The organism is Pseudomonas sp. B414 (assembly GCF_055408445.1).
In genome coordinates this window covers 1-99,290 of the sequence record NZ_JBUZTQ010000019.1, presented here as the reverse complement: position 1 = coordinate 99,290, position 99,290 = coordinate 1, and the positions used below count along the sequence as shown (strand labels likewise).

The window sequence follows — 99,290 nt, the reverse complement described above, 5'->3', positions numbered from 1 at the left end:
GAATGATCGCGCGCTCTTCAACGCTGAGTTCGGAATAGGACATAGGGGCAGCACCGTACCGGAAAGGTCAGGTGTTGCACTCAGTTTTCGCGGCCGCCCGGCATAAAAACTGAATCATTGGCGAAGACGGGGTTGACCATTGATTCCTTGACGGGTTGCAATACACCAACAACCCTGAATAAATAGTTACCAATCTTTATCCAGTCACCCACTTGAACCGTAGCAGCGCCGTTGCTCAGAGATGCCGCCACCTTATGACCCAGTACCACAACGTTATCTTCATGATCGAAAAAATGAATAAAACGTCCTTTGTCTACGGCCAGCTTGATCACTTCTGACAAGGCAGGCTGGGCTCCCACGACTTTTGCATCAAAGCTTTGATCATTAAAACTTACAATGCGCGAAGTTTGCGCAACGGGAGTCAGCATCAATTCTGAAAAATCCAGCCCCCTGATTTTTTCAACATCTATGGAAAGACGAGATTCTTCAAGCCCTTGATCATTGCTAAAATTGGCAACCAGGGTATCGACCCCCATATCCTGAAATATTTTTGCAACCTCCTGACCTGCGTTATGGCCAATATTAGTAACCGCCACTATTGAGCCACTGCCCATGACGATACCTAACAACGCCAACATGGAGCGTTTGCCCAAGGTCCGAAAACTATCAATGGCATCTTCCACCACCTGAGTCAGGCCAGGTGATAGACGACGGGCAATGGAACTCATGCGCCAAGTTCCTCAACACGCCCACTTTGTACTGTCACTTGCCGATGCAATTGCTGGGCAACATGCTGGTCGTGGGTCACGATCAACAAGGTCACGTGTTGTTCCTGTTGTATTGACAGCAACAACTCCATGACTTCGCGGGCTGTTTGACTGTCCAGGCTCCCGGTCGGCTCATCGGCCAGGATCAAGGACGGCTGGCCCACCAGTGCCCGGGCGATAGCCACTCGTTGTTTTTGCCCGCCGGACAGGTCCGCAGGTTTGTAATTGGCACGCTGGGCCATATCCACACGCTGCAGCATGGACATAGCCAATTCGATGGAGCGCACACGATCGATCCCACGATAACGAAGTGGCAAGGCCACATTTTCGATAACACTCAAACGAGGGATCAGATTGAAATTCTGAAAAATGAACCCCACCTCCATCCTTCTGATGGCGGCTAATTCATCACTTTGAAGCTTTGCAACCGGGCGCCCCATAAACAGATATTCGCCCTCATCGGCAAAGTCCAACAGGCCGATAATATTTAACAGGGTGCTTTTACCGGAACCGGACGAGCCAACAATGGCGCAGGTTTTACCCATTTCGACCTGAAAATCTATCTGTTTGACAACCGGGATCAACTTCCCGTCATGCCAATAACTTTTGCCGAGACGTTTCATTGAAATACATTTCAAGTCGTGCATGGCAAACACTTACCTTTTTCAAAACAAGAAATGCATTAAGGTCCCAAGGGCAATGTGTACCCATTACACCTGAACCCTGGAAAGACATGCCAAAAGCAACCTCTTTCTTGTTGGCGTTAACCATCAAGAAAGAGCGCCCTGCCCCGCCCTCCGATAACAGGCATAGAAGCCAACCTGTTTAGAAATAAACAGATGAACTCCAGCACTTAGGGTCAGTACCTGACTTATCAAAAATAAATTGATAATACACTTCAGCCCTTGAGTTTCCGACACCCATATTGGAACGCGTCAACCTCAGATCATGCCATTTGCCGTCCTGAATCATACTATCAGGCGAGTTTACGGTATTCGAGCGAGTTGCTGCCGGCGCCTGGCCAGAAGTCAAATTGATGTTGGCCTTGTTACCACCACTCTGACCATTGAGACGGGTAATCTTATAACGCTTGGTGTGAACATATTTACCGGTGTAGTAATGACGACCTACAACCCCTTCAACGACACCAACAAAATTCCCGGACTTACAGCTCACCGAGAAGTTTTTTTCCTGACCAACCCCGACATTAAGGACCGATGCGAAACTGGCTGTAGCTGGCAGACACAACAACGATGCGACTAGCGCGATTTTTTTAAAAGACAATTTAGACACTATGCTCTCCAGACGCTTGTTCAACCCAAGGCCAATATGAGACTTGGACTGATCATTTGAGCATCAGCGAACAATTACTAATGTAGGGGATTTTTTTATAACTTGTAGGGCAAATACTACATTACATAACTCTGTTCTCAGGTCTTAAAAAAGCATGCAGCCTCCCCAAACCCAGAACACAAACCCGTATCGCAACCATAAAAAAACCCCGCGCTTCTTTCGAAGGCGGGGTTTTTCAGTCTGGTTTTCTTAGTGTGCGTAAGTCAGCAGCAACTCGGCAGGGGCTTTGAAATCCAGAGACATCATGACGCTCAGGGCGGTGATGGTGAAGATCGAGAACACGAACAGCTTGCGTGCCCAGACCTTGTCGTCGACAGCTTTATAGCCTGTCCACGCCATATACAGCCAGTACATGCCCATCGCAGCGGCCACGGCCATGTAGCTCATGCCGGCGTAACCGCCGAGGGTGAGCATCAGGGTCGCGATCAAGAACGCGAGGATGTAGAGCAGGATGTGCTTCTTGGCAACCTTGATCCCGCGCTTCACTGGCAACACCGGAATCGATGCGGCCAGGTAATCGTTGAAGCGGAAGATCGCGATCGCGTAGGAGTGCGGCATCTGCCACAGGCTGAACATCACCAGCAGGGTCAGTGCGGCCATGTCGAAGCTGTTGCTCACAGCTACATAGCCAATAACCGGTGGCATTGCACCCGACAGACTGCCAATCAGCGTGCCGTGAACCGACTTGCGCTTGAAGTACAGGCTGTACAGACCGACGTAGATCACAAAGCCGATCGCCGCGAACAGAGCCGCCAGCGGGTTGGCCACGCGATACAGCAGGTAAAGGCCGGCGCCCCCCAGCAAGGTGGCGTAAACCAGTGCCACCTTGAGGGAGATCAGGCCTTGAACCAGTACGCGGTTCTTGGTGCGGTCCATCTTGATATCGATGTCGCGGTCGATGCAGTTGTTGAACACGCAACCGGACGCGACTACCAGGGAGGTGCCGATTACCGCGGCCAGGAACAGGGCAAGATCGAAATGCCCCTTCGAGGCCAGGAAAAACCCACCTGCCACAGAAAGCACGTTACCGAAAATGATCCCCGGTTTGGTGATTTGGATAAAGTGCTTAAAGGACATCGGGTCTTACCTCACTTCGCCATCATTTCAGTGTGGATGCTGAACATGATCCACAGGGACAAGCCCACCAGCAGCACAATAACCAGGGCTGCGAATATCAGCGCGGTTACGTTGTTGCGTTGTGCAGGTGAACGGTCCAGGTGCAGGAAGTACACCAGGTGAACAACCACTTGCACCACGGCGAACAACAATACGATCGCCAGGGTGGTGAATTTGGGCAGCGATGGGTACATCACCAGCCCGAACGGAATAACGGTCAGGATCACCGACAGGATGAAGCCGATCGCGTAGGACTTCACGCTGCCGTGGTTGGCGCCGTCGGAATGTGCGTTAGCCATTACAAAGTCCCCATCAGGTAAACAACGGTGAATACGCAGATCCACACCACGTCCAGGAAGTGCCAGAACAGGCTCAGGCAGCTCAGGCGCGTCTTGTTGGTCGAGGTCAGGCCGTTTTTCTGCACCTGATACATCATGATCGCCATCCAGATCAGACCGCTGGTCACGTGCAGACCGTGGGTACCGACCAGGGTGAAGAAGCCAGACAGGAAGCCCGAACGGCTAGGGCCATAGCCCTCGGAGATCAACAGGTGGAACTCGTTGATTTCCATGGCGATGAAGCCTGCACCGAGCAGGAACGTCATGGCCAGCCAGAACAGCACCTGCTGCTTCTTGCCCTTGAACAACGCCAGCATGGCGAAGCCGTAGGTGATCGAGCTGAACAGCAGCAGGGCAGTTTCACCCAGTACGTACGGCAGTTCGAAGATGTCGTGGCCCGACGGGCCACCTGCAACGTTGTTCACCAATACCGCGTATACCGCGAAGATCGACGCAAACAAGATGCAGTCGGTCATCAGGTAGAGCCAGAAACCAAAAATGGTTGTCTCGCCCGCGTCGTGGTGTTCCTCGTGCTCATGGTCGTGACCATGAGCGTGTCCAGCAGTGGTCGCTAAGTTCGACATGGTTTAAGCCTGTTCCAACTTGGTTTCAACACGAGTAGCCGGGATTGCTTTGGCGGCTACCAGACGCTTGTGCTGCTCGGCCTCGATGCGCTCGATGGTCTCTACCGGCACCATGTAGCCTTGATCGTCACGTGCAGCGTGGGCAACGAAGACCACGACAGTGCCAACCAGACCAACGATGGCCAGCCACCAGATGTGCCAGATCATGGCGAAACCGAACACGGTCAGCAAAGCACCCATGTACACACCGGTAGCGGTGTTGTTAGGCATGTGGATCGGCGAGTACTTGGCCGGAGCCTTGTACGCAGTACCGTTTTCCTTGGCTTCGGTGAACGCGTCGATGGTGTCGACTTTTGGCACTACAGCGAAGTTGTAGAACGGAGGTGGCGACGAAGTCGACCATTCCAGGGTGTGACCATTCCACGGATCGCCATGCTCGCAGGCGTTTTCTGGCAGCTTGCGGTCACGAATACTGACGTACAGCTGGATCAGCTGGCAGGCGATACCGATAGCGATCAGTGCCGCGCCGAACAGAGCAACGTACAGGTAAGGCACCCACTCAGGGTTGGTGCTGGCGTTCAGACGACGGGTCATGCCCATGAAGCCCAGTGCATAGAGCGGCATGAAGGCCACGAAGAAGCCGACGCACCAGAACCAGAACGCTGCCTTGCCCCACTTCTCGTTCAACTTGAAGCCGAACGCTTTAGGGAAGTAGAAGCTGAAACCAGCGATGTAACCGAATACTGCGCCGCCGATGATCACGTTATGGAAGTGAGCAATTACGAACAGGCTGTTGTGCAGTACGAAGTCAGCACCCGGGATGGCCAGCAGTACGCCAGTCATGCCGCCGATGGCGAAAGTCACCATAAAGCCCAGGGTCCACAGAACCTGGCTGGTGAAGCGCAGACGGCCCTGGTAGATGGTGAACAGCCAGTTGAATAGCTTCACCCCCGTCGGGATGGAAATCAGCATCGTCGCCAGACCGAAGAAGGCGTTGACACTGGCACCCGAACCCATGGTGAAGAAGTGGTGCAGCCAAACCATGAAGCCCAGCACCGAGATCGCGCCGGAGGCGTAGACCATCGAGTGGTGACCGAACAGACGCTTGCCGGTGAACGTGGAGATCACTTCGGAGAAGATACCGAACGCCGGCAGAATGAGGATGTAGACCTCAGGGTGACCCCACGCCCAGAACAGGTTGACGTACATCATTGGATTGCCACCAAGTTCATTGGTGAAAATGTGGAAATCCATGTAACGGTCAAGTGTCAGCAGAGCCAGGGTAGCGGTCAGGATCGGGAACGAAGCCACGATCAGGACGTTTGCCCAGGTGCAGGTCCAGGTGAAGATCGGCATGTCCATGATTTTCATGCCAGGGGCACGCATCTTCAGAACAGTCGCCAGGAAGTTGACCCCGGTTAACGTCGTACCTAGCCCCGATAACTGTAGCGCCCAGATGTAGTAGTCCATCCCCACGCCAGGGCTGTACTGCAAGCCCGACAGCGGCGGATAAGCAACCCAGCCGGTCTTGGCGAACTCGCCGACGCCCAGCGACAGGTTGACCAGCACAACGCCTGACACCAGCAGCCAGAAGCTCAGGGAGTTGAGGAACGGATAGGCCACGTCACGGGCGCCGATCTGCAGCGGCACTGCAAGGTTCATCAGGCCGGTGAAGAATGGCATCGCCATGAAGATGATCATGATCACACCGTGAGCGGTGAAGATCTGGTCATAGTGTTCAGGTGGCAGGTAGCCAGGCGAACCCTCGGTGGCCATGGCCAGCTGGGTACGCATCATCACGGCGTCGGCAAAGCCGCGCAGCAGCATGATCATGGCGACGATGATGTACATCACGCCGATTTTCTTGTGGTCGACTGACGTTAGCCATTCGGTCCACAGGTAGGTCCACTTCTTGAAGTAGGTGATTGCTGCAAACAGTGCCAGACCACCCAGCGCGATCATGGCGATGGTCACCATCACGATCGGCTCGTGGAACGGGACCGCTTCCCAACTTAATTTACCAAACATCGTTTACTCCTCTGCCCCGGCAGCTGAATGCTCACTCGTGTCCGCCACGTCGTTCCCGGCCACTTCTTTCTTCTCGTGCTTCACCGGTTTGCCTGGTGTCATACCTTCGTACTTGTCGACGATTTTCTGAAACAGGTTCGGTGTGTACGTGGAGAACAGCTCAACGGGATTGTTCTGACTGGAGACGGACAAGGCGGCATAAGCAGCTTCATCAAGCTGTTTAGGTGACGCTTTGACTTCACTTACCCAGGCATCAAAGTCAGCCTGAGAAGTCGCGATCGCTTTGAATTTCATGCCAGTGAAGCCGGCGCCGCTGTAGTTGGCAGAGATGCCTTCCATTTCAGCGTTGCGGTTGGCAATCAGGTGCAGCTTGGTCGTCATACCGGCCATGGCGTAGATCTGACCGCCCAGGCCTGGAATGAAGAACGAGTTCATGACCGTGTCAGAGGTGATACGGAAATTGACCGGAGTGTTGGCCGGGAACACGATCTTGTTAACAGTGGCGATACCCTGTTCCGGGTAGATGAACATCCACTTCCAGTCCATTGCCACCACTTCGATGGTAATCGGCTTGACGTCAGACTCCAGCGGACGATACGGGTCCAGTGCGTGGGTCGACTTGTAGGTGATCACGCCCAGGGCGATGATGATCAGAATCGGCACAGTCCAGATCACAACTTCGATCTTGGTGGAGTGCGACCACTTCGGTGTGTAGGTAGCGCTGGTGTTCGACGCGCGATATTTCCACGCAAATACCAGGGTCATAATGATGACCGGCACCACGACCAGAAGCATCAGCAGTGTTGCAGTGATGATCAGATTCCGCTCTTCGATCCCGACCTGCCCCACCGGATCGAGCAATGTCATATTGCAACCTCCCAGCAGCAACGTGCCGAAAAGTGGCAATAAGCCAAGGAGTCTGGGGTACCTTTTTTTAGTCATCTCACGACCTCTAAAACAGCTTGCACAATGCAGTTGGTTTTTTTCGCCAACACTTCGCCCTGCCAAGGGTTGGCTCTTTTCCGGAATTGAATGAAAGCCTGCTCTATCACCATCAGGCGAACGGGCAAATTCCGGGTTAGCAGTGATTTCTTATTCGATACGTGGTCAATGGCCTTGTCACAGACCAATTCCATTTGGTGCGGAACTTAGAAGGGTTGCCAGTACCTGGGAGTCGCATGGGACGCCTGTATTGAACAACCCAGTCGACCTTCAACTTCCCGCTTGGGCTCAGGGATGAGCAGGCTGGACGTTCAGTGCGGGCGATTGTAGTTAGGTAGCTCTCTATAAACCACGTCTCATTCGGAAATAATTCTTCTCGGCCCCGGTAACAATCCCCTCCTATTATTACGCCCCGCGTTGAAACACACCTCGAAACCAGGGCTGTGGCACGCCATTGGCCCTCGTTTCAAACGCCCCTTTTTAGCGCATCGACACTCCCCCTCTACCCCGCTAAAACGCCCAAATAAAAAGGGCTTGAGCCGATTTGCATGGAGTCACTCCTGGCACTTTTCAACCCTGCTTCAAGCGTCAAAACACCTCTGGCACGTTACACAAAGTCATACGTTTGAATAACCGCCTGTCAGACGAAGGCAGGGCCTGCGACAAACTCTCCGTGACAATATGTCGCAGTGTCGCGCACCCATTTTCAACGTCCGGCTCACACCCTCTTTACATTTGCGCGGGGGCAAAAAAATGCCCCGCGCATCCAGAGGAAGAACGAGGCAGCCGAAACAGAATTTAGGCTTTGCTCAGCTGGTTTTTTTCCGGTTGCGGTAAATGCCCAGCGGTACCAGCACGGCAGTCAGCACAAAGGCCACCAGCGCCCACTGCGCCAACGACAGGCCGAGCACCGGCGGATACGGCGTTGAGCAAAAACCGTCGACCTGAAACCCCAAAGGGAAGATCGCTGCCAGCGGCAGGCCATCGACAATCGGCTGCAATGCGTCCAGACCGCAGCTCACTGCCGGGTTGGCGAGGATATAGACGTGACGCCCGGCAGCGATGATGCCGCCGATAGCGCTCAACACCACCAGCACTTCACAGACCGTGAGGCTGCGCCGGGTTGGCATGGCCGCGCCAATAAAGGCAAAGATCGCGATCAGCAGCAGGGCATAACGCTGCAGGATGCACAGCGGGCATGGCGCCTCGCCGAGCACGATCTGCATATACAGCGCACCGCCAATCAGCGCCAGGCAGATCAGCCCGAGCAGGACCAGAAAGCGCTTCTCCCGCCCCAGTTGCAACATGTCATTGGTCATCCCGCGTCCCTTAGCCTGATTGTGTGTAATACGCACAGTTTACACCCAGACCCCTGGCATGGATGTATCTGAACGTTACAGGGAAAGTGTCGCAGGGGGATTAATGGGGGATTAAGCGGTGCAACTCAGTGTTTTATACAAACCCTGATGCAAGCAGGATCATTGCGGGAGCGGGCTTGCTCGCGATGGCGTCGACGCGGTTCCACTGATAGACCACGCCGCATGCATCGCGAGCAAGCCCGCTCCCACAGGGTTTATTTCAGCTCGGCTGCCGGGCCGAAGAACTCGTAGCGGCTTTGCTGCTCCGGTACGCCCAAAGCTTTGAGGTGGCGTTTAACCGCGCCCATAAAGCCCTTGGGCCCGAGGAAGTAAGCATCCAGGTCACGCTCCTGTGGCAACCACTGTGCCAGTACTTCTTCTGTTAATAGTCCTACATGATCTACAGAGTCGTCCTGCTCTGCATAGCAGTAAAAGCGCTGCAGTTGCGGGTGCTGGTCTGCTAATTCATCCACCCAGGTGCGGAATGCATGCACATCGGCATTACGCGCACAGTGGATAAAGTGAATCGGGCGCTGTGTCGCCAGAGCAGCTTCGAGCATGGTCAGGGTCGGGGTGATACCCACGCCACCACTGATCAATACCAGCGGCTTGTCGCTGTCGGTCAGGGTGAATTCGCCAGCAGGCGGGAACAGTTCCAGAGTGTCGCCCACGTTCAGGCGGTCATGCAGGAAGTTCGACACCACGCCGCCGCTCTCACGCTTGACGCTGATGCGGTAACGCCCAACCTGGGCCAGCGCCGACAGGGAGTAGTTACGGCGCACTTCTTCACCATCGATCAGCATTTTCAGGCCGATGTACTGCCCCGGAGCAAAATCCAGAATCGGTTGCTGATCTACCGGGCGGAAGTAGAACGAAGTGATTTCAGCGCTTTCCTGGATTTTGGCCGCCAGTTTGAACTCGCGCCCGCCACGCCAGCCGCCGGGTGCAGCGGCTTTTTCGTCGTAGATGGCGGCTTCGGCGCCAATCAGAATATCGGCCAGTTGGTTATAGGCTGCACCCCAGGCACTCAGCACCTGCGGGGTGGCAATATCGCTGCCCAGCACTTCCTCGATGGCGCGCAGCAGGCAGCTACCGACAATCGGGTAGTGCTCGGGAAGGATTTGCAGCGCAACATGCTTGTTGATGATCCTTGCCACCAGATCGCCCAACTGGTCGAGCTGATCGATATGCCGCGCATACATCAGCACACCGGTAGCCAGTGCTCGCGGCTGATCGCCGCTGGCCTGGTTGGCCTGATTGAACAACGAGCGCACTTGCGGGTATTCCGACAGCATCATGCGATAGAAATGCGTAACCAGCCCTTCACCGCCACTTTCCAGCAGTGGCACGGTGGATTTAACGATGGCGCGATCCTGAGCAGTAAGCATAAAGGTGACTCCTGGCACGTAGGCTTTAACAATTACCTTTCACTTATCAGTAATCGTGCCAACTTTTAAACCCTTTAAAATCAGCAACTTGAAAACGATATAGTCTTTTTGACTCAAGCTGTTTTATAGTCTTCGTGACTACACGAGGTCAAAATGACTGCAAAAAACCTGCTCACTACCCTGCTGCCGCTGGTGGCCGACCTGTCCCGCGACCTGCCCGAGAGCGAGCGCTATCGGCGCCTGCTGCAAGCCATGCGTGCCCTGCTCCCCTGCGATGCCGCGGCTTTGCTGCGGCTGGACGGTGAATGGCTGGTGCCGCTGGCGGTCGATGGCTTGAGCCTGGATACCCTGGGGCGGCGCTTTAAAGTCAGCGAGCACCCACGTTTTCAAGCGCTGCTCAGCAGCCCCGGGCCGACGCGTTTCCCCAGCAACTGCGAACTGCCCGACCCCTATGACGGGCTGGTCGACGGGTTGGCCGAACACCTGGAAGTTCACGACTGCATGGGTTGCCCGCTATTTGTCGAGGAGCGGCCCTGGGGCCTGCTGACCCTGGATGCCCTGGACTGCAAACGCTTCGAGCCGATCGAGCTGGATGACCTGCAGGCTTTTGCCAGCCTGGCTGCCGCTACGGTCAACGTGGCCCAGCGCATCGAACGCCTGGCGTTGCGGGTCGAGGATGAGCAACGCAAGGCCGAGCTCTATCGACAGGCCAATGGCTCCCCCAATAAAGAGCTGATCGGCCAGAGCAAGGTGCACAAACGCCTGCTGGAAGAGATCGCCCTCGTGGGCGGCAGCGACCTGACGGTCCTGATCACCGGCGAAACCGGGGTCGGCAAGGAGCTGGTGGCCCAGGCCATTCACGCTGCCTCGCCACGGGCGGACAAACCGCTGATCAGCCTTAACTGCGCAGCACTGCCCGACACGTTAGTAGAGAGCGAGTTATTCGGCCATGTGCGCGGTGCCTTTACCGGCGCCACCAGCGACCGGCGCGGCAAGTTTGAACTGGCCAACGGCGGCACCCTGTTTCTGGACGAGGTGGGGGAACTGTCGCTGACCGTGCAGGCCAAGCTGCTGCGAGTCCTGCAAAGCGGGCAGTTGCAGCGTTTGGGTTCGGATCAGGAGCACCGGGTCGACGTGCGTTTGATCGCGGCCACCAACCGCGACCTGGCCGAAGAAGTGCGCAACGGACGTTACCGCGCCGATTTTTATCATCGCCTGAGCGTTTACCCGCTGCGGGTGCCGGCCTTGCGTGAGCGCGGGCGCGACGTACTGTTGTTGAGCGGTTTTTTCCTGGAGCAAAACCGTTCGCGCATGGGCCTGGGCAGTTTGCGCCTGAGCCCCGATGCGCAAGCTGCGCTGGTGCAGTACTCCTGGCCGGGCAATGTACGCGAGCTGGAACATTTGATTGGCCGCAGCGCGCTCAAGGCCCTGGGCAATTGCAGTACACGCCCGCGTATCCTGACCCTGACCGCGGCGGATCTGGATTTGCCGGGCACCCGTACAAGCACTACGGTGATTGAGCCACAGGCAATACCGGAGGCAGTGGGCGACTTGCGCCTGGCCACTGAAAACTACCAGCGCCAGTTGATCAGCACCTGCCTTGAACGTCATCAGCACAACTGGGCCAGCGCGGCACGAGAGCTGGGGCTGGACCGCGCGAATCTGGGGCGGATGGCCAAACGCTTGGGTCTCAAATGACCCTGACAACTGTGGGAGCGGGCTTGCTCGCGATGGCATCAACGTGGTTTGACAGACAGCGTCGCCTATATCGCGAGCAAGCCCGCTCCCACCGATTAAAGCCCGCTCCATTCACGCCGATAACCCCGTATCGCTCCCTCCTTCTGAAGGTTTTTATGTCATCGAACAATGCCCGCGCAGATTCACTTTCGCTTCTGCTCTTCACTCTGCGCAGCGGCAAGTTGTTGGCGATCAACCTGCTCAAGGTCAGTGAGATCATTCCCTGCCCGCCGCTGACCAAAATGCCCGAGTCGCATCCCAACGTAAAAGGCATTGCCGTGTTGCGCGGTGCTGCGTTGTCAGTGATCGATCTGAGCCGCGCCATCGGTGAGCAACCGCTGCTCGACCCCGACGGCGGCTGCCTGATCGTCACCGATGTCAGCCGCTCCAAGCAGGGCCTGCATGTGCAGGCAGTGAGCAAGATCGTGCATTGCCTGAGCACCGATATTCGCCCGCCGCCCTATGGCTCCGGCAAACGTTCGTATATCACCGGCGTCACCCAGGTCGACGGCGTACTGGTACAGGTGCTGGATATCGAAAAAGTGATTCACGGCATCACCCCGGCCAAGGTTGAAGGCACAGGCGAAAACCTGAGCAAAGAAGAATCCAAGTTACTGGCCAACGCACGCATCCTGGTAGTCGATGACAGTCAGGTGGCACTGCAGCAATCGGTGATTACCCTGCGCAATCTGGGCCTGCATTGCCATACAGCGCGCAGTGCCAAGGAAGCCATTGACCGCCTGCTGGAGCTGCAAGGCACCCCGGACCAGATCAACGTGCTGGTATCGGATATCGAAATGTCCGAAATGGACGGCTACGCCTTTACCCGTACCGTGCGCGACACCCCGGACTTTGCCCATTTGTATGTGCTGCTGCACACCTCGTTGAACAGCGCGATGAACAGCGAAAAAGCACGGTTGGCCGGGGCCAATGCAGTGCTGACCAAGTTCTCTTCGCCGGAGCTGACCCAGTGCCTGATCCTCGCCGCACGTACGGTTGCCGAGCAGGGTTACTGAGCGGATGAGCGAGTACTGCCTGTTGCTGCGTAAAGGCCTGCGCGATCCAGTGCCGCCTGTGCAATGGCCGCAAGGTTTTACCCTCGCTGCGCTTGGCGAAGAGCTGCTGCAACCGGTGCACGCCCTGCTCAGCCTGGGCTATGCAGATGGCACCGGCAGCATCGAAACCCTGCAGGACTGGCAACACAACCTGCTGCATGACGCCGAGTACGACCCCGACCTGTGTTTTGTGCTCCTGTTTGAGGGTCAGGCAGTGGCTGTTGCCCAGGCCTGGACCAGCGCCTATCTAAAGGATCTGGTGGTCCACCCTCATCATCAGGGCCAGGGATTGGGCAGCGCACTGCTCCATCATGTATTCGCGGTGTTTCACCAGCGCCGCGAGGCCTGCGTCGACCTTAAGGTCATGGAACACAACCACACCGCACGGCGCCTGTATCAAAAGCACGGCATGGTCCTGATTCAACGCGAGGCGCTTTAACGCCGGGTCTGCCAGAACTCCTGCGCCAGCGAGCGCAAATCTGCAGCCAGCTCGGCGACATCCCCCGAATGACGATGGCTTTGCTGACCGGCATCCACAGTGACCTCACAGGCACTGCGAATCCCGGCGATATTGCGGTTGATATCTTCGCTGACCACGCTTTGCTCTTCGACAGCCGAAGCGATCTGCACACTCATCTCGGTGATCTTCTGCACTTGTGCGCTGATACCATCCAGCGCGCAACTGGCCAGTTGGGTCTGATCGACACTGTTCTGCGCATACTCGCTGCTTTGCTGGATCACCTGCACCGCCGCCCGCGCGCCTTCTTGCAGGGCGCTGATCATGGTCTGAATCTCACAAGTAGATTGCTGGGTACGCTGGGCCAGACCACGCACTTCATCAGCCACCACAGCAAAGCCACGGCCCTGATCACCCGCCCGGGCCGCTTCGATGGCGGCGTTAAGCGCCAGCAGATTGGTTTGCTCGGCAATGCTGCGGATCACTTCCAGCACCGATGAGATATCACTGCTGTGGCTTTCCAGGTGATGCACGACCTCGGTGGCCCGCTCCAGCTCCGTAGCCAGATGCTGCACTGTGCTGCGGCTCTGCATCACCAACTGATGGCCTTCGCGGGTTTCGCTTTGCACCCGGTCGGCCGCCTGCGAAGCCTGCTGGGCATTGGTCGCCACCTGCGCCACGCTGGCCGCCATTTCGTTGATCGCGGTGGCCACTTGATCGGTTTCCAGCTGTTGATTCAAGGTACTGGTATGGCTGCTTTGCAGATGCTGAACCAGCTCGCTGGCATGCCCGGCCAGGCGCTGTGAAGCATCGCCGATGCGCCCCACCACAGCACCGACCTGCGCCTCCAGCATATGCAGGGCAAACTCGATCTGACCGAACTCATCACGGCGCCCGGTGTAAATCTGCTGACTCAACGGGTTATCACCCACATCCTTGGCGCGACGGGCCAGCGCGTGCAACGGGCGCAGCAGCCAGGCGATCGCTGCCGCACTGAACAGGCTGCCCAGCAGCCAGATCAACAGCCCGGCCTGTGCATCGACGCTGGCCAGCAGCAGCGTGCCCACGGCTGTAACGGCACCAAAAACCGTACTCACAAACAACGCCAGCTTGCCCCCCAGTCCAAGGCGCAGCCAACCCGGTAGCAGTGGCTTGCGCCCTGAGCGCAGACCGGCGTAGTGCGCCTCGGCAACCGCGACCCGTTCCGGGGTGGGATGGGTCCGTACGGATTGGTACTCGACGGTCTCGCCGTTTTTCATCACCGGCGTGACGTAGGCGCTGACCCAGTAGTGGTCGCCATTTTTACAACGGTTCTTCACCATCCCCATCCACGAGCGCCCAGCCTTGAGGGTCTGCCACATATGGGCAAAGGCCGCAGGCGGCATGTCGGGGTGGCGTAACAGATTGTGTGCGCTGCCCAGCAACTCGCTCAGCTCGTAGCCGCTGACCTGGATAAAGTCCGGGTTGGCGTAGGTGATGGTGCTGTCGAGGTTGGTGGTGGAGAGGATATTGGCGTCGGGGGCAAAATCAACGGATCGGCCGGTAATCGGTAGATTGATTTTCATGACAGGCGCGCTCGAATTGTTAGGGAAGAGTCGGCAGGGTCGTCGACTCTAAGCGCACCTATTAAGCAAATACTGATCTAGCGCATGACTGCAGGAGTTAATCCGGCTCAAACAGACACTAATGGCACAATGCCATCTTTTAGGGCGTGAACTTAGCGTTTGCCCATGGTTTTGCGGGTACCGTGGGGTGGTGCGTTAGGGGTTTTATCGTGACCGCCCAGACCGCTTTTTTGGTAGTACGCATTGCCTTGGGATTTGGCCTTGGCAAATTCCGAAGGCTTGAACGGGAAAGTGAACGCAGGGATGACCGGCTTTTGCACAGTTTCGCTTTCAACCGGCTCAGTGCCCGCAGCATCAGGAGCGGTCGTTGGTGTAGGAGAAGTCATGAAAGCTCCGAAATACGGGGAATGATCAGGCCAGATGGCGCAAGACCGCGCAGTATACCTGTGCGCATTGGGTACGTTGCACTCACTGGTCGTAAAAATCATCAGGCTCCCACCATTCTTGTGTGACCAACAGCCTGGATACTGGCCCGGTTTCTGTAGGAGCGGGCTTGCTCGCGATAGGGGCGCCGCGGTTCTATTGAAAGACCGCGCAGCCTGCATCGCGAGCAAGCCCGCTCCCACAAGTGCTAGCAGTAGGCCACAAAAGCCGCGAAAGCTGTCAGTAATGTCAGTTAGCCGTCACTGTACTGACCGGGTCCACGCGCTATAACTCTGTAGCAACCCCCAATCCACGCACACGGCGTCTATCCGGCATGCCCGATAAAACCAAAAAAATCTTGCTGAGCACGCTGGTGATTGCCCTGATCGGTACCGGCATCTGGTCGCTCAATCGCCCGGCGCCCGGTAAAACCGCAGGTGGCACAGCGGTGCCGGTGCGGGTCGTACAAGTCCTGCAACAGGATGTACCGCGCTATATCAATGGGATTGGCGCGGTATTGTCGCTGCACAGCGTGATCATCCGCCCGCAAATCGACGGCATTCTCACTGAGATTCGGGTCAAGGAAGGCCAGACGGTCAAGGCTGGCGACCTGCTGGCGACACTGGATGACCGCTCGATCAAGGCCAGCCTCGATCAGGCCAAAGCCCAATTGGGGCAGAATCAGGCGCAACTGCAAGTGGCTCTGGTGAACCTCAAGCGCTACCAGCTATTAAGCGTGGATGACGGCGTATCAAAACAGACCCTCGATCAGCAACAAGCGCTGGTCAATCAGCTCAAGGCTTCGGTTCAGGGTGATCAGGCGACCATTGCAGCGGCGCAGGTGCAATTGTCCTACACACAAATTCAGTCCCCGGTCAGCGGCCGCGTGGGGATTCGCACGGTGGATGCGGGTAACTTCCTGCGGGTCAGCGACGCTCAGGGGCTGTTTTCCGTGACCCAGATCGACCCCATTGCCGTGGAGTTTTCCTTACCCCAGCAGCAGTTGCCCATGCTCCACGACTTGCTCACCGCCAAAGTCCCGGCCCGGGTCAAAGCCTTTATCGGCAATACCGACAGCAGCGGCACGCAACTGGGCGAGGGCCGCCTTAGCCTGATCGACAATCAGGTTTCGGCCACCACCGGCACAATCAAGGCCAAGGCCCAGTTCGACAACCCCACGCAAAACCTGTGGCCCGGCCAGTTGGTCAATGTCGAGATCCAGACCGGCCTGGATCGCAACGCCCTGGTGGTGCCGCCGCAAGTGGTACAGCGCGGGCTGGATAATTACTTTGTATACCGGGTCAGCGGCGACAAGGTCGAAACCGTTCCCGTGCAGTTGATTTTTCAAGACACCGAATTGAGCATCATCAGCGGCGTAAACCCCGGTGATACCCTGGTCAGCGATGGTCAGTCGCGGCTCAAAGCCGGCTCGCGGATTGAACTCCTGAGCGAACCAACCGCCGCTCAGGTGCAGCCATGACTCGCAGCCGCTCGCTGTCCGCCTGGTGCGTCGATCACCCGGTGGCCACGGTGCTGCTGACCTTCGCCCTGGTGCTGGTGGGGCTGATTGCCTTCCCGCGCTTGCCCGTGGCGCCCTTGCCCGAGGCCGAGTTCCCGACCATTCAAGTATCGGCGCAACTGCCCGGCGCCAGCCCGGACACCATGGCCTCATCGGTGGCCACGCCCCTGGAAGTGCAATTTAGCGCCATCCCCGGCATGACCCAGATGACCTCCAGCAGCGCATTGGGTTCGACCACCCTGACCCTGCAATTCACCCTGAACAAAAGCATCGATACTGCGGCGCAAGAAGTGCAGGCCGCGATCAACACCGCGTCCGGCAAACTGCCCAAGGATATGCCGACCCTGCCCACCTGGAAAAAGGTCAACCCGGCCGACAGCCCGGTGCTGATCCTCAGCATCAGTTCCCTGCAAATGCCCGGCACTGAACTGAGCGATTACGTCGAAACCCTGTTGGCCCGTCAGATCAGTCAGATTGACGGCGTGGGTCTGATCAATATCACCGGCCAGCAGCGCCCGGCGATCCGCGTACAGGCCTCGGCCGACAAGCTGGCCGCCATTGGCCTGACCCTGGCCGATATTCGCCTGGCCATCCAGCAAACCAGCCTCAACCTGGCCAAGGGCGCGCTCTATGGCCCGTCGAGCATCTCTACCCTGTCGACCAACGACCAGCTGTTTGACGCGGCTGAATACGGCCAGTTGATCGTCTCCTACAAGGACGGCGCCCCGGTGCAGTTGCGTGATGTGGCACGGGTGGTCAACGGTGCCGAGAATGACTATGTGCAAGCCTGGTCGGGGCATCAGCCAGGGGTCAACCTGGTGATCTCGCGCCAGCCGGGGGCCAATATCGTCGACACCGTGGAGCGCATCCAGGCTGCCCTGCCCGGCCTCCAGGCGATGCTTCCGGCCTCGGTTGAAGTGACGGTGCTGAGCGACCGCACCAAGACCATCCGCGCCTCCCTGCATGAAGTGGAAATCACCCTGCTGATTGCCGTGCTGCTGGTGATCGCGGTGATGGCGCTGTTTCTGCGCCAGTGGTCGGCCACGCTGATTGTCTCGGCGGTATTGGGCGTATCGCTGATCGCCAGTTTTGCCCTGATGTATGTGCTGGGTTTCAGCCTCAACAACCTGACCCTGGTGGCGATTGTGGTGGCCGTGGGTTTTGTGGTCGACGATGCGATTGTGGTGGTGGAGAACATCCACCGTCATCTGGAAGCCGGCGAAAGCATGCGCGACGCTGCGATCAAGGGTTCCAGCGAGATCGGCTTTACCGTGGTATCCATCAGTGTCTCGCTGGTGGCGGCGTTTATTCCGCTGCTGTTTATGGGCGGAGTGGTTGGGCGGTTGTTCAAGGAGTTCGCCCTCACTGCGACCTCCATCATCATGATTTCGGTAGTGGTGTCGCTAACCCTCGCGCCCACACTGGCCGCGCTGTTTATGCGCTCACCGGTGCACAAGCCCGATGCCAAACAGGGCTTTGGCGAACGCTTGCTGGCTTGGTACGAAAAAGGCTTGAAACGCGCCCTGGCGCACCAGCGGCTGATGCTGGGGATTTTCGCCGTGACGCTGGCCATGACCATCACCGGTTATGTGTTGATCCCCAAGGGCTTCTTCCCGGTGCAGGACACCGGTTTTGTACTCGGCACCAGTGAAGCGGCGTCCGATATCTCGTTCCCGGACATGAAGCAAAAACACCTGGCCCTGGCCGAAATCATCGGCAACGACCCAGCGGTGCAGGCGTTTTCCCACTCGGTGGGTGTGACCGGCAGCAACCAGACCATCGCCAACGGCCGTTTCTGGATTGCCCTCAAAGACAGGAGTGATCGCGATGTATCAGCCAGCCAGTTTATCGACCGCATCCGCCCGCAACTGGCCAGGGTGCCAGGCATCGTCCTGTACCTGCGCGCAGGCCAGGACATCAACCTCAGTTCAGGGCCAAGCCGCAGCCAGTATCAATACGTACTCAAGAGCAACGACGGGCCGACGCTGACCACCTGGACCCAGCGCCTCACCGAAAAACTGCGCGCCAACCCGGCCTTTCGCGACCTGTCCAATGACCTGCAACTGGGCGGCAGCATCACCCATATCAGCATCGACAGGAACGCCGCTGCCCGCTTCGGCCTGACCGCCACCGATGTCGACGAGGCGTTGTACGACGCCTTCGGCCAGCGTCAGGTCAATAAGTTCCAGACCGAAACCAACCAGTACAACGTGATCCTGGAGGTCGACGCCCAGCAGCGCGGCAAGGCCGAGAGCCTCAACTACTTCTACCTGCGCTCGCCATTGACCGGGGAAATGGTGCCGCTGTCGGCTGTGGCCAAAGTCGACGCGCCCACCAGCGGGCCGCTGTCAATCAGCCATGACGGCATGTTCCCGGCCGCCAACCTGTCGTTCAACCTCGCCCCCGGCGTGGCTCTGGGTGATGCGGTGCTGATGCTCAATCAGGCGAAAAACCAAATCGGCATGCCGAGCGCCATCAGCGGCAACTTCCAGGGTGCCGCCCAGGCCTTCCAGAGTTCGCTGGCCAGCCAGCCGTGGCTGATCCTCGCGGCGCTGGTGGCGGTGTACATCATTCTGGGGGTGCTGTACGAAAGCTTTGTACATCCGCTGACGATCATTTCCACCCTGCCCTCGGCCGGGCTCGGCGCGTTGCTGATGCTGTGGATCTGCGGTCAGGATTTTTCGATCATGGCCCTGATCGGCCTGGTATTGCTGATCGGTATCGTCAAGAAAAACGGCATCCTGATGATCGACTTTGCCCTTGATGCCCAGCGCAATCGCGGGCTGAGCCCCGAAGATGCAATTTATGAAGCCTGTATCACGCGGTTCCGGCCCATCATCATGACCACTCTCGCCGCCCTGCTCGGCGCCCTGCCGCTGATGCTCGGCTACGGCACCGGCGCCGAACTGCGCCAGCCGCTGGGGATTGCCGTGGTCGGCGGGTTGCTGGTGAGCCAGGCACTGACGCTGTTTACCACGCCAGTCATATACTTGTGGCTAGGGTCTCTTGATGTTTCGTTGTGGCCGCGCCGATAGCCCATGTGGTGCACTTGAGCGACTGTTCCATCGTTCCAACCCCGTCAGCTTGCTGACGACGAATCACTGAGGCGGGTTATGCGCGTTCTGATTATTGAAGATGAAGAGAAAACCGCCGACTACCTGCACCGCGGCCTGACCGAGCAGGGTTACACAGTGGATGTGGCCCGCGACGGCATCGAAGGTTTGCATCTGGCGATGGAGGGCGATTACGCCGTGATCGTGCTCGATGTGATGCTTCCGGGCCTCGACGGTTTTGGCGTGTTGCGGGCCTTGCGCGCGCGCAAGCAGACCCCGGTGATCATGCTCACCGCCCGCGAGCGGGTCGAAGACCGCATCCGCGGGTTGCGCGAAGGCGCTGACGATTATCTGGGCAAGCCGTTTTCGTTCCTTGAACTGGTGGCCCGCCTGCAAGCCCTGACCCGCCGCAGTGGCGGTCACGAACCGGTGCAGGTGACCGTCGATGACCTGTGGATAGATCTGATCAGCCGCAAGGCCAGCCGCGCCGGTGCCCGCCTCGACCTGACTGCCAAGGAGTTTTCCCTGCTCAGCGTACTGGCCCGGCGCCAGGGTGAAATCCTGTCCAAGACCGCCATTGCCGAGATGGTCTGGGATATCAATTTCGATAGCGACGCCAACGTGGTCGAAGTGGCAATCAAGCGCTTGCGGGCCAAACTCGACGGACCGTTTGAACACAAGTTGCTGCACACCATTCGCGGCATGGGTTATGTGCTGGAGCGACGCAGTGTTTAAGCTCCCAACTGCCCTGAACTCCATTGCCATGCGCTTGAGCGCGATGTTTGCCTTGGTGGCCTTGCTGGTGTTTGTGTTGATTGGCTGGGCGCTGTACCAGCAAGTCGACAAAAGCATCGGGCGCCTGCCCGAAGCAGAACTGGATGCCCGCTACAGTGTGCTGGAGTCCTCGATCAACCGCTATGGCAACCCCGAGCACTGGGGCAAGATCAGCGCCAAGTTCAAGCTGCTCAGCGAAGAAGACAAGCGCATCCGGTTTTGGGCGATCAGTTCCGATCCCGCCTATGAGTACGGCAACCCCGACGCCGTCGTGCGCGAGTTTGCCCAAGAGCCTGCAGGTGTGCGCGACTTGCGCCTGCCCGGCCAGGCCTACCCGTTCAAAGTGCTGATCAGCGAAATTGCGGCCAAGGAGCAACGTCCGGCGCTGCGCTTTCTGATTGCCATCGACACACAAACCTTTCGCCAGACCCAGCACCAACTGCTGATTGCACTGGTCAGCCTGGCGAGCATCGGCGTGCTTCTGGCTTCGTTGCTCGGCTATTGGGTGGCGCGAATCGGCCTAAAACCGCTGGTCAAGCTGTCTGAAGAAGCGCAGAAACTGGCGCCGCCGCGCTTGTCCGGGCGTCTGCACCTTGCGCCTCTGGCTCCGGAACTGGATCAGTTGGTCAGCGCCTTCAACTCTACCCTGGACCGGGTAGAACAAGCCTGGACGCGGCTAGAGTCATTCAATGCCGATGTGGCCCATGAACTGCGTTCACCACTGACCAACCTGATTGGCCAGACCCAGGTGGCGCTGACGCGGGGGCGTTCGGCCGAGCATTACTTCGAGGTACTGCAATCCAACCTCGAAGAGCTGGAGCGGTTGCGCAGCATCATCAATGACATGCTGTTCCTGGCCAGCGCCGACCAAGGCAGCAAGGCCAGCAAACTGAGCCGCGCCTCACTGGCGGACGAAGTAGCGACGACCCTGGAGTATCTGGAATTTATACTTGAGGATGCGCGGGTTGAAGTGCGGGTCAGCGGTGATGCCCTGGCCGATATTGAAAAAGCCCACCTGCGCCGGGCATTGATCAACCTGCTGAGCAATGCCGTGCAGCACACCGAGGCCGGTGAAGCGATCGAGGTGTTGATCGAGCAACAGGCCGGGCAAGTCACGATCAGCATCAGCAACCCGGGCCAGCCGATTACCGCAGAGCATTTGCCGCATTTGTTCGAGCGTTTCTACCGGGTAGACGCCGCCCGCCATAACAGCGGCGCCAACCACGGGCTGGGGCTGGCCATCGTCAAGGCGATTGCACAGATGCATGGCGGTGAGGTGTTTGTGCGCAGTGGCGATGGTCGCAACACCTTCGGTTTATACCTACCGACCTGAACACATCCCCATCCCTTGTGTGGGCTTGCCTGCCGATGGCATCACCGCGGTTTGCCTGCCACACCGCAGTGCCTGCATCGCGGGCAAGCCCGCTCCCACAATAATCCCTGCAAGCATCAAATTTGCGTGCGACACAATTCTTGTGGGAGCTGGCTTGCCAGCGATGGCATCACCGCGGTTTGCCTGCCACACCGCAGCGCCTGAATCGCGGGCAAGCCCGCTCCCACAATAATCCCTGCAAGCATCAAATTTTCGTGCGACACAATTCTTGTGGGAGCTGGCTTGCCAGCGATGGCATCACCGCGGTTTGCCTGGCAGACCGCAGCGTTGGCATCGCAGGCAAGCCCCACAGGTTTGAGCCAGGCCCATCTTCGTGCAATGCGTCTACCCCGCACCTCCCCGCCTTTGTTACTCAAAACGCAAAGGTCCTTGTCCATATCCGCTCTTTTTCGCCCTGCTTGATGGCCCTATCTTGATCGCACCACACAGAACTTGCTCAGCAAGAAGGTCTTAGAAATGTCCAGCAGTATGGGTTTGGCCAGCGTTTTCGTTTTGTCGTCCTTGTTGTTGTCGCCCCTGGCCATGGCGGAAGAATCCCCTGCCTTCATCGCACAAAATGCGGCCCGCGCAGCGGCTTTCGAACAACACCAGGCAGAGCTGACAGCACGTCATCAAAACGACGCCCAGCCCCAGCAAACGCACGCTAAAGCCAGCCCGTCCGATGAAGCCAAAGACAGCTGATTCAACGCTCGCAGACTTCCCGACCCAGTCAGTTGCATGGCTAACATGTGACTGATTGTTTCAAAAGCCGCTATCATAGCGGCTTTTTTTTGTTTTAAAAAAAGCGCTGCCGCCTCGGTAGCGCCTTACAACAAGAACAGAATTTTTAAAGAAAATAAAAACTGCCGCCACTTTCAAGGAGCAACTCACTGGTGAAGTACTCACTCAAACTCAGTCCGTTATTCATTGCCCTGGCTGCAACGATCCCAACCATCGCCCACGCCGATGACGAAGCGTCCAAAGACGGTTTTATCGAAGGTTCCAGCCTCAAGGTCCACGCCCGCAACTACTATATGAACCACGATATCCGCAGTCCCCATACCGATGACAGCAAGGAGTGGGGCCAGGGGTTTGTCGGCAAGTTCGAGTCGGGGTTCACCCAGGGCACAGTCGGCTTCGGCCTCGATGCCTACGCGCTGCTCGGGCTCAAGCTCGATGGTGGTGGCGGCACCGATGGCAGCAGCATCCTGCCAGTCAGCGATGGCAACGGCAAAGCACCAACGGCCTTTTCGTCCGCCGGTGCAGCGCTGAAAATGCGCGCCTTTGATACCGAACTCAAAGCCGGTGACCTGTTCCTGACCAACCCGGTCATCGCCGGTGGCGAAACCCGCATGCTGCCGCAGACCTTCCGTGGCGTCAGCCTGACCAACACCAGCTTCGAGGGCTGGATGTTCGAAGGCGGCCAGGTCAGTTTTGACAAGCCCTACAACCAGAGCGGCATGCGTCGCCTGACCACCACCTACGGTGACCTTGGCGACCAGACCAGCAAGCACATTAGCTGGGCAGGTGCCTCCTGGAGCGGCATCCCCGAGATCACCAGCAACCTGTACGCAGCCCAGTTGCAGGACATCTGGAACCAGTACTACTACGACTTCGACTACACCTGGGCACTGAGCGAGGGCATCACCCTCAACCCCGGCCTGCACTTCTATCACACCCAGGACACCGGCAAGGCATTGCTGGGCGATATCGACAACAACACCTTCAGCCTGCACCTGGCACTCGGGATCGACGGTCACAAGGTGACGGCGGTGTACCAGCGGGTCAACGGCAACACGCCCTTTGACTATATCTACCAGGGCGACAGCGTTTACCTCGACAACTCGCAGCAGTACTCGGACTTCAACGGCCCCAACGAGCGCTCCTGGAAGCTGCAATACGAGTATGACTTTGCCGGCCTCGGCATCGCCGGTCTGACAGCCAGTGCTTCGTACTCGCGGGGTGAGTTGGACCTGACCAAGGCTGACGCCAACAGCATCGGCTATAGCAACTGGTACAACCCCGAAGGCAAGAACGCCCATCACTGGGAACGTGACCTGGGGCTCAAGTATGTGATCCAGGAAGGCAAGGCCAAAGATCTGGCGGTGACCCTGCGCTGGGCCACCAACCGCGGTAATACCGCGTACCAGAGCGTAGATAACGATGTAGATGAGTACCGGGTGATCGTCGACTATCCTATTGATGTGTTCTAATCCGTGACCAAAGGGCCAGCTTTTTAGCTGGCCTTATCACATTAGAGCAACACCTTGTGGCTAAGCACGATTCGTATCTGTGAGGGTAAGGCCATTCCATTTTCCCCGCGTAGCCATATCATCACGCGACGTATGCTGATCGGTGCTGTCGCTCTGGCGGTGCTGACGATTCTGAGCATCGTCAGCTATCTGCTGGTCAGGGAATACCGCAATACCGAAGAGGACGCTGCGCGATCAGCGCTCAATATCGTGCAGTTGATCAGCCGGGATATTCGCAACACCCTGTCGATTTACGATTCCTCGCTGAACAACCTGATCAACCTGCTGCAAAACCAGGCTCTGGACTCCCTGTCGCCACAGACTCAAAAGTCATTGCTCTTCGATAAAGCCACGGAAGCGCCGTCCAATGCTGGCTTTTTTGTGCTGGATGCCGAAGGCAAGCTGATTGTCGGCTCGAGCCCAGCGACCCCCTTGCTGGACAACGCGCGCCAACAGCCCTGGTTCAAGGCTCATCTCAAGGCTCAAAGCGAAAAAATCTTTATCAGCCGGCCCCTGCCTGCCAGCGACACACCCAATGACTGGAATCTGGTGCTGAGCCGCAGAATCACGGCATCAGATGGAAAGTTTGGTGGCGTCGCCGTGGCCCTGATGAAGATGAGCTATTTTCAGAACCTGTTTCGCGGCCTGGACCTCGGACCTACCGGCAATATCAGCCTGGTCAGCACCGAAGGCATCATGCTGGTCCAGTACCCGACCACAACCAAGTTCTATACCGGCCAGGACCTGGCCCACATGCCGATCTTCCAGCGCTTTATCAATGAACGCTATGGCAGCTTTAGCGCCATGTCCGGGATCTATCACCTGCAGCGCCTCTACAACTTCGCCGAGGTCAACGGGCTGCCGTTGCTGGTGGTGGTGGCCTTGTCCACCGAGCATATTTTCAGTAACTGGCTGCACACCGCCCTCCTTATTGGCAGCGCCACCCTGCTGCTGTGCCTGGGCCTGCTGTGGTTGACCTGGCTGCTGGTTCGCGAACTGCGCCTGCGCCAGCGCGCCGAACGCGAACTCGCTGCACTGGCCTCCACCGACCCGCTGACCGGGCTGGCCAACCGGCGCATGCTGGACAAGACCCTGGACCTGGAATGGCGCCGCGCACAACGCTCGGGGTCACCACTGTCACTGATCATGATTGATATCGACCACTTCAAGGCCTTCAACGACAACCACGGCCACCAGGCCGGGGATGAAGCCCTGCGCCAGGTCGCACAGACCATCAAGGCCAATGTGCGCCGCCCCGCCGATCTGGCTGCGCGCTATGGCGGTGAAGAATTTGCGGTGGTGCTGACCGAAACCGACGCCGCGGGCACTCGCCTGCTGGCCGAAAAGATTCGCTCGGCGGTTGAGCAGATGGAGCCAGCCAACCCCGGCACGCCAAAACTCACCGTCAGTCTGGGCGCCTGTACCCGCTATGCCAAACCCGGCGACGACCCGGAGCAATTGCTCAGGACGGCCGACAAGGCCCTCTATCAAGCGAAAAAGCGCGGGCGCAACCGGGTGATGGACATCAATGAAACCGGACTTAATGCGTTAAAACCAAAAGACACACCCTAGTCACGAGATGCTCTGGGGGCAAAGTAAGCTGCTTCAGATTGTGTGAGCGCTGCAAAACCTGTGGGCTGGCTTGCCTGCGATAGCATCCCCGAAGTTTGCCTGACACACCGCAGCGTCCGCATCGCGAGCAAGCCCGCTCCCACATAGCTCCCCGGCAAGCTTCAGACTGTGTTGTTGGCGGCGGCGGATGACAATAAAAAAAGGCCACCCGAGGGTGGCCTTCAAAAACTAGAGAAAGAAGTTTTACTTAAACTGCCGCAACCGGACGCATGTACGAGATCGGTGCAGTGCTGGCATCTTCAAAGGTCACGACTTCCCATGCATCAGTCTCTTCAAGCAGCTTGCGAATCAGCTGGTTGTTCAGAGCATGGCCAGACTTGAAGCCCTTGAATTCACCGATCAGGCTATTGCCCAACAGGTAAAGGTCGCCAATTGCGTCGAGGATCTTGTGCTTCACGAATTCGTCTTCATAGCGAAGGCCGTCTTCGTTCAGTACACCATCCGCGTCGACCACGATGGCGTTTTCCACGCTACCGCCGAGTGCGAGGTTGTGCTTGCGCAGGTACTCGATATCACTCATGAAACCAAAGGTACGCGCGCGGCTGACTTCTTTTACAAACGAAGTGCTGGAAAAATCCACGGTTGCACTTTGGGTGCGGTTACGGAAAACCGGGTGATCGAAATCGATCTCGAAGCTCACCTTGAAGCCTTCGAAAGGGACGAAAGTGGCGCGCTTGTCGCCATCTTCCACTGTCACTTCACGCAGGATACGGATGAACTTCTTCGGCGCGTCCTGTTCTTCCAGGCCGGCAGATTGAATCAGAAACACGAAAGGTCCGGCGCTACCGTCCATAATCGGGACTTCAGACGCGGAGAGTTCGACGTAGGCGTTATCGATCCCCAGGCCAGCCATGGCCGAGAGCAAGTGCTCTACCGTGTCTACTTTTACGTCGCCGTTGACCAACGTGGTCGACATCGTTGTCTCGCCGACGTTTTCCGCGCGCGCAGGGATCTGCACAACAGGGTCAAGGTCTGCACGACAAAACACGATGCCGGTGTCCACAGGCGCGGGCTTGAGGGTCAGATAGACCTTCTCGCCGGAGTGCAGGCCGACACCTGTGGCACGGATAATATTTTTCAGGGTGCGTTGTTTAATCATGGCATTGGCCGCTTCAGCGCAAATTGCGAACTGGTATCAACAAAGGCTGGCGATAATAGCAGACCGAGCCTTTGCTGAACACCAATCACCTTAATAGCCCTGATTGATTTCATTAATCAGCCTGTCGACGCAGGAAAGCCGGGATGTCCAGGTAATCCAGATCGTCTTGAGGATTGAGCTTGGCAGCGGTTGTCGCGCCTTGCTGGGCCTGATTACGCATCACCGTCGGGCGGTCCAGATCACGGTAGTTGACCACCGGTTGCTCCTGACGCTCGGTACGCGCTTCCTGACGAGCTGGGGCGCTGTGAGCCGAAGAGGCTGCGTAAGAAGTTTGCACGGTGTTGTCGATTACCTTGACCGGCTTCTCGATTTTCGCGCCCAGACCGGTCGCAACCACGGTGACATGCAGCTCGTCGCGCATATCCGGATCGATAACGGTACCGACCTTGACCATGGCGTGCTCGGAAGCGAAGGCTTCAATGATGCTGCCCACGTCGGAGTACTCACCCAGGGACAGGTCAGGGCCGGCGGTGATGTTCACCAGGATGCCACGAGCGCCTTCCAGGTTCACGTCTTCGAGCAACGGGTTGCGGATGGCCGCTTCGGTCGCTTCGCGAGCACGGTTCGGACCGCTGGCGCAGCCAGTGCCCATCATTGCCATGCCCATTTCGCTCATCACGGTGCGCACATCGGCAAAGTCGACGTTGATCATGCCCGGACGCTTGATGATGTCGGAGATACCGCGAACGGCACCGGCCAGTACGTCATCGGCCTTGGCGAAAGCCGACAGCAGGCTGGCGTCCTTGCCCAGGATGGTCAGCAGTTTTTCGTTCGGAATCGTGATCAACGAATCGACGCTTTCGGACAGCAGACGAATACCTTCGTCAGCGATCTGCATGCGCTTGCGACCTTCGAACGGGAACGGACGTGTCACCACCGCAACGGTGAGAATGCCCATTTCCTTGGCCACTTCGGCAATGATCGGCGCAGCACCGGTACCGGTACCACCGCCCATGCCCGTGGTGATGAACACCATATTGGTGCCCTGCAGCACTTCAGCAATGCGCTCGCGATCTTCCAGAGCGGCCTGACGACCGACTTCCGGATTTGCGCCGGCACCCAGGCCCTTGGTCACGCCAGTGCCCAGTTGCAGGATGGTGCGCGCGCCAATGCTTTTGAGCGCTTGTGCGTCAGTGTTGGCGCAGATGAATTCCACGCCTTCGATGTTGCTCTTAACCATATGGTTAACAGCATTGCCACCGCCACCACCAACACCGATAACCTTGATTACCGGGCTTTGCGGGATGTTGTCTACGAGTTCGAACATGGTCCCTCTCCTTTCAGTTCTCTAGTTTTTTTCGCCTACTTCTACTGCTTTGAATCTTTTCAAGCTCAAGCTTTAAAAGTTGCCCTGTACCCAGCGCTTGAGGCGCTCAAGCACAGGGGCTTTTTGTTCGTCACTGCTGTAGTTGTCGCGGTTGCTGATACCCGATATGGAGATACCGTCTGACTGCTTTTGCAGCCCGTACAGCAACAAGCCCACAGCGGTGGAGTAAATCGGATTGCGCACAACGTCGGTCAAGCCTTTGAAGCTGTGCGGCACGCCCAGGCGGACCGGCATGTGGAAGATCTCTTCGGCAAGTTCCACCGCGCCTTCCATCTTTGAAGTACCACCGGTCAACACGATGCCCGCAGGGATCAGGTCTTCGTATCCGCTGCGACGCAGCTCGGCCTGAATCAGGGTGAACAGCTCGTCATAACGCGGCTCGACCACTTCGGCCAGGGCCTGACGGGACAGTTCACGGGGTGGGCGATCGCCCACGCTCGGCACTTTGATGGTTTCGCCGGCACCGGCCAGTTTGGCCAGGGCACAGGCGTAACGAATCTTGATTTCTTCGGCATATTGGGTCGGTGTACGCAGCGCCATGGCGATGTCGTTGGTCACCTGGTCACCCGCGATCGGGATCACGGCCGTGTGGCGGATCGCGCCTTCGGTGAAGATCGCGATATCGGTGGTACCGCCACCGATATCCACCAGGCATACGCCCAGCTCTTTTTCGTCATCGGTGAGCACCGAGTAAGCCGACGCCAGTTGCTCAAGGATGATGTCATCGACCTCAAGCCCGCAGCGGCGTACGCACTTCTCGATATTCTGTGCGGCATTGACCGCACAGGTCACGACGTGAACCTTGGCTTCCAGACGTACGCCCGACATACCCAGTGGCTCACGCACGCCTTCCTGGTTATCGATCACGTAGTCCTGGGCCAGGGTGTGCAGCACACGCTGGTCAGCAGGGATCGCGACAGCCTGGGCAGCGTCGAGGACGCGCTCAAGGTCGGCGGTGCTGACTTCGCGATCACGAATCGCCACGATACCGTGGGAATTCAGGCTGCGGATGTGGTTGCCGGCAACGCCGACAAACGCCGAGTGAATCCGGCAACCGGCCATCAGCTGCGCCTCTTCGATAGCGCGCTGGATCGATTGCACGGTGGACTCGATGTTCACCACCACGCCTTTCTTCAGGCCCCGGGACGGATGCGTGCCAATACCGACGATTTCGATCGTACCGTCTTCACCGACCTCGCCCACCAGCGCCACCACCTTGGAGGTGCCGATATCGAGACCGACGATCATTTTTCCGCTTTGCACGTTTGCCATGGGTCCTGCCTCTTCTTAATTCTTCGCGACAGCGGGTTGGGCTATCGTCGGTGCCACAGGTTCCCGCCAGCCGACGGCCAATCCGTTGGCGTAACGCAAATCGATGCGCGCTATGTTGGTAATCTGTTCTTTCAGCGTTTTTTCATAGATGGCTATGAAGCGACGCATTTTTTCTACCAGGTGATCGCGCCCCAACAGCAGCTCGATCCCGGGCCCTGCACTGCCGGCTCCGGTGGTCAGGAACCAGCTGCCGCGCTCACGCAATTCCAGCCGGACTATGGAAAAGCCCATCGGACGCAGCATCTGGCTCAGTACCTGATACTGCTGCATCACCTGCTGCTGGGCCCGTTGTGGGCCAAACAGCTGCGGCAAGTGTTCGTAGTTGGCCAGCTCACGCGGGGTGAATGCCTGACCCTGGTTGTTGAGCAGTGCTTCATCACCCCAGCGAGCCACCGGCAGTTGCTCTTCAAGGCGGATTACCACCTGATCGGGCCACACCCGCCGAACTTCGGCGTGGGCAATCCAGGGCATCTGTTCAAGCTCGGTGCGCATGCCAGCCAGGTCTACCGTGAAAAAGCTCGCCCCCACATACGGGGCAATACGCTGCTGCACGGCTTGCTGGCTGATATAGGTCAGATCACCCTGTACATTGACATTGGTGATCGGCCGATCCGCATACGGCATCAAACGCTGCGCACCTTCGTAGGTGCCATAACCCAGCGCTACCAGCAGCACCGGCCAGAACAGGGCTTTCAAAAAGCCGAAATTGGCTTTTGGCAAACGCACCGACATCGGTTCTTTCGCCACCATCCGGCTGGCGCCACGCGGCACCGGCTTGCGGCCGGGAGCGGGTGGTGGTTGATGACGAAGCGATGCACCTTGCATGGACTTAACCTCGCGCCTCTATGCTTGCCGCCAGAATCGACAGCACCAACTGCTGGAAATCCAGACCGGCAGCCTTGGCCGCCATCGGCACCAGGCTGTGATCGGTCATGCCCGGCGCGGTGTTGACTTCCAGCAGCCAGAACTGGCCTGCGGTGTCCTGCATCACGTCGAGACGGCCCCAACCGGCAATGCCGATCGCCTCGCAGGCTTTCGCCGTGAGGTCCATGAGCTCTTGTTCCTTGGCACTGTCGAGGCCGCACGGGATCCGATACTGGGTATCGTTGGCCACGTACTTGGCGTCGTAGTCGTAAAAGGTGTGGGGAGTGCCCAGGGCAATCGGTGGCAATACCTGGTCACGCAGGGTGGCGATGGTGAACTCGGGACCCGAGATCCACTGCTCTACCAATACTTGCGAGTCGTACTTGCTGGCATCGGCCCACGCGACGATCAACTCGTCCACGTTACTCACTTTGGCCATACCGATACTTGAACCTTCATGAGCCGGTTTGACGATCAAAGGGAAGCTCAGTTCCTTGCCCGCAGAAATACAATCGGCTTCGCTGCTCAATACGGCATGACGCGGCGTTGGAATGCCCAGGCTGTGCCACACCTGCTTGGTGCGCAGCTTGTCCATGGCCAGGGCCGAGGCGAGGATGCCGCTGCCGGTGTAAGGAATGCCCAGGCACTCCAGCAGGCCTTGCATGCTGCCGTCTTCACCGCCACGACCGTGGAGAATGATGAACGCGCGGTCGATTTTTTCGCTGGTGATACGGGTGATGAAGTCATCGCCCACATCGATACCGAAGGCATCCACACCAGCGCTTTGCAGCGCGCCCAGCACGGCATTGCCCGACTTCAACGAGACTTCACGCTCAGCGCTTTTGCCGCCGAACAACACCGCCACACGGCCGAAATCGGCTGGGGCAATGGTCGAGAACAGATTGGCGTAGGCAGCAGTCATTTCAACTTTCCTTCACTGGTAGCGGCAACAACAGCACCGGCGAACAGCGGGCTCTTGATAAGTTGCGGTGCCAGACGGCCGATATCGCCCGCCCCTTGGCACAACAGAATGTCGCCAGCACGCAGCAGCGGCTTGACGATCGGCGCCAGCTCAACGCCGCGCTCGATGTAAATCGGGTCCAGCTGGCCGCGCTGGCGGATGCTGTGGCACAGCTGGCGGCTGTCGGCACCCGGGATCGGCTCTTCGCCAGCCGGGTAGACTTCCATCAACAGCAGCACGTTGGCGTCGGCCAGGACCTGGACGAAATCGTCGTACAGGTCGCGGGTACGACTGAAGCGGTGCGGCTGGTACACCATCACCAGGCGCCGCTCAGGCCAGCCACCGCGTACGGCCTTGATCACGGCCGCAACTTCGGTCGGGTGGTGGCCATAGTCGTCGACCAGCATCACGCTGCCGCCTTCAACCGGCAATTCGCCGTAAACCTGGAAGCGTCGGCCCACACCTTCAAAGCCGGACAGGCCCTGAACAATGGCGTCATCGCTGATGCCTTCATCGGAAGCAATGCAGATGGTGGCCAGGGCATTGAGCACGTTGTGGTTGCCCGGCATGTTGACCGATACATCCAGCGGCTCGCGATCCGGGCGCAACACGGTGAAGAAGGTTTGCATGCCCTGCTGGCGCACATTGATTGCACGTACGTCAGCGTTTTCGCTGAAGCCGTAGGTCACGGTCGGACGCTTGACCAGCGGCAGGATTTCACGCACCACCGGATCGTCCAGGCACAGCACGGCCAGGCCATAGAACGGCAGGTTGTGGAGGAACTCGACGAAGGTTTTCTTCAGCTTGTTGAAGTCACCTTCGTAGGTCGCCATATGGTCAGCGTCGATATTGGTGACCACGGCAACCAGCGGTTGCAGATGCAGGAAGCTGGCATCGCTTTCGTCTGCTTCGGCAATCAGGTAACGGCTGGTGCCCAGCTGTGCATTGGTGCCTGCTGCATTCAACCGGCCACCGATTACAAACGTCGGGTCCAGGCCACCGGCGGCGAACACCGAGGCCAGCAGGCTGGTGGTGGTGGTTTTACCGTGGGTACCGGCAACGGCGATGCCGTGGCGGTAGCGCATCAGTTCAGCCAGCATCTCGGCCCGGGGCACCACTGGAATACGACGTTCCAGGGCATTGGCCACTTCGGGGTTGGAGGTGTTTACAGCGCTCGACACCACCAGTACATCGGCGTTGGCGGCGTTCTCGGCACGGTGGCCGATAAAGATGTGCGCGCCGAACGATTCAAGACGCTCGGTCACTGGCGATGCATTCAGGTCCGAACCCGACACTTGATAGCCCAGGTTGAGCAACACTTCGGCAATACCGCACATGCCCACACCGCCGATACCGACGAAGTGAATGCGACGGATACGGCGCATCTCGGGTTGTGGCATAGCTTTTTGATTTTCAACCATTGGCCACCTCCAGGCAGATATCTACAACGTTGCGGGTCGCATCAGGTTTGGCCAGGCGGCGGGCATTGGCCGCCATGCTGTTGAGTCGTTCCGGTTGCATCAAAACCTCTGTCAGGCGTGCAGCCAGTTCGGCTGCGCCAGTTGTCGCTTGCGGCATCAGGAAGGCGGCGCCCTCGCGTGCCAGAAAGTCGGCATTGCGGCTCTGATGGTCGTCAATCGCGTGGGGCAATGGCACCAGCAGCGAAGGCAGACCGGCCGCAGCCAGTTCACTGACGGTCAGCGCGCCTGCGCGACAAACCACCAGGTCGGCCCAGCCATAGGCTTGGGCCATGTCTTTGATAAAAGGCTGTACTTGAGCCTCGACACCGACCGCGGTATAGCGCTCGGCAGTAATCTGGTCATGTTGCTTGCCGGCCTGATGAAACACCTCAGGACGCACCTCAGCCGATACTTGGGCCAGCGCTTCAGGCAACAACTTGTTCAACGGTTCGGCGCCCAGGCTTCCGCCCAGCACCAGCAGGCGTGCCTTGCGCCCTTGCAGTGCGGCACGTGGCGCCAGGCTGAACAGCTCGGGGCGTACCGGGTTACCGGTGCTGCGCAGCTTGTCCGACGCCTCGAAGGTGCCGGGGAAGGCTTCGCACACACGGCGGGTCATAGGCACCAGCAAGCGGTTGGCCGTACCGGCTACTGCGTTCTGCTCGTGAATGATCACCGGTACACCGCAGGTTTTCGCCGCCAGGCCGCCAGGCCCGGTCACGTAACCACCGAAGCCAAGCACGCAGACCGGCTTGAGCTGACGAATGATCTTGCGCGCCTGAAACAGCGCTTTGAGCAGCACAAACGGCGCCTTGATCAGCGACAGCTTGCTCTTGCCACGCAGGCCCGCGACGTTGATCAGGTGCAGTTTGAAACCGGCAGGCTCTACCAGCTCATTCTCGATACCACGCGGTGTACCGAGCCAGTGCACGGTGTAGCCGCGGGCTTCGAATTCGCGGGCGCAAGCCAGCGCCGGGAACACGTGGCCACCGGTGCCGCCCGCCATGATCAGCACATTAGCGCCCATGGGTCGGCTCCTCTGCGAAGTCGCTTTCTTTGAAATCGGTCTCTTCGCTGCCCAGGTGGGTTCGACTCTCCCACTCGATGCGCAGCAACAGGCCCATACACACGCAGCAAATCACCAGCGAGCTGCCGCCGTAGCTGAGGAAAGGCAGGGTCAGGCCCTTGGTGGGCAGCAGGCCGACGTTTACCCCGATATTGATCAGGAACTGGCCGATCCACAGGAACGACAGGCCGTACGCCATATAAGCCGAGAAATACTGCTTGGCGCGCTCGGCCCACATGCCGATATACATGCCGCGCACACACACGAACACGAACAGGGCCACGGTCAGCAGCGAGCCGACAACCCCCAGCTCCTCTGCCAGTACCGAGAACACGAAGTCGGTATGGGCTTCAGGCAGGTAGAACTGCTTCTGTACGCTGTTGCCCAGGCCTACGCCGAACCACTCACCGCGACCGAAGGCGATCAGGGCCTGGGTCAGCTGGTAACCGGAGCCGAACTGGTCGGACCAGGGATCGGTAAAGGTGATCAAACGCGCCATTCGGTAAGGCTGCGCCTGTACCAGAACAAACACGGCACCGACCGCCAGCGCGACCATCAGGGCGAAACGGAACAGGCCGACACCGCCAAGGAACAGCATGGCCGCCGCAGCCCCCATCATTACTACAGTGGCACCAAAGTCCGGCTCCATCAGCAGCAGGCCGGCCATCGGCAGCAGCACGATAAATGGCTTGAAGAAGCCCATCCAGCTTTCGCGCACTTCCTTCTGCTGACGCACCAGATAGCCCGCGAGGTAGATCACCACAAAGACCTTGGCGATTTCCGAAGGCTGCACGTTAAAGAAGCTGAAACCGATCCAGCGCATCGAACCGTTAACCTCACGGCCAATGCCCGGGATCAGCACGGCCACCAGCAAACCGAATGCACCGATCAGCAACATAAAGCCCATACGTTGCCAGGTCGCGATCGGCACCATCATGGTCATGATGCACGCGCCCAGACCGAGCACGATGTAAAACAGGTGGCGGATCATGTGGTACAGGGTGTTGCCGGACTGCAAGGCAGCCACTTCGGACGAAGCCGAAGTGATCATCACCAGCCCCAGACCCAGCAAGGCCATGCAACCGGCCAGCAACGGGAAATCGAGGTCGATGCCACGGCCCGTGATCAGCGGCGAAGGGTAAGGCTTGAGGATGCCGAAAATCATGCCAGCACCTCCACAGCGCGGGCGAACAACTGGCCGCGATCTTCGTAGTTCTTGAACATGTCGAAACTGGCGCAGGCGGGCGACAGCAAGACCGCATCACCCGGTTGTGCCAGGGCACGGCTTTGCGCGATGGCTTCGTCCAGCGAAGCAACCCGTACTTGCGGCACGTCATCGCCCAAGGCATCGGCAATAAGGCCCGCATCACGCCCCATCAGCACGACGGCGCGGCAGTACTTGGCCACCGAATCACGCAGGCCGCTGAAGTCGGCGCCCTTGCCGTCACCGCCAGCGATCAGGATCAGCTTGCCATCCATGTCCATGCCCAGGCCGTCGATGGCAGCCAGTGCCGCACCGACGTTGGTGGCCTTGGAATCGTTGTAGTAGCTCACGCCATCCAGCTCGCGAACCCACTGGCAGCGGTGCTCAAGGCCGGTGAAAGTGCGCAGGCTGGCGAGCATGGCATCGAACGGCAAACCGACCGCATGTCCCAGAGCCAGGGCGGCCAGGGCATTGGCCTGGTTATGGGCGCCACGCACCTTCAGCTCGCGAACAGGCATCAGGTTCTGGAATTCGAAGGCGAGGTGTTTTTCGCCGTTTTCTTCGCGCAGGCCAAAGGCCTTGAAGTCCGGTGCGCTCAGGCCGAAGGTCCAGCACGGCTGACCTTCGCTCATCAGCGGGCGGGTCAAGGCATCCTGACGGTTGACCACCACCTGCCGGGCACCACGGAAAATCCGGTGTTTGGCCAGGTGATACGCCGGCAGGCCGGTGTAGCGGTCCATATGATCTTCGCTGACATTGAGGACGGTGGCCACTTCAGCGCCCAACTGGTTGGTAGTTTCCAGCTGGAAGCTCGACAGCTCCATCACGTACAGCTCGATGTCGTCGCTGAGCAGGTCCAGCGCCGGGGTCCCGAGGTTGCCGCCGACGGCCACGCGCTTGCCGGCTGCCGCGGCCATTTCACCGACCAGGGTGGTCACGGTGCTTTTGGCGTTGGAGCCGCTGATTGCCACGATGGGCGCTTTCGCGTTACGCGCGAACAGGTCGATGTCGCCCGACAATTTTACGCCACGGGCCGCCGCCGCTTGCAGCGCCGGAGTCGCCAGGGCCAGGCCGGGGCTCACGTAGAGCTCGTCGGCACGGCACAGGAAGTCGACATCCAGCTCGCCACAACGCACTTCCACTTGCGGGTAGTCACGGCGCAGCGTGGCCAGCTCCGGTGGATTTTCCCGCGTGTCCGCCACGGCAAACGACACGCCGCGCTGCGCCAGAAAGCGCACCAGGGACATGCCGCTCTTGCCGAGGCCGACAACGATGCGGAAGTGGTCAGAAGCGATCAGAGACACAGGTTCTACCTCAGCTTCAGCGTGGCAAGGCCTACCAACACAAGGATCACGGTGATGATCCAGAAACGGACGATCACACGCGGCTCGGGCCAGCCTTTGAGTTCAAAGTGGTGATGAATCGGCGCCATGCGGAACACCCGCTTGCCGGTCAACTTGAAAGACGCTACCTGGATCACCACGGACAGGGTTTCCATCACGAACACACCGCCCATGATGAACAGCACGATTTCCTGACGCACGATCACGGCGATGGTGCCCAGGGCAGCGCCCAGCGCCAGCGCGCCGACGTCACCCATAAAGACTTGTGCCGGGTAAGTGTTGAACCACAAAAACCCGAGGCCGGCGCCAATCAGTGCGCCGCAGAACACAATCAACTCACCTGCGCCCGGTACATAAGGGATCAGCAGGTAGTCGGCAAATTTCACGTTGCCCGACAGGTAGCAGAAGATACCCAGCGCACCGCCGACCATCACGGTCGGCATGATCGCCAGACCATCGAGGCCGTCAGTCAGGTTGACCGCGTTGCTCGAACCCACGATCACAAAATAGGTCAGCACCACAAAGCCAATACCCAGCGGGATGCTGGCATCCTTGAGGATCGGCAGGATCAGCGTGGTTTCCACCGCGCTTGGCGCCGTGACGTACAAGAAGATCGCCGCGCCCAGACCGAACACCGACTGCCAGAAATACTTCCAGCGGCTCGGCAAGCCACGGGAATTCTTTTCGATCACCTTGCGGTAGTCGTCAACCCAGCCAATGGCACCGAACAGCAGGGTCACAATCAGCACGACCCACACATAGCGGTTGCTCAGGTCAGCCCATAACAGGGTGCTGATGGCGATGGCCGACAGGATCAGCGCGCCACCCATGGTCGGGGTGCCGGATTTCGACAGGTGCGATTGCGGGCCGTCATTACGCACCGACTGGCCGATCTGACGGTTTTGCAGGGTGCGGATCATCCACGGCCCCAGGCACAACGACAAGGTCAACGCGGTCAGCACCCCTAGAATCCCGCGCAGGGACAAGTACTGGAAGACCGCGAAGCCTTTGTAGAACTGTTGCAGATACTCCGCTAGCAGCAGCAGCATTAATGTTTCTCCCCGCTGGAACCGCACAAAGCCGCAACGATGTTTTCCATCGCAGCGCTGCGCGAGCCCTTGATCAAAATAGTGGTGTTTGTTTCGTGCTCAGCGCGAAGCGCCTTGATCAGGTCAGCCTGATTGGCGAAGTGACGAGCCTGGTGTCCAAAAGCAGTGACGGCATGAGCCATCATGGGTCCCACCGCATAGAGCGCTGAAACTTTGTCGGCGGCATAAGCGCCTACTTCACGATGTCCTTGCTCCGCCCACTCACCCAGTTCGCCAATATCTCCGAGCACCAGGACGGTGCGGCCGGAAAAGGCGGCGAGTATATCAACGGCAGCGCACATTGAGGTGGGGTTTGCGTTGTAAGTGTCATCAATAATTCGCAGGCCCTCGGCGGTCACTTGCGCGACGGCACGGCCCTTGACCGGCAACACCGCTTCAAGTCCGGTTTTGATCCCGAACAGCGAAACGCCCAGGGCGTGAGCGGCGGCCGCAGCCGCCAGCGCGTTGGCCACGTTATGGGTGCCCAGCAGGTTCAATTGCACCCGCTCGCTACCCAGCGGGCTATGCAAGGTGAAGCCCGGGCAACCGCGAGCATCACGGCTCAGGTCGCTGGCATAAAAGTCAGCCTCAGGATTGCCCAGGGCAAAGCTCAACACCTTGCGCCCTGCTGCACGGGCTTTCCAGATAGCGAAAGCCTTGTCATCCAGATTGAGAACGGCGACGCCATCGGCATCCAGCCCTTCAATAATCTCACCCTTGGCCTCGACGATCTTTTCCGGGCCGCCAAACTCGCCCACATGGGCAGTGCCGGCATTGTTGAGCACGGCAACCTGAGGTTTGGTCATGGCCACGGTGTAGGCGATCTCGCCGATGCGCGAGGCGCCCAGCTCGATAACTGCCGACGTGTGTTCGTTAGTCAGCTCGATCAGGGTCAGGGGGACGCCCAGATCGTTGTTCAAGTTGCCTTTGGTTGCCAGCACCGGGCCGCGGGTGCGCAGGATACAGGCGAGCATTTCTTTTACGGTGGTTTTGCCACTGGAACCGGTAATGGCCGCGACCGGTTTGTCATAACCGGCGCGATTGAGCGCGCCCAGACGGCCCAAGGCTTCGCGGGTGTCCCTGACCACCAGCTGTGGCAATGCCGACTCAGGCACTTCGCGCTCGACCAGAGCGGCAACGGCGCCCTTGGCAGCGACTTCATTCAGGTAGTCGTGACCATCGAAGCGCGGGCCGGTCAGCGCAATAAACAGCTGACCCTTGCTGATTGCACGGCTGTCGATGCTGACGCCATTGAAACGGCAGTCTGCTTCAACCACACGTCCTTGCAGGGCTGCAGCCACTTCACTGAGCAACAGAGGCTTAAGCATGGTCAGCCTCCCAGATTTCCAGGGCTTTGGCCGCTTTGACCAGATCAGAGAAGTCATGGCGTTCGCCGTTGATTTCCTGATAGTCCTCGTGACCTTTACCGGCCAGCACGATCACGTCTTCGACGCGAGCGTTGGCAATGATCTGGGCAATCGCGTCACCACGACCGGCTACAAAAGTGACGTTCTGCGGCGCAGCAAAACCGACACGGATATCATCGAAGATTTGCGCAGGCGCTTCAGTGCGCGGGTTGTCGTCAGTGACCAGCACGCCGTCGGCCAAACGTTCAACCACTTGCGCCATCAACGGGCGCTTGCCGCGATCGCGGTCGCCGCCACAGCCAAACAGGCACAGCAACTGGCCCTTGGCATGCGGGCGCAGAGCCAGCAGTACTTTTTCCAGGGCATCCGGGGTGTGGGCGTAATCGACCACTACCAGCGGCTTGCTGCCGCCGCCCAAACGCTGCATACGCCCGATCGGGCCTTCCAGTTTGGGCAATACGGTGAGAATTTCATCCAGCGGATAATCCAGACCCAGCAAGGCACCGATAGCAGCCAGCACGTTGCTCAGGTTGAAGCGCCCAAGCAGGGAGCTGCGCAGCAAGTGCTCGCCCTGAGCGGTCACTACTGTCGCACGCACACCGTCGTCATCGAAGGTTGCGTCACGGCAATACAAAGTAGCGCTGCTGTCTTCCAGGCTGTAGCTGATCAGGCGCGAGTCGTGCTTTTCAGCGGCCAGTTGGCGACCGAATTCATCATCCAGATTCAGCACGCGACAACGCAGGTCAGGCCAGGCAAACAGCTTGGCCTTGGCGGCGGCGTAAACCTCCATGCTGCCGTGGTAGTCCAGATGATCGCGGGACAGGTTGGTCAGCACGGCGACGTCGAACGCCAATGCACTGACCCGGCCTTGATCCAGGCCATGGGACGACACTTCCATGGCCACCGCTTTGGCGCCGGCCTTTTTCAGGTCGGCCAGCATCGCCTGTACTGCGATCGGGTCCGGCGTGGTGTGGCGACCGCTTTGCAGCGCGCCATAAAAGCCGGTGCCCAGGGTGCCCACGATGCCGCAGTGCTGACCCAACAGATCAAGGGCCTGCGCCACCAACTGGGTCACACTGGTTTTCCCGTTGGTGCCAGTCACGCCAACCAGATTGAGGTGACGACTCGGCTCGCCGTAAAAACGCCCGGCGATATCCGAAAGCTGAGCCGCAAGGCCCTTGACCGGAATCAGCGGCACGGACGAGATCGGCAGCACATCTGCACCGTCTACTTCATAAGCCACGGCAGCCGCACCGCGCTTCAAGGCGTCGGCAATATGTTCACGACCATCGAGTTTGCCGCCGGGTACCGCCAGGAACAAATCACCTGCGCGTACATTGCGGCTGTCGAGGGTCAGCTCACGGATCAGCAGATCGTGACCGGCGTGAGGGAAAATCTTGTTCAGGCTCAGGGACATTAGCCGCGCCCTCCTTTGGCTGCTGCAGCGGCTGCCGCTGCTTGTTGCTCCGCTGCCGTTGGCAGGTTATCCGGGATCACATTCATCAAACGCAGGGTGCCGGACATGACTTTGCTAAATACGGGAGCGGAAACCAGACCACCGAAGTAGCCCGCCTTGCTCGGCTCGTCGATAACCACAACGATCGCGTAACGGGGGTCGCTCATGGGGCCAAAACCGGCAAACAATGAGCGGTAAGAGTTCACCGCATAGCCTTTCACACCGCCGGACGAAGTTTTACGCGCGGTACCCGACTTGCCGCCGACGTGATACGCCGGCACCTTGGCACGCCAGACACCCCGCGGGTTTTCGATTACTTCCTGCAGCATGCCCTGCACCGTCTTGGCCACTTGCTCAGGCATGACTTGCACCGACTCGGCTGGCCGGTCGGTTTTAAGCAGGGTCAGCGGCGCCAGCTTGCCGTTGTTGGCCAGGGCCGAGAATGCGTGAACCAGCTGGATTGCGGTGACAGAAACGCCGTAGCCGTAAGACAGGGTCGCGGTTTCCGCCTTGCGCCATTCGCGGTAGTTGGGCAGGTTGCCGACGCGTTCACCCGGGAAGCCCAGGCCGGTGTCTTGCCCCAGGCCCATCTTGGCCATCTGGCGGAAGATCGCTTCGCCACCGATATCGAAGGCGACCTTACTCATGCCCACGTTACTGGAGTTGATCAGGATGCCGGTCAGGTCGAGGACCGGACCTTCGGTGCGCGACACGTCACGAATGGTGTATTTACCCAACTGCAGGGTGCCCGGGTAAACCTCAACCTTGTCGGTGGGTTTCCAGCGCCCGGTTTCCAACGCAGCACTCATCGAAATCGGTTTTACCGTCGAGCCCGGCTCGAACACGTCGATCATGGCGCGGTTACGCATCATCGCCGGTTGCAGATTGCGACGGTTGTTGGGGTTGTAGGTGGGCTGGTTGACCATGGCCAGAATCTCGCCGGTCTTGACGTCCATGATTACCAGGCTGCCAGCCTTGGCACCGTTCTCGACCAGCGCATTGCGCAGTTCGCGGTTGGCCAGGTACTGCAGGCGCAGGTCAATCGACAACGCCAAGGTCTTCCCTGCCTTGGCGTTTTTGGTCACTTGCACGTCTTTGATCAGACGCCCGCGCCGGTCCTTGATCACTTGCCGCTTGCCCGGAACCCCGGCCAGCCACTCGTCATAGGCCAGTTCAACGCCTTCACGACCTTTATCGTCGATATCGGTAAAGCCGACCATATGCGCCGTCACTTCACCCGCCGGATAGAAACGACGGAATTCTTCAATGCCGTAAACACCCGGCACCTTGAGGTCGAGCACCACCTGGCCCTGCTCAGGGGTCAGGCCCCGGACCAGGTAGATAAATTCTTTATTGGCTTGCTGCTCAAGGCGTGCGGTCAGCACTTTAGGGTCTTGCCCCAGGGCATGGGCAAGCGCCGGCCAACGGTCCTTGGCCACCTGCATTTCCTTGGCATTGGCCCACAGGGTGGTCACCGGGGTACTCACGGCCAAGGGCTCGCCATTGCGGTCGGTAATCAGGCCGCGGTGTGCAGGGATAGGGATATGCCGCAAGCTGCGCGCATCACCCTGGCCCTTGAGGAAGTCATGGTCGATCACTTGCAGGTAAACGATCTGGCAGGCGATAGCGCCTACCAGCAGTGCCAGCAATGCCAGCACCACACGAAAACGCCACGGGTAGAGTGCGCCTTCGAGTTTGATCATGGCGCCACCATCCGAACTTCTGCCGCGCCCGGAATGCGCATTTTCAGTTGTTCGCTGGCCAGGGTTTCGATACGGCTATGGGCAGTCCAGGTGCTCTGTTCGAGAATCAAACGGCCCCATTCTGCCTGCGCCTTGTCACGCACACTCAGTTCCCCGTACAGGGTGTTGAGCAACTGGCGGTTCCAGTGGGCGCTGTAAGAAACGCCCACAGCCGAAACCAGCACGCCAATAAACAACAGCAGCATGAAAAAACTTCCGCCGGGAAGTGGTTTGGCGAAGAGCTTGTTCAACGAAGCTTCTCCGCGACGCGCATGACAGCGCTACGCGAGCGCGGATTGGCTTTGAGCTCAGCATCAGAAGCGGTCTGTGCCTTGCCATGGACCTTGATTTTCGGCACGAAAGCTACGTGCTGAACCGGCAAGCCGCGTGGCAGGTTGTCGGGCTCGCCCTTGACCAGCTTGCGCATAAACAGTTTGACGATGCGGTCTTCCAGAGAGTGGAAGCTGATCACTACCAAACGGCCACCGATTGCCAGGGACTCCAGCGCTGCCTCAAGGCCTGCTTCAAGGTCGCCCAGCTCGTTGTTGACGTGAATGCGCAAGCCCTGGAAGGTACGGGTCGCAGGGTGCTTGCCCTTTTCCCAGGCCGGGTTGGCCACTTTCAGCACTTCGGCCAGGTCGCCGGTGCGCTCGAACGGGGTGATAGCGCGACGCTCGACAACAGCGCGGGCCATGCGCCCGGAGAAGCGCTCTTCGCCGTATTCCTTGAATACGCGGGCGATCTCTTCCTGGGAGGCAGTGTTGACGAACTCGGCAGCGCTGATGCCGCGATCCGGGTCCATGCGCATATCCAGCGGGCCGTCATTCATGAAGCTGAAGCCGCGTTCCGGGTCATCAAGCTGCGGCGAAGACACGCCCAGGTCGAGGAGGATGCCATCAACCTTGCCAGCCAGACCGCGCGCAGCAATTTCGGATCCCATTTCAGCAAAACTGCGCTGCACAATAACAAAGCGGCCGTCTTCGGCCGCCAGCGCTTGCCCGGTGGCAATCGCTTGTGGATCTTTATCAAAACCAAGCAGTTGGCCCTCAGGGCCGAGCTTCTGGAGTATCAGGCGGCTATGTCCGCCGCGACCGAAGGTGCCATCCAGATAGCATCCATCAGGACGTACGGCGAGAGCCTCTACGGCTTCGTCGAGCAGTACGGTGATGTGGTTGAAGCCGCTATCTATAGTCACAGGATTAAATCACGCAGTTCGTCAGGCATCGCGCCCGGTTGTTGAATGGCTGCAAGGTCGGCTGCAGATACAGCTTCCCAGGCATCCTCGTCCCACAGTTGAAACTTGTTCAGTTGGCCCACCAACATTGCGCGCTTGTCCAACTTGGCATATTCACGCAAACGCGGCGGCACCAGAAAACGACCACTGCCATCGAGCTCAAGATCGACGGCATTACCAATCAACAGACGTTGCAAACGACGGTTCTCTTCACGTAACGAAGGCAACGCCCGCAGCTTGGTTTCAATCAATTCCCACTCATCGAGGGGGTACACACACAAGCAGGGATCGACCGCATCGATGGTCACGATCAGGTGCCCGGAACTGCGCGAAATCAGCTCGTCACGGTACCGGCTCGGCATTGCGAGACGGCCCTTGGCATCGAGACTGATTGCGTTGGCTCCGCGAAACACTGATCGCATCTCCAAATATTAACGTTTTACGTCTGAAAAACCCACTTTATGCCACTTTCCACCACTTATGCACACTATAGGAATGCCCCCACCGCACCGTCAAGGAGCGACCTATAGGAAAAGCCTTACATAACTGAGATTTAGGACGGTAAATAGACGTAGAGCAGTAAGCGGAGGGATTTTTTGACAAGCGACGCACAATGAATTCAAAGCCATGGACTTCAAACTTAAAGTGATTTGTTAAGAACGAGGACTTTTCGGCATTCCGTCGGGAATTATTCTTGCAAGTTGTGGCGGGGGATTAAGCGCTGTCTTGAAGAGCATTCTGCTTGCAGGGCAAGCAGAAGAGAAAAAGGTGGAGAGTCGATCTGTAAGCCGGGTTCTGTCGTGAACAGTCATTCGTCTACGATGGCCATCACTGGACATCTTTAGCAACCTACCCGGTCCCAGCGCGGGCCACGCCTTGGGACCCTATTTGGTCTTGCTCCAAGTGGGGTTTACCTAGCCACGAACTGTTGCCAGTCGTGCGGTGCGCTCTTACCGCACCTTTTCACCCTTACCGGTGCCGAAGCACTTAGGCGGTTATTTTCTGTGGCACTTTCCGTAGGCTCACGCCTCCCAGGCATTACCTGGCACTTCGCCCTATGGAGCCCGGACTTTCCTCCCCCCCCTAATTTTCATAGAGGGCAGCGACTGTCCAATCGACTCTCCGGCGCGAAGATTAACTGTACAGAGCCTATAGAACAAGCGTTAAAAGCCGGAAGGTCGCTTCATCTAGCGCACTTGCGGCCTTTAGCCACAGGTTCAAACCGACATCAATATCAAAATGACATCACCCAACAACAAGCATCACTCAACTTTTTGCTTTTCCAGCGCAACTTGATACAGCACATTCTTGCGTTCGCCGGTAATTTCAGCAGCAAGTGCTGCTGCGCGCTTGAGTGGCATCTCTTTAAGCAGCAAGTCGAGAATGCGCATGGCCTCACTGCTGACCACTTCATCGGTTTCTGGCGCGGTCCAACCTGCCACCAGCACAACACACTCGCCGCGCTGCTGATTGCTGTCGCCTTCAACAAAGGCGCGCAACTCGGACAGGGGCAGCCCTTTGAGGGTTTCAAAGGTCTTGGTCAGCTCGCGGGCCAGCAATGCCGGGCGCTCCGGGCCGAAAACCAGCTCAAGGTCCTGCAGGCACTCTAGAATGCGGTGCGGTGCTTCGTAGAAGATCAGCGTGCGCGGCTCTTCCTTCAATAATTCCAGGCGCGAGCGACGCCCTACCGCCTTGGCAGGCAGAAAGCCTTCAAAGATAAAGCGATCAGAAGGCAAGCCCGCAGCAGACAGGGCCGCAATCAAGGCACAGGCCCCCGGCACCGGCACGACCTTGACCCCGGCTGCTCGCGCCTGACGCACCAGGTGATAGCCCGGGTCAGAAATCAGCGGTGTACCGGCATCGGAGATCAGCGCAACATCTTCACCCGCCAGCAAACGCTGGATAAAACGGCTGCCCTCATCACGCTCGTTATGCTCGTGACAGGCGCCCAACGGCGTGGAAATACCAAAATGCTGCAACAAACGCAGGGAGTGGCGCGTGTCTTCGGCCGCAATCAGCGACACATCGCGCAATACCTTAAGCGCACGCGCACTGATGTCGTCCAGGTTACCGATGGGCGTGGCCACCACATAAAGTGAGCCAAGAACGGAATTCATATCACCTGGAGCAGTCAAAACGCACACCTCATAAGAGTTAAAGGCGCCATTGTAGCGCGTAGAGCCCTTGCGAAAGCACCCACCCTGCAGGCCTCAAATCGCCAGACGGGGAAACTTTTACTGCGACAACGTACAGAACGCATCTAAATTCAGGCTTTATTGCCGCTAACATCGCGCCCCGGCCAGTGCTTGGGTACACTTCCCCACTCATTTGATCGAGTATCAGGAACACGACATGATCGCTTGCCTGCGGCTGTTCACTGCCCTCTGCCTCGCTGCCCTGTTGGCGGCTTGCGCCAGCTCGCCCTCGTCCAGCCTTGGCGAACTTCCACGGACCCCGGATGCCAGCCTTGAGCAATTGCTCCAGCAGGCTTCCGAGAGCAGCAACCCGGAAAAGGCCGCCCTGCTGCGCCTGTCGGCTGCCGACCTTGCCATGCGCCAGCAGAACACTGCACGCGCGGCGCAAATCCTGGCCCTGGTGCCAATGGATCAGCTCAAGCCTGCCCAGCAGGTGTTTGCCAATACCCTGGCAGCCGAACTGGCAATGAGCCGCAACGATCCTAAAGCCGCAGTGGCCGCCCTGAGCCATCCAAGCCTGTCAGTGCTGGGCGAACTGCCGGCGGATCTGCAAGTGCGCACCCGCACCGTGCATGCCCGTGCCTTCGAAGCCGACGGCCAGACCCTGGCAGCCGCACGCGAACGCGCAGCCATGAGCCCGCTCCTGACCGGTGACGCCGCCAACAGCAACAACGAAGCTATTTGGTCCCTGGTTGCTGCCTTGCCGGTCGAGCAACTGCGCAGCCAGAGCAATGATGTGCTCGGCGGCTGGTTGTCCCTGGCCCTGACCGTGAAAAGCGCAGGCACCTTGCAGGACCAGCAGAACGCCATTGATCAATGGCGCGCACAAAACCCGGCCCACCCGGCCGCGATCCAGCTGCCCGCACCGCTGGTCAAGCTCAAGGAACTGGCTAGCCAACCCCTGACCAAGATCGCCTTGCTGCTGCCGCAAAACGGTCAACTGGCCTCGGTGAGCAAAGCCCTGAGTGACGGCTTTATGGCCGCGCACTACCAGGCCCAGCAAGCCGGACAAAATCCGCCGAGCATCCAGTTTTATGACAGTTCACGCCTGACCTCGCTGGACGACTTCTATCGCCAGGCACAGGCCGACGGCGTGCAACTGGTGGTTGGCCCGCTGGAAAAAAACCTGGTCACGCAACTCAGCGCTCGCCCGCAGCTGCCGATCACCACCCTGGCCCTGAACTACAGCGAGGGTACACAAGCCCCGGCACAACTGTTCCAGTTTGGCCTCGCTGCTGAAGATGAAGCCCGCGAAGTGGCGCGCCGCGCCCGGGCCGACGGCCTGACCCGCGCTGGCGCCATGGTGCCGGTCGGCGAATGGGGTAATCGCGTGCTCAAGGCATTCCAGCAGGAATGGGAAGCCCATGGCGGCACCATCGTGGGCGTTGAACATATCGACAAGCCAGTGGCCCTGGCCCAGCAAGTGGCCGACCTGGTGCAATTGCGCAAAGGCGGCGGCTCAGCCCAGCCGACTCGCCGCCAGGACATGGAATTCATCTTCCTGGCTGCCACCCCGCAGCAGGCCCAGCAGATCAAGCCGACCCTGAACTATCAGTACGCAGGCGATGTTCCGGTTTACGCGACCTCCCACGTATTCAGCGCCAATGGCGACCAGAACCAGTACAACGACATGAACGGCATCCGTTTTTGTGAAACACCCTGGTTGCTGGACCCGAACAACCCGCTGCGCCAGCAAGTGACCGCACAATGGCCACAAGCCGGTGGCAGCCTGGGCCGCCTCTACGCCATGGGTATTGACGCCTATCGCCTGGCACCGAGCCTGGGCCAGCTCAAGGCACTGCCCGACAGCCGGATCGACGGTTTGTCCGGCAGCCTGAGCATGAACCCGGCGCAACGTGTAGAACGTCAGCTGCAGTGGGCCGAGTTCAGCAATGGCCAACCACAACGTCTGCCGGCTACCGCCAACTGATGGCCGAACGCTCAAGCCAGCAAACTGGCAAGGATGCCGAGCGCCTGGCGCTGCGGCATCTTGAGCAACAGGGCTTGCGCCTGCTGGCGCAGAACTGGTCATGCAAGCGTGGCGAGCTGGATCTGGTCATGCTTGACGGCGATACAGTAGTATTCGTCGAAGTTCGTTACCGACAACACGCGCAATGGGGTGGCGCACTGGCCAGCATCGACGCCCGCAAGCGTCAAAAGCTGATCCTTGCTGCTCAGTACTTTCTGCAACGCCAGGCGCGCTGGGCCAACCACCCGTGCCGCTTCGATGTGGTGACCATGGACAGCGCAACACCCCAATTGAACTGGCTACGGAATGCCTTTGACAGCCACTAGTGCTGCCAGGCCGACTCCAGCAACCTTTTTTAAACGATTTTGCTTTGCTTTGCGGGCTGCACATTTTTGTGCCGGGAAGTCACCCAGGAACACCTGGATCACGCCCGACCAGCCGCCCTACTTAAGGTCACATAGATGGACATGCAATCCCGGATTCGCCAGCTTTTCCAAGCCAGCATCGACACCAAGCAGCAGGCAATGGAAGTGCTTGCCCCCCACATCGAGCAAGCCAGCCAGGTGATGGTCAACGCCCTGCTCAATGAGGGCAAGATGCTTTCGTGCGGCAATGGCGGGTCGGCAGGTGACGCCCAGCACTTTTCATCCGAGCTGCTCAACCGCTTTGAGCGCGAGCGTCCGAGCCTGCCTGCCATTGCGCTGACCACCGACACCTCGACGATCACCTCGATCGCCAACGACTACAGCTTCAACGAGATCTTCTCCAAGCAGATCCGCGCACTGGGCCAGCCCGGCGACGTGTTGCTGGCGATTTCCACCAGCGGCAACTCGGCCAATATCATCCAGGCCATCCAGGCCGCCCACGATCGCGAGATGATCGTGGTCGCCATGACGGGCCGCGATGGCGGCGGCATGGCCTCACTGCTGTTGCCTGAGGACGTGGAAATCCGCGTCCCGTCCAATGTCACTGCACGTATTCAAGAAGTCCACCTGCTGGCGATCCACTGCTTGTGCGATCTGATCGACAGCCAACTGTTCGGGAGTGAAGAATGACTTTTAAACGCCTTGGCCTGGTAGCCCTGACCCTGTGTCTGGGCCTGACCGCCGGTTGCAGCTCGGTACTGACCGCCACCCGCGACAAGCCTATTGAAGATGACCGCGGCACCCGCACCTTCGGCAGCAAGATCGACGACTCCCTGATCGAAACCAAGGTCGCCGTAAACGTAGCCAAGGCCAACCCGGACCTGGACACCGGTTCGCATATCGTGGTCACCAGCTATAACGGCATCGTGCTGCTGGCAGGCCAAACTCCGCGCGCCGACCTCAAGGCCCAAGCCGAACAGGCTGCTGCTGCCGTACAACGAGTGAAGAAGGTCAACAACGAACTGCAGGTCATGGCCCCGTCATCGATCCTGGCGCGCAACAACGACGCCTGGCTGACCACCAAGATCAAGACCCAGATGCTGACCGACAACGCCATTCCCGGCTCGCGGATCAAAATCGTTACCGAGAACGGCATCGTCTATATGCTCGGCCTGGTCACCAAGCAGGAAGCGGCTCGCGCCACCAGCCTGGTGCAGGGTGTTTCCGGGGTGCAGAAAATCGTCAAACTGTTCGAGTACATCGACTGACAGCTGCCGACTGCCAGACACAAAAAAAGGCGACCTTCTCAGGTCGCCTTTTTTATTACTTCACCACTTTCAGGCTTGGCCGGCCCGAAGGACGCGGCGGCTCGGTGCCTGGTGGCGGGCCATCGTCATCCGGCCCAACCTCGTCATCAACCTCAAGAGGCTCTTCCAGGTCGAACACCATGCCCTGGCCGTTCTCACGGGCGTAAACACCCATAATCGCGGCAATAGGCACGTACAAGGTGTGTGGCACACCACCAAAACGCCCTTCAAAGCTTACTGCTTCGTTGTCCATGTGCAATTGACGCACGGCGGTTGGCGAAACATTCAGGACAATCTGCCCGTCACTGGCAAAACCCGCAGGCACTTGTACCTTCGGGTAGTCAGAGTTAACCAGCATGTGCGGAGTGCAGTCGTTATCAACGATCCACTCGTAGAGCGCACGCACCAGATAAGGTCGACTTGAATTCATCGAGGGCTCCTAAGCCTTAGCGCATGTCGCGTTCGACACCAGACAGACTCGCCTGGAAAGCCTCACGCGCAAATTGGCGCTCCATATAGTCGAGCAACGGCTTGGCTGGCCGCGGCAATTCAATACCCAAAACAGGCAAGCGCCAGAGTATCGGCAACAGGCAGCAGTCGACCAGACTTTGATCATCGCTGAGGAAAAAAGGTTTGTCGGCAAATAATGCAGACACACCCGTCAGGCTCTCGCGCAACTCTTTGCGGGCCTGTACCCGCGCCGGCTCCTTGGTCTTCGAATCGAGGATCAAGTCGACCAGAGCGCACCAGTCGCGCTGAATGCGATGGATCAGCAGGCGGCTGTTGGCCCGTGCCACCGGATACACCGGCAGCAGCGGCGGATGCGGATAACGCTCATCCAGATATTCCATCACCACGGTCGACTCCCACAACGCCAGGTCACGATCGACCAGGGTTGGAAGGCTGGCGTAGGGGTTCACTTCGATCAGCTTCGGCGGCTGACGGCCCGCCTCCACACTGATGATCTCGGCGCTGACACCTTTCTCTGCGAGCACAATGCGTACTCGGTGGGAATAGTGGTCGGCGGGGTCGGAGTAACAGGCCAACCGATTGGTCACGCCCATGGCGGTCCTCCTCGCTTGTTGAAATTATCGGGAGCGGAAAAACGAACGCGCCCAAGGAAGCCTCTGATAACCGCAGTACGGGTGACAGGCAAGGTCATTGACCCTGCCTGCCACCCGTACTGCACTGTTACCTTTTCAGAGACACCCTCGGGCGCGCACGATTAACAGCATTGCGTGTAACTATATCAGTGCACATCTTTCCAGTATTCGCGCTTGAGCAGATAAGCGAATACAAAAAGGAAGGCCAGGTAGATCAGCACGTAAGTACCGATGCGCTGATGCTCCAGCTTCACCGGGTTGGCCGAGTAGGCCAGGAAGGTCACAAGGTTCTTGATCTTCTCATCGAACTGCTCTTCAGTCAGTGCGCCGGTTTTTGGCAGCACTGTCAGCTGGTCGCACGCTTCATGGGTCAAAGGTGTGCCGGTGAGCGGATCATACTGCTTCTTGCCGTCTTCGACGATCTGTACTTGCTTGCAACCGACAACCTGACGACCTTGCAGCGGCGCCAGCACGTTAGGCATGCCCACGTTCGGGAACACCTTGTTGTTCACACCCCAAGGGCGCGACGGGTCTTCGTAGAAGGCGCGCAAGTAGCTGTACAACCAGTCTGTGCCACGAACACGGGCTACCAGGGTCAGGTCTGGCGGTGCAGCACCGAACCAGGCCTTGGCGTCAGCAGGCTGCATGCCGATGTTCATGTGGTCGCCAATTTTGGCACCGGTGAACACCAGGTTATCGAGCATGACGTCGTGGGGGATGCCCAGGTCGTCCGCTACGCGCTCGTAACGCTGGAACTTGGCACTGTGACAGCCCATGCAATAGTTGGCGAACGTACGTGCGCCGTCCTGCATGGCAGCCTTGTCAGAAACATCGATGTCGACCTTGTCGAGCTGCACACCTTGTTCTGCCGCAAAGGAGAACACAGGCATTACCGCGAGCATCAATACAGCAAATAGCTTTTTCATCAGCCAGTCACCCTTTCCGGAACCGGTTTGGTCTTCTCAAGCCTGGTGTAGAACGGCATCAGAATGAAGTAGGCGAAGTACAGGAACGTACACACCTGCGACAGCAGCGTGCGGCCCGGGGTTGGCGCCAATACGCCCAATACGCCCAGGATCACGAAGGAGATGCAGAACACCCAAAGCCATACCTTGCTCATCCAGCCCTTGTAGCGCATGGATTTGACCGGGCTGCGATCAAGCCACGGCAACACGAACAGCACAGCAATCGCCGCGCCCATGGCAATTACGCCGAGCAGCTTGTCCGGGATGGCCCGCAGGATCGCGTAGAACGGTGTGAAGTACCAGACAGGGGCAATATGCTCCGGCGTTTTAAAGGCGTTAGCCTGTTCAAAGTTCGGTTTTTCCAGGAAATAACCACCCATTTCCGGGAAGAAGAACACAATAGAACAGAAGATAAACAGGAACACCACAACGCCGACAATGTCTTTCACGGTGTAGTACGGATGGAAAGGAATGCCATCCAGCGGTATGCCGTTTTCGTCTTTGTGTTTCTTGATGTCCACGCCATCCGGGTTGTTCGACCCGACTTCGTGCAACGCCAGAATGTGCAGCACCACCAGACCCAGGATCACGATAGGCAAGGCCACCACGTGCAGGGCGAAGAAGCGGTTCAGGGTAATCCCGGAGATCAGGTAGTCACCACGGATCCACTGCGTCAGGTCGTTGCCGATAACCGGAATCGCACCGAACAGCGAGATGATCACCTGGGCGCCCCAGTAGGACATTTGCCCCCAAGGCAGCAGGTAGCCCATAAAGGCTTCAGCCATCAGGGCCAGATAAATCATCATGCCGAACAGCCAGACCAGCTCGCGAGGCTTCTGGTACGAGCCGTAGAGCAGGCCACGGAACATGTGCAGATACACGACAATAAAGAACGCCGACGCACCAGTAGAGTGCAGCAAACGCAAAATAGAACCGTATTCGACGTCACGCATGATGTATTCGACAGAAGCAAAGGCTTCTTCTGCCGACGGCGTGTAACTCATGGTCAGCCACACACCGGTAACGATCTGGTTGACCAGAACGAGCAATGCGAGGGAGCCAAAGAAATAGAAGAAGTTGAAGTTCTTCGGGGCGTAGTACTTGCTGAGATGGTCTTCCCACATTTTAGTGGCGGGGAAGCGGGCATCTACCCAATCCATGAACTTGCTCATTACGCGTTCTCCCCATCGAGGCCAACGACAACAATGCTGTCCGTCTCATAATAGTAGGGCGGTACTGGCAGGTTCAGCGGGGCTGGCTGCGACTTGTAAACGCGGCCGGCCAGATCATAGTGCGAACCATGACAAGGGCAGAAATAGCCACCGACCCAATCCTTGCCAAGGTCAACAGGCGCGACCTCAGGGCGGAACGTAGGCGAGCAACCCAAGTGGGTGCAGATACCGATCAACAACAGAATCTCTGGTTTGATCGATCGCAACTCCGGATTTACATAAGCAGGCTGATCAGATTGCTTGGAATCCGGGTCAGCGAGCTGCCCTTCAATCTTCTTCAGATTTGCCAGGATTTCCTCGGTGCGACGTACGATGAATACCGGCTGACCGCGCCATTCAGCAATCATTTGCTGACCTGGCTCGACCTTTGCAATATTCACTTTCACCGGTGCGCCAGCGGCTTTCGCCTTGGCACTGGGAAACCACGACCCCACGAACGGGACCGCCGCCCCCACCGCTCCTGCAGCACCCACCACGGATGTGGCTGCTACGAGGAAGCGACGCCGGCCGACATTTACGCCGTCATTGCTCATTCAGTCCTCTCCCATCAGCTTTGTGGCCTGTTAAATCAGGCATCTACTAAATTTGCATCTGAACTTATAAAAATTTTGCAGAATGGTAATGAAAAGCCCCTAGTCTTACAAGGTAATTACCGCTCTGGGGCGGCTACAAGCCTTGTAGTATAGGCGTTTGCTGGCTGTGGCAAGTTGTCACACCAACAAATCATCACCCATAAAAAAAGCCCAGCTCCGAAGGAGACTGGGCTTTTTTGAACGAAGCTGCGAATTAACGCTTCGAGTACTGCGGACGCTTACGCGCTTTACGCAGACCGACTTTCTTACGTTCAACTTCACGAGCATCGCGAGTAACGAAGCCAGCTTTGCGCAGAGCGCCACGCAGGGTTTCGTCATACTGCATCAGTGCACGAGTGATACCGTGGCGGATTGCGCCAGCTTGACCACTTACACCACCACCGATCACGGTGACGTAGATGTCGAATTTCTCGACAGTCTCAGTCAGTTCCAACGGCTGACGAACTACCATACGGGCAGTTTCGCGACCGAAGAAATTCTCCAGAGTGCGGTTGTTGATCGAGATGTTACCGGTACCCGGACGCAGGAAAACGCGAGCGGTTGCGGTTTTACGACGGCCAGTGCCGTAGTTTTGAGTCGCCGACATAATGAACTATTCCGTTAAAACTTCAGTTCTTGGGGCTGCTGAGCAGTATGAGGGTGAGCAGCGCCCGCATAGACTTTCAGCTTACGGTACATGTCGCGACCCAGTGGGTTTTTAGGCAGCATGCCTTTAACCGCGGTCTCGATCACGCGCTCAGGAGCTTTGGCGATCAGCTTTTCGAAGTTGATCGACTTAATCCCGCCCGGGAAACCGGAGTGAGAGTAGTACATCTTGTCAGTGGTTTTAGCACCAGTAACACGGATTTGCTCAGCGTTGATAACAACGATGTAGTCACCGGTGTCAACGTGCGGAGTGTATTCCGGCTTGTGCTTGCCACGCAGACGGCTCGCGATCTCGGTGGCCAGACGACCCAGGGTCTGACCAGCAGCGTCGACGACAAACCAGTCGCGCTTTACTGTTTCTGGTTTAGCAGTAAAAGTTTTCATTCTTTATAGCCTCAGGGGCCGCCCTGTAAATTAGACGGCGGATCTTACTGAATAGTGCGTACTTTGACAAGTCAAAGGCAGCCGGATACAGACGCTATCGGGGGCTCGGGTCAGCGCGTCCGTTCAACGGCAAGATTCTTCGGCAGGCGGCGCATCACTTCCACTGCAGAAAGAGGTGGGCAATTATCCAGATTGCGCAAAAAATTACAACCTGCTTTTATGTTTGTTTACCCGAAGGAGCACTCGATGGACTACCGCAAGCTGGGCCGGACTGATCTGAAAGTAAGCGCAATCGCCCTCGGGACCATGACCTGGGGCGAGCAGAACACCCAGGCCGAAGCCTTTGAGCAGATCGAATACGCGAAAAATGCCGGCATCAATTTTATCGACACCGCCGAAATGTACCCGGTGCCGCCCAAGGCCGACACCTACGCCACCACCGAGCGTTACATCGGTAACTGGTTCAAGGAACGCGATGATCGCGCCGACTGGGTGCTGGCAAGCAAGATCGCCGGCCCCGGCAACGGCATCGACTACATCCGCGATGGCCACCTCAAGCACAACCGCACTCATATCGTGCAAGCCCTGGACGCCAGCCTCAAGCGCCTGCAAACCGACTGGATCGACCTCTATCAGTTGCACTGGCCCGAGCGCAGCACCAACTTCTTCGGCCAGCTTGGCTACAAACACAATGCCGACGAAGACTTCACCCCGCTGGAAGACACCCTCGAAGCACTGGATGAGCAGGTAAAGGCCGGCAAGATCCGTCATATCGGCCTGTCCAACGAAACACCGTGGGCCACCATGAAGTTCCTGCAACTGGCTGAAAGCCGCGGCTGGCCCCGTGCAGTGTCGATCCAGAACCCCTACAGCCTGCTCAACCGCAGCTTCGAAGTGGGTCTGGCGGAAATCGCCATTCGCGAACAGTGCGGCCTGCTCGCCTACTCGCCCCTGGCGTTCGGCATGCTCTCAGGCAAGTACAGTGGCGGCGCACAGCCAGCAAAGGGCCGCTTGACCCTCTACAGCCGCTTCTCGCGCTATTCCAACCCGCAGGCCGTGGCTGCCAGCGAGCGTTACGTGGCACTGGCCCGTGAACATGGCCTGGACCCGGCGCAAATGGCCCTGGCCTACGTTACCCGCCAACCCTTCGTCACCAGCAATATCATTGGCGCAACGACCATGGAGCAATTGCGAAGCAATATCGCCAGCCACGACCTGAAATTGTCGGATGAAGTGCTGGCAGGCATAGAAGCGATTCACAAGGAGCAGCCCAACCCGGCGCCTTGACCTCCCGCCATCGCCCGCCCCATGTGGGAGCGGGCTTGCTCGCGATTCAGGCAACGCGGCCTGCCAGGCAAACTGCGCAGATCCCATCGCGAGCAAGCCCGCTCCCACAGACTTAGAAGTGAGTGCAAACACCCTTCCCCCTAGACACACAGGGAAAAAGATAAGACGATCCAGCCGTAAGTTGACCAATTTCACCTATAAGAATAATCAAAATATGTCTATGTCTACTCAACTCTCGACGCCGCTGCGGCGCGTCAGCATTTTGGCCATCGATCGGGTTTTCGCCTCGACCCTGATGCATGCCAAGGACTTCTTTCACCTCGCCAGCCTGCGTCATGGCAAGCAATTGGGCCAAGGCCTGACTCCCACCTTCGAGACACGCCTGGTGAGCCCCGACGGCAAACCGGCCAACAGCTTCAGTAATGTGATGCTCCCCGTGGACGGCGGCCTGGAGGACACTGACATCATCATCCTCCCGGCTTTTGGCGACGATTTCGACACCCTCTGCCAGCGCTACCCGCAAGTGCTGCCCTGGCTGCGCGAACAACATGCTCGCGGTGCAGTTCTCTGCGCAGAAGCCACCGGCGTATTCTGGCTCGCCGAAGCCGGCCTGCTCGACGGCAAAGAAGCAACCACCTACTGGCGTTTTTTCGACACGTTCGCCCGCCGCTACCCTCAGGTCAACCTCAACCAGGACAAGCACCTCACCGACGCTGACAACCTGTATTGCGCCGGGGGCCCCACCTCTGCCTGCGACCTTTATATCTACATGATCGAGCGATTCTGCGGCGCCAATATCGCCCAGGCCGTAGCCCGCGACATCCTTTACGAAGTGCAGCGCAACTACACCCCGGGGCGTATCGGCTTTGGCGGTCAGAAGCTGCACCAGGACGTGATCATCCTGCAAATCCAGCGCTGGCTCGAAGAGCACTTCGCCGACAAGTTCCGCTTCGAAGACGTCGCCCGCGAACACGGCATGAGCATCCGTAACTTTATGCGCCGCTTTCAGATGGCCACAGGCGACAAACCCTTGCACTACCTGCAACGCCTGCGCATAGAAACCGCCAAGGGCCTGCTCTCGGCCTCGCGCAAGAGCATCAAGACCATTAGCTACGACGTGGGTTATGACGACGCGAGCTTCTTTGCACGACTGTTTCGCCAGCACACCGAGCTGTCACCCAACCAGTATCGACAACAGTTCCTGCAGGCTGGCGTAAGCCAGGTCGCTTAAAACCCAAGCGACTGCCTACACACCAAAGAGAACGATCTGATATCTGCGCCCGCTCGAAAAGCCTCTGATAACAAGCGCCCTTAACAAGGGGCCAATAACAAGAAGAGGCTTTCCCTGCTCCCCGGCGGAGGTACGCAGCATGCAAAAAAAAATCAACCACACCACCCTGCCCATACTCGCCATCGGCGCCCTCGGTGGCACCGTGTGCATTCGCAAGGCCCAGCCAGATGCTGGCGCCTCTGCGGCGGCCACGGGCGAAGCACTGCTTGATGCCATTGCGCAATTTCACGAAGGGTTGGATGTGCACATAGAGACCCTGTGCCTGATCCCCAGCGCATCCCTGGACTTCAACGTCTTGCTCGAAGTGCTGCTCTGGGCCCGGGAGCAAGTGAGGCTGGGAGTACAGGGTGTCGTTATCACCCAGGGCACGGACACACTGACAGAAAGCGCATTTTTCCTTGATCTGCTCTGGAATGAGGACATACCGTTGATTTTGACCGGAGCCATGCGCTCCAGCGACCTGCCCAGCCCTGACGGCCCCGCCAACCTGACAGATGCCTCTAGGGTTGCGCTCGCTCCCCAGAGCCGCAAACGCGGCGTGCTGGTGGTCATGAACGGTCAGATCCATCAGGCCCTGCATGTGCGCAAGAACTCTTCAATGGCCCTGGAGGCCTTTGAATCACCGCTGTTCGGCCCCCTCGGGCTGATGGTCGAGAGCCGTGTCTGCTACCTGCGCAAGGCGCCTGTACGCACTGTATTGCCCCTGCCCCGCGCCACCCATCACAAGGTCGCACTGTTGCCAGCCATGCTATCTGCCGATACAGCGATGCTTGAGCATGTACTTGCCCTGGGCTATGACGCGGTGGTGGTCAGTGCATTCGGGGTTGGTCATGTCAGTGTTGAGTGGGCCGACCTGATTGACCAGATCACCACGGAAATTCCGGTTTTGATCGCTACCCGAACCGGCTCTGGCTCGACTGCCGAGGGTTCTTACGGGTTTCTCGGCAGCGAAATTGACCTGATAGACCGCGGCGCGGTGATGTGCGGATTCCTCTGCCCATACAAGGCACGGATCCTGATATGGCTGCTGATCGGTTGCGGGTTGGGCCGCGACGTCGGCAAGCATCTGCAGCGACTGGGCTTCAAGGCGGGTGAAAGCTGAAAAAGCTGCAACATCCCTGTGGGAGCGGGCTTGCTCGCGATTGGATGAGCGCGATCCAACAGCAAAACCGCGCCACCCGTAGCGCTGGCAAGCCAGACTCCCACAGCTGTTTAAAATTTCCTGGCTAAGGCTTATGCGCCCGGGTCAGGTATTCGTGGGATTGCATTTCCAGCAAGCGGCTTAGGGTACGCTGGAACTCGAAGTTCAGGCGTCCGCCGGTGTACAGATCCTTGAGCTCAACCTCGGCCGAGATGATCAGCTTGACGTTACGATCATAGAATTCGTCGACCATGTTGATAAAACGTCGGGCGATGTCGTCGGTTTTGACTTCCATCTGCTCCACACCGCTGAGGATCACAGCGTTGAAAATCTTGCCAAGCTCGATGTAGTCGTTCTGGCTGCGCGGGCCGTCACACAGTTCACGGAAGTCGAACCAGGCCACGTCATCGCAGGTGCGCAGGGCGCGAATGGTGCGGTTTTCAATGATCAGGTCATCATTTTCAATCGCCCGGGTAGAGTTGTGCGTCAGCGCTTTAAAACTCTCGCGCAGGCTCTTCTCGGATTCTTCGTTAAGCGGGAAGTGGAACAACTCCGCCTGTTCAAGGTGACGCAAACGATAGTCGACGCCGCTGTCGACGTTGACGATCTCGGTGTTCTGCTTGATCAGGGCAATGGCCGGCAAGAAGCGCGCACGCTGCAGGCCATCCTTGTACAGACCGTCAGGGACGATGTTCGAGGTCGCAACCAGGGTTACACCGTTCTTGAACAGCTCTTCCATCAGGGTGCCGAGAATCATGGCATCGGTAATGTCCGACACAAAGAATTCGTCAAAACAGATCACCCGCGCCTCATCGGCGAATCGCCGGGCGATGATGGTCAGCGGGTTTTTCTCGCCATTGAGGGTACGCATCTCTTCATGCACGCGCTTCATAAAGCGGTGGAAGTGAGTGCGCATCTTCTGCTTGAACGGCAACGCATCAAAGAAGGTATCGACCAGATAAGTCTTGCCCCGGCCTACGCCACCCCAGAAGTAGAGGCCCTTGACCGGCGTCAGCTCCTTTTTGCCAAACAGCTTGGCGAACACACCCGGCTTGCTCTGTGAGGAGGCAACCAGGTCGTCGTACAGACGCTGCAGGTGACGCACAGCGTTTTCCTGGGCGGCATCGTGGAAGAAGTCCGGGCGTTTCAGATCAACTTGATATCGTTCTAGAGGCGTCATAATTCGTTAGCAAGGCAACAAAAACGGGCCGACACTGTAGCGACGGCCCTGGGGAATGGCAATCAAACCTGAGACGAAACGTCGCACTTTCTCAGTCTTGAGCGGGCACCAGTGCAAGGCGCAGCGCTTCGATTGCCTCATCACGGGCAGCAGCATCGGCAAACGCCGGGCTGTCGGCCACACAGCTGTCGCCCAGCCAGATGCTAAAGCTCAACGCGTCACTGCGCACATCCAGAGGCTCACCCGATTGCAGCTGCTTGCTCACCTGGCCGGCGGTTTTGCCGTCGGCAAAGTTGCGTGACAGTAGCAATTGCTCGCCATCAGCGGCCAGCAGACGGAAACGGAAGCTGCCGTCTTCATCACGGAAGCTGACAAAGCGCGGGCCCTTGGCGGTTTTCTTTTTGCTCGCAGCAGTGGTTTGCGCGGCGCTGACAAACGAGCGTAGGCCAACCGCTTCACGCAGTTCGGTAAGGAAAGGCGCCGCGATCTTGCGGGCTTTTTGTGCGCCTGCCAGCAGGATGTCTTCCATATCGTCAGGGCGCGACATCAAATCGTGATAACGCTCGCGGGATTCGCCCAGCTCGGCATCCAGCAGCTTGAACAGGCGCTCTTTCGCCTCGCCCCAGCCCAGGCCCTGCAACAGCTCGCTGTGGAACTCAGCCGACTGCTCAGGGGTGGAGAATGCCTTGTACAGGGTGAACAGGTGCGAGTTGTCCGGATCTTTCGCTTCGCCCGGCGCGCGGGAGTCGGTGACGATGCGCGAAATGGCGCTTTTCATGTCCTTGGCGCTGCTGAACAACGGAATGGTGTTGTCATAGCTTTTGGACATCTTGCGGCCATCAAGGCCTGGCAAGGTGGCCACGCTTTCTTCGATCAGCGCTTCAGGCATGGCGAAAAACTCTTTGCCATTGCCGAACAGGTGGTTAAAGCGCTGGCCGATATCACGGGCCATTTCCACGTGCTGGATCTGGTCGCGACCGACCGGCACCTTGTTGGCGTTGAACATCAGGATGTCCGCCGCCATCAGCACCGGGTAGCTGTACAAGCCCATGGTGATGCCCGCATCCGGGTCTTCGCCGCTTTCCAGGTTTTTGTCGACCGAGGCTTTGTAGGCGTGGGCGCGGTTAAGCAGGCCCTTGGCCGCCACGCAGGTCAGCAGCCAGGTCAGCTCCGGGATTTCCGGGATATCGGACTGGCGATAGAAGGTCACACGCTCGACATCAAGACCGGCGGCCAGCCAGGTCGCAGCGATTTCCTGACGCGAGCGCTGAATGCGCAGCGGGTCATCGCATTTGATCAGGGCGTGGTAGTCGGCCAGAAAGTAGAACGAGTCGGCATTCGGGTCGCGGCTGGCCACGATCGCAGGGCGGATGGCCCCGGCGTAGTTGCCCAGGTGCGGCGTACCGGTGGTGGTGATGCCGGTGAGGATACGAGTACGAGAGGTCATGGGTAATCGCTTATCAGGCTGCAATCAATTCGAAAGGCGTGGCGCTACCAACTCTTTGAGCTCGGGCAGCTTGCCGTGAAAAAAGTGTCCGCATTCTGCCACTTTCAGCAGCTCATGGGGGCGTGACAGGTCGTTTGACCAGTTATAGACCAGCTGCGGGTCGATCACTTCGTCGGTTTCAGGCTGGATAATCGTCAGCGGGCAGTTGTGGGGCAAGGCATCTTCATCACGCAAACGCATCACCGCAGGGGCGATCATAAACACGTGCTCAAGCTTCTCGCCTTGGGCTTCAAGCCGGCCACCCAGGCTGGCGGCAACAAAACCACCAAACGAAAAACCGAGCAAAGTGATCGGCAAGTCAGGATGCCTGGCACGCAACCAGCGAGCTGCGGCCAAAGCATCGTCCACCTCACCGGTACCCATATCGTGACTGCCTTCACTGGCGCCAGTGCCACGGTAATTAAATCGCAAAGTGATCAGGCCAGCATCGCGGGCAGTGCGTTGCAGGGTAGAAACCACTTTATTCATCATGGTGCCGCCCTGCACCGGATTGGGGTGGCACAGCAGCGCAAGGCCCTTTGGCTCAACAGAATCAAGGTACAAGGCTTCCAGTTGGCCGACCGGGCCATCAATAACTACGGGGGTTTCGCGGGTAAGCAAGAGGGAACTCCGTGACCTCGGATTGGGTCGACTCGTCTAGCTGATAGATCCTGTCTGACATATTTGCGAGTGCATCGCGGTATACAGCGCAGGTCCGAGCCGTTAACGTAAAGCAAAGCCGTTTATAGAGGAAGGACTCGTGGAACACTCGCTCTTGATTTGGTTGTTGCCGACCCTAGCCCTGGTTGCCGGTGTCGCCATTGGTTTTCTGGTCGCTCGTCTGCTGCCTAATGCCGTGCCTAACCGTACGCAGCGTCAGCTGGACGACATCCAGGAACGTTTTGACAGTTACCAAAGCGAAGTGGTTACCCACTTCAATACCACCGCCAATCTGGTGAAAAAACTCACTCAGAGCTATCAGGACGTGCAAGAGCACCTCGCCGAGGGCGCCAATAGCCTGGCCCTGGACGAGCAGACTCGCCAACGCCTGCTGGCTGCCCTGCACCCCGATGTGCCACAACCGCATCGCGAGCGCATCACCCCGCCACACAGCACCGAGCCACCATTGGACTACGCGCCAAAAAGCCCGAACGGCCCTGGCATGCTGGATGAGCATTACGGCTTGAAGAAGTAATTCCTCCAGCCGCACGCCCAATAAAAAGCCCCGCGATCTGCAAGGATCGCGGGGCTTTTTATTGGGCGTTTAGAAACAGGCCTGGTGAACCTGAAAAACCGCAGTGAGGCCATCGCGAGCAAGCCCGCTCCCACAGATCTGCACAAATCTTGTGGGAGCGGGCTTGCTCGCGATGCAGGCGCCTCGCAGGCGAGGTGCGAACTTACGGGTACTGCTGAACCTGGCCAGGCTGCTGGTATTGCATGCCCGGGATTGGCGCCAAGGTGACCTGTACGCGACGGTTTTGCGCGCGGCCATCGGCGGTGGCGTTGCTGGCAATCGGATCGGCCGGACCCATGCCCTTGACTGACAGGTACTGGCCACTGACACCCTGAGACGTCAGGTAGGTCGCCACGCTTTGCGCACGCTGCTGGGAAAGCTGCATGTTGTAATTGTAGTTACCGGTGCTGTCGGTGTAGCCCACGATCTGGATCAGGTTCTGGTTATTGAACTGCTTGAGCGAGTTCGCCAGGTTGTTCAGCGGCTGATAGAAACTTGGCGCGATATTGGCCGAGTTGGTAGCGAAGGTAATGTTGCCCGGCATTACCAGGGTGATGTTGTCACCCTGACGCTGAACCTCTACACCGGTGTTGGCCATGCTGGCACGCAGTGCCGCTTCCTGCTTGTCAGCGTAATAGCCGTAACCTGCAGCACCCAGGCCCGCCACAGCGGCGCCGATCAGCGCGCCCTTGCCACGGTTGTCGTGGTTGATGGCAGCACCGGCCACAGCACCGGCCAATGCCCCCAGGCCACCGTATTTGGCGGTATTGCTCATGCCCGAAGAGGCCTGACCCTGGTTGCTGTCATAGGGGTTAGGCGAAACGCAGCCGGCCAGCAAGGCAACCGCACTTGCAGCAACAATCAAACGACTGGAAATGAACATGGTGAAGCTCCTGATCAATCTTTCTGGGGGCAAAGGCCATTGGCATTAGACCTTTATAGGCGTTTGAACACGGCCAAAGCTAAAAATTCCTTGAGCCGCAAACATTTGCACTCAGCAAACAATAGCCGTCCGATCGCCTGCCCACAAATCCCGATTCAGAACTTCACCCCCACCGTCAGCGCCATAAAATCGCGATCACTGAGGGTGTTGTAGCGCCCGCCAAAGAAGTTGGTGTACGACAGGCTGCTGGTGTAAGTGTTCTGGTACTCGCCATCCAGCCCCAGAGTGATAGCTTTGCGGCCTTCCTCGAAGCTGGCATCGGGGCCAGGAGAGTAGCCACTGACATCATGGGACCAACCCAGGTTGGGCTTGAGGTTCACCCCGGGCAACACGCTGTTGTATTCCCATACAGCGCGGCCACGGTAGCCCCAGGAAGTGGCCGTGGTGAAGCCGTCATTGCCATCGGAACCAAACACCGGATCCCGGCCATAGCGCAGGCCCGACGGGCTATCCAGCCCGCCGACACGGGTCACACCCACTTCACCGGTCACGGTCAGGCGATCGGCGCCCATGGCATTGTCGAAGATATGCTTGAGCGAGGTCTGGAAGCGGGTGATTTCCTTGCGTCGATAACCCTGCACATCGGCGCCCGGCATTACGTTCAGCGGCGAGGCACCCGCCAGGCCGGGCAGCAAGGTGACATTGGCGTACAGCAGGTCGTTGCTGTTGAGTTGCACCGGGGCATTGGGCCGGTAGCTCAACTCGCCCTTCCACGCTGTGCCTGTGGATAACGTGGTGGCGAAGCTCAACCCGTACAGGCGGATATCTTCGGGGTATTCAACGTAATAGCTTGAATTACCGGCCACAATCATCGGCGCCAAAGCACCCGCGCCTGCTGCTGCGTTATAGGCCGACTGCGGTGCGGCGCCCGCACTGAGAATCGGGTCACGGCTGTGGTAGTTCATAAAGTAGGCGCCGAATTCGGTGTCCAGCGGTTCGAACACATAGTGCATGGCCACGCCAAACTGGCCACTGTTGCGCGCATTGCGGTCGGCGCCACGGCGCACCAGCACGCCCTCGCCGTCTACATCGACACCCGCGCCGGTGAGCGCCGCAAGGTCGGCCACATCCAGCGCCGAACGCTTGCTCATCACCCGGTAGTTACCGCTGCAACCGTCAGCCATCACGTCAGACTGGGAGAAAAATGTTCCACAGTTGTCCGCCTCAGACTGTTGCCAGTCGAGCTGATAAAAGGCTTCGGCCGAGAGGTTATCGGTGAGGTTTTGCGAGATATAGAACAGGTTGACCGGCACCAGGCCATCTTTGTACTCGCTGCCCGGGCGGCGATAGGCCGACGGGTCGGTGGGGTTGATTGCATTGATGCCGCCGCCGATAAACGCGCTTTCACCCCAACTGACCACCTGCTTGCCCAGGCGGACCGCGCCGGGCTGATCGGCAATCGCGTAGTTGTGATACACGAACGCATCCAGCAGTTGCCCGCCGGCAGATTGCGCACTGGCCTCGCGGCCGCTGTCACTGATGGGCTTGAAGGGACGGCTATCGTCTTGCAGCTCGAAGTCGTACCAGTACTTGCCGCGCACATACAGGCCGCTGTCGCCGTACTTGAGCTCCAGTGCGTGCATACCGGTGAAGATTTTCGAGAAGGTTTCACCGCGCTTGAAGTTGAGGCGGCCATCGTCGGAGATTTCAGATTGCCCGGTGCCGCCATTGTTGGCGCCAATCAGCTTGCGGTCGGCCTTGGCCGTAGACCAGCTGGCACCGATGGACAGCTCGGAATCGATCTGGCCTTCAACGGCACCGATATTGAAGCTCACGCCCCAGGCGGGCGTCGAAGCGAGGCTGACTGCCAGCGCCAGTTTGGCTCGGCGCCAGAACCGGTTGACTGAGGACATCGATACTTCTCCGTGGGCACACTGCGATAAGCCCGCAAGGATGAAGCAAATCTGAATTTTGACAAGAACAGTGCAGGCTGCACACCTGCAATCTCAGCAACCTCGCCACCCCCTGTAGTCGCTGCCGAAGGCTGCGAGCTTTTAAATCCCAGATCAAAAGCTCGCAGCCTTCGGCAGCGACTACAGAGTCAGCAAGGGTTGCCGAGACAGGAGGGCAAGGGTTAATTCATCTCGGTAAACGCCAGCTTCACACCCAGCGCCACCAGTACCGCGCCCATGGTGCGGTCAAACCAATGGCCCATGCGGGCAAAGCCGGTGCGCACGCGCTGATGGCTGAACAACATGGCCACCATGCAAAACCACAGCCCGGTCGCGACGGCCAGGTACACGCCATAACCGGCCTGGATCGACAGCGGTGTATGCGGGTTGATCACCACGGTAAACAGCGACAGGAAAAACAGCGTCGCCTTGGGGTTCAGGCCGTTGGTCACAAAGCCTGAAGTAAACGCCCCGCGAGCCGTGCGCTCACCCACCGGTAACGCAGCAGCCACTGCCGCCGGGTCTGCAGGTTTGGCGCGCAGGGCCTTGAAGCCGATATACAGCAGGTAAGCCGCCGCCAGCCATTTCAGGGCGTTAAACAGCACAATCGACTGCGACACAATAATCCCGATACCCAGCAGCGAATAACCGACATGGACGAAAATCGCCGTGCCCACACCAAACGCAGTAAAGATCCCGGCGCGGCGGCCATGGGTCACGCTTTCACGCACCACCACGGCAAAATCAGGTCCGGGGCTGGCCACAGCCAGCAAGTGAATCAGGGCAACGGTCAAAAATTCTGTCCAGTACATGCACGGCTCCATTACAAATTGTTTCTTCTGTTAGGCTCGCCACATTACGCCTTCATTTCACCGCACAAAAGGTACAGTTGATGACTAACACTCAGCGCGCCGTATTCCTTGATTACACGTCACTGGATCTGGGCGATCTTGACCTCGATCCGTTGCGTCGCAGCTTCGGCGATTTGCAGTTGTTCTCGGACAGCACCCCCGCGAATGTGGTCGAGCGCCTGCAAGGCGCCAGCGTAGCCATCAGCAACAAAGTCCTGCTCAACGCCGCCACCCTCGCCGCCTGCCCGAACCTGAAACTGATCCTGGTGGCAGCTACCGGCACCAACAATGTGGACCTGGAGGCTGCCCGTGCCCAGGGCATTACCGTGGCCAACTGCCAGGGTTACGGCACGCCGTCAGTCGCGCAACACACCCTGGGCCTGCTGCTGGCGCTGGCTACTCGCCTGATCGACTACAACAAGGCCGTGGCCGATGGCCAGTGGCAGCAAGCCAAACAGTTCTGCCTGCTGGACTTCCCGATTGTCGAGCTGGAGGGCAAGACCCTGGGCCTGTTCGGTCATGGCGAGCTGGGCAGTGCCGTGGCCAAACTGGCTGAAGCCTTTGGCATGAATGTATTGGTCGGCCATATCCCGGGGCGCCCGGCGCGGGCAGACCGCATGCCGCTGGACGAGCTGCTGCCCCAGGTCGACGCCCTGACCTTTCACTGCCCGCTCAACGAACACACACGCAATTTTATCGGTGCCCGCGAGCTGGCACTGCTCAAGCCCGGCGCCTTTGTGGTCAATACAGCCCGTGGCGGCATGATCGAAGAGCAGGCGCTGGCCGACGCCCTGCGCAGCGGCCATCTGGGCGGCGCGGCCACCGATGTGCTGAGCGTCGAGCCTCCACGCGACGGCAACCCGCTGCTGGCAGCCGACATCCCGCGCCTGATCATCACCCCGCACAGCGCCTGGGGCAGCCGCGAGGCACGCCAGCGTATCGTCGGCCAACTGGCGCAAAACGCGCAAGCCTTCTTCAACGGTACAGCGCTGCGGGTCGTCAGTTGATAGACTGCGCCCCTTTTTGAGGAGCAGATTATGGATCCGCGCAGTGAAGTACTGCTTCGTCAGCCTGAATACTTTCAAGGTTCGGTGCTGTTGGTCGGCTTGCCGGCTGACGAACTACTGGGTGAATTGCCCGATGCCCACGGCTGGTGCTGGCATGCCGGTGATCAGGCCGTACTCGACGCCCGCTTTGAAGGGCGTGTGCAGTTCGGCGTAGAAATCCCTGAGCAGGCGTTCGATACCGCGGTGGTATTTCTGCCCAAGTCCAAGGAACTCAGCGACTACGTGCTCAAGGCCGTGGCCGCTCGCCTGCCCGGTGCCGATGTGTTTCTGGTCGGTGAAAAAAAGGGCGGCATTGAAGGCGCATCGAAACAGCTGATCCCCTTCGGCAAGCCGCGCAAGCTCGACAGCGCGCGGCATTGCCAGTTGTGGCAAGTGACGGTGGATAACGCCCCGCCAGTGCCGGTATTGGAGGACCTCGCACAGCATTACGAGCTGGAGCTGGCCGAAGGTCCGCTGAAAGTCGTCAGCCTTCCGGGTGTGTTCAGTCACGGTCGCCTGGATCGCGGCAGCGCCTTGCTGCTTGAGCATCTGGACAAGCTGCCCAGCGGTCATGTGCTGGACTTCGGCTGCGGCGCGGGGGTGCTCGGTGCTGCGGTCAAGCGTCGTTACCCGCACAACAACGTAACCTTGCTCGACGTGGATGCCTTTGCCACGGCCAGCAGCCGCCTGACCCTTGCCGCCAACGGCCTGGAAGGCGAAGTGATCACCGGTAACGGTATCGATGCCGCACCCATGGGTTTGAACTCGATCCTGAGCAATCCGCCGTTCCATGTGGGCGTGCACACCGATTACCACGCAACCGAGAACTTGCTGCAAAAAGCAGTGAAACATCTGAAATCGGGTGGCGAACTGCGGATTGTGGCCAACAGCTTTTTGCGCTACCAGCCGCTGATCGAAGAGCATTTCGGAGCTTGTTCGGTGAAGGCCGAAGGTCAGGGCTTTCGCATCTACAGTGCCAAGCGCCGTTGATACTTTGCAAAAATAAGAGCTTGCCGGATCGGATTTGCCTAGGCAGAATCCGCTCCGTCCTAGGGGAGTAGTCTCCCACGAGCTTCATGCTCGTCCGGCATACGTCAACATACTTGGTCAACAGACCATGGCGTATGCGACCCAGGTGTCCGCACAGACGGACCGGGGTTTGACAAGACCTATGACACGAACACCTTACCCGGGGCGGGAAGGCTGTACGTGTCATAGCCGTGTCGACCCGCCCCTGGAAACCACCTGATGATGCTCGATTCCCTGCTCGTTCCTACTGCAATCGTTGCCTTGGCCGAAATCGGCGACAAGACGCAGCTGCTTGCTCTTATTCTCGCCGCACGCTTTCGCAAGCCCTGGCCGATTATCGCCGGTATCGTGGTCGCAACCCTGGCCAACCATGCCGCAGCCGGTGCCGTAGGCGCCTGGTTCAGTACCTTCTTCAGCGATGCAATGCTGCACTGGATTCTCGCCGCGAGCTTTACCGCTACCGCGCTGTGGACCCTGGTGCCGGACAAGATGGACGATGACGAAGCCAGCACCGCACGCAAGTACGGGCCGTTCGTTACGACCTTGATCACATTTTTTATTGCCGAAATCGGCGACAAGACCCAGGTCGCGACCGTCATGCTCGCCGCGCAATACCCGGACCTGTGGCTGGTGATTATCGGTACCACCCTGGGCATGCTGATTGCCAACGTGCCGGTGGTACTGGCGGGCAACTTTGCCGCTGACAAACTGCCTTTGACCCTGATCCGCCGTTTGGCAGCTACCGCGTTTGTGGTACTGGCCGTGGTGGCTGTGTACAAGGCGATGGTGATCAGCGGCTGGGTGTAGTAACAAGCCAACCCGATCCCTGTGGGAGCTGGCTTGCCCGGCTTCCACAGGAGGCATGAATAGCCGTCAGGTTTTCGGCGCCTGCTGATACAGCGGCATCACCTTCGGAATAGCCGCTTGCAGGGAGGCAATCCGGCTGCTGGAGGCCGGGTGGGTGCTCATGAATTCAGGCGGTGCATTCTGGGATTGCTGAGCCATTTTCTGCCACAGGGTGATCGCCGCATTCGGGTTGTAACCCGCACGCGCTGCCAGCTCCAGGCCAATCAAGTCAGCTTCGTTTTCATTGCTGCGACTGTTGGGCAAGGTCAGGCTGTAGTTCACCACCGTATCGGCCAGCGCCAGGCTATCCTGCCCTAATCCCAACAAGGCGCCAGCACCCTGCTTGGCGATTTCAATGCCATAGGCCTTGGACATCCCTTCACGCCCGTGCTCACGCAAGGCGTGGGCAATTTCATGGCCCATGATCGCGGCAATTTCATCATCACTGAGCTTCAGCTGATCGATTATCCCGCTGTAAAAGATGATCTTGCCACCCGGACCGCAATTGGCGTTGAGTTCGTCACTCTTGATCAGATTGACTTCCCAGTTCCATTGCGCGGAATCCGGACGAAGGACCGGGGCCTGGGCAATCAGTCGGTTGGCGATTACCTGAAGACGCTTGGCATTAGCACTGGTCTTGTCCAGAACACCCTTGGTGCTCGCCTCGCTGACGGTCTGCTGATACGACTGCGCGTACATCTGGTCAACCTGCTGGCTCGACAGCATGCTGAACATGTACTGCTTGCGCTCAACACCCACGGCCCCGCCGCTGGTGGTGTTCACCGCCTGACATCCGCCCAGCAACAACCCGGCGCCCACGGCGCACACTACCGCTAACTTACCCATCAAAGCTCTCCATAAAGATGTTACGCATCGTATCTCAACCCGGCGTCAGGCACTCGGGCGCATTGAGCTTGGGATCATTGACCAGATTGGCCAAAGGACGTTCGCGCAACGGCATCTGCTGGCTGGCAAGCAGTGCCTGCAGCACATGCAGCGGGGTTTGGGGGTCAAGCCAGGCCTGCTGGCCCGCCTCATCCAGAATCAATGGGCGGCGCTGACTGGCGGCAGCCTGGGTAATCACCGCCGTGCTTAGCCAGACATGCCCTTCGACAGGGTAAGCCTCCCAAATACCAGCAAAAAACAGTGAAGAGCCCTCCCCCGGCGTCAGCCAATAGGGGCGCTTGCGAGTAGTGCCGCGCCATTCATAAAAACCGTTGGCCGGGATCAGGCAGCGCCGCTCGCGCAAGGCATCGCGAAACATCGGTTGCTCGGCAACGGTCTCTGCCCGGGCATGGGCCGGGGTACGCGACAGATCGGTCAGCCAGGCCGGGGTCAGGCCCCAGCGCGCCCGCGCCAGCTCACGCTGGCCAGGTTCGGCACCGGCACGCAGGATCAATACCGAGTCATTGGGCGAGATATTCCACTGGGCCTGCTGATCCGCCGGAAACCCCGGCAAGGCTGCAAACGCGGGGTTCCAACGAAACAGGGCAAAACGTCCACACATGGGGCAGCACAACTCTTTTCTATATAGCAGTAAAAAAACTGGCGCTGGTTTCAGCAGATCAGCACATCAGGAAAACTGTCGGGCTCATCCCCGGCTACCGGCGAGGCGGCATTGTACCCATCGATCAACTCCCGTGCGCGGCACGCCTGATCATCGGCAACCGCCAACCCCAGCAACCCCAATGCCGGCAGCTCCCCCGTGCCGCCGATCAAGTCACGCCCCAGCAGGATCGCATCGATGCCTTCACTGGCAAGCATGCCCAGCAACAGCTCGGCTTCCATCAGGTTTTCCGGCTCGTAGATGCGTTGCATGGCCTTGTCCCACTACTCATTTTCGGTATGCACATCGAGCATCCATTCATGACCATCGGTCTGAAGATGGAAAAGGATCGGACGGCAACACACCGGGCAATCTTCAATGTAGCTTTGATCGCCCCCTGAAAGGTCGAGTACCGCTTCTGCCGGCTCGCCACAATAGGGGCATTCATAGCGTTCAGTTTCAAGCATCGCGGTCTCCAGAGTGACTTGTGCGTATAATCGCCCATCTATTAGCAGGGCTAATTGTTGCCCTGCGTACCAACCCTAGCCGTTTCCAACAAGAGAGCATGATGGGCCAATTCGATACCATCCGACCTTACGACGACGCCGAAGTCCCAGCAGTGCTGGCCCGGCTGCTCAGCGACAAGGCGTTTCTAGATATCCTGACCCACTTTCGCTTCCCGCGCCTGGCAGGCGCTTTCGGCTGGCTGTTAAAACCACTTATAGCCCATCGCCTGCGAAAAGAGTTCGCCAGCGTCAATTCGGTTGCATCCTTGCAGGACAAGGTCGAGGTGTATGTCGACCGCACCATCGAGCATGCCACCGACGGCGTGACCTATACCGGCGTTGAGCAGCTCAAGTCCGGCAGCGCTTACCTGTTTCTGGCCAACCACCGCGATATCGTAATGGACCCGGCTTTCGTCAACTATGCGGTGTACCACGCGGGCCTGCCTACGCCGCGCATCGCCATTGGCGACAACCTGCTGCAAAAGCCTTTTGTCAGCGATCTGATGCGCCTGAACAAGAGCTTTATCGTCCACCGCTCAATCACCGGGCGCCGTGAAAAGCTCGCCGCTTATCAACTGTTGTCGGCCTATATAAACCACTCGATCCGCAACGACTGCCAGTCGATCTGGATCGCCCAGGCTGAAGGCCGGGCCAAGGACGGTGATGACCGTACCGACTCGGCCATCCTGAAAATGTTTCATATGAGCCGTAAAGACGAGCCGTTTGCCGAGGTCATTCAGTCGCTGAACCTGACCCCGGTATCGATCAGCTACGAATACGACCCCTGTGACCAGGCCAAGGCCCGCGAGCTGTATATCCGCGCCACCACGGGCACCTACAGCAAGGCCCCGGGCGAAGACGACACCAGCATCGCCAACGGCATTACCGGCTACAAAGGCCGCGTGCATGTGAACTTTGCCGCGCCGATTACCCGGCCTTTCGAAGACAGCAAGTTGCTGGCCGCGGAAATGGATCGGCATATCCTCAGTGGCTATCGCCTGTTCCCGGCGCATTACCTGGCGTATGCGCAGTGGAGCGACGCCGAGCCCGAGCTGCAAGTACCAACCGCCGCTGAAGTATTCGCTAGCGAAGAACTGGCCAAGGCCCAACAGGAATGGCAACGCCGCCTGGACGCCTGCCCTGCCGAGCACCGTCCGTATCTGGTGCTGCAATATGCGATGCCGGTGCGCAACCAGTACCGGATCAAGGCGGGGCTGCCCCTGTAACCTCACCCCAATCTTGTGGGAGCGGGCTTGCTCGCGATGGCATCAACGCGGTCTTCAGGCCAATCGCGTCGCTTGCATCGCGAGCAAGCCCGCTCCCACAAAAGCCCCCACATCAGTTGAATGGTTAAATTGCAGTGTCACCGTATCGTCATGTAGAGAGGCCACTCTGTGGCCCCTCGACACCGACACGGAGCTTGTCATGCTGCACGCAGAAAACCAGGACCGCCTTTATCTGATCGCCCCCAGCGACGAACAGCAGGCGCTGATCGAGGGTTTGGCCTTTAACGTTCAGGACCGCCACTGGCTGGTTTACTGCGCCCTGAGCGGCCACGCCCATGCCGACTTGCCCGAAACCGATTTGTTCACCGGGGTCAGCCGCCTTGAGCTGTATGCCGAAGCAGCCTGAAGTGCCCACACACAAAAAAGCCCGAACTCATTGAGTTCGGGCTTTTTTGTTTTTGCCGGGCTTACTCGCCGAGCAAACGACCGATGGTCGGGTCCTTGAACACACGGGTCAGTGCGTCACTGAGCACATCGCTGACCAGCTTGGTGTTGGTTTCCTGGTTCGGCGCCATGCCGAAGCGCTGATCCAGGGATGCACCATAACGGCCGCTGTAAGTACGGCCGCCGTTCTTCACGTCAGAGCGGAAGGTCGCGCCAATGGTGGCCTCGGTCACGTACATGGTGTCCTTGGGCGACTGGTACTTCAGCTCGGCCAGGGTCACGGTCAGGGTGGGTGCATTCATTGCATTGGCGGTGGGCGTGTAACCCAGCAAACGCACGGCCGCTTCAGCCTGGGCTTGCAGCTTGGGGATCAGGTCGGCACTGCTGACGCTGATCGCGCTGGTTTCAGGGTACATGCCACCACGGGTGCCCAGGGTTGGCGAAGGACGACCGTCCACCACTCGCACCACAACAGGCTGGCCACGACCCACTGGCGCAAGCTGGGTGGTCAGCTTGGGTTGCGGGCTGAGTTGTTGCGGGCTGTGGGCGCAGCCGACCAGGGTCAAACTGGTCACAGTAATCAAACCGAACAACAGGCGTTGCAACATGCTTATCTCTCCAGGACTGGGTAAAACAGGCCGTCAGTATAGGGTGCCGGGCGCCTGCGAACTAGCTGCTTGCTGTCACCCCCCTGTCATCGCCAGTACATCCTGATGTCACCTCCACAGGGCATAGTCGCACTGACTGACTCAACAGGTGCCACCATGAACATGCTCTTATCGCTGTTTGGTTTGAATCGCCCCCAGCGCTGCTTCGCCCGCCTTGATTCAACGGGCCGTTGCCAGGCGTTCAAGCAATGCAAACATCCGCCGGTCGGCGACAATTGGGTCGAAATAGAAGAAATCCGCCTTAACTGGTTGCACCAGGTGCTACCCGCCAACGCCCGTATTGCCTCGCCCGCACGGCGTTCGTCGGCGCAACTGTTGCTGGGCCTCTGATCGGCGCACCAATAAAAGTCATTTAACAGGATCAATTGCCCACGTTTCTTCGCTACAATCTCCCCCCGATTATAAGGACGTCTCCTGATCGGGCCCCGCAGCATCGCTAATGCGCTTGTATTGGCACCCCCAAACCGCCCACAGAGAGCCGCCCACACAGATCATGTGAAGCTGGCGCACTTGAATTTCATTGCGTAATCCCCACTTTCTGCATGGTCTGCCAGAGCTGTCATAACGCTCGGCCCCTGGTTCGGTGCCCAGCTTGCGGCAGCCCTTTTTTGAGGTTCACGTCTTCAAGAGAGCGTGAAAAAAAACGGGTTTCACAACTTCACAAGAGTGTGGCGAGCAAATGAAAAGTTTTGCGTCTGAACATGCACCATTAGCGTCTGAAATTGCTTCACCAAGCAGGATCGAAGTCGGCTCCACAGCACAAGACTGAAGCCTGTCCGCTTACGGATTTGGTTGCACAAACGGACGCTCTAGACCTTAAGTCGAATTGCCTCCAAGGTACTGAAATGCGTTCATACGTACCTCGAAGGCCCGGTCTGGGCGTGCGCTAAAGTTGCAAGAAATTGCGAAGAATCGGACATGGCGATCCTGGCCACGAGTGGCCCTGGGCTTATCAGAACCACGCCCCGGAACACCTGGCAGCTATGCCGTCAATTTGGTGCCGTAGATTTTGGAGACGCGTTAATGGCGCATAACGAAGCAGTCGACGTAGTACTGGTTGGAGCGGGCATCATGAGTGCCACCCTCGCCGTACTGCTCAAAGAGCTCGACCCCGGCATTAAGCTGGAAGTAGTTGAGCAGATGGACTCAGGTGCTGCGGAGAGTTCCAACCCGTGGAACAACGCCGGCACCGGTCACGCTGGCCTTTGTGAATTGAACTACACGCCGCAAGCGGCTGATGGTTCGATCGACATCAAAAAGGCTGTGCATATCAATGCCCAGTTCGAAGTATCGAAGCAGTTTTGGGCCTATCTGGCACAGAAAGGCACCTTCGGTTCATGCAAGTCCTTTATCAGCCCGGTTCCTCACCTGAGCTACGTTGAAGGCGAAAAAGGCGTGTCCTTCCTGAAAAAACGTTTTGAAGTGCTGAGCAAGCACCATGCGTTTGCCGATATGGAATACACCGAAGACAAGGCCAAGATGACCGAGTGGATGCCCCTGATGATGCCGGGCCGCCCTGCGGACCAGCTTATCTCGGCCACCCGCGTGCTGCAGGGTACCGACGTCAACTTCGGCGCCCTGACCCAGCAACTGCTCAAGCATCTGGGCAGCGCACCGGACACCCAGATCAAATACAGCAAAAAAGTCACTGGCCTCAAGCGCAATGGCAGCGGTTGGACAGTGAGCATCAAGGACACCAACAGTGGCAACACTCGCCATGTTGATGCCAAGTTCGTATTCCTCGGCGCAGGTGGCGCGGCCTTGCCGCTGCTGCAGGCTTCGGGCATCGAAGAAAGCAAGGGCTACGGTGGCTTCCCGGTTAGCGGCCAGTGGCTGCGTTGCGACAATCCGGAAGTGGTCAAGCTGCACCAGGCCAAGGTGTACAGCCAGGCTGCCGTTGGCTCGCCGCCAATGTCGGTACCACACCTGGATACCCGCGTCGTAGATGGCAAAAAGTCCCTGCTGTTCGGACCTTATGCCGGCTTCACTACCAAGTTCCTCAAGCACGGTTCGTTCCTTGACCTGCCGATGTCGATCCGACTGGGCAATATCGGGCCAATGCTCGCCGTTGCCCGCGACAACATGGACCTGACCAAGTACCTGGTCAGCGAAGTGCGTCAGTCGATGGAGCAGCGCCTGGATTCCCTGCGTCGCTTCTACCCGCAGGCCAAGGCCGAAGACTGGCGTCTTGAGATTGCCGGGCAACGGGTACAGATCATCAAGAAAGACCCTAAAAAAGGCGGCGTGTTGCAGTTCGGTACCGAACTGGTTGCGGCCAAGGACGGTTCGTTGGCCGCTCTGCTGGGCGCATCACCGGGTGCTTCGGTAACGGTTTCGATCATGCTGGACCTGATCGAACGCTGCTTCGCAGAGAAAGCGACTGGCGAATGGGCGGCCAAGCTCAAGGAAATCTTCCCGGCACGGGAAAAAGTCCTCGAGACCGACGCCGAGCTGTACCGCGAAATCAGCACCCGCAACTCCGAGTTGCTGGAACTGGTTGAGCCACAGAGCGCCAACACCAGCATCGCGTAACACCTGCGCCACAAAATGACGCACAACAAAAAGCCCCTGCACTTTTTTAGAGCAGGGGCTTTTTTGTAACCGCGGGCAGCGCTTTAGCCCATGGTAAACAGCACCCGTGTGCCGCCATTGCGCACAAACTCGTCATCGTCGGCCACCGCAACCAACTCGGCAGCACAGGCAATGGGCACGACCCCGATCGACTTGGCCTGAGCCCAGCGATTGAAGTTGGCGGTGCCCGGCGTGAGATGCCCGAAACCGAAGTGACAGGCCTGCTCGCCCTGGCGGTAGGTAAACACTTCAGTACCCCTCGACACGGGCGGGTAATACAGCAGCTCCTGGCTGGTACGTGGTTCGACTATAAAATCGTGCCCCGCATTTCCGGGATTTGCCAGCCATGAGAAGTCGCTATCCGGGGTAATCGCCCAGGCAGTTGCATTAAAGATCTCGACCTCCAGCACCTCATCGGCTGCCAGCACAGCACAGCCCACAACACTCAACCCAAGCCCGACAGCAAAACTGATGATGGGATTCATTATTTGATTCCATTCCAGTGGGAGTTAACTCATCGTCCTGATGAGTACCTAGCAAGCACTCTTGAGTATTGATCGCCCACACAAAAACGCCCCGAGGCAAAAAGCTCAGTATTTGTAGGGGCTGTCTCTAAAAACAGAATGAAACCTGTAATCGCAGCCTCGTTCCTTCGGCAGCGACTACAAACATCAGGAAACACAGAATTTCAGCGCCCGAAAGGGCGCCAAAAAGGAAGAATCAGACGCGCAATGTTGTTCACTTAAGAGCAACGCTACTCAAATGTGGGAGCGGGCTTGCTCGCGATGGTCTTCAGAGCGCCGCATTTACTCAGTAAATACGCGTCATCGTTAACGACCATCGCGAGCAAGCCCGCTCCCACAGAGGCAACAATCGCTTAAGTGAACAGCATTGGAATCAGACGCGGGCTTTTTCGATCAGCTCGATGTATTCCTCAGCGTTGCGCTGATCTTTGATGATCTCGACAAACGTCTGGCCCTGTTCGTCCTTGCCATCAAGGTCAAAGCCGGCTTCCTTGAAGAAGGTCAGAAAACGCTCAAAGTCATCGATACGCAGGCCACGATAGGCCTTGATCAGTTTGTGCAGCGACGGCGAAGTGGCGTCCACCGGTTCAAAGTCCAGGAACAATTTGACCTGCTCGTCGCCGATCTCGTCACCAATCAACTGCTTCTTGTCTTTACGCATGTCCGGCTCCAGCCTGCTGATACTTCACGGGACCGGCAGTTTACCCAAGGCTCAACGTGCGCGCACGCTACCGGTGTGCAAGTCGGCCCAAATATGGCCGTTGGCATAGGTCAAAAACTGCACATAGAGTGTGTCGTTACGCAGCAGGTCAATCACCACGCGGTATTGGCTCAGCGGGTAGTAAAGGCTCAGGGTTCGGGTCTTGCTGTCGAACGCGGGCTTTTTCAGGCTTTTGCTTTCGCCATCAAAGGTAATCAGCACCTGGCGCACAGTTGCACCCTGGCTCATCGGTTTGCCCTTCAAACGTACCAACAGCGGCGAAGTCACCGGAATCGGCTGCTGATTGGACTGGCGCTGGCTGCCCACCACCACTGAATACGAGGTCACCAGCATCAACTGCTGCTGCTCAGGCACTTCGCTGCGCACTTGCAGATCATCGGCAGGCAGAAATTGCCCGTGCAACAGCGGTGTTGCTACAGGTGCCGCCGCCAGAGGCAGGCTGGCCAGCAGCAGGCTCAGCGCTGCACTGCGAAATAGAAGGCTCATGTCAGGTTCCAGAAAGCGGGAAGCAGCACTCTAGCATGATGCTTGCGCGCCTCTCCTACTGCGTAACCAGTTGCCCCTCGACAATCCGCACATGCCGCGGATGGAAGCGCGCAAGGCTGCTGCGATGGCCCACGCTAACCATGCTCAACCCCGGCAACTGATCGATCAGGGCCTGATGCACCATGGCTTCGTCCTCCTCATCCATGGCCGATGTCGACTCGTCCATATACAGCCAGTGCGGGCGATACAACAGCGCACGGGCAAAGGCCAGCCGCTGCTGCTCGCCCCCCGACAGCAGGCGTTGCCAGTGATTGCTTTCATCGAGTTTGGGGACAAGATGCTCCAGCCGGCAGGTGCACAACACTTGCTCATAGCGCTCAGGTGGATAGCTGTCGCCAGTCTGTGGATAACTCAAGGCATCACGCAAGGTGCCTATGGGCAAGTAGGGTTTTTGCGGCAAAAACAGAGCGCGCTCCTGAGGTAGGCGAATGGCTCCGCCCCCTTGCGGCCAAAGCCCGCCCATGGCGCGCAGCAAGGTACTTTTACCGCTGCCGGAACGACCGCTGAGCATCACGCGCTCACCGCCCTGTACCTGCAAATTGGCGTTATGCAGCAGCGGGCGGCCATCGGCCAGGTCCAGGCTCAGGTCGTCGATCTGTAAAGCCTCGCCCTGACTTCGTACATCAATCGCGGGCCGGCGCAGCTCGTTGTCGGTCATGGCCTGACGGAAGCTCAGCAAACGATCACTGGTGGCGCGCCATGCCGCGAGGGTGACGTAGGCATCGATAAACCAGCTGAAGTTCTCCTGCACATTGCTGAATGCCGAGTTGATTTGCATCAGCTCGCCCAACTCGATCTTGCCCGCAAAGTAGCGCGGCGCCGCCACGATAAACGGAAAGATAATGGCGATCTGCGAATAACCGGCGGTGAAAAACGTCAGGCGTTTTTGCACCTTCATTTGCGTCCAGAAGTTCTTCCAGACCTTATTGAAGCGCGAGCTCAGCCGCTCATGTTCATTGGACTCGCCGTTATACAAGGCAATGCTTTCGGCATTTTCCCGTACCCGCACCATGGAAAAACGCAGGTCGGCTTCGAAACGCTGCTGCTGATTGCTCAAGCCAATCAGGCGCCGCCCGATCAAGTGCGCCAGCCAGCTGCCGACTGCGGCATACAGCAACGCACACCAGAACATATAGCCGGGAATGGTGATACCAAACACTTCGATACTGCCGGAAACGCCCCACAAAATTACCGAAAACGACACCAGACTGACCAGCGTGCGGATCAGGCCCAGGCCGAGGGTAAGGGTGTTGTCGGTGAACGAGTTGATGTCCTCACTGATGCGCTGGTCAGGGTTGTCGGTGTAACTGCCCTGTTCCAGCTGATAGTAGTTTTTGTGCGCCAGCCAGCGCGCAAAGTGCTGCTCGGTCAGCCAACGGCGCCAGCGAATGGTCAGCATCTGAGTCAGGTAAAGCCTGTATACCGCGCCGACAATACCCGCCGCAGCAATGAGCCCGAAGTAGCCGATCAGGCTCCAGAAGGCTGCGCTGTCCTTCTTTTCCAGAGCGTTATAGAAGTCTTTGTACCAGTGATTGATCCACACCGAGATACCCACGCTGACCAGCGACAAGGCAATCACTGCAATCAGCAACAACCACGCCCTGGCACGCTCTTCACTGCGCCAGTAGGGGGTTATAAGGCCCCAGACCCGAGGTATGAAATCCCCACGCACAGCATCATTCACCACAGAGGGCTCAGCGTTCTGATTCATCGTTCAGGCTCGTTTTGGAGTAAAGAGCAACCTGCAAGCCGGTCAGGACGACCGGCCTCATAACGTTAGGACACGTCTTGTTACAGGTTAGAAGCTGTCGGCGTTTACATGCAAGGCGCAATGCAATGGCCTACAGCTCCCGTTCAGCGTCGTACCGGACGCTTCTGCAGTTTGCGCTGCAAGGTACGGCGGTGCATGCCCAGGGCACGGGCAGTGGCCGAGATATTGCCTTCATGCTCACCCAGCACGCGCTGGATATGCTCCCACTGCAAGCGGTCAACCGACATCGGGTTGTCCGGCACCAGTGTTTCAAGGTCAGCGTGCTGGGACAGCAAGGCAGCGAGCACATCATCGGCATCCGCCGGTTTGCACAGGTAGTTGCAGGCGCCGCGCTTGATCGCTTCGACAGCTGTGGCGATGCTCGAATAACCGGTGAGGATCACCACGCGCATTTCAGGGTCAAGTTCCAGCAGCTTGGGCAGCAGCACCAGACCTGAGTCACCGTCCATTTTCAGGTCCAGCGCCGCGTAATCGGGCAAGTCCTGCTGGGCCAGGATCAGCCCTTCTTCAGCGGAACCCGCGGTGCTGACGCGAAAACCGCGGCGACTCATGGCGCGCGCCATGACACGGGTAAAGGTGGCGTCGTCATCTACCAACAACAAATGCGGCAGCTCTTCGCCTTCGACCTGAATTTCTTCACTCATTTTCATTTCCTCGGGCGACACGTGGCAGGCGCAGCTCAGTGAGCGTTCCGCCATCCTCATGACTGTAGAGTTTTACCGAGCCGCCAGCGCGGGTCACGCTGGCTTTGCTCAAGAATAGGCCCAGACCGAAGCCTTTGCCCTTGGTAGTAAAAAAGGGTTTGCCGATTTGCTCGGCGATGGCCAACGGTACACCCGGACCGTGGTCACGGATACTGATGGTCAGATCAACTGCATCCCAGTCCACCGTCACTTCCAGCCCTTCAGGGCAGGCATCGGCGGCATTGTTGAGCAGATTGAGCAGCGCCTGGGTCAAGTCCGGCGGCGGCGCCAGACGCGGTACCGGGGCGTGGCCCAGGCACTGGAAGCGGTAAGTGGCTTCAGGGCGCATCAGGTGCCAGCGGTTCAGGGCTTCATCCAGCCACTGGGTGACGTCCTGCACTTCGATCGCCAGGCGGCGGTTGGCCTCGGCGGCGCGCACCAGTTGCTGCAGGGTCTCCTTGCACAGCTTGACCTGATCCTGCAGCACACTCAGGTCATCCTGCAATTGCGGATCCTGGTGATCGCGGCGCATTTCTTTAAGCAATACGCTCATGGTCGACAGCGGCGTGCCCAGTTCATGGGCAGCACCGGCAGCCTGAGTAGCCACGGCCAGCAATTGCTGGTCACGCAGGCCCTCTTCACGGCGCAGGGCGCGCAGTTCTTCCTGACGACGCAGCTCTTCACCCATCTTGGCCGCAAAAAACGTAATCACTGCCGCAGACAGGGCAAAACTCAGCCACATCCCGTAAATTTGCAGCTTTTCACGGAAGAACGGCACTGTGTCTATCGGGAACGACTGCGACAACAACAAGGTGTAAAGCGCCAGCGCAATGCCGGTCAACACCAGGGAATAGCGCCATGGCAGGGTTACCGCGGCGATGGTCAGCGGCACCAGATAATACGAGACGAACGGGTTGGCCGAACCACCGGAGAAGTACAGCAAGGCGCTGTGGATAAACAGGTCGCAGGCCAGTTGCAGGGCATATTCCAGTTCGGTCACCGGCCATGTGGTGCGCAACCGGATCGCGGTAAACGCGCACAACAGCATGGAAAAGCCAAGGGTGATGCTCAACTGAAACCAGGGCAACGGCAACAGGTCAAACAGATAGGCAAAGCCCACTGAGCCTGCTTGCGCAGCCAGCACCAACATGCGGATAAACGTAAGACGCCAGAGGTTCTGGCGAGTTGCGGACAGTAACTGAACGGGGGCGAGCATGAGCTCTCCTGATGAGCGCTCCAGGCGGATCACCGGGAGTATAACCAAGCAGGCGGCCCCACAGGCAGAAGTGCGGCAAACAGCCACAGTGTATTTTGTGAAAGAGCGGCTACCAGCCCTCCAAGGGCTCATGCCTTGTGGGAGCCCGATCAAATGTAGTGAAAATGTAACTGGGCGAACTGATGGCCACTAACTACAGTCTTATAGGTCTTGCTGTCCTCATTCAAGGAGCTTCCATGTCCAATTTCCAACGCACCGCTGCCCTTTTGACCCTGAGCATCGGCGCGCTTGCCAGCCTGCCCGCACTGGCAGACGACATTCATTACAATCAGATCTCCCTGCGCGCCGAAGCCAGCCAGCAGGTGCCCCGGGATCTGATGATCGTGACGCTCTATACCGAAGCGCAAAACACTGACGCAGCCAAGCTGGCCGCCGAAATCACCACGACGATGAACAAGGCCCTTGGTCAGGCCAAGTCCGTCAAGGAAGTGACCTTGCGCCAGGGTAATCGCAACAGCTACCCGATTTACGACAACAAAACCCAGAAGATCACCGGCTGGCGTGAACGCGCTGAACTGCGCCTGGAAAGCACCGACTTCGCCGCGCTGTCCAAGCTCACCGGCGACCTGATGCAAACCCTGAAAATGGACAGCATGCAGTTCACCGTCGCCAATGCCACCCGCAAGGCTAGCGAAGACGCGCTGCTCAAAGATGCCGTCAACGCTTTCAAAGCCCGTGCCCAACTGGCCACCGACGCCTTGGGCGGCAAGGGTTACAAAATCGTAAACCTGAACCTCAACAACAACGGTTACCCGCAACCCTACATGCGCAGTGCGATGATGATGAAAGCCGCCGCACCCGCGATGGACTCGGCACCGACGCCAGAAGTCGAAGCCGGCACCAGCGAAGTCAGCATGAGCGCCGACGGTGTGATTGAAGTACAAATGCAATAAACATCGACACATTCTGCAAACCCCTGAAACAAACCTGTTTCAGGGGTTTTTTTATGCCTACAGGAAATATCCTACGGATCGTCCTAATATTAAAAGGCTATCTCTTACATGCGTTGTCAGCGGCGACCTACATACTTCTAAGGCAAGAGTCTAGATAAGTAACAGCACTGTCCTAAAACAGTGCAGAAAGCTGCCCCAAGACTCCAAAACACGTAAGCAAATGAGTCAAAAAGCGTGACGCAAACGATCAAATGCGAGAAAAGTTACATAAAAGCGACATTCCTGTACGATCGTTCCACGTTTTCAAACTACATCCGCTTACACATATTGCATTGGGTATGGGCTGTGCATAAGTATCGCCGGGTCGACTCACAAGGTCGCCCTCAAACCAAAAATGACAAAAATCATGAGGCCACCATGTTCAAACACGCGGTCATTCCGTTTTTAGTAGGCGCCAGCCTGCTGGCAAGTGCACCTTTCGCCCACGCGGCTTCCAACCTGGTGTTTTGCTCTGAAGGCAGCCCGGCTGGTTTTGACCCGGGTCAGTACACCACCGGTACTGACTTTGACGCGTCGGCCGAAACCATCTTTAACCGTTTGAGCCAGTTCGAACGTGGCGGCACCGCCGTTGAGCCGGGCCTGGCCACCAGCTGGGATGTCTCGCCAGACAACCTGACGTGGACCTTCCACCTGCGTGATGGCGTCAAGTTCCACACCACGCCGTACTTCAAGCCAACCCGCGAGTTCAACGCCGACGACGTGCTCTTTACGTTCAACCGCATGCTCGACAAGGACATGCCGTTCCGTAAGGCCTACCCCACTGAATTCCCTTATTTCACCGACATGGGCATGGATAAAAACATCGCCAAGGTGGAAAAGATCGATGACAAGACCGTCAGGTTCACCCTGAACACAGTGGATGCCGCGTTTATCCAGAACATGGCGATGCACTTTGCCTCCATCCAGTCCGCCGAGTACGCCGACAAGCTGCTCAAGGAAGGCAAGCCTGCCGATATCAACCAGAAACCGATCGGTACTGGCCCGTTTGTGTTCAAGAGTTACCAAAAAGACTCGAACATCCGCTACACCGGCAACAAGGACTACTGGAAGCCTGAAGACGTCAAGATCGACAACCTGATCTTCGCCATCACCACCGACCCGTCGGTGCGCGTGCAGAAGCTCAAGAAGAACGAGTGCCAGGTCACCCTCTTCCCGCGCCCGGCAGACCTCAAGGCCCTCGGTGAAGATCCAAACCTGAAGATGCCACACCAGGCAGGCTTCAACCTCGGTTACATCGCCTACAACGTGATGGACAAGATCAAGGGCAGCACCGAGCCAAACCCGATGTCCCAACTCAAGGTCCGTCAGGCCCTGGACATGTCGGTGAACAAGCAGCAAATCATCGACTCGGTGTATCAGGGTGCAGGCCAACTGGCCGTTGGCGCCATGCCGCCGACCCAATGGTCTTATGACACCAGCATCAAGGACGTACCTTTCGACCCGGAAAAAGCCAAGGCACTGCTCAAGGAAGCTGGCGTCAAGCCAGGCACCGAGATTGTGCTGTGGGCCATGCCGGTACAACGCCCGTACAACCCCAATGCCAGGCTGATGGCGGAAATGCTGCAGTCTGACTGGAGCAAAATCGGCATCAAGGCCAAGATCATGAGCTACGAATGGGGCGAGTACATCAAACGCTCCAAAGGCGGTGAAAACGGCGCGATGCTGATCGGCTGGAGCGGCGACAACGGTGACCCGGACAACTGGCTCGGCACCCTGTTTGGCTGCGACTCGCTGGAAGGCAACAACTTCTCCAAGTGGTGCGACCCCGAGTTCGACAAGCTGGTAAAAGCCGCGAAAGCCACCACCGATATTGCCGAGCGCACAAAACTGTACCAACAGGCGCAGCAACGACTCAAAAGCCAGGTTCCGATGACACCTATCGCACACTCGACGGTGTATCAACCCATGCGCAAAAACGTCGAGGACTTCAAGATCAGCCCGTTCGGCTTGAACTCCTTCTACGGGGTGAGCATCAGCAAGTAAAAAGGACCGGTGAATGCGGCTACAAGGTCGCATTCACTTATCTACCAGGACGGTGGAAGTCACCTACAGCCTATAGCTACTTCTGACTACATCAGGAGCTATTGGACACCGGGGCAATTCCTACAAGATTGTCAGACCCGATGCATTTACTGCTGCGCGTCGACGTCCTAACGTCGAAGTACAGCCAGTCTATTGCGCTGGTTGCGGTACTGCAGCTGATGAAATCGACGCCCTGAAGCGTACGCCTTTGATCAAGGCGCGCTCGGGACTCAAAAACAACAAGAAGGATAGGGATCGCCATGCGCAACCCTCTGGTTTTATCTGTACTCATCAGCACCGGTGTACTGGCCGGCAGCCCGTTCGCCAGTGCCGCCAACAGCCTGGTATTTTGCTCCGAAGGCAGCCCGGCCGGTTTTGATACCGCGCAATACACAACCGCTACCGACAACGATGCGGCCGAACCGATCTACAACCGCCTCGCTGAATTTGAAAAAGGCGGCACCGCAGCTGGACCGGCCCTGGCCACAAGCTGGGATATTTCCGAGGACGGCCTGACCTACACTTTCCATCTGCGCGACGGGGTCAAGTTCCACACCACCAAATGGTTTACCCCGACCCGAAATTTCAACGCCGATGACGTGCTCTTCACCTTCAACCGCATGCTCAACCCCGAGCATCCGTTCCGTAAGGCCTACCCGACCGAGTTCCCGTACTTCACCGGGATGAGCCTGGACAAGAACATCGCCAGCGTCGAAAAAACAGACCCCATGACCGTGGTCATGAAGCTCAACTCGGTAGACGCCGCCTTTATCCAGAACCTGGCCATGAGCTTCGCCGCGATCCTGTCGGCCGAGTACGCCGACCAGTTGCTCAAGTCCGGCAAACCCAGCGATATCAACCAGAAGCCCGTTGGCACCGGCCCGTACGTATTCCAGCGTTATCAAAAAGACTCCAACATCCGCTACGCCGCCAACAAGGACTACTGGGACCCAAGCCAGGTCAAACTGGCCAACCTGATCTTCTCCATCAGTGTCGACGCCTCGGCGCGCATGCAGAAGCTGCGCAAAAACGAGTGCCAGGTATCGCTCAACCCGCGCCCTGCGGATGTCGCGGGCCTTAAAGCCGACCCGAAAATACAGGTTATAGAAAAGCCCGGCTTCAACCTCGGGTACATCGCCTATAACGTGCAGCACAAGCCGTTTGACCAACTGCAGGTGCGTCAGGCGCTGGATATGGCCGTCAACAAGGACGAAATCCTCAAGGCGGTGTACCAGGGCGCAGGCCAGAAAGCGGTCAACGCCATGCCGCCAACGCAATGGTCCTACGACGAAACCATCACTGACGCTCCCTACAACCCGGAAAAAGCCAAAGAGTTGCTCAAGGCCGCGGGCGTCAAGGAAGGCACTGAAATCACCCTGTGGGCCATGCCCGTGCAGCGTCCATACAACCCGAACGCCAAGCTGATGGCCGAAATGCTCCAGTCGGACTGGGCCAAGATCGGCCTCAAGGTCAAGATCGTCAGCTATGAATGGGGCGAGTACATCAAGCGCACCAAAAATGGTGAGCACGACATCAGCCTGATTGGCTGGACCGGTGACAACGGTGACCCGGACAACTGGCTTGGCACCCTGTACAGCTGCGACGCAATTGGCGGCAACAACTACTCCATGTGGTGCAACAAGGAGTACGACAGCCTGGTCAAGAACGCCAAGGTCGTCACCGACCGTGACCAGCGCACGGTGCTCTACAAACAGGCCCAGCAGTTGCTCAAGCAACAGGTGCCGATCACCCCGATCGCGCACTCCACGGTCAACCAGCCTTTAAGCGCCAAGGTCGAGGGATTCAAGGTCAGCCCCTTCGGGCGCAACGCCTTCTCGGGCGTAAGCCTCAAGGACTAACCCCCTGCCTCCCTGTGGGAGCGAGCAGGCTCGCTCCCACAATAGGGCTCACAAACCACACTGCTGTAGCAGCAGGCCAATTATTCAGTAGCCCGCTGAAACTTCGCCAATCGTTTGGCTGGCAAACGTTTGCAATGCTTTAAATCGTTTCACAACAGCCGAGTCAGCACAAAAAAAGACCGGCAATAAAAATAGAAACCAAAGGAGCCTCAACCATGAAACTCACTAGCAGCGCGTTGTTAGCCTTGTCCATCAGCAGCCTCACCGCGATGGCCAATGCCGATGAATTTGTACCTACTGAAGCAAAGACCAGCAGTGCCCAAAGCGAAACCAAGGGCTTCCTCGAAGACCAGACCCTGGGCGGCACGACCCGTAACTGGTACGCCAACGAACTGCGTCGTCGCGATGATCGCTTCACCTACAACGACCACGGTACCCGCGAAACGACCCCACGCCGGATCAACTGGGTGCAGGGCACCATCCTCGATTACAAATCAGGGTTCACTGAAGGCACTGTCGGTTTCAGCACCCAGGTCGCGGCCTACAATGCCGTTGCCCTGAACCGTGACGAGAAGGAAATTGCCGGCCCCAACAACCGCACCCTGACCCACAGTGACGGCGATGCCGTTGGCCAGTGGAGCAAACTGGGCCTGGCCAACCTCAGCGCACGTATCTCCAACACCACGCTGACCGTGGGTCGACAGAACTTCAGCAGCCCGACCATCGACGTGATCGGTAACCGCGCACTGCCTTCGAGCTTTCAAGGGGTGGGCCTGCACAGCGAAGAATTCAACAACCTGTCCTTCGATGCCGGCTCCTTTGACCGCGTATCCCCGCGTACCGAACAGAGCCTGAGCAAGTTTCGCAGCGAATACAGCGCCACCGGGGTTGAGACCGACCGCGCCAGCGTTGCCGGCCTGAACTACCAGCCGTTCAAAAGCCTGACCACCACGCTGTATGCAACCCACGTCGAAGATTTCTGGAACCAGTACTACTTCGGTGCCGTACACAACCTTGGCGACAACGCCACGCTCGGCCTGAACACCAACTTCAACTACTACAAGACCCTGGACACCGGCAGCAAGGCCATGGGCAATATCAACAACGATACTTACAGCCTGGCTTTCGGCCTGACCCATCAGGCCCACACCCTGACGCTGTCGTATCAACAGGTGAGTGGCGACGAGTACTTCGACTACCTGCACGAAACCAACGGCATTTACCTGGCCAACTCCCTGCTCTCGGACTTCAACGGCCCGAACGAGAAGTCGCTGCAACTGGCCTACAGCATCAATATGGCGCAGTACGGTATTCCGGGCCTGAAGTTCAACGCCTACCACGCTCGCGGCTGGGACATTGACGGTACCAACTACAAGGGCACCGCCTACGACGTGAAGAACATGGACGGCGAAACCCATTACGAGTACAGCGTTGGCACATCTTATGCAATCCAGAGTGGCCCGCTGAAAGCCACCGCGATTCGTGCCACCTACACCACGCACCGCGCCAGCAAGAACCAGTCGGACGGCAACATCAATGAGTTCCGCCTGGTGACCACCATTCCGTTCAACATTTTGTAAACACCCCCGCTGCAAACCAATGTCTACGGCTGATTCGTCGAATCAGCCGTAGACATTACGCTGGCTCACCCAATTGGAGAGGGTTGCTTTGAAAAGACTTCCACTACGCACTGCCCTGGCAGTAGCACTGCTCAGCACCGCTGTGAGTGTCAGCGCCAAAAACCTGGTGGTCTGCACTGAAGCCAGCCCTGAAGGGTTCGACATTGTCCAATTCACAACCGCGGTAACGGCCGATGCGTCGGCTGAAACCATCCTCAACCGCCTGGTCGACTTTGCCCCCGGCAGCACCGATATCGAACCCGCCCTGGCCGAACGCTGGGACATCAGCCCTGACGGGCTTGAATACACTTTTTACCTGCGCCCCGGCGTAAAGTTTCACACCACCGATTATTTCCAACCGACCCGAACCCTGAACGCCGACGATGTGGTCTGGAGTTTTCAGCGCCAGCTGGACCCGAATCACCCGTGGCACAAACTGTCGTTGGTCGGTTACCCCTACTTTGAAAGCATGGGCTTCAAAGACCTGCTCAAAAGCGTCGAAAAAGTTGACGACCTGACCGTAAAAATCACCCTTAATCACGCTGAATCGCCGTTTCTGCGTGATATCGCCATGCCCTTCAACTCCATCTATTCCGCCGAATACGCCGACCAGTTGCTCAAGTCCGGCAAAACCAATGACCTCAACAACAAACCGATCGGCACCGGCCCGTTTATCTTTGTGCGTTACAACAAGGATGCCCAGGTGCGCTTCAAGGCCAACCCGGACTACTTCCGCGGCAAGCCACCCAGCGACAACCTGATTTTTGCCGTGACCACCGACAGCAACGTGCGCCTGCAAAAGCTCAAGGCCAACGAATGCCAGATCGCGCTGTACCCCAAGCCAGATGACGTCAAAAACATCCGCAAAGACCCCAACCTCAAGGTTGATGAACTGGCGGCCCTGATGACCAGCTACATCGCCATGAACACCAGCCACAAATACCTGAGCGATGTACGGGTGCGCAAAGCCATCGACATGGCCTTCGACAAGCAGACCTACCTCAATACCGTACACGGTGAAGGCAATGCCCTGATTGCGGTCAACCCGTACCCGCCCACCATGCTGGGCTACAACACAAGCATTCAAAGCCCGCCCCGTGACCTGGACAAGGCCCGGGCGCTGCTCAAGGAAGCCGGTGTGCCAGAAGGCACGGTGCTGACTTTCTTCACCCGCAACGGCGGCGGCCCGACCAACCCCAACCCGATGCTGGGGGCACAATTGCTGCAGTCCGACCTGCAGAAGATCGGCCTCAAAGTGGATATCCGGGTCATGGAATGGGGCGAAATGCTCAAGCGCGCCAAAAGTGGCGAGCATGATCTGGTCTCTACCGGCTGGGGCGGTGACAACGGCGACCCGGACAACTTCCTGACTCCGCTACTCAGCTGCGAAGCAGCGAAGAACGGCGAAAACTATGCCCGCTGGTGCAATAAGGACTTCGAAGCCCTGATTACCAAGGCCCGCGGCATCACTGAACCCTCGCAACGGGCTGAACTCTATCAACAGGCACAGCTGATTTTTAATCAGGATCAACCATGGATCAACGTAACCCATCCTATGCTGTTTACAGCGATGCGCAAAAATGTTGAGGGCTATACCCTTAGCCCCCTGACCAACAACAACTTCGCCACAACCCAGGTGAAGTAGAACAATAAGAACCCGCCGGGGTTTACCTGAACCCCGGCGGACCTGCCTAACCGGCTGATAAGGAACACCACACGATGTTTAGTTTTATTGCCCGCCGAGTGGGGTTGTTGATACCCACCTTCTTTGGCATCACCTTGCTCACCTTCGCCCTGATTCGCATGATTCCGGGCGACCCGGTTGAAGTCATGATGGGTGAACGCCGGGTAGACCCGGAAATGCACGCACAGGCAATGGAACGCCTGGGTCTGAACAAGCCCCTTCATGAGCAGTACATCGACTATGTCACCAAGCTCGCCCACGGCGACCTGGGCGAGTCATTACGCACCCGTGAAAGCGTGTGGAACGAGTTTTCCGCGCTGTTTCCCGCCACCCTCGAACTGGCCACCGCTGCGCTGATTTTCGCCGGTATCCTCGGGCTGCTGGCCGGGGTCATCGCGGCACTCAAGCGCGGCTCATTATTTGACCACGGGGTGATGGGCATCTCCCTTGCCGGGTATTCGATGCCGATCTTCTGGTGGGGCCTGATCCTGATCATGTTCTTTTCCGTGGGCCTGGGCTGGACCCCGGTTTCCGGGCGTATCGACCTGTTGTATGACATTGAGCCGAAAACCGGCTTCATGCTCATCGACACCCTGCTCAGCGACCAGCCCGAAGCCTTCTGGGATGCGCTGCACCATATGATCCTGCCCGCCATTGTGCTGGGCACCATTCCGCTGGCCGTGATCGCGCGGATGACTCGTTCATCCATGCTCGAAGTGCTGCGCGAAGACTATATCCGTACCGCCCGCGCCAAAGGCCTGTCGCCCGCCCGCGTAGTGTTTGTGCACGGCCTGCGCAACGCCCTGATCCCGGTACTGACCGTGGTCGGCCTGCAAGTCGGCACCCTGCTGGCCGGTGCCGTACTGACCGAAACCATCTTCTCGTGGCCCGGTATCGGCAAATGGCTGATCGAAGCCATCGGCGCCAGGGATTATCCCGTGGTGCAAAACGGCATCCTGCTAATCGCCTGCCTGGTGATTCTGGTCAACTTCGTAGTGGACATCCTCTACGGCTTTGCCAACCCACGCATCCGTCACCAGCGCTGAGATCCTGACCATGAGCACCTCACCAAGCACCACCGAAGTGGATCAAAGCCTGCTTTATCCATCGCCGTACAAAGAATTCTGGCACGCTTTCTCCCGCAACAAGGGCGCCGTTGCCGGCCTGATTTTCATGAGCATCATCGTGTTCTGCGCGATCTTTGCCCCGTGGGTCGCGCCCCATAGCCCGAGCGAGCAATACCGCGACTTCCTGCTGACCCCGCCGGTGTGGCTGGAAGGCGGCCAATGGCAGTTCCTGCTCGGTACTGACGAACTGGGCCGCGACCTGCTCTCGCGCCTGATCGAAGGCTCGCGCCTGTCACTGCTGATCGGTTTGTCGTCCGTGGTCATTTCGCTGATCCCGGGCGTGATCCTCGGCCTGTTTGCCGGGTTTTTCCCGCGCATCCTTGGCCCGGGCATCATGCGTCTGATGGACATCATGCTGGCCCTGCCGTCCCTGCTGCTGGCCGTGGCGATTGTCGCCATCCTCGGCCCTGGCCTGATCAACACCGTGATCGCCATTGCCGTCGTGTCACTGCCGTCCTATGTACGTCTGACCCGTGCTGCGGTGATGGGCGAACTGAACCGCGACTACGTCACCGCTGCCCGCCTGGCCGGTGCCAGCCTGCCGCGCCTGATGTTTATCACCGTGCTGCCCAACTGCATGGCACCGCTGATCGTTCAGGCCACCTTGAGTTTCTCCTCGGCGATTCTCGATGCTGCTGCCCTGGGCTTCCTGGGCCTTGGCGTCCAGCCGCCTACCCCGGAGTGGGGCACCATGCTGGCCTCGGCCCGTGACTATATCGAACGTGCGTGGTGGGTCGTCAGCCTGCCCGGTTTGACCATTTTGCTCAGCGTGCTGGCAATCAACCTGATGGGCGACGGCTTGCGCGATGCGCTGGACCCGAAACTCAAGAACGCCGCCTGAGGAGATTCCCATGTCACTGTTAGAAATCAAGAATCTCAATGTCCGTTTTGGCGACGCCAAAGCCGTGCCGGTAGTCGACGGTTTGAGCCTGTCTGTGGATAAGGGCGAAGTCCTGGCCATTGTTGGCGAATCGGGCTCCGGCAAGTCCGTGACCATGATGGCGCTGATGGGCCTGATCGAGCACCCCGGCATCGTCACCGCCGATGCACTGACCTTCGACGGCAAAAACATGCTGACCCTCAGCCCGCGTCAACGTCGGCAAGTGGTCGGCAAAGACATGGCCATGGTCTTCCAGGACCCGATGACGGCTCTGAACCCCAGCTACACCGTGGGCTTTCAGATCGAAGAAGTGCTGCGCCTGCACCTGAAAATGTCCAGCAAGGCAGCACGCAAAAGGGCCATCGAACTGCTGGAAAAAGTCGAAATCCCGGGTGCCGCCAGCCGCATGGATGCCTACCCGCACCAACTGTCGGGCGGCATGAGCCAGCGCGTGGCCATTGCCATGGCCATTGCTGGCGAGCCTAAATTACTGATCGCCGACGAACCGACCACCGCCCTGGACGTGACCATTCAGGCCCAGATCATGGACCTGCTGCTCAGCCTGCAACGCGAGCAGAACATGGGCCTGGTACTGATCACCCACGACCTCGCCGTGGTGGCCGAAACGGCCCAGCGGGTCTGCGTGATGTATGCAGGCCAGGCCGTGGAAGTCGGCAATGTGCCCGGGCTGTTTGACGTCCCGGCGCACCCTTATAGCGAAGCGTTGCTGGCTGCGATTCCGGAGCACAGCATGGGAGCTGCGCGCCTGTCGACCCTGCCCGGCATCGTGCCGGGCCGCTACGACCGTCCGCAGGGCTGCCTGCTGTCGCCGCGCTGCCCGTACGTACAAGAACAATGCCGCCAACAACGTCCTGCGCTGGAGCAAAAAGCTCACAGCCAGGTGCGCTGCTTCTTCCCCTTGAATCAGGAGGTGGCGTAATGACTGTTGTTCTTACTGCCCGCGACCTAACCCGTCACTACGAAGTATCCCGCGGCCTGTTCAAAGGCCATGCACTGGTGCGCGCCCTCAATGGCGTATCGTTTGAACTTGAGGCCGGCAAAACCCTGGCCGTAGTGGGCGAATCCGGCTGTGGCAAATCCACCCTGGCCCGCGCCCTGACTTTGATCGAAGAGCCCTCCTCAGGCTCACTGAAAATCGCCGGGCAAGAAGTCGCCGGGGCCAACAAGGCTGAACGCAAGCAACTGCGCAAAGATGTGCAGATGGTGTTCCAGAGCCCTTATGCCTCGCTCAACCCGCGGCAGAAAGTCGGTGATCAACTGGCCGAGCCTTTGTTGATCAATACCAAACTGAACGCCAGCGAACGTCGCGAAAAAGTTCAGGCCATGATGAAACAGGTCGGCTTGCGCCCCGAGCATTACCAGCGCTACCCGCACATGTTCTCCGGTGGTCAGCGCCAGCGGATTGCCCTGGCCCGGGCCATGATGCTGCAACCCAAAGTGCTGGTGGCGGACGAACCGACCTCCGCCCTCGACGTGTCGATCCAGGCGCAGGTGCTCAACCTGTTTATGGATTTGCAGCAGGAGTTCAACACCGCCTACGTGTTTATCTCCCACAACCTCGCGGTAGTGCGCCATGTGGCCGACACGGTGCTGGTGATGTACCTGGGCCGCCCGGTCGAGATGGGGCCCAAGGAAGAGATCTACACTCGCCCGTTGCACCCATATACCCAGGCCTTGCTGTCGGCCACCCCGACCATCCACCCGGACCCGAAAAAACCGAAAATCAAGATCGTTGGCGAATTGCCCAACCCGCTGAATCCGCCATCAGGTTGCGCCTTCCATAAGCGCTGCCCGTATGCGACCGAACTGTGCAGCACCGATGAGCCGGCCTTGCGCCTGCTCGACAACCGCCAGGTTGCCTGCCATCACGCGGAGCAGTTCTTGCAGGTTTAAACGCTGACAATCTTGTGAGAGCGAGCCTGCTCGCGATTGAATCAACGCGGTCTGGCAGTTATACCGCGTTGCCTGCATCGCGAGCAGGCTCGCTCCCACAGCTCAAGAACTACTCCATGCTGTCGCCGTCATCCTCTTCACTCCCCTGCTCACCCTCATCGCCGCTGCCATCATCACCGCCATCGCCGTCCCCATCAGTCTGGTCATCATCCCCCGAACTGCCGCCCTGGCCCTGATCACCCGGCTCCGAGTCCGATTTATAGATGGCATGAATCGTCGGCCCCGGCACGCCAGTCGCCGAGACTCCTGCCCCGCTGCTGCTCAGCGGGTTACTCGCCCAGGCCGCCGAAGCACTGACCGTCAACAACACCAGCACCTTAAGCAGCAACACAATGCGTTGAAAAAAGCTCATGGTTAAATCCATCCTGTGCATGGGAAATACCCTTTAAACCTAGTTCGCCACATGCGGCTTTGCCAGCAACGCGCCGGTTGCGATATACCCATTCGGACTAATGCAGCCGCTCATGTTGATACTTTGTTATGGCTAAAGCCGAGGCTACGCAAATCCTGTAGTCGTTGACGAGCTGCGCGAGGCTACGTCCGGCTGCGAAGCAGGCGTAAAACCATTCAACCCCGGTGCTTCAGGTATAGCGCGTTTATCGCGGTTTACGACGACTTCGTCGCCGGACGTAGCCTCGCGCAGCTCGTCAACGACTACAGGGATTTTCTAATAATTCAGTCACCGTGAACGCAGCGAATGAGCTAAATAACATTTGATTAGCCTGCTTTAAAACCAGGTTTGCCGTTGGCGGCTCGCCACTCCTTAACTTCTTTAACAATCCCTTCTGGCCCGCCTTTCCCCTCCTCGGGGTAATACAAAAGATCCGAACCAGAGGGATGCTCGGCCAAATGCTTAAATTCTAAAACTGCGTCAATATGCTCTTCCTCTGTAACATATTCATTTTTATATACTTTCGTTACGAAACTTAAAAAATCAGCCTCTATCATTTCACTAATCAACTTACTCATTCTCTACTACCTTTATGGGTTTCGACATGACATTTGGGAGTAATAACACCAATATTATCAATGCCATATACCTCACCACCTTGGGATATGTACACTTTATGGTGAAGCTCAAATTTTATTCTTCGGCCTACCTGGTCTCGCTCTTTTGCGAGAGGTGCTTGACCTCTTTTCATGGAATCTAAAATCCCAAGATCAAATTGTCTAGCCAGCTCAGAATCACTCGCAACCGCCCTCCAAAACGCCTCCCGAAATGCCCTGAAATTTCTAAACTCCTTGCCCCGCAACTGGTCAGCAATCTGCGACGGAACCGCAGCCCCTTCACCCTGCGCCGCAGCGCCTAGCCAGATACCCGTCACTGGCTGACCCATCCCCTTTGCAACCCTTGCATCCTCGCGGGGATCTCGGAACATCACATATATCGGTGGCAAACCAGAGCCTGTCGGGAATACCGTGATAAGCAGATACAAATTTAATCAACAAATATCTCAGTCGCCGCGAGCGCGACGACGGGGCTAAAGAACATCGGATCAACCTGTTTTAAAACCAGGCTTGCCATTTGCGGCTCGCCACTCACTAACTTTTTTAGTGATTGCTTCGGGCGTGCATTCCGCATCCGACGAAGCATAATAGATGAGGTCTGTTCCTTCAGGATGCTCTGTCACATCTTCAAAATGTTTTAACAGAACATTAAGACATTTATCTGTACTAGCAACATTCTCTCTAAAAATCTCTTTCATAAATTCCAAGAATTCTGCTTCCGTATACTCTGAAAAACTACTTTTAAATCCCATAACTATTCCCCTTCTGAATATCTATATGACATTTAGGAGTCAGAACCATCATATTTTCAATATCATAAACACTCCCGTCTTTGGCGATTTCTTGGACATGATGAATTTCAAATGTGGATCTTTTGCCCACAGCATCATCTCGCCTAGCCAGATACCCGTCACTGGCTGACACATCACCGTTGCAACCCCCGCATCCTCTCGAGGATCTCGGAACATCACATATATCGGTGGCAAACCAGAGTCTGTCGGGAATACCGTGATAAGCAGATACAAATTTAAGCAACACATAGTTCAGTCGCCGTGAGCGCGACGACGGAGCTAAAGAACATAGGATCAACCTGCTTTAAAACCAGGTTTGCCGTTGGCAGCTCGCCACTCTTTTACCTCTTTCACAATTCCTTCAGGGCTATCCTCTCGGTCACCTTTTGGATAAAAAATCAGATCAGAACCCTCCGGGTGCTCTGTCAAGCGTTCGAACTCGATTACCATTTTCACGTCCTCATCCTCAGTACGTAGACTGCTATCGCACAGCGAAACTACGAAATCCAAAAATTCCCTTTCGGTGTAATCAGAGATTTGTTTTTTCATGGCCTCACTCCCCCCTTTTATGAATTTATTTATGGCGCTTTGGCGTAACGATAGTAATATTTTCGACGTCATAAACTGCGCCACCCTGCGAAACATAAACTTTATGATGAAGCTCAAACTTTGCAGTACTTCCGGCACGTTCAGAGATACTTACGTATGGTGCTTTACCATTAGTAATTGCTGAAAGATTTTGTCTTTTAAACTGTAGAGATAGCTCAGAATCACTCGCAACCGCCTTCCAAAACGCCTCCCGAAACGCCCTGAAATTTCTAAACTCCTTGCCCCGCAACTGGTCAGCAATCTGCGACGGAACAGCAGCCCCTTCACCCTGCGCCGCAGCGCCTAGCCAGATACCCGTCACTGGCTGACCCATCCCCGTTGCAACCCCCGCATCCTCTCGAGGATCTCGGAACATCACATAAATCGGAGGTAAACCAGAACCCGCCGGAAACACCGTAAGGGTCGTGAAGGCCCTGCGGCCCTTATCGCAGTCTTCGGCAGCGACTACAAATACGGCATAAGCGCGCTCACGAGGTGTGACAAATAAATATGAATTCCTAATCAATTAAAAACTCAGTCACCAATAATAACTTGATGACTGAGTTAAACAAGTATCACTCAAGCGGTTTTGAAGCCAGGCTTGCCGTTAGCAGCTCGCCACTCCTTAACTTCATTAACAATTCCTTCTGGACTATCCTCTCGACTTCCGTCCGGATAGTAAAGTAAATCAGAGCCACTTGGATGTTCCGTCAACCGCTTAAACTCCAAAACAGCCTCAACATGAGACTCTTCAGTGGGAAATACCACCTTGTTGTTGTTATATATATCACGTACAAACTCAAGAAAGCTTGCCTCCGTGTAATCAGATATGACTTTGCCCACTTTATTCACCTCCACGATGAATTTGAACATGTCGCCTTGGCGTGACTGCGACTAAATTATCAATATCATAGACGCCACCGCCTTCACTAACTAGATCTTTATGATGAATTTCAATTTTCACTCGCCCTCCTACTTGCTCCGACTCTTTAACATAAGGGGAATATCCATCTTTCATTACAGTCAAACTACCGGAGTTAAACTGTCTAGCCAGCTCAAAATCACTCGCAACCGCCCTCCAAAACGCCTCCCGAAATGCCCTGAAATTTCTAAACTCCTTGCCCCGCAACTGGTCAGCAATCTGCGACGGAACAGCAGCCCCTTCACCCTGCGCCGCAGCTCCAAGCCAGATACCCGTCACTGGCTGACCCATCCTCGTTGCAACCCCTGCATCCTCGCGGGAATCTCGGAACATCACATATATCGGTGGCAAACCAGAGTCTTTCGGGAATACCGTGATAAGCAGATACAAATTTAAGCAACAAATAACTCAGTCGCCGCGAGCGCGACGACGGAGCTAAAGAACATCGGATCAACCTGCTTTAAAACCAGGTTTGCCATTTGCAGCTCGCCACGCTTTAACTTTATCCATAATCGCTTCTGGGGTTGCTTCCTGATCGGACGATGCGTAATAAATCAGGTCAGAGCCTTCTGGGTGTTCAGTCAAAGCTTCAAATTCTAAAACAGCATCTACTTGTTCCTTTTCAATTGAAAACTCTGCATCGCAAATTCTCTTAAGGAACAACAAAAAATCCGACTCCGTGTAATCTTCCAATTTATTGGCACCCATATCACTCACCCTCCGCATGTATTTGATCATGTCGCTTTGGCGTTACTGCCCGAATATTGTCAATATCGAATACCAGGCCACCCACAGACACATAAGTAATATGATGAAGCTCATATTTAACTTTTCCTCCAACTCTATCTCCCTTACGAACAAACGGTGACCGGCCGCTTTTCATTTCAGAAATATTGTTCCTGACAAACTGTTTAGCCAGCCCAGAGTCATTCGCAACCGCCTTCCAAAACGCCTCCCAGAGAATGCAGCGACTGAGCCAAATAACATTTGATTAGCCTGCTTTAAAACCAGGTTTGCCGTTGGCAGCTCGCCATACCTTTACTTCTGCGACAATTGCTTCAGGACCACTTTTCCCAGGCTCAGGATAATACAGCAGGTCGGATCCTGCTGGATGCTCTGAAATATTCTCAAATTCTATAACTGCACGAGTATGTTCTTCCTCAGTGGGATATTCTGCAGCATAGATTTTTTTAACAAATGCGAGAAACTCCAATTCGGTCATTTGATTTAATGGGGTGCTCATTATTCCTGCCCTCGATGAATTTCAACGTGACGCTTAGGTGTCACCACACTAATGTTATCAGCGCTATAAACATCTCCGCCTTTAGATACATACTGTTTATGGTGTAACTCGTACTTTCTACGCCCCCCCATACGCTCAGTCTTTCTGGTAAAAGGCGAAAAGCCTTTTTTCATAGCTGCAAGCCTGCCTGGATCAAATTGTTCACCTAGCTCAAAATCACTCGCAACCGCCCTCCAAAACGCCTCCCGAAATGCCCTGAAATTTCTAAACTCCTTGCCTCGCAACTCGTCAGCAATCTGCGACGGAACAGCAGCCCCTTCACCCTGCGCCGCAGCCCCTAGTCAGATACCCGTCACTGGCTGACCCATCCCCGTTGCAACCCCCGCATCCTCTCGAGGATCTCGGAACATCACATAAATCGGAGGTAAACCAGAGCCCGCCGGAAACACCGTAATAAAGTCGTCAAAACCCGCTTCAGCAAGCCCTGGGAAAGTATCAATCCTGCCCACAACCGGCGTTACCGTTGCGCCAGTGTAGACCGCTGGCTCTGGCTGCTCCGCAGGCGAAGTGGTTGAGCTGTTCCCCGGATCGACGATAGGTGTCCAGGTCAACGTTCTTGCGGGCACGTCTCCAGTCGTGACGCTATAGACGTTCTGCACCGGGTTAAACGTAGCAGCCACTACCCTGACTTTAGACGGGACAATAACGCCATCCGTTTTGGCGACAAACACTTCCGACTGGCCATCGGCTGCTGTTTTCGAACTGATACGCACCGGCAGATCAACAGTGCCATTGGCGACAGCAATGGCCGATAGATCGTCCTTGAGTTCAGGTGCCAGATCCGAGAGCGGCGTACTAAATGCATAGCGCTCAGGCAGTTCGCCATTCGCCAGCTTGGGCGAATACACCAGCGCAGACACCCCAACCAAAAGCCCCGAAGCAGTGCCTGCCACCAGGCTGGTCAAGTTTGCAATCGCCGAGCGGATAGCCGCTTGCAGCGTCACTGTTGCCGCATCAATAACCGCGGCAGTGCCCGCTGAGGTTATAAACAGTGGGCCAACTGATGCAGGCCCCGGCGCACGGAACGTGTTGGCTATGCGCAGAGCTTCTGAAGCTGCACCCGCCCGCTCGGCAAGACCACCAAAAGCATTGGCGGTCGCTGTCAGATACCTGGCCGATTCAGTCTTGAGCAAGGCATCGTGATAACTCAGCCATTTGTGCCCTAACTGAGTATGGGTTTGCAAATAAACCAACTCGTTGAGTGCCGCCAGTTCCGGCTTGCTCAAGGGTGCCTTGATATCCGGGTTGTTCGCCGGGTAGGTGATTGTGATTCCACCCCTGTCGAGTGGAGGAGGCGCATATATCGGTTGGATTTCGGCGGTTTTTGACGCAGCCAGACGCTCAAGTGTCGTCTTGTAATGGGTCAATGCTTCAGAAGCACCCATGCCTTCCATAGCGCCCGCAGCAGCAACAAGTTCCGTGTAGAGAAACTCCGGCAGCTGCCGGGCGTGAATATCCCGTTCCCGGAGGATGATGGCTAACCGTTGCAGCTGTGCAAACTCATCGCCTGCCACCTGCGTTTGTTCGACTTGCATGGCCAGTTCTGGCAGTTTGCCCGCAAGAGCATCAATGGAAAGCGAAAGCACCTTAAGTTCCATGGCCGACGTGTAGACCTGATCAAACTGGTCGAATATCGCCTTAAGTGTAGAAGTTCAGACTTGATCTGACAGTTACCGGATTTTCGGTCATGACTGTCAGGTCAAATTCAGTTGATCATCTTGGCCTGCCAGATTTTCTTTCCATCCTCAAATGTCTCAGCCGGCGTCCGGCCACAACACATT

The 99,290-nt window shown here is 57.8% G+C and carries 99 protein-coding genes, 1 other RNA gene, 3 pseudogenes and 1 riboswitch; of the genes and pseudogenes, 34 read left to right on the top strand and 69 right to left on the bottom strand.

What is annotated here, in order from left to right; translation table 11 throughout:
* Positions 1 to 80 precede the first annotated feature (80 nt).
* The 10 genes from ACZRMH_RS16810 to hmpA form a co-directional block, all read right to left on the bottom strand.
* On the bottom strand, positions 81 to 728 hold the full coding sequence (locus tag ACZRMH_RS16810; protein WP_464014370.1) for an ABC transporter permease: 648 nt from the start codon (positions 726 to 728) through the stop codon (positions 81 to 83).
* A complete protein-coding gene (locus ACZRMH_RS16805) occupies positions 725 to 1,414 on the bottom strand; it encodes an ABC transporter ATP-binding protein (protein ID WP_464014369.1) in 690 nt (229 codons plus the stop codon). The genes ACZRMH_RS16810 and ACZRMH_RS16805 overlap by 4 nt, the downstream gene beginning before the upstream one ends.
* 178 nt (positions 1,415 to 1,592) lie before the next feature.
* Positions 1,593 to 2,060 carry a hypothetical protein gene (locus tag ACZRMH_RS16800; RefSeq protein WP_464014368.1) on the bottom strand — a complete coding sequence of 156 codons (468 nt, stop codon included), beginning with the start codon at positions 2,058 to 2,060 and terminating at the stop codon, positions 1,593 to 1,595.
* 249 nt (positions 2,061 to 2,309) lie between these two features.
* Positions 2,310 to 3,197, bottom strand: coding sequence for a heme o synthase (gene cyoE / locus ACZRMH_RS16795; protein WP_016779557.1), 888 nt, complete (start codon positions 3,195 to 3,197; stop codon positions 2,310 to 2,312).
* Between the two features lie 11 nt (positions 3,198 to 3,208).
* Entirely contained in the window at positions 3,209 to 3,535 is a 327-nt protein-coding gene (gene cyoD, locus ACZRMH_RS16790) for a cytochrome o ubiquinol oxidase subunit IV (RefSeq protein WP_261741024.1), read from the bottom strand.
* Positions 3,535 to 4,158, bottom strand: a complete 624-nt coding sequence (locus ACZRMH_RS16785) for a cytochrome o ubiquinol oxidase subunit III (protein ID WP_095001515.1) — start codon at positions 4,156 to 4,158, stop codon at positions 3,535 to 3,537. Before ACZRMH_RS16785 ends, cyoD begins: the two co-directional genes overlap by 1 nt.
* Before the next feature lie 3 nt (positions 4,159 to 4,161).
* Entirely contained in the window at positions 4,162 to 6,186 is a 2,025-nt protein-coding gene (cyoB, locus tag ACZRMH_RS16780) for a cytochrome o ubiquinol oxidase subunit I (RefSeq protein WP_464014367.1), read from the bottom strand.
* Between the two features lie 3 nt (positions 6,187 to 6,189).
* Entirely contained in the window at positions 6,190 to 7,128 is a 939-nt protein-coding gene (cyoA, locus tag ACZRMH_RS16775) for a ubiquinol oxidase subunit II (protein ID WP_464014366.1), read from the bottom strand.
* An 809-nt stretch (positions 7,129 to 7,937) separates the two neighbouring features.
* The gene (locus ACZRMH_RS16770; protein ID WP_464014365.1) at positions 7,938 to 8,447 is read right to left on the bottom strand and encodes a disulfide bond formation protein B; all 510 of its coding nucleotides are present in this window, start codon (positions 8,445 to 8,447) and stop codon (positions 7,938 to 7,940) included.
* 254 nt (positions 8,448 to 8,701) lie between these two features.
* Positions 8,702 to 9,874, bottom strand: a complete 1,173-nt coding sequence (gene hmpA, locus ACZRMH_RS16765; RefSeq protein WP_464014364.1) for an NO-inducible flavohemoprotein — start codon at positions 9,872 to 9,874, stop codon at positions 8,702 to 8,704.
* 153 nt (positions 9,875 to 10,027) lie between these two features.
* Here hmpA and norR point away from each other — a divergent pair, with 153 nt between their 5' ends.
* The 3 genes from norR to ACZRMH_RS16750 all read left to right on the top strand — a co-directional run bounded on the left by norR (position 10,028) and on the right by ACZRMH_RS16750 (position 13,105).
* Positions 10,028 to 11,572, top strand: coding sequence for a nitric oxide reductase transcriptional regulator NorR (gene norR, locus ACZRMH_RS16760; protein ID WP_464014363.1), 1,545 nt, complete (start codon positions 10,028 to 10,030; stop codon positions 11,570 to 11,572).
* A gap of 155 nt (positions 11,573 to 11,727) precedes the next feature.
* A complete protein-coding gene (locus ACZRMH_RS16755; protein WP_464014362.1) occupies positions 11,728 to 12,627 on the top strand; it encodes a chemotaxis protein CheW in 900 nt (299 codons plus the stop codon).
* Positions 12,628 to 12,631: 4 nt separating this feature from the next.
* A complete protein-coding gene (locus ACZRMH_RS16750; protein ID WP_464014361.1) occupies positions 12,632 to 13,105 on the top strand; it encodes a GNAT family N-acetyltransferase in 474 nt (157 codons plus the stop codon).
* Here ACZRMH_RS16750 and ACZRMH_RS16745 read toward each other — a convergent pair.
* The 3 genes and pseudogenes from ACZRMH_RS16745 to ACZRMH_RS16735 form a co-directional block, all read right to left on the bottom strand.
* Positions 13,102 to 14,094: pseudogene (locus ACZRMH_RS16745) on the bottom strand (methyl-accepting chemotaxis protein); the annotation flags it as partial. The gene ACZRMH_RS16750 and the pseudogene ACZRMH_RS16745 overlap by 4 nt on opposite strands.
* Positions 14,095 to 14,406: 312 nt before the next feature.
* Positions 14,407 to 14,688, bottom strand: a pseudogene (locus ACZRMH_RS16740) (PAS domain-containing protein); the annotation flags it as partial.
* 152 nt (positions 14,689 to 14,840) lie between these two features.
* Positions 14,841 to 15,074: a hypothetical protein gene (locus ACZRMH_RS16735; RefSeq protein ID WP_464014360.1), complete on the bottom strand. Its 234-nt coding sequence runs from the start codon at positions 15,072 to 15,074 to the stop codon at positions 14,841 to 14,843.
* Between the two features lie 371 nt (positions 15,075 to 15,445).
* Between ACZRMH_RS16735 and ACZRMH_RS16730 the strand changes: the two genes are divergently transcribed.
* From ACZRMH_RS16730 to ACZRMH_RS16700, 7 genes are all read left to right on the top strand, one after another.
* Positions 15,446 to 16,591, top strand: a complete 1,146-nt coding sequence (locus ACZRMH_RS16730) for an efflux RND transporter periplasmic adaptor subunit (protein WP_464014359.1) — start codon at positions 15,446 to 15,448, stop codon at positions 16,589 to 16,591.
* Positions 16,588 to 19,665, top strand: a complete 3,078-nt coding sequence (locus tag ACZRMH_RS16725; RefSeq protein WP_464014358.1) for a multidrug efflux RND transporter permease subunit — start codon at positions 16,588 to 16,590, stop codon at positions 19,663 to 19,665. The genes ACZRMH_RS16730 and ACZRMH_RS16725 overlap by 4 nt, the downstream gene beginning before the upstream one ends.
* Before the next feature lie 78 nt (positions 19,666 to 19,743).
* Entirely contained in the window at positions 19,744 to 20,418 is a 675-nt protein-coding gene (locus ACZRMH_RS16720) for a heavy metal response regulator transcription factor (protein WP_464014357.1), read from the top strand.
* The gene (locus ACZRMH_RS16715; RefSeq protein ID WP_464014356.1) at positions 20,393 to 21,790 is read left to right on the top strand and encodes a heavy metal sensor histidine kinase; all 1,398 of its coding nucleotides are present in this window, start codon (positions 20,393 to 20,395) and stop codon (positions 21,788 to 21,790) included. Before ACZRMH_RS16720 ends, ACZRMH_RS16715 begins: the two co-directional genes overlap by 26 nt.
* A 516-nt stretch (positions 21,791 to 22,306) precedes the next feature.
* Positions 22,307 to 22,531, top strand: a complete 225-nt coding sequence (locus ACZRMH_RS16710) for a hypothetical protein (RefSeq protein ID WP_464014355.1) — start codon at positions 22,307 to 22,309, stop codon at positions 22,529 to 22,531.
* Positions 22,532 to 22,722: 191 nt separating this feature from the next.
* Complete coding sequence (locus tag ACZRMH_RS16705) at positions 22,723 to 24,042, top strand: OprD family porin (protein WP_464014354.1); 1,320 nt, start codon at positions 22,723 to 22,725, stop codon at positions 24,040 to 24,042.
* Positions 24,043 to 24,174: 132 nt separating this feature from the next.
* Positions 24,175 to 25,653 (top strand): sensor domain-containing diguanylate cyclase, encoded by a 1,479-nt coding sequence (locus ACZRMH_RS16700; RefSeq protein ID WP_464014353.1) that lies wholly within the window; start codon positions 24,175 to 24,177, stop codon positions 25,651 to 25,653.
* A 247-nt stretch (positions 25,654 to 25,900) separates the two neighbouring features.
* On the opposite strand, the gene lpxC is transcribed toward ACZRMH_RS16700, so the two are convergent.
* The 18 genes from lpxC to rsmI all read right to left on the bottom strand — a co-directional run bounded on the left by lpxC (position 25,901) and on the right by rsmI (position 45,430).
* A complete protein-coding gene (gene lpxC, locus ACZRMH_RS16695; RefSeq protein WP_016779535.1) occupies positions 25,901 to 26,812 on the bottom strand; it encodes a UDP-3-O-acyl-N-acetylglucosamine deacetylase in 912 nt (303 codons plus the stop codon).
* 112 nt (positions 26,813 to 26,924) lie between these two features.
* Positions 26,925 to 28,139, bottom strand: a complete 1,215-nt coding sequence (gene ftsZ / locus ACZRMH_RS16690) for a cell division protein FtsZ (RefSeq protein ID WP_464014352.1) — start codon at positions 28,137 to 28,139, stop codon at positions 26,925 to 26,927.
* Positions 28,140 to 28,211: 72 nt separating this feature from the next.
* Positions 28,212 to 29,471: a cell division protein FtsA gene (ftsA, locus tag ACZRMH_RS16685; protein WP_016779533.1), complete on the bottom strand. Its 1,260-nt coding sequence runs from the start codon at positions 29,469 to 29,471 to the stop codon at positions 28,212 to 28,214.
* Positions 29,472 to 29,486: 15 nt separating this feature from the next.
* Complete coding sequence (locus ACZRMH_RS16680) at positions 29,487 to 30,356, bottom strand: cell division protein FtsQ/DivIB (protein ID WP_464014351.1); 870 nt, start codon at positions 30,354 to 30,356, stop codon at positions 29,487 to 29,489.
* A 4-nt stretch (positions 30,357 to 30,360) separates the two neighbouring features.
* Positions 30,361 to 31,317 (bottom strand): D-alanine--D-alanine ligase, encoded by a 957-nt coding sequence (locus tag ACZRMH_RS16675; RefSeq protein ID WP_464014350.1) that lies wholly within the window; start codon positions 31,315 to 31,317, stop codon positions 30,361 to 30,363.
* Positions 31,314 to 32,777, bottom strand: a complete 1,464-nt coding sequence (murC, locus tag ACZRMH_RS16670; protein WP_464014349.1) for a UDP-N-acetylmuramate--L-alanine ligase — start codon at positions 32,775 to 32,777, stop codon at positions 31,314 to 31,316. The genes ACZRMH_RS16675 and murC overlap by 4 nt, the downstream gene beginning before the upstream one ends.
* The gene (gene murG, locus ACZRMH_RS16665) at positions 32,770 to 33,840 is read right to left on the bottom strand and encodes an undecaprenyldiphospho-muramoylpentapeptide beta-N-acetylglucosaminyltransferase (protein WP_464014348.1); all 1,071 of its coding nucleotides are present in this window, start codon (positions 33,838 to 33,840) and stop codon (positions 32,770 to 32,772) included. Before murG ends, murC begins: the two co-directional genes overlap by 8 nt.
* Positions 33,830 to 35,044, bottom strand: a complete 1,215-nt coding sequence (ftsW, locus tag ACZRMH_RS16660; protein WP_464014347.1) for a putative lipid II flippase FtsW — start codon at positions 35,042 to 35,044, stop codon at positions 33,830 to 33,832. Before ftsW ends, murG begins: the two co-directional genes overlap by 11 nt.
* The gene (murD, locus tag ACZRMH_RS16655; protein ID WP_464014346.1) at positions 35,041 to 36,387 is read right to left on the bottom strand and encodes a UDP-N-acetylmuramoyl-L-alanine--D-glutamate ligase; all 1,347 of its coding nucleotides are present in this window, start codon (positions 36,385 to 36,387) and stop codon (positions 35,041 to 35,043) included. The genes ftsW and murD overlap by 4 nt, the downstream gene beginning before the upstream one ends.
* A 5-nt stretch (positions 36,388 to 36,392) precedes the next feature.
* Positions 36,393 to 37,475 carry a phospho-N-acetylmuramoyl-pentapeptide-transferase gene (gene mraY, locus ACZRMH_RS16650; protein ID WP_083369779.1) on the bottom strand — a complete coding sequence of 361 codons (1,083 nt, stop codon included), beginning with the start codon at positions 37,473 to 37,475 and terminating at the stop codon, positions 36,393 to 36,395.
* A complete protein-coding gene (locus ACZRMH_RS16645) occupies positions 37,475 to 38,842 on the bottom strand; it encodes a UDP-N-acetylmuramoyl-tripeptide--D-alanyl-D-alanine ligase (protein WP_464014345.1) in 1,368 nt (455 codons plus the stop codon). Before ACZRMH_RS16645 ends, mraY begins: the two co-directional genes overlap by 1 nt.
* Positions 38,835 to 40,298: a UDP-N-acetylmuramoyl-L-alanyl-D-glutamate--2,6-diaminopimelate ligase gene (locus tag ACZRMH_RS16640; protein ID WP_464014344.1), complete on the bottom strand. Its 1,464-nt coding sequence runs from the start codon at positions 40,296 to 40,298 to the stop codon at positions 38,835 to 38,837. Before ACZRMH_RS16640 ends, ACZRMH_RS16645 begins: the two co-directional genes overlap by 8 nt.
* The gene (locus ACZRMH_RS16635; RefSeq protein ID WP_464014343.1) at positions 40,298 to 42,040 is read right to left on the bottom strand and encodes a peptidoglycan D,D-transpeptidase FtsI family protein; all 1,743 of its coding nucleotides are present in this window, start codon (positions 42,038 to 42,040) and stop codon (positions 40,298 to 40,300) included. Before ACZRMH_RS16635 ends, ACZRMH_RS16640 begins: the two co-directional genes overlap by 1 nt.
* Complete coding sequence (gene ftsL / locus ACZRMH_RS16630) at positions 42,037 to 42,330, bottom strand: cell division protein FtsL (RefSeq protein WP_019823808.1); 294 nt, start codon at positions 42,328 to 42,330, stop codon at positions 42,037 to 42,039. Before ftsL ends, ACZRMH_RS16635 begins: the two co-directional genes overlap by 4 nt.
* Positions 42,327 to 43,274 carry a 16S rRNA (cytosine(1402)-N(4))-methyltransferase RsmH gene (rsmH, locus tag ACZRMH_RS16625; protein ID WP_464014342.1) on the bottom strand — a complete coding sequence of 316 codons (948 nt, stop codon included), beginning with the start codon at positions 43,272 to 43,274 and terminating at the stop codon, positions 42,327 to 42,329. Before rsmH ends, ftsL begins: the two co-directional genes overlap by 4 nt.
* Positions 43,271 to 43,726 (bottom strand): division/cell wall cluster transcriptional repressor MraZ, encoded by a 456-nt coding sequence (gene mraZ, locus ACZRMH_RS16620; RefSeq protein ID WP_464014341.1) that lies wholly within the window; start codon positions 43,724 to 43,726, stop codon positions 43,271 to 43,273. The genes rsmH and mraZ overlap by 4 nt, the downstream gene beginning before the upstream one ends.
* 355 nt (positions 43,727 to 44,081) lie before the next feature.
* Positions 44,082 to 44,435, bottom strand: an RNA gene (rnpB, locus tag ACZRMH_RS16615) — RNase P RNA component class A.
* A gap of 140 nt (positions 44,436 to 44,575) precedes the next feature.
* Entirely contained in the window at positions 44,576 to 45,430 is an 855-nt protein-coding gene (rsmI, locus tag ACZRMH_RS16610) for a 16S rRNA (cytidine(1402)-2'-O)-methyltransferase (protein ID WP_464014340.1), read from the bottom strand.
* A gap of 235 nt (positions 45,431 to 45,665) precedes the next feature.
* Between rsmI and ACZRMH_RS16605 the strand changes: the two genes are divergently transcribed.
* The 4 genes from ACZRMH_RS16605 to ACZRMH_RS16590 all read left to right on the top strand — a co-directional run bounded on the left by ACZRMH_RS16605 (position 45,666) and on the right by ACZRMH_RS16590 (position 49,110).
* Positions 45,666 to 47,438 carry a penicillin-binding protein activator gene (locus ACZRMH_RS16605; protein WP_464014339.1) on the top strand — a complete coding sequence of 591 codons (1,773 nt, stop codon included), beginning with the start codon at positions 45,666 to 45,668 and terminating at the stop codon, positions 47,436 to 47,438.
* Positions 47,438 to 47,803, top strand: a complete 366-nt coding sequence (locus tag ACZRMH_RS16600) for a YraN family protein (RefSeq protein ID WP_464014338.1) — start codon at positions 47,438 to 47,440, stop codon at positions 47,801 to 47,803. Before ACZRMH_RS16605 ends, ACZRMH_RS16600 begins: the two co-directional genes overlap by 1 nt.
* A gap of 135 nt (positions 47,804 to 47,938) precedes the next feature.
* Entirely contained in the window at positions 47,939 to 48,532 is a 594-nt protein-coding gene (locus ACZRMH_RS16595; protein ID WP_016779517.1) for a phosphoheptose isomerase, read from the top strand.
* Complete coding sequence (locus ACZRMH_RS16590; RefSeq protein WP_464014337.1) at positions 48,529 to 49,110, top strand: BON domain-containing protein; 582 nt, start codon at positions 48,529 to 48,531, stop codon at positions 49,108 to 49,110. Before ACZRMH_RS16595 ends, ACZRMH_RS16590 begins: the two co-directional genes overlap by 4 nt.
* Positions 49,111 to 49,165: 55 nt before the next feature.
* On the opposite strand, the gene ACZRMH_RS16585 is transcribed toward ACZRMH_RS16590, so the two are convergent.
* The 7 genes from ACZRMH_RS16585 to rplM all read right to left on the bottom strand — a co-directional run bounded on the left by ACZRMH_RS16585 (position 49,166) and on the right by rplM (position 54,071).
* The gene (locus ACZRMH_RS16585; protein ID WP_464014336.1) at positions 49,166 to 49,579 is read right to left on the bottom strand and encodes a ClpXP protease specificity-enhancing factor; all 414 of its coding nucleotides are present in this window, start codon (positions 49,577 to 49,579) and stop codon (positions 49,166 to 49,168) included.
* A gap of 16 nt (positions 49,580 to 49,595) precedes the next feature.
* The gene (locus tag ACZRMH_RS16580) at positions 49,596 to 50,213 is read right to left on the bottom strand and encodes a glutathione S-transferase N-terminal domain-containing protein (protein WP_464014335.1); all 618 of its coding nucleotides are present in this window, start codon (positions 50,211 to 50,213) and stop codon (positions 49,596 to 49,598) included.
* 185 nt (positions 50,214 to 50,398) lie between these two features.
* The gene (locus ACZRMH_RS16575) at positions 50,399 to 51,178 is read right to left on the bottom strand and encodes a cytochrome c1 (RefSeq protein ID WP_019823826.1); all 780 of its coding nucleotides are present in this window, start codon (positions 51,176 to 51,178) and stop codon (positions 50,399 to 50,401) included.
* Positions 51,178 to 52,389, bottom strand: a complete 1,212-nt coding sequence (locus tag ACZRMH_RS16570) for a cytochrome b (RefSeq protein WP_016779512.1) — start codon at positions 52,387 to 52,389, stop codon at positions 51,178 to 51,180. The genes ACZRMH_RS16575 and ACZRMH_RS16570 overlap by 1 nt, the downstream gene beginning before the upstream one ends.
* Positions 52,389 to 52,982: a ubiquinol-cytochrome c reductase iron-sulfur subunit gene (petA, locus tag ACZRMH_RS16565; RefSeq protein ID WP_464014334.1), complete on the bottom strand. Its 594-nt coding sequence runs from the start codon at positions 52,980 to 52,982 to the stop codon at positions 52,389 to 52,391. The genes ACZRMH_RS16570 and petA overlap by 1 nt, the downstream gene beginning before the upstream one ends.
* Before the next feature lie 253 nt (positions 52,983 to 53,235).
* Complete coding sequence (gene rpsI, locus ACZRMH_RS16560; protein ID WP_003216038.1) at positions 53,236 to 53,628, bottom strand: 30S ribosomal protein S9; 393 nt, start codon at positions 53,626 to 53,628, stop codon at positions 53,236 to 53,238.
* Positions 53,629 to 53,642: 14 nt separating this feature from the next.
* Complete coding sequence (rplM, locus tag ACZRMH_RS16555) at positions 53,643 to 54,071, bottom strand: 50S ribosomal protein L13 (RefSeq protein WP_007917032.1); 429 nt, start codon at positions 54,069 to 54,071, stop codon at positions 53,643 to 53,645.
* Positions 54,072 to 54,317: 246 nt separating this feature from the next.
* On the opposite strand from rplM, the gene ACZRMH_RS16550 reads away from it, so the two are divergent.
* The 3 genes from ACZRMH_RS16550 to ACZRMH_RS16540 all read left to right on the top strand — a co-directional run bounded on the left by ACZRMH_RS16550 (position 54,318) and on the right by ACZRMH_RS16540 (position 57,751).
* Positions 54,318 to 55,358 carry an NADP(H)-dependent aldo-keto reductase gene (locus tag ACZRMH_RS16550; protein ID WP_464014333.1) on the top strand — a complete coding sequence of 347 codons (1,041 nt, stop codon included), beginning with the start codon at positions 54,318 to 54,320 and terminating at the stop codon, positions 55,356 to 55,358.
* Positions 55,359 to 55,653: 295 nt separating this feature from the next.
* Positions 55,654 to 56,589 carry a GlxA family transcriptional regulator gene (locus ACZRMH_RS16545; RefSeq protein WP_464014375.1) on the top strand — a complete coding sequence of 312 codons (936 nt, stop codon included), beginning with the start codon at positions 55,654 to 55,656 and terminating at the stop codon, positions 56,587 to 56,589.
* Positions 56,590 to 56,728: 139 nt separating this feature from the next.
* Complete coding sequence (locus tag ACZRMH_RS16540; protein ID WP_464014332.1) at positions 56,729 to 57,751, top strand: asparaginase; 1,023 nt, start codon at positions 56,729 to 56,731, stop codon at positions 57,749 to 57,751.
* Between the two features lie 124 nt (positions 57,752 to 57,875).
* Here the strand turns inward: ACZRMH_RS16540 and zapE are convergent, their stop codons facing one another.
* The 3 genes from zapE to ACZRMH_RS16525 form a co-directional block, all read right to left on the bottom strand.
* Positions 57,876 to 58,970, bottom strand: a complete 1,095-nt coding sequence (gene zapE / locus ACZRMH_RS16535; RefSeq protein WP_464014331.1) for a cell division protein ZapE — start codon at positions 58,968 to 58,970, stop codon at positions 57,876 to 57,878.
* 91 nt (positions 58,971 to 59,061) lie between these two features.
* The gene (locus tag ACZRMH_RS16530) at positions 59,062 to 60,417 is read right to left on the bottom strand and encodes a tryptophan--tRNA ligase (RefSeq protein WP_464014330.1); all 1,356 of its coding nucleotides are present in this window, start codon (positions 60,415 to 60,417) and stop codon (positions 59,062 to 59,064) included.
* Between the two features lie 24 nt (positions 60,418 to 60,441).
* Positions 60,442 to 61,077: an alpha/beta hydrolase gene (locus tag ACZRMH_RS16525; RefSeq protein ID WP_464014329.1), complete on the bottom strand. Its 636-nt coding sequence runs from the start codon at positions 61,075 to 61,077 to the stop codon at positions 60,442 to 60,444.
* A gap of 139 nt (positions 61,078 to 61,216) precedes the next feature.
* On the opposite strand from ACZRMH_RS16525, the gene ACZRMH_RS16520 reads away from it, so the two are divergent.
* On the top strand, positions 61,217 to 61,651 hold the full coding sequence (locus tag ACZRMH_RS16520; RefSeq protein ID WP_464014328.1) for a Z-ring associated ZapG family protein: 435 nt from the start codon (positions 61,217 to 61,219) through the stop codon (positions 61,649 to 61,651).
* A 202-nt stretch (positions 61,652 to 61,853) separates the two neighbouring features.
* Here the strand turns inward: ACZRMH_RS16520 and ACZRMH_RS16515 are convergent, their stop codons facing one another.
* The 3 genes from ACZRMH_RS16515 to ACZRMH_RS16505 all read right to left on the bottom strand — a co-directional run bounded on the left by ACZRMH_RS16515 (position 61,854) and on the right by ACZRMH_RS16505 (position 65,337).
* A complete protein-coding gene (locus ACZRMH_RS16515) occupies positions 61,854 to 62,573 on the bottom strand; it encodes a YiaD family glycine zipper/OmpA-like lipoprotein (protein ID WP_464014327.1) in 720 nt (239 codons plus the stop codon).
* 155 nt (positions 62,574 to 62,728) lie between these two features.
* A complete protein-coding gene (locus tag ACZRMH_RS16510; RefSeq protein WP_464014326.1) occupies positions 62,729 to 64,486 on the bottom strand; it encodes a DUF1302 domain-containing protein in 1,758 nt (585 codons plus the stop codon).
* Between the two features lie 221 nt (positions 64,487 to 64,707).
* Positions 64,708 to 65,337 carry a LysE family translocator gene (locus ACZRMH_RS16505; RefSeq protein ID WP_464014325.1) on the bottom strand — a complete coding sequence of 210 codons (630 nt, stop codon included), beginning with the start codon at positions 65,335 to 65,337 and terminating at the stop codon, positions 64,708 to 64,710.
* Positions 65,338 to 65,417: 80 nt separating this feature from the next.
* Between ACZRMH_RS16505 and ACZRMH_RS16500 the strand changes: the two genes are divergently transcribed.
* From ACZRMH_RS16500 to ACZRMH_RS16490, 3 genes are all read left to right on the top strand, one after another.
* Positions 65,418 to 66,383 carry a 2-hydroxyacid dehydrogenase gene (locus ACZRMH_RS16500; RefSeq protein ID WP_464014324.1) on the top strand — a complete coding sequence of 322 codons (966 nt, stop codon included), beginning with the start codon at positions 65,418 to 65,420 and terminating at the stop codon, positions 66,381 to 66,383.
* Between the two features lie 30 nt (positions 66,384 to 66,413).
* Entirely contained in the window at positions 66,414 to 67,412 is a 999-nt protein-coding gene (locus tag ACZRMH_RS16495; RefSeq protein ID WP_464014323.1) for a methyltransferase, read from the top strand.
* Between the two features lie 49 nt (positions 67,413 to 67,461).
* Positions 67,462 to 67,583: riboswitch (yybP-ykoY riboswitch) on the top strand.
* Between the two features lie 90 nt (positions 67,584 to 67,673).
* Positions 67,674 to 68,258 carry a TMEM165/GDT1 family protein gene (locus ACZRMH_RS16490; protein ID WP_464014374.1) on the top strand — a complete coding sequence of 195 codons (585 nt, stop codon included), beginning with the start codon at positions 67,674 to 67,676 and terminating at the stop codon, positions 68,256 to 68,258.
* Positions 68,259 to 68,324: 66 nt separating this feature from the next.
* Here ACZRMH_RS16490 and ACZRMH_RS16485 read toward each other — a convergent pair whose 3' ends face one another.
* The 4 genes from ACZRMH_RS16485 to ACZRMH_RS16470 are packed head-to-tail and all read right to left on the bottom strand — an operon-like array spanning position 68,325 to position 70,310.
* Positions 68,325 to 69,143 carry a M48 family metallopeptidase gene (locus ACZRMH_RS16485; protein WP_464014322.1) on the bottom strand — a complete coding sequence of 273 codons (819 nt, stop codon included), beginning with the start codon at positions 69,141 to 69,143 and terminating at the stop codon, positions 68,325 to 68,327.
* 34 nt (positions 69,144 to 69,177) lie between these two features.
* A complete protein-coding gene (locus ACZRMH_RS16480) occupies positions 69,178 to 69,804 on the bottom strand; it encodes an SOS response-associated peptidase (protein WP_464014321.1) in 627 nt (208 codons plus the stop codon).
* A gap of 50 nt (positions 69,805 to 69,854) precedes the next feature.
* The gene (locus ACZRMH_RS16475; protein ID WP_464014320.1) at positions 69,855 to 70,115 is read right to left on the bottom strand and encodes a putative signal transducing protein; all 261 of its coding nucleotides are present in this window, start codon (positions 70,113 to 70,115) and stop codon (positions 69,855 to 69,857) included.
* A 12-nt stretch (positions 70,116 to 70,127) separates the two neighbouring features.
* Positions 70,128 to 70,310, bottom strand: coding sequence for a CPXCG motif-containing cysteine-rich protein (locus ACZRMH_RS16470; protein ID WP_086795873.1), 183 nt, complete (start codon positions 70,308 to 70,310; stop codon positions 70,128 to 70,130).
* A 98-nt stretch (positions 70,311 to 70,408) separates the two neighbouring features.
* Here ACZRMH_RS16470 and ACZRMH_RS16465 point away from each other — a divergent pair, with 98 nt between their 5' ends.
* Both ACZRMH_RS16465 and ACZRMH_RS16460 read left to right on the top strand, forming a co-directional pair.
* Positions 70,409 to 71,575, top strand: a complete 1,167-nt coding sequence (locus ACZRMH_RS16465) for a 1-acyl-sn-glycerol-3-phosphate acyltransferase (RefSeq protein ID WP_464014319.1) — start codon at positions 70,409 to 70,411, stop codon at positions 71,573 to 71,575.
* A gap of 199 nt (positions 71,576 to 71,774) precedes the next feature.
* Positions 71,775 to 71,981 (top strand): hypothetical protein, encoded by a 207-nt coding sequence (locus tag ACZRMH_RS16460; RefSeq protein ID WP_464014318.1) that lies wholly within the window; start codon positions 71,775 to 71,777, stop codon positions 71,979 to 71,981.
* Positions 71,982 to 72,042: 61 nt separating this feature from the next.
* Here ACZRMH_RS16460 and ACZRMH_RS16455 read toward each other — a convergent pair whose 3' ends face one another.
* Entirely contained in the window at positions 72,043 to 72,627 is a 585-nt protein-coding gene (locus ACZRMH_RS16455; protein ID WP_464014317.1) for a YajG family lipoprotein, read from the bottom strand.
* 156 nt (positions 72,628 to 72,783) lie between these two features.
* Between ACZRMH_RS16455 and ACZRMH_RS16450 the strand changes: the two genes are divergently transcribed.
* Both ACZRMH_RS16450 and mqo read left to right on the top strand, forming a co-directional pair.
* Positions 72,784 to 73,017, top strand: coding sequence for a hypothetical protein (locus ACZRMH_RS16450; protein ID WP_464014316.1), 234 nt, complete (start codon positions 72,784 to 72,786; stop codon positions 73,015 to 73,017).
* 693 nt (positions 73,018 to 73,710) lie between these two features.
* Positions 73,711 to 75,219 carry a malate dehydrogenase (quinone) gene (gene mqo / locus ACZRMH_RS16445; protein WP_464014315.1) on the top strand — a complete coding sequence of 503 codons (1,509 nt, stop codon included), beginning with the start codon at positions 73,711 to 73,713 and terminating at the stop codon, positions 75,217 to 75,219.
* Between the two features lie 83 nt (positions 75,220 to 75,302).
* Here mqo and ACZRMH_RS16440 read toward each other — a convergent pair whose 3' ends face one another.
* The 6 genes from ACZRMH_RS16440 to ACZRMH_RS16415 form a co-directional block, all read right to left on the bottom strand.
* Positions 75,303 to 75,743, bottom strand: a complete 441-nt coding sequence (locus ACZRMH_RS16440; protein WP_464014314.1) for a hypothetical protein — start codon at positions 75,741 to 75,743, stop codon at positions 75,303 to 75,305.
* 412 nt (positions 75,744 to 76,155) lie between these two features.
* A complete protein-coding gene (locus ACZRMH_RS16435; RefSeq protein ID WP_464014313.1) occupies positions 76,156 to 76,443 on the bottom strand; it encodes a PA4642 family protein in 288 nt (95 codons plus the stop codon).
* Between the two features lie 51 nt (positions 76,444 to 76,494).
* The gene (locus tag ACZRMH_RS16430; protein ID WP_464014312.1) at positions 76,495 to 76,989 is read right to left on the bottom strand and encodes a hypothetical protein; all 495 of its coding nucleotides are present in this window, start codon (positions 76,987 to 76,989) and stop codon (positions 76,495 to 76,497) included.
* Positions 76,990 to 77,044: 55 nt separating this feature from the next.
* A complete protein-coding gene (locus ACZRMH_RS16425) occupies positions 77,045 to 78,760 on the bottom strand; it encodes an ABC transporter ATP-binding protein/permease (RefSeq protein ID WP_464014311.1) in 1,716 nt (571 codons plus the stop codon).
* Between the two features lie 143 nt (positions 78,761 to 78,903).
* Positions 78,904 to 79,464, bottom strand: a complete 561-nt coding sequence (locus tag ACZRMH_RS16420) for a response regulator transcription factor (RefSeq protein ID WP_019823883.1) — start codon at positions 79,462 to 79,464, stop codon at positions 78,904 to 78,906.
* Positions 79,457 to 80,719 (bottom strand): ATP-binding protein, encoded by a 1,263-nt coding sequence (locus ACZRMH_RS16415; RefSeq protein WP_464014310.1) that lies wholly within the window; start codon positions 80,717 to 80,719, stop codon positions 79,457 to 79,459. The genes ACZRMH_RS16420 and ACZRMH_RS16415 overlap by 8 nt, the downstream gene beginning before the upstream one ends.
* Positions 80,720 to 80,955: 236 nt before the next feature.
* On the opposite strand from ACZRMH_RS16415, the gene ACZRMH_RS16410 reads away from it, so the two are divergent.
* The 9 genes from ACZRMH_RS16410 (at position 80,956) to ACZRMH_RS16370 (ending at position 92,837) form a co-directional block, all read left to right on the top strand.
* The gene (locus ACZRMH_RS16410) at positions 80,956 to 81,672 is read left to right on the top strand and encodes an SIMPL domain-containing protein (RefSeq protein ID WP_464014309.1); all 717 of its coding nucleotides are present in this window, start codon (positions 80,956 to 80,958) and stop codon (positions 81,670 to 81,672) included.
* Between the two features lie 417 nt (positions 81,673 to 82,089).
* Positions 82,090 to 83,715, top strand: coding sequence for an ABC transporter substrate-binding protein (locus ACZRMH_RS16405; RefSeq protein ID WP_464014308.1), 1,626 nt, complete (start codon positions 82,090 to 82,092; stop codon positions 83,713 to 83,715).
* Positions 83,716 to 84,014: 299 nt separating this feature from the next.
* Complete coding sequence (locus tag ACZRMH_RS16400) at positions 84,015 to 85,613, top strand: ABC transporter substrate-binding protein (RefSeq protein WP_464014307.1); 1,599 nt, start codon at positions 84,015 to 84,017, stop codon at positions 85,611 to 85,613.
* Between the two features lie 215 nt (positions 85,614 to 85,828).
* On the top strand, positions 85,829 to 87,193 hold the full coding sequence (locus ACZRMH_RS16395; RefSeq protein WP_464014306.1) for an OprD family porin: 1,365 nt from the start codon (positions 85,829 to 85,831) through the stop codon (positions 87,191 to 87,193).
* A gap of 88 nt (positions 87,194 to 87,281) precedes the next feature.
* Complete coding sequence (locus ACZRMH_RS16390) at positions 87,282 to 88,877, top strand: ABC transporter substrate-binding protein (protein WP_464014305.1); 1,596 nt, start codon at positions 87,282 to 87,284, stop codon at positions 88,875 to 88,877.
* 74 nt (positions 88,878 to 88,951) lie between these two features.
* Entirely contained in the window at positions 88,952 to 89,962 is a 1,011-nt protein-coding gene (locus ACZRMH_RS16385; protein ID WP_464014304.1) for an ABC transporter permease subunit, read from the top strand.
* 10 nt (positions 89,963 to 89,972) lie between these two features.
* The gene (locus tag ACZRMH_RS16380; protein ID WP_464014303.1) at positions 89,973 to 90,884 is read left to right on the top strand and encodes an ABC transporter permease subunit; all 912 of its coding nucleotides are present in this window, start codon (positions 89,973 to 89,975) and stop codon (positions 90,882 to 90,884) included.
* 10 nt (positions 90,885 to 90,894) lie between these two features.
* The gene (locus ACZRMH_RS16375; protein ID WP_464014302.1) at positions 90,895 to 91,863 is read left to right on the top strand and encodes an ABC transporter ATP-binding protein; all 969 of its coding nucleotides are present in this window, start codon (positions 90,895 to 90,897) and stop codon (positions 91,861 to 91,863) included.
* Positions 91,863 to 92,837, top strand: coding sequence for a peptide ABC transporter ATP-binding protein (locus tag ACZRMH_RS16370; protein WP_464014301.1), 975 nt, complete (start codon positions 91,863 to 91,865; stop codon positions 92,835 to 92,837). The genes ACZRMH_RS16375 and ACZRMH_RS16370 overlap by 1 nt, the downstream gene beginning before the upstream one ends.
* Positions 92,838 to 92,946: 109 nt before the next feature.
* On the opposite strand, the gene ACZRMH_RS16365 is transcribed toward ACZRMH_RS16370, so the two are convergent.
* The 14 genes and pseudogenes from ACZRMH_RS16365 to ACZRMH_RS16300 all read right to left on the bottom strand — a co-directional run bounded on the left by ACZRMH_RS16365 (position 92,947) and on the right by ACZRMH_RS16300 (position 99,107).
* Complete coding sequence (locus ACZRMH_RS16365; protein WP_464014300.1) at positions 92,947 to 93,249, bottom strand: hypothetical protein; 303 nt, start codon at positions 93,247 to 93,249, stop codon at positions 92,947 to 92,949.
* A gap of 365 nt (positions 93,250 to 93,614) precedes the next feature.
* Positions 93,615 to 93,866: a bacteriocin immunity protein gene (locus ACZRMH_RS16360; RefSeq protein WP_464014299.1), complete on the bottom strand. Its 252-nt coding sequence runs from the start codon at positions 93,864 to 93,866 to the stop codon at positions 93,615 to 93,617.
* Positions 93,863 to 94,333: an HNH endonuclease signature motif containing protein gene (locus tag ACZRMH_RS16355; RefSeq protein WP_464014298.1), complete on the bottom strand. Its 471-nt coding sequence runs from the start codon at positions 94,331 to 94,333 to the stop codon at positions 93,863 to 93,865. Before ACZRMH_RS16355 ends, ACZRMH_RS16360 begins: the two co-directional genes overlap by 4 nt.
* 60 nt (positions 94,334 to 94,393) lie before the next feature.
* Positions 94,394 to 94,657, bottom strand: a complete 264-nt coding sequence (locus ACZRMH_RS16350; protein WP_464014297.1) for a bacteriocin immunity protein — start codon at positions 94,655 to 94,657, stop codon at positions 94,394 to 94,396.
* Positions 94,647 to 94,787, bottom strand: coding sequence for an HNH endonuclease signature motif containing protein (locus ACZRMH_RS16345; RefSeq protein WP_464014373.1), 141 nt, complete (start codon positions 94,785 to 94,787; stop codon positions 94,647 to 94,649). Before ACZRMH_RS16345 ends, ACZRMH_RS16350 begins: the two co-directional genes overlap by 11 nt.
* A gap of 203 nt (positions 94,788 to 94,990) precedes the next feature.
* Positions 94,991 to 95,245, bottom strand: a complete 255-nt coding sequence (locus tag ACZRMH_RS16340; RefSeq protein ID WP_464014296.1) for a bacteriocin immunity protein — start codon at positions 95,243 to 95,245, stop codon at positions 94,991 to 94,993.
* Between the two features lie 25 nt (positions 95,246 to 95,270).
* On the bottom strand, positions 95,271 to 95,660 hold the full coding sequence (locus ACZRMH_RS16335) for an HNH endonuclease signature motif containing protein (protein ID WP_464014372.1): 390 nt from the start codon (positions 95,658 to 95,660) through the stop codon (positions 95,271 to 95,273).
* Positions 95,661 to 95,863: 203 nt separating this feature from the next.
* Complete coding sequence (locus tag ACZRMH_RS16330) at positions 95,864 to 96,157, bottom strand: bacteriocin immunity protein (RefSeq protein ID WP_464014295.1); 294 nt, start codon at positions 96,155 to 96,157, stop codon at positions 95,864 to 95,866.
* The gene (locus ACZRMH_RS16325) at positions 96,129 to 96,485 is read right to left on the bottom strand and encodes an HNH endonuclease signature motif containing protein (RefSeq protein ID WP_464014294.1); all 357 of its coding nucleotides are present in this window, start codon (positions 96,483 to 96,485) and stop codon (positions 96,129 to 96,131) included. The genes ACZRMH_RS16330 and ACZRMH_RS16325 overlap by 29 nt, the downstream gene beginning before the upstream one ends.
* A 171-nt stretch (positions 96,486 to 96,656) precedes the next feature.
* Positions 96,657 to 96,914 carry a bacteriocin immunity protein gene (locus ACZRMH_RS16320; protein ID WP_464014293.1) on the bottom strand — a complete coding sequence of 86 codons (258 nt, stop codon included), beginning with the start codon at positions 96,912 to 96,914 and terminating at the stop codon, positions 96,657 to 96,659.
* Between the two features lies 1 nt (position 96,915).
* On the bottom strand, positions 96,916 to 97,170 hold the full coding sequence (locus ACZRMH_RS16315; RefSeq protein ID WP_464014371.1) for an HNH endonuclease signature motif containing protein: 255 nt from the start codon (positions 97,168 to 97,170) through the stop codon (positions 96,916 to 96,918).
* A gap of 27 nt (positions 97,171 to 97,197) precedes the next feature.
* A complete protein-coding gene (locus ACZRMH_RS16310) occupies positions 97,198 to 97,449 on the bottom strand; it encodes a bacteriocin immunity protein (RefSeq protein WP_464014292.1) in 252 nt (83 codons plus the stop codon).
* Positions 97,449 to 97,775: pseudogene (locus ACZRMH_RS16305) on the bottom strand (S-type pyocin domain-containing protein); the annotation flags it as partial. The pseudogene ACZRMH_RS16305 and the gene ACZRMH_RS16310, both read right to left, overlap by 1 nt.
* A 15-nt stretch (positions 97,776 to 97,790) precedes the next feature.
* Positions 97,791 to 99,107, bottom strand: a complete 1,317-nt coding sequence (locus ACZRMH_RS16300; protein ID WP_464014291.1) for an S-type pyocin domain-containing protein — start codon at positions 99,105 to 99,107, stop codon at positions 97,791 to 97,793.
* Positions 99,108 to 99,290 lie beyond the last annotated feature (183 nt).

What these genes read in the sequence shown, in the direction of transcription:
- ACZRMH_RS16810 (WP_464014370.1), bottom strand. Translation starts at nt 728, where the DNA reads ATGAGTTCCATTGCCCGTCGTCTATCACCTGGCCTGACTCAGGTGGTG.
- ACZRMH_RS16805 (WP_464014369.1), bottom strand. Translation starts at nt 1,414, where the DNA reads ATGCACGACTTGAAATGTATTTCAATGAAACGTCTCGGCAAAAGTTAT.
- cyoE (WP_016779557.1), bottom strand. Translation starts at nt 3,197, where the DNA reads ATGTCCTTTAAGCACTTTATCCAAATCACCAAACCGGGGATCATTTTC.
- cyoD (WP_261741024.1), bottom strand. Translation starts at nt 3,535, where the DNA reads ATGGCTAACGCACATTCCGACGGCGCCAACCACGGCAGCGTGAAGTCC.
- ACZRMH_RS16785 (WP_095001515.1), bottom strand. Translation starts at nt 4,158, where the DNA reads ATGTCGAACTTAGCGACCACTGCTGGACACGCTCATGGTCACGACCAT.
- cyoB (WP_464014367.1), bottom strand. Translation starts at nt 6,186, where the DNA reads ATGTTTGGTAAATTAAGTTGGGAAGCGGTCCCGTTCCACGAGCCGATC.
- cyoA (WP_464014366.1), bottom strand. Translation starts at nt 7,128, where the DNA reads ATGACTAAAAAAAGGTACCCCAGACTCCTTGGCTTATTGCCACTTTTC.
- ACZRMH_RS16770 (WP_464014365.1), bottom strand. Translation starts at nt 8,447, where the DNA reads ATGACCAATGACATGTTGCAACTGGGGCGGGAGAAGCGCTTTCTGGTC.
- hmpA (WP_464014364.1), bottom strand. Translation starts at nt 9,874, where the DNA reads ATGCTTACTGCTCAGGATCGCGCCATCGTTAAATCCACCGTGCCACTG.
- norR (WP_464014363.1), top strand. Translation starts at nt 10,028, where the DNA reads ATGACTGCAAAAAACCTGCTCACTACCCTGCTGCCGCTGGTGGCCGAC.
- ACZRMH_RS16755 (WP_464014362.1), top strand. Translation starts at nt 11,728, where the DNA reads ATGTCATCGAACAATGCCCGCGCAGATTCACTTTCGCTTCTGCTCTTC.
- ACZRMH_RS16750 (WP_464014361.1), top strand. Translation starts at nt 12,632, where the DNA reads ATGAGCGAGTACTGCCTGTTGCTGCGTAAAGGCCTGCGCGATCCAGTG.
- ACZRMH_RS16735 (WP_464014360.1), bottom strand. Translation starts at nt 15,074, where the DNA reads ATGACTTCTCCTACACCAACGACCGCTCCTGATGCTGCGGGCACTGAG.
- ACZRMH_RS16730 (WP_464014359.1), top strand. Translation starts at nt 15,446, where the DNA reads ATGCCCGATAAAACCAAAAAAATCTTGCTGAGCACGCTGGTGATTGCC.
- ACZRMH_RS16725 (WP_464014358.1), top strand. Translation starts at nt 16,588, where the DNA reads ATGACTCGCAGCCGCTCGCTGTCCGCCTGGTGCGTCGATCACCCGGTG.
- ACZRMH_RS16720 (WP_464014357.1), top strand. Translation starts at nt 19,744, where the DNA reads ATGCGCGTTCTGATTATTGAAGATGAAGAGAAAACCGCCGACTACCTG.
- ACZRMH_RS16715 (WP_464014356.1), top strand. Translation starts at nt 20,393, where the DNA reads ATGTGCTGGAGCGACGCAGTGTTTAAGCTCCCAACTGCCCTGAACTCC.
- ACZRMH_RS16710 (WP_464014355.1), top strand. Translation starts at nt 22,307, where the DNA reads ATGTCCAGCAGTATGGGTTTGGCCAGCGTTTTCGTTTTGTCGTCCTTG.
- ACZRMH_RS16700 (WP_464014353.1), top strand. Translation starts at nt 24,175, where the DNA reads ATGCTGATCGGTGCTGTCGCTCTGGCGGTGCTGACGATTCTGAGCATC.
- lpxC (WP_016779535.1), bottom strand. Translation starts at nt 26,812, where the DNA reads ATGATTAAACAACGCACCCTGAAAAATATTATCCGTGCCACAGGTGTC.
- ftsZ (WP_464014352.1), bottom strand. Translation starts at nt 28,139, where the DNA reads ATGTTCGAACTCGTAGACAACATCCCGCAAAGCCCGGTAATCAAGGTT.
- ftsA (WP_016779533.1), bottom strand. Translation starts at nt 29,471, where the DNA reads ATGGCAAACGTGCAAAGCGGAAAAATGATCGTCGGTCTCGATATCGGC.
- ACZRMH_RS16680 (WP_464014351.1), bottom strand. Translation starts at nt 30,356, where the DNA reads ATGCAAGGTGCATCGCTTCGTCATCAACCACCACCCGCTCCCGGCCGC.
- ACZRMH_RS16675 (WP_464014350.1), bottom strand. Translation starts at nt 31,317, where the DNA reads ATGACTGCTGCCTACGCCAATCTGTTCTCGACCATTGCCCCAGCCGAT.
- murC (WP_464014349.1), bottom strand. Translation starts at nt 32,777, where the DNA reads ATGGTTGAAAATCAAAAAGCTATGCCACAACCCGAGATGCGCCGTATC.
- murG (WP_464014348.1), bottom strand. Translation starts at nt 33,840, where the DNA reads ATGGGCGCTAATGTGCTGATCATGGCGGGCGGCACCGGTGGCCACGTG.
- ftsW (WP_464014347.1), bottom strand. Translation starts at nt 35,044, where the DNA reads ATGATTTTCGGCATCCTCAAGCCTTACCCTTCGCCGCTGATCACGGGC.
- mraY (WP_083369779.1), bottom strand. Translation starts at nt 37,475, where the DNA reads ATGCTGCTGCTGCTAGCGGAGTATCTGCAACAGTTCTACAAAGGCTTC.
- ACZRMH_RS16645 (WP_464014345.1), bottom strand. Translation starts at nt 38,842, where the DNA reads ATGCTTAAGCCTCTGTTGCTCAGTGAAGTGGCTGCAGCCCTGCAAGGA.
- ACZRMH_RS16640 (WP_464014344.1), bottom strand. Translation starts at nt 40,298, where the DNA reads ATGTCCCTGAGCCTGAACAAGATTTTCCCTCACGCCGGTCACGATCTG.
- ACZRMH_RS16635 (WP_464014343.1), bottom strand. Translation starts at nt 42,040, where the DNA reads ATGATCAAACTCGAAGGCGCACTCTACCCGTGGCGTTTTCGTGTGGTG.
- rsmI (WP_464014340.1), bottom strand. Translation starts at nt 45,430, where the DNA reads ATGAATTCCGTTCTTGGCTCACTTTATGTGGTGGCCACGCCCATCGGT.
- ACZRMH_RS16605 (WP_464014339.1), top strand. Translation starts at nt 45,666, where the DNA reads ATGATCGCTTGCCTGCGGCTGTTCACTGCCCTCTGCCTCGCTGCCCTG.
- ACZRMH_RS16600 (WP_464014338.1), top strand. Translation starts at nt 47,438, where the DNA reads ATGGCCGAACGCTCAAGCCAGCAAACTGGCAAGGATGCCGAGCGCCTG.
- ACZRMH_RS16595 (WP_016779517.1), top strand. Translation starts at nt 47,939, where the DNA reads ATGGACATGCAATCCCGGATTCGCCAGCTTTTCCAAGCCAGCATCGAC.
- ACZRMH_RS16590 (WP_464014337.1), top strand. Translation starts at nt 48,529, where the DNA reads ATGACTTTTAAACGCCTTGGCCTGGTAGCCCTGACCCTGTGTCTGGGC.
- ACZRMH_RS16585 (WP_464014336.1), bottom strand. Translation starts at nt 49,579, where the DNA reads ATGAATTCAAGTCGACCTTATCTGGTGCGTGCGCTCTACGAGTGGATC.
- ACZRMH_RS16580 (WP_464014335.1), bottom strand. Translation starts at nt 50,213, where the DNA reads ATGGGCGTGACCAATCGGTTGGCCTGTTACTCCGACCCCGCCGACCAC.
- ACZRMH_RS16575 (WP_019823826.1), bottom strand. Translation starts at nt 51,178, where the DNA reads ATGAAAAAGCTATTTGCTGTATTGATGCTCGCGGTAATGCCTGTGTTC.
- ACZRMH_RS16570 (WP_016779512.1), bottom strand. Translation starts at nt 52,389, where the DNA reads ATGAGCAAGTTCATGGATTGGGTAGATGCCCGCTTCCCCGCCACTAAA.
- petA (WP_464014334.1), bottom strand. Translation starts at nt 52,982, where the DNA reads ATGAGCAATGACGGCGTAAATGTCGGCCGGCGTCGCTTCCTCGTAGCA.
- rpsI (WP_003216038.1), bottom strand. Translation starts at nt 53,628, where the DNA reads ATGTCGGCGACTCAAAACTACGGCACTGGCCGTCGTAAAACCGCAACC.
- rplM (WP_007917032.1), bottom strand. Translation starts at nt 54,071, where the DNA reads ATGAAAACTTTTACTGCTAAACCAGAAACAGTAAAGCGCGACTGGTTT.
- ACZRMH_RS16550 (WP_464014333.1), top strand. Translation starts at nt 54,318, where the DNA reads ATGGACTACCGCAAGCTGGGCCGGACTGATCTGAAAGTAAGCGCAATC.
- ACZRMH_RS16545 (WP_464014375.1), top strand. Translation starts at nt 55,654, where the DNA reads ATGCATGCCAAGGACTTCTTTCACCTCGCCAGCCTGCGTCATGGCAAG.
- ACZRMH_RS16540 (WP_464014332.1), top strand. Translation starts at nt 56,729, where the DNA reads ATGCAAAAAAAAATCAACCACACCACCCTGCCCATACTCGCCATCGGC.
- zapE (WP_464014331.1), bottom strand. Translation starts at nt 58,970, where the DNA reads ATGACGCCTCTAGAACGATATCAAGTTGATCTGAAACGCCCGGACTTC.
- ACZRMH_RS16530 (WP_464014330.1), bottom strand. Translation starts at nt 60,417, where the DNA reads ATGACCTCTCGTACTCGTATCCTCACCGGCATCACCACCACCGGTACG.
- ACZRMH_RS16515 (WP_464014327.1), bottom strand. Translation starts at nt 62,573, where the DNA reads ATGTTCATTTCCAGTCGTTTGATTGTTGCTGCAAGTGCGGTTGCCTTG.
- ACZRMH_RS16510 (WP_464014326.1), bottom strand. Translation starts at nt 64,486, where the DNA reads ATGTCCTCAGTCAACCGGTTCTGGCGCCGAGCCAAACTGGCGCTGGCA.
- ACZRMH_RS16505 (WP_464014325.1), bottom strand. Translation starts at nt 65,337, where the DNA reads ATGTACTGGACAGAATTTTTGACCGTTGCCCTGATTCACTTGCTGGCT.
- ACZRMH_RS16500 (WP_464014324.1), top strand. Translation starts at nt 65,418, where the DNA reads ATGACTAACACTCAGCGCGCCGTATTCCTTGATTACACGTCACTGGAT.
- ACZRMH_RS16495 (WP_464014323.1), top strand. Translation starts at nt 66,414, where the DNA reads ATGGATCCGCGCAGTGAAGTACTGCTTCGTCAGCCTGAATACTTTCAA.
- ACZRMH_RS16490 (WP_464014374.1), top strand. Translation starts at nt 67,674, where the DNA reads ATGCTCGATTCCCTGCTCGTTCCTACTGCAATCGTTGCCTTGGCCGAA.
- ACZRMH_RS16485 (WP_464014322.1), bottom strand. Translation starts at nt 69,143, where the DNA reads ATGGGTAAGTTAGCGGTAGTGTGCGCCGTGGGCGCCGGGTTGTTGCTG.
- ACZRMH_RS16480 (WP_464014321.1), bottom strand. Translation starts at nt 69,804, where the DNA reads ATGTGTGGACGTTTTGCCCTGTTTCGTTGGAACCCCGCGTTTGCAGCC.
- ACZRMH_RS16475 (WP_464014320.1), bottom strand. Translation starts at nt 70,115, where the DNA reads ATGCAACGCATCTACGAGCCGGAAAACCTGATGGAAGCCGAGCTGTTG.
- ACZRMH_RS16470 (WP_086795873.1), bottom strand. Translation starts at nt 70,310, where the DNA reads ATGCTTGAAACTGAACGCTATGAATGCCCCTATTGTGGCGAGCCGGCA.
- ACZRMH_RS16465 (WP_464014319.1), top strand. Translation starts at nt 70,409, where the DNA reads ATGATGGGCCAATTCGATACCATCCGACCTTACGACGACGCCGAAGTC.
- ACZRMH_RS16460 (WP_464014318.1), top strand. Translation starts at nt 71,775, where the DNA reads ATGCTGCACGCAGAAAACCAGGACCGCCTTTATCTGATCGCCCCCAGC.
- ACZRMH_RS16455 (WP_464014317.1), bottom strand. Translation starts at nt 72,627, where the DNA reads ATGTTGCAACGCCTGTTGTTCGGTTTGATTACTGTGACCAGTTTGACC.
- ACZRMH_RS16450 (WP_464014316.1), top strand. Translation starts at nt 72,784, where the DNA reads ATGAACATGCTCTTATCGCTGTTTGGTTTGAATCGCCCCCAGCGCTGC.
- mqo (WP_464014315.1), top strand. Translation starts at nt 73,711, where the DNA reads ATGGCGCATAACGAAGCAGTCGACGTAGTACTGGTTGGAGCGGGCATC.
- ACZRMH_RS16440 (WP_464014314.1), bottom strand. Translation starts at nt 75,743, where the DNA reads ATGAATCCCATCATCAGTTTTGCTGTCGGGCTTGGGTTGAGTGTTGTG.
- ACZRMH_RS16435 (WP_464014313.1), bottom strand. Translation starts at nt 76,443, where the DNA reads ATGCGTAAAGACAAGAAGCAGTTGATTGGTGACGAGATCGGCGACGAG.
- ACZRMH_RS16430 (WP_464014312.1), bottom strand. Translation starts at nt 76,989, where the DNA reads ATGAGCCTTCTATTTCGCAGTGCAGCGCTGAGCCTGCTGCTGGCCAGC.
- ACZRMH_RS16425 (WP_464014311.1), bottom strand. Translation starts at nt 78,760, where the DNA reads ATGAATCAGAACGCTGAGCCCTCTGTGGTGAATGATGCTGTGCGTGGG.
- ACZRMH_RS16420 (WP_019823883.1), bottom strand. Translation starts at nt 79,464, where the DNA reads ATGAGTGAAGAAATTCAGGTCGAAGGCGAAGAGCTGCCGCATTTGTTG.
- ACZRMH_RS16415 (WP_464014310.1), bottom strand. Translation starts at nt 80,719, where the DNA reads ATGCTCGCCCCCGTTCAGTTACTGTCCGCAACTCGCCAGAACCTCTGG.
- ACZRMH_RS16410 (WP_464014309.1), top strand. Translation starts at nt 80,956, where the DNA reads ATGTCCAATTTCCAACGCACCGCTGCCCTTTTGACCCTGAGCATCGGC.
- ACZRMH_RS16405 (WP_464014308.1), top strand. Translation starts at nt 82,090, where the DNA reads ATGTTCAAACACGCGGTCATTCCGTTTTTAGTAGGCGCCAGCCTGCTG.
- ACZRMH_RS16400 (WP_464014307.1), top strand. Translation starts at nt 84,015, where the DNA reads ATGCGCAACCCTCTGGTTTTATCTGTACTCATCAGCACCGGTGTACTG.
- ACZRMH_RS16395 (WP_464014306.1), top strand. Translation starts at nt 85,829, where the DNA reads ATGAAACTCACTAGCAGCGCGTTGTTAGCCTTGTCCATCAGCAGCCTC.
- ACZRMH_RS16385 (WP_464014304.1), top strand. Translation starts at nt 88,952, where the DNA reads ATGTTTAGTTTTATTGCCCGCCGAGTGGGGTTGTTGATACCCACCTTC.
- ACZRMH_RS16380 (WP_464014303.1), top strand. Translation starts at nt 89,973, where the DNA reads ATGAGCACCTCACCAAGCACCACCGAAGTGGATCAAAGCCTGCTTTAT.
- ACZRMH_RS16375 (WP_464014302.1), top strand. Translation starts at nt 90,895, where the DNA reads ATGTCACTGTTAGAAATCAAGAATCTCAATGTCCGTTTTGGCGACGCC.
- ACZRMH_RS16370 (WP_464014301.1), top strand. Translation starts at nt 91,863, where the DNA reads ATGACTGTTGTTCTTACTGCCCGCGACCTAACCCGTCACTACGAAGTA.
- ACZRMH_RS16365 (WP_464014300.1), bottom strand. Translation starts at nt 93,249, where the DNA reads ATGAGCTTTTTTCAACGCATTGTGTTGCTGCTTAAGGTGCTGGTGTTG.
- ACZRMH_RS16360 (WP_464014299.1), bottom strand. Translation starts at nt 93,866, where the DNA reads ATGAGTAAGTTGATTAGTGAAATGATAGAGGCTGATTTTTTAAGTTTC.
- ACZRMH_RS16350 (WP_464014297.1), bottom strand. Translation starts at nt 94,657, where the DNA reads ATGGGATTTAAAAGTAGTTTTTCAGAGTATACGGAAGCAGAATTCTTG.
- ACZRMH_RS16340 (WP_464014296.1), bottom strand. Translation starts at nt 95,245, where the DNA reads ATGAAAAAACAAATCTCTGATTACACCGAAAGGGAATTTTTGGATTTC.
- ACZRMH_RS16335 (WP_464014372.1), bottom strand. Translation starts at nt 95,660, where the DNA reads ATGTTCCGAGATCCTCGAGAGGATGCGGGGGTTGCAACGGGGATGGGT.
- ACZRMH_RS16330 (WP_464014295.1), bottom strand. Translation starts at nt 96,157, where the DNA reads ATGTTCAAATTCATCGTGGAGGTGAATAAAGTGGGCAAAGTCATATCT.
- ACZRMH_RS16320 (WP_464014293.1), bottom strand. Translation starts at nt 96,914, where the DNA reads ATGGGTGCCAATAAATTGGAAGATTACACGGAGTCGGATTTTTTGTTG.
- ACZRMH_RS16310 (WP_464014292.1), bottom strand. Translation starts at nt 97,449, where the DNA reads ATGAGCACCCCATTAAATCAAATGACCGAATTGGAGTTTCTCGCATTT.
- ACZRMH_RS16300 (WP_464014291.1), bottom strand. Translation starts at nt 99,107, where the DNA reads ATGGAACTTAAGGTGCTTTCGCTTTCCATTGATGCTCTTGCGGGCAAA.